Here is a 115343-nt window from a genome sequence, read left to right as displayed (position 1 = left end):
GCTCAAAGGCTCAATTCACTTTGCACGAATTAGCGTTGACGGAATAGGGTTTACCTATGAAGAACAGCGCGGAAAGCAATTTTCCAGCCTGCTCAGAGGTATTGAGTCGATTGAGACATTGTCGCCCTTTGGGATCAATGTCGTGGTAAACGAGCACACAGTTGTTGAGCTTGACTCGATGAGCGAGCTTGCACAAAAGGTTGGAGCTAGCGAATTGCTGTTGCTCCCTCAGCAAGCAACTAAAGCGGTCGCAAGCATGGATGAAGTGGTCGGTCGGAAACTTCAGGACTGGGTCACTAACTACAGAGGCGAGGTTCGACTTGCGGTAAGTGAGGCGGGTGCGTCAGGGCTGCCTACGTGCGACCCTTTCCCCGATGAGCGAGGCCTTCAAGCTTACGCACACATCGACGCGTCCGGTATATTGCGCACGAGTTCTTACTCAGCTGCTGGCGTGAATATTGGAGACGCCGGCGTTCTGTCAGCGCTTAAGCGACTTAGAAATACCTTCGAGATTCAAGGAGAGGTGCAAATATGAAAATTTGGAACGGTTACGGATCTGAGCATTCGATGAATCTGGTTCTCATCGGGAGGTTCAAGCGAGAGCAAGACGCAAAGAAGGTCGAGAAGGAGATTAAACAGCTCAGCGCTCAGGTTTCGAAAGATGACAGCCAATTCATATCTTTTGCTAAACCAGAGGATCAGAGATTTTCAGACGAGATGCTCTCTTTGTTGGGTCGCCTGAACCTCTATACCTTAGGTCCATCGGACCTTGGCCAACTGGTATCTGATCATAATTTAAGTCGTGAAGGTGACAAAATTACTGTTACGACTGACGAGGCAGAGGTGTCCGTGTTCGTGAAGTTGTTTATCGAGGCTGGGGCAAAGGTCGAAGTTTTCTCAGCGCATGACTATCCGTCCGATTCCGACGATGTCAGTTGAAAGAGGAATTACTGATGCCTGAAGCAAATTGGAAAGTGTTCAACGAACTACCTGGTGCAGCCGATGAAAACTTCGAAAAACTTTGCCGCGCCCTAGTACGCCGACATTACAGTCGCTTTGGTCGCTTCAAACAACTCGCAAATCAGCCAGGAGTGGAATTCCATCTCGAGTTGACAGAGCCTTGTGATCTTGGAGAGCCGCCACGCTGGATTGGTTGGCAATGCAAATGGTATGAGTTGTCGAACGGACAGGACTTGGGGACGACACGTCGAAATAAGATTATCGAGGGTATTGAAAAGACGCGCAAGCATGTTCCTGGTGTGACAGATTGGAAGCTTTGGACATACCACACCCTGACAAAAGCAGACCAAGAGTGGTTCTTTGCGCTTGAGAAAGAGCGCTTCCCCGAGTTGAAGTTGGACCTGCTTACGGCGACCGACATCGATGATCTCTTGGTCGGTCCAGGAGCGCTACTTAGAGAAACCTACTTTGGCGAGCTCGTTCTGACGCCAGCGTTACTTACTGAGCAGCACAGGCTCGCTGCGGCTCCGTTCAAGCGGCGATACCAGCCAGAAGTTCATGTTGGCGTTGGGGCAGAGAATAAGATACTCAGGCATCTGTGCGGTCAGAGTGCATGGGAATCCCTGAAGAATCTCTCAAATGCCCTCACAAGGAATTGCACGGACATTACTTCGCTGACTAAGCAACTTAAACCTGAGCTCAAAGCCGGAATCGAATTACTTTTGGTTCGAGCCACTGAATTGGTTGCTTTACTTGATTACCTGTACGCGGCACTAGGCAAGGGTGATTTTGATGGCGTACAGCAAATTCTGGCATCGAATCCACCGCAGTCGGTACGTTATGACAGACTGCTTTCAAAGTTGCGTGGGGCGCGTTCAGAAGGAGCTCCGTTAGCCGCGAATCTGGTTGCAGACATCCACTCAGTTTCGTCGGCATTGCGCCGTCTGGAGCGTTCGATCGGCGTTCGGGCTGTCGCTGTGCTTGCAGCTGCGGGGGCAGGAAAGTCCGAGCTTGCCGTCAAAGTGACGCAAGCGGACGGAGAATTTCCCGGTGGTGTATTGTTGTTAGGCAGAAATCTTCGCGCTGACCACAGCCTCGACGATCTCGTGTCTGCCTTCAAAATTTCCGGAAGATCGGCAGAAAATTTCGACCGGTTGGTTGAGGCCCTGGATGCTGCGGGCCAGCGCGCGGGCAAGCGCATACCTATCGTCATTGACGGTCTAAATGAGGCGGAAGACCCGATAAACTGGAGGAATGAGCTATCCCGGGCAGATGAGCTTTTGAGGGGCTTTCCATATGTCCTGTTGGTTGTCACTCTACGCAATGAATTCGCGCAGATGAGTCTACCGGAAGAATTCCCTCAATTTGAGCATAACGGGTTCCAGGAAGACCCGCATACGGCTATCGACAAGTACTTTGAGTACTACAAGATAGACGCCACCGATGCAGATCTGCCAATCGAATTCTTGCAGCACCCCTTAACGCTGAGAATCTTTTGTGAGGTGGTGAACCCTCATCGCCAGCACATTGTCGGGGTGGAGGCACTACCCCGTTCGCTTGTAAGCCTATTCGAAGCACACTTCAACAAGGTTGCCACACGAGTCGCTGAGCTTTCACCGCCGGTGCATCGCGTTTATCAGGATGAAGTTCAAGATGTACTGCTGAAGATAGCTAGCCTTCTTTGGGAGAACAACGCGAGAAGTGTGGAGTTCCAAACTGTACGGACGGTAGTTCGAGACTTGGGCTGGGATGCCAGCCTCATTCGCGCGCTGGAGTCCGAAGGCGTGCTCGTTCGGACTGCTTCTGAGGAAGGTGGCCAAGGAATTGCGTTTGCATACGACCTGATGGCCGGACATATGATGGCACGCCACCTGCTTACGAAAACGAACTTGGTGCAGTGGCTGCAAAGCGATGAAGGAAGCACGCAGTTCCAATTCCATAAGCCTGGTTCACATACCTTCGCTTATGACGTGTTTCAGGCTCTGGTTGGGTTGTATCCGCAACGCTCTGGCAGGCGGCAGCTTTGGCAAGACTTGTCGGATAAAAAACTCGTCATGAATGCTCTGTTGTTGACGGCGCAATCGGACTCAAGACATATCGGACGGGAAACAGTGGAACGATTCAAGCGCGCTATGCAGGAATCGAAACCGTTCGCACAAATTGCCTTTGAGAGACTTCGGAGCACCAGGGCAGCGCAAGCGCATCCGTTTGATATGAACTTCTTACACGATGTGCTCTTGACCATGTCCAACACTCAGCGTGATCTTTTCTGGTCGGAGTGGCTTCGTCAAAATTCGGAGCTAGTCGAAGACGACCTAAAATCTCTATCTTCCAGATGGAAGTCGGATGTTCTGGACGAGCGAGAAATTCGGAGGGCGCGCTGGGTGATGTGGACACTAACGTCGACGTCAAGAAGCCTGCGGGATACAGCAACTAAAGCCCTGTCCGAATTTGCTGCCAGGAGGCCAGAGGAGTTTTTCCGGCTAGCGATGGAGGCAATTATAGTTTCAGACCCATACGTCCCCGAACGGATGCTTGCTGCTGCCTATGGTGCAGTGCTAATCACTTGGTCGGATAGTAATGCTGTAGAGATGCTTAAGGCACTGCCTGGATTCGCTCGGGATATTTACCAAACGATGTTCGCTCCTGCAGCGTCGCACCCTACCTGGCATGCACTATATCAGCAGTACTGTCTGGGAATCATTGCCATCGCGAGGATGGTTGATCCAGCTTGCTTGTCTGAAGACGAGGCAACTTATCTCCTTCCACCATTTAGTCACCTGCCTAGTCCGTTTGAGAATATGCCGAAGTATGACCCAACGGTGATTGAAGGTGCGAAGCTTGCGGCGATTAGAATGGACTTTGGCAACTACACGATAGGGCGAATGATTCCCGGTCGCTCGAACTACGATGACAGCAATCCAGAATACCAGCGGATATTACCGGCGATCGTTTCTCGAATGCTGGTGCTTGGTTATGAGCCCGAGCAGTTCGAACCTATTGACCGACAAATGGACCCCGGCTCTCGTATAGGGGATGACAAGCACAAGGTTGATCGATACGGAAAAAAGTACGGTTGGATCGCTTACTTCGAGATGTGGGGTGTCCGGTACGCGCAGAGTGTCCTTGCCGAGGGCCGCAGCGCTCGCTCATTAGATGCGGATATTGACCCAACGTTTCCACCCGAAGCTGCAAACATCGACCTGCCTCTCCCAGTCTTGTTCAATAGTCAGTCTACGGATACTGGTGACTGGATAGTGAGAGGTCCGCAACCAGACTATCGCAATATACTCGAAATCACGGAGATTGATGGCCTGACGGGGCCGTGGGTCCTACTTGACGGATTTATCGAACAGAATGCTTCCACCGATGACCGACAAGTCTTCACTTTCTTACGAGGGGTGTTCGTGGACAACAAAGAAGTCGACCATCTGTGCAGATTATTCACTGGTCTCGAGTATCCTGGCAATGACGCCATTCCGGAGGCACCCAGTTACCACTACACCTATGCGGGTGAGATGACTTTCTCTTCAATTCCGGGACAACCTGTCACTGATGAGCAAGAGAATGACCGCGACGAAGATATGGTATCCGCTGACAGATGGTCAGACAATGGCGTCGCGGTAGACATTACGGTGCAGAACTACAGCTGGGAGAGCTACCACAGCGTGATGAACCAAGGCAGCGGTGCGTGCCTGCCATCAAAGCAACTTTGTAAGGCCTTGGATCTCAGATACCGCGCAAACAAATGGGATTTGTACGATGCTTTAGGTTCGGCATCCATGTACCGTAAAGTTGGCAAGGATGAGTCAGAGAACAGTGGATCAGTCAGCTATCTGCGTCGTGATCTTCTTGACAGCTACTTGACGCAGTCCGGCAAGGCTCTGGTATGGCTTATATGGGGTGAGCGTGGCTTCCATTACCGATCAGGCAGGGCACCCAACCTGCATGAGTACTATGCGAACCACCAACACATTCACAAGCGTACTCTCGTTTATCAGGCTGCTTTTAGCTCGCTGAGTTTAATCGAGCCGGACTAGGGAAAAATGCCGTTTAGATTAAAATGTCTAACATACGTATACCCCAGAGCAAAATAAAAAAAGGCGCTGTCACCAGCGCCCTTACAGTCAGTACCAGAACCTGCGGTGTCTCATCATTCTCCGGGGATTAAGGACATTATCCCGACGCGGTTTTCACGGAGTGCATGCGTCTTGCAGGCCAGTCGGAACGTACAATTCACTGCCTGCCGGGCCAGGCTAACACCAGACCCCGTTAAAGTCCGGTGACAGCCCCGTGGCCTGCGGGGTACCTTTGCATCAAAGCGGGTTTACCATAGCAGAACTTACTGCCATGGTGTACCCAAAACCATTATTGCGGTGCAGAGAATTCCGCTTTCGTCTTTGCTGCCGGTTTTTTGCCCCGCGCGGTTTTCCGGCCCTTCCCGCCATTTTTCCCTGCAATAATACCGCTACACTCCGGATAACGAATACATCCCCAGAAATCACCATTCTTTCCCTTACGCTTGCGGGTCGGCCCCTTACAAACCGGGCAGGGGGGTGTCACAGGCGCGGTAATCTTCACTGTATCACTCCTCCCTTTGTCAACCAGATGGCGGGTCCACTGCAGCTGTTTCTGCATAAAGGTATCCAGCGGCATTTTTCCCTGAGCGATATCGTCCAGGGCCTGTTCCCACAGCGCGGTCATACCGGGACTGGTCAGCGTTTCAGGCAACGCCGCTATCAGTTCCCTAGCCAGCAGCGTGGCATGGATATGTTTGCCTTTTTTCTCCAGGTAGTTACGGGAGAAAAGCGTCTCCAGTACCCCGGCCCGGGTCGCTTCGGTTCCCAACCCTGCATTATCACGGAGAACTTTTTTCAGCTTCGGGTCGCTGACAAAACTGGCAGCATTTTTCATCGCAGCAATCAACGTTCCCTCGGTAAACGGGGGTGGTGGACTGGTTTTTTTGTCTTCCACCGCTGCGCCATTGACAAGACAGTTGTCACCTCTGTTTAACGGTGGCAGCGCCATGTCGGCATCGTTTTCACCGGTATCTTCAGATTGCTCATTCTGATGGTCCTTCTGAAATAACAGTTTCCAGCCCGTGACAACATTGACTTTCCCTCTGGCCCGGAACAACTGCCCGCCTATGTTAAAAGAGGCGTCGGTCACATCAGACTCCTGCAACGGCAAAAACTGGGCAAAATAATGCAGTCGAATAAGCTGATAAACCTTCAGCTCATCCGCGCTGAGGCGCGAGAGATCAAATGCCTGGCGTGTGGGAATAATGGCATGGTGTGCCGTGATTTTTTTATCATTCCAGACCCGGGAGACAAACCCGCGGTCCAGTTGGGTCAGCACCGGTGCAACTGATGGATCGGATTTAGCGACGGCGGTCAGTACATCAGGAATTTCCTGCTGCATCGATGGCGGAAGATAACCACAGTCGGTTCGCGGATAGGTCGTCGCTTTATGCGTCTCATATAATGACTGGGCGACAGCCAGCGTCTCTTTAGCCCCCATCCCGAATTTACGGGAGCAGACCTGCTGCAGCGTCCCCAGATCGAAGCAAAGCGGGGCCGGTGTTTTATCGCGCTTCTGATTCACTTCCAGTACCGTTGCGCCCTTCTGCTGCTGACAGAGTTGTCCGACGGCTTTCGCTGCCTGCTGATTCACGCAGCGCTTTTCATCATCGCAGTACTGCGCCGCCGCCTGCCAGGTCGCGCTGAAACGCACGCCGTCTTTCTCAAGCAGAGCCTGCACCTGCCACCATGGGACCGGGACAAAATCAGCGATTTCTTTATCACGGTTAACCACAATGGCCAGCGTCGGCGTCTGAACCCGCCCAACAGACAACACGTCGGAAACACCGGATTCACGAGCTATCAGAGTATAAAGGCGGGTCAGATTCATGCCGATAAGCCAGTCAGCCCTGCTGCGCCCTAGCCCCGCATCATACAGTTTTGCCGTATTTTCCCCGGGAAGAATACCGGCCAGCGCCTCCCGGACGCTGACTTCGTCCAGCGCGGATAACCATAGCCGACGTACTTTGCCACGATACCCACAATACGCCAGCAGCTCACGGGCAATAACCTCACCTTCCCGGTCAGCATCGGTGGCAATAATCACCTCTCCGGCCTGCTTCAGCAACTTACTGATAACCGTAAACTGATCCCGGGTCTGGGGTTTGACCACCATTTTCCAGTTATCAGGTAAAACCGGGAGCACATCGGCCCGCCAGGGTTTACCAAACTGTTCGCCATAAGCATCCGGGCTGGCCTGCTCCAGCAGATGGCCAATGGCCCAGGTGACGGTGATATTGCCACCGCTGATAAATCCCTGTCCCCGTTTACTGATGCCGAGAACCCGCGCAATATCTTTCGCCTGAGACGGTTTCTCACACAGATAAAGCTGCATGTCTCACCCCCTCTCAGCGCTTTTCGCTCTGGCGAACAGAGTGTTCCCGCAGAGGCGATGAAAAAGAAGATCGCTTTTTACCGGAGAAAATATCTGGATCGGGTTCACCCAACCGCGCCAGGGCCTCTTTGCCGCAGGCGGTCAGATTAATAATGTCACTCCGGTTAACCGCCACGGTGTAATAAGGCTGAATAGCCCCATAAACCTGTCTGACAGCATGTCCGCCTCTGTTGAGATACTGATCGCGCTGAGCGCGTGAAATCAGCCCATAATGGAAAGCCTGAAACGCTTTCATTGCCAGTTGGTCGTAACCGACCAGAAGCCATACGCACCGGTACCCCAGGGGGGAACGACTGTAAACGCTGATATTCAGAGGATGCGCAGACGCAATGTCAGAAAGCGTTATCCCTTTGGGAACAGCTGTCAGAATCACATCCAGTTCATTCACTATCGTACTGATCTTACTGGACGCCATGTGAAGCGTGGTTTCCAGTTTCACCAGTACCATATCAGCATAAGGGTTATCTGATGCTGAATCCCGGGAAGCCACCCCGGCACGCTGAATGGCCTTTGGCATGCTGATGATTTCAGGCCGCTTTTTCTCATGCTCACCGCTGTCACTTTGCTTACGCCCTTCCCATAATCTGATGGCATAGTGAGTATGAAGCTCTACCGAAAGCGCGGACTGTAGTGCGCCTGCCCGCGGTGAAGATGCTTCATTACCGACCTTAGCATCCGCGTTCTTTTTACCCTTTTCCATATATAGCCCCTTGCTGTTGCGATATCTCAGTCAGGATTGAGATAGTCCTCAGCAAGAGGAAGCAGGACAATTGAAAACCAGATCGCCAGATGATGAAATTTTGATTTATCTATTGCCAGTAAAGACCGTGTACTTTTTAATCACTGTTGCCACTGGCAACGCCGCATACTTTTTAACCACTGTTGCCACTGGCAACACCATCCGCTTCTAGCATGACGGTCAGCTATGTGCCAGGAACGGACGTTGTTAACATCGTGCTATGTTAATCTATGGGGAGCAGGTCAGGCGAAGTAGGACTGATGACCCGGCTTTGCCGGTGAGCCAGGGGGGTCATTAACATCTAAAAATCTGGATACAGATCTGACTGATAATCATGGTCAAGAGAGTGTGAATGAACAAAGTGGATTAAACAGATGTCAAATAGTGTTAGTTTTCATGCCCAGCATCGGTCCTCACTTCTCTCGGGACCGCTATTCGATTTTATGCAGGTAAATTTAATTTATGAGCCAAAGTATGCCAGTTGCTGAAGGGAGATACATTTCTGGTTAGCTACAAAGCAAGTTTCATTAGCCTCCATTGGAAGCATGTATAATATATCCAACGGTAATTCCGCCCCTGCAAGTTTCAACTCTGCTTTAAGTTGGAGTAACAACTCTCCTGACGGACCGACAATTAAGATATCGTAATCAGAGCCAACCCCAAAAAGCGATGAGCCAAACATGAAGCTTTCAAAAAAACTCAATGTTTGACACGTATCCAATAGGTAACGAGCCACATCGCTTGCAGACATTATCAGCGAGTAATCAAATGTTTCAACTCTGCCCATTTTAGTACTCCACACCCCAATTGATGCCCTGCTTCCAGTGCCGGTTTGGTAGGGTTTCCATTAGGATTAATGTTCCAAATAACATCGACGGGGCCAAACTGATCCCAGAAAGAGCGAACTGCATCAGCTGTGGGTTCATATTCAAGAAGCATGCCCACCCTGAGCTTCTTTCCATTATTCAAAACTATAGTGAAAACGCGATCAAACTCTCTTTCTATGTTTCTGAAATACTTTTTCATCTGGTTAATAAGTCGATAGGAGAAGAAATAATCCTTATGAGAAGCCGTGTTCACGTTATTATCCGAAAGAGCAGAACTCAAAGTACCTGAGCTGCCCCAACCAATATTTGCATCGGTTAGGAAGCTGATAGCCGCCCCCGTCCATACACATTCACTTCTGAAGCCACAAAGAAAATCCATATCGGGATATTTTTCATGGTATTGCACAGCTATATCGATAGTAATTTCTGCGGATTCGGAGATAACTGCCAATATTTCCGGTCTATTACGGATTGATATTCTTATAGCGTCCCCATTTACATGTTCAGCCGAACCCATACTGCCTAATCTTTTATTAGTATTTTCAAGTGCATATCTAACTTGCCATTTCATGAAAAAATTCCTTCCATATCATGTGGATAACGAATAGCACTTCCAGAAACACCACAAACATGGCGTTCAGAAAGTCCACGAACATGCTCTTTGTATTGGGCAAAGGTTTCCCGCTCTTCGACTGTCAGGTGGCATCGGTTCATGCCTATGATCGCCTGAATGCGGAAGTGATTAGGTAAAATGACACTTTTCATCCTTTGCGACCATATCTGTGCCGTTTCAGACTCAGGATTGAACTCAAATCTTGCACCATCAACAGGAGCGAACTCTTTCCATATGGCCTTATTTTCATCCATAGCTGCGATCACAGCCTCTCTCGCTTGCCCTCTATCTTCATAACGAATAATGCCTTGCTTGTGCGCTAAGGCTACAAGATGGTTGCTCTTCCAGCCTAAAATCATGCTTCTCGGAAATGATTCAGGCGCTTTATCGATAATTGTGTGGCAGGTAGGGCATAGCAGGATGAGGTTTTCAAATGAGTCTATTTCAAACTCTTCAACTGGTCTCTCTTCGTATCGAGGCCCTGTCTCACCATGAGGAATGACATGTGCCATTTCAGCAATATGCTTATCCCCGCCTATCTCTGCGGGGAAAAGTGGCTTGAGACAATCTGGATGCTGACAATGACCTGCAGATGCCGAAAACAGCCGTAATTTGGTTTCATTTGGGATACTTTTCCGAGTAGCCATATTTGATTCCTAGGGTTTCATTGTAAGTATGAAAATATTCTGTCCTGCTTGCTCCTTGAATAGCATACAGTTGATCCGCCTCCTATTGCACCGCGATGTTCATTAAGCTCTATTCAATGGTGAGAACAATAGTGAACTTCCGCTTTTCGCTCACAGCGGACTGTCAATCATACTTTTCTGCAATGACGTTTGGTATTCAATTTGTACCCTCTACTGGAAACAGTAATCCACTGGTGAAAATATTATCAGCATCCCCCTGTTCATGTCCGCTCATAGCAGCCACTCCTTTAATCATCGGGCATTTTGTCGCAATTGCTGCCGGAGGCTGTTGACGTAATTTCTGACCTGTTCTTCAGACGCTACCGCAGCCCGTGGGGACACAGAGAAAAACGGCTGTTCAGGTATGAGTGGTCGCGTCTGAGTCTCCGGCTGAACCGGTTGCTGCTTAACCGGTCTGAAAGTCCCCTCACGGGCTTTTTTCATCACTGCCAGCATCCAGCCAAGCGGATTATCGACCTGTCGCCTTTCCATCACGCTCTTCAGAGCAAACAGAACCTGCTTCGCCTGCGTTTCCGGTAGGGCCTGAAGCTGACGAATCAGCATTTCCTGATCTTCCTGTGACACTACGGCTTTCAGCGCATCAGGCAATGCTACCTGACTGTCCACGTACGTTTTTTTATTCACACTGTGTGTGAAACTACGTACGTAATGGTTCGGTTTCCGAACTCTGTAGTAATCTCCTGATTTTACTGGCAGTTCGGATTCCGAACTCTGTATTATTGGCTCCTGATTTTGACTGAGTTCGGTTTCCGTACTCTGTTCTCGATGGTTATTTTTTATTCGCCGCACACTGAGTTCGGCTTCCGAACCCAGCTCCGGATTTAATAATGAGGGATGCTGCCGCGCTGCTGACTGACCGGCATTTTGTGGTCGACCCAGGCGGTTTTCAAGAAGAGACAGGTGGCTATGATAGTGCCGCATTGTGGGATCGTTTTTAATCTCATCCAGCACATCCCGGGCGGTCTGACTGACCGTCCGGTTTTTACTCAGACTGGCATCGGCAACCATATCAAGAAAACGCGGATCCAGTGATTCTGCATCCCGGAAAGTCAGGGGCTCGTCATGTTGCGCGTAGATATTACCACGAACCCGACCTTTATCGTCGCGAACCCGCTTACACAGGCTGAGCCAGCCGGTTATTCGTAACATCAGTAATACCCGACTGACGGTTTCACGGGAGGCTTTACCTTTACCCGGAGAAGCCAGTTGCACCTGCAGCTCATCATAACTGGGAAATATTGCCCCCTCATTATTCTGTGCATATAGGCGGATCATCATCCAGCCCATCTTATCAAGGGGAGAAAGCCGCTGATCCAGCAACAACCTTCGGGGGATGGCATCATGCACGTTTCCCGTAAACAACAGGCCGCTGCGTACTCGTCCGTTATCGCGCAGTGGATTAGCCGCCAGGCGGGCATTCATTTTTTCCAGCGTAAACGCTATCAGGCTGTCCGCAGGCAGCGTCATATTTTCTTCCTTATAATGGCTCTCGTCAGGCCATTCTGTTCTTTCAGTATGCTTATGCCTGCATCCGCGTGCAGATGCAGGGTAAACACACTATTTGCGGATGGCTGAGTTGTAACGCTCATGACTCAGCAGTAACCAGGTTCTGCCCCCGTTACGACTGAGCAGACGCCAGAACGGACCAATATTAATCTTAACGTATCCACAGCCCCGGTCCTCAAGCCGGGTATAATTGCGATCGCCATGATGAAACTGACTGACCAGTCGTAAGGCTTTACGGCAGCATTGCGATGGCGTGCAGGGAGAGGCCCACAGACCGGGGCCAACGTTTTTCATCCTCATGCACGCTTCCTCACTGAAGGTTTCGGGGACTGACTCACAGAGCGACGGGGTGTGGTTCTGTGCCATCCTTTCACAGCATGCCAGACTGAGGTCAGGGGGATATTAAGTTGCTCCGCGGCCAGCATCATGACATCAAGCCCGTCCGGGCTTTCCACCTCTTCAACGCCTGATTTCTGCCACAGCCGCCAGATTTCCGCATTGTCTTCATCCCCGATCGTATTGCCACGTCCGGATCGTGCTTCGATACCGGCAATCCTGCGACGGGCCGCCACATCCGTACTGGAAAGCCCGAAAAACGTCTGCATCAGCTCTATCGAACTGCCCAGCGCCAGCGCCCGGTCGATGCGTTGCATGCGCTTTTGCTCCATTCTGGCCCTCTGCAGCATGCTGACCAGATTACTGTGATCGATGCTGACGCTGACCACAGAAACTTCGCTGTTAGCAAGATAATGTAGTTCCTCAAGGGAGAGTCCCTGCAGCATCTGCATCTCTTCACGCTTGATCCCAAGCGACTCACAGCGACGGAGATAACCACTTTTCAGATCCATCACCAGCTGCATCAGCAGCCCGTTGGCAGCCTGAGATAAACCACCGGAATTAGTCACTCAACACCTCCGGAAGACAGAACAGCCGCCACGGCTGGCCGTTCACTGAACCCATAAAATGTCACAGTTCGTCGACAGACGCCCGATGATGTATTGCTCCATGAGAAGTAAGGCCAACAGCCAAAGGCATGGCCAACCGCCCATGCCAGACGGGTCATCCATTCAGGTACCTTTTCGGCCTCTGATGGTGCACCCTGAGAGTCAACTTCACGAACGGACGAAAGCGTGGCGTCCAGCTCGCTGATGCCATATTTTTCCATCAGGCGCTGCGCCCTTGAAAGCGCAAGCCAGGCTTCATGGGTATTGCTGTTGCTTCGGCTCAGTTTCAGCAGTTTCCTGACCAGACTGACCAGCCGCTCCCGGCGTTTGTCATTATTCATCATGATCCTCCTCCACTACGCTCACGCCACGCTGCAGCTCCCGCAGACGACGCATGACGCGCATCAGCCTCAGCAGTTTTATGGCATTTTCATCATCAAGAACCGGCACATCCTGTTGCACAGCCCCGCCGATCAGTACGCTATCCAGGCTACTTGCTTGGCAATGCGCCGGACAACACCCGGCAAGGGACAAAAGAAAAGCTGCCGGTGCGCTGCAGCTGTCGCCCGCAGCGCAATAGCCTGGCGACAGACTACTGGCGCGATCTGGCAGGATTTCATCTTCACACCCCAGCGTTTCCCCCAGTTCCCACGCCATGATGAAGGCCATATTCTGCAGATGTTCGATATCGTCCTGATAAGCCGGAACAGACCAGATCATATCTCCGGTAGAGTGGCTGGCCGGGCGTTGGCTCTCCTCCTCATCCTCCGGCTCCGGTGTCAGCATAGAGAGCAGCGTCTCATCGCTATCGGTTTCATCATGGTCCGGAGAAAGCCCAGGGCCCATGCTGTCTCCCGAAATAACCGGAGAACCGCCGTACATATCGGGCTGTATTTCTGTACGAGGGAACGACGCATGCGCTTCCTTATTGTCCTCTGACGTTACCCGTGAATTTGCAACTGGCTGCGGTAGTTCCTCCGTAACCGCTGGCGTGACCGGCGGAGACTCAGACAGTGCTGTCTGCAGGGCAAAATCAGGCTCGGGTACAGTCTCCTGAACGCTGTCGGTAGACGGTGATGGCGCCACTTCCTGAGGACGGGTAGCCTCTGCCGGTTCACCAAAGTGATAGCGCCGGTTACGCTCGCCGGGAGCCAGTTCCATCACCCAGCGGTCATAATTCAGTTCCGGATGCGGCAGTGCCAGCAGCAGATCACCAATAAATTCATCGCGGAACATTTCCGGCGACCACAGTTCGGGGGAATTGAACTTGCGGCAACATTCACCAAATACATCGGTGAAGCATTTATCGCTTCGTTCAGACAGAAGGCAAAACTGATCCCAGACTTTCTCCGCATCCTGCCGAATAGCCAAAAGGGCATTAATTTGTGGCCGCCCCAGCCCAGACTCCAGCAAATCAGGCATCCAGGGATACAGGTGGGTGAGTGCGCTTTCCATACGACTGATGCTTGAGGCATCGATCGGTAATCCCTGCTCAGTCAGTAACTTTGACAATTCCCGCATCGAAACAGGTTTATCCAGCTGTTCTTCATAGATAACCCGTGCCTTATGGATCCCCTGGGCCTTTTCAATAAAGGACAAATCGCCACGGACTTCATTCTCAGCAAGATGACCAATCACGCACTGGAGCCGTCCGGGCCAGGGCTTCACAAGCACATGGATACGGAAAAAACGCTCCTCCCTCGTTTCCTGCCACAGCTCTGTCAGTATCTGATAACGGGTGTTCCCACCATCACTGAAAATGTATTTATTCGGATCGCCATCCGGATCGCGGGTGACTTTTGGTACCGTGTCCAGCCCGCGGGCTTTAATTGACGCTTTTATCTCGTCATAACGTGGGTTACGCGATGTTCGCGGGTTATCCGGGTTCGGCGCCAGCTGTTCAATCGTCAGTACCATCGGCATTTCAACCACCGGTGTACTCTCAACGCTCCCCGAGGTTCTGCGGCCCGACTGGAGCATGGAAGCCCCAATATTCGTGCGGTTACGGCTCATGCCCGACCTCCTGTCCTGTGGTACCCGAAGTCATATCCCCCTTCCTGATATTCGGAAAAAAGCGTATAGCGGCCGTCAAACTGCACTTTCACCGTTCCGGTTGGCCCCTGACGCTGCTTACCGATAATGATTTCTGCCACACCCGGCGTCATGGTGCCCGGGTTATACACCTCATCCCGGTAGATAAACATAATGAGGTCGGCATCCTGTTCGAGTGCCCCCGAATCGCGCAGATCGCCGTTATTGGGACGTTTATCCGCCCGCTGCTCCACCTGACGATTGAGCTGAGAAAGCGCCAGTACGGGACACCCGAACTCCTTGCCCATCGCCTTCAGGGAGCGCGATATCTCGGCGATCTCCTGAGTCCGGTTTTCCTGTTCGGGAGAGCGGATCAGTTGCAGGTAGTCGACCATTATGAGGGCGGGATTGCCGTACTTGCGGACATAGCGGCGGGTACGGGCGCGTAAGGTTGCCGGTGTCTGATAGCTTGTGTCATCAATAATCAGGTGATTATTCCATTGAATTATTTCCTTCATGGCCAGTGAAAGACGGGCCCATTCTTCATCACCCAGAGATGCACTACGAAGCCTGCTGAGTTCAACCCGCCCTTCCATAGACATCAGACGCATAGAGAGCTGTCCTTCCGGCATTTCCATGCTGTAGACGAAAACGTAATCATCCGGTTTTCCCCGTACAGCAGCGGCACATGTTGCCAGCGCCAGAGCGGTTTTCCCCATCGATGGCCGTGCAGCCAGCAAAACCAGATCGCCCGGCTGCAGGCCGCAGGTCATCTCATCCAGCTGGCGGAAACCGGTTGGCGTACCGGTCAGACCGTCCAACGCCATCATAGCTTCAAGCCGGCTGACCAGCGTGTCCATGGCATCGTTTATGGTGGTTTCAGTACCTGCCTGCAGCATGCCCTGCTCAGCAATGCAGAACAGCTGGTTCTCAGCTGCCTCCAGAACGTCAGAAGAATGCGCATTCAACGCCTGCACGTCAGCGACCAGCATATTGCCGACACTCTGCAGCTTGCGTAGCCGGCTTTTTTCCGTCACTACCCCCGCATATGCCAGAATATTGGCAGCCGATGGTGTGTTCTTACTCAACTCAGCCAGGTAAGCAAAACCGCCCACCCGCTTCAACAAATCACCATTTTCCATCCGGTCAGAGAGCGTAATCAGATCCAGCGGTTGGCTTTCACCGGCCAGTTCAGCCATTGCCCTGTAAATGGCGCGGTGCCGGACGACAAAGAAGTCATCCGGTGCCAGCAATAAAACCACTTCATCCCAGCGGTCGTTATCCAGCATTAACCCACCCAAAACGGCCTGCTCTGCTTCTACCGAGTGGGGAATATTTTTATTATCCATAGCCCCTCCTTAGTCGAAATCAGGTATGCAAGGGTGGTTCAGGAACTCAGGAAAACAGAAACAAATCCCCATCCCGGTTTCGCGATTCACCTTATCAGTGGAATAAGCAACCACGCGCCAGATTAGATCCCGATTCATACGCGAACCTCCCGGGAGAGAACGTCATCAAAGAGCGCTTTCCACTCAGGAAACAACTCGCAGGCAAGGCTGTGCATGGTATCTGCCGCCGCAGGTCCCTTACGCCTGGTTTTATATTCAAGCCGGTGAACCGGCTGTGACTTAACATGGCCCAGTTTGAAGATATCCAGTTGCTCAATGCAGGTATCAAGCAGACTGAACATATTTCGCTCTCCCAATACACTGCTGTCATACAGCTTCTCGCTGATAATTTTTGAGAGACTGTCCATCGCCTCCCGGTCAAGAAGCGTATTTTCGAAACAGTTCACAAGAATAGAGATGTCGGGCAGGTGTATACCGTAATTTTCGTAGGTTTTGAGGCGGGAAAACATATGCAGGGAACCGCGAATAAACTCGCGAACGTCGGGAAGTATGGGTTTCACAACTCCCATGACACGGCCGGTTGACGCAAGTATGGAAAGCTCCGTCATCACCCCGGTGGCACCTTTGGAGTCGATAATAATTGCCCCGTAGCGGGCAAAGGCAGGATGCTGAAGAATATTCCTTAAGCGGATACGACCGTCTGCCGCGTGTAGCATCGCTGTCGGCAGGAGTTCGTCCGGATCGTTTGAGTAAATAAGGTCCAGATTATCAATTGAGGTCTGAGAAATAGCCTGAAGTGGATCGGGGATTGTCTGCATGAGAAGCTCATACAGCCCGAAAGGGGCTTCTTGCTGCAGGGCAAAAATGCTGCTGGCCGTCGGCTGAGTCCAGTCGGCATCAATAAGAAGTGTCTTTACACCGGCATCGGCAAGGAAACCGGCGAGATAGGCAGCGAAAGTCGATTTACCTTCACCGCCTTTTGGAGAAATGACGGGTAAAATTTTCATAGTTTGTACGTTCACTCAGGTAACGTACAAACGCACTTTTACATCCGGTTAACACCTGAGAGGGGATTGAAAATCCCCGTGTCCTTGGTTCGATTCCGAGTCCGGGCACCACTATTCCAAACCCTCGCTTATGCGGGGGTTTTTGCTTTATGCGTCAAAAAATCACTGGATTACCAGTAGATATTATCCTTCTCTCTGTCTGCCCCCGCTTCCCGATGGTGCCAAATGGGCATTCTGCCCCACGTATTTTGTTGTACTGACGCTTTGATGCCCCAGTAAGTCTTTCACCAGCGTAAGATTCCGTTCCGACGATGTTATCAGCGCCGTCGTGAGGTTATGGTGAAAATAATATGGCGAGACGGCAAAACCACATTCCTATCCGGTATTGATGGTTTTGAGATCCGATGTGACACGGGAATAGTCGAACCAGAAACGCCCCTGTTCTGGCCGGTCAGCCTGAACGGCAGCAACGCGAGCACGTTCAAGTGCTGCCTGTATTTGAATCAATAGGTGCTGGGCAGACGCCAGCTCATCTTTTTCAGATGCATGGACGGGTAACGCGATCAGCAATGTCAGCCCCAGCAAACAGCCGGCTCGTCAGGTTAAGCACTCCTCAGTGATTTAGGGTGCTGTGAGGGTGCGATAAATGTGAAGACGGGTCAGGGGATAACTGTTTATGGTTTTTTGATAATTTTCGTATTAACAAATAGCAAGCCAAAGCGCTATACAAGTTGATTAGTAGAGACAACAATATATCTATCGCTGCGTTATCATTAGCGAATTATTACTGTCTGATCCAGAAGGTTAGAAAATAGCATGACGTTATCATCAGGTAGGGTGGAGTTCACAGAAGCAACCAGAAAAATGGTCATGGAGGAAGCCGGATATTGTTGTGCAAATCCTGGCTGCCGTATGCATTTACTTGAGTTCTACACCGAACAAAATAAAACTCGAAAACTGGGCGATGTAGCCCATATTTATTCTGCTGTTAGCCTGTCGGGAAGTGGCCCTCGATCCAACCCACATATGACGCCTGAACAACTCAGCGCTCAAACTAACGGAATATACCTTTGTACAACTTGCCATCGTCGTGTCGATAATTGTGAACTGATGTTCCCAGCAGAACATCTTTTTCAGTGGAAAAGAGAGGCGCAACAGAGTAATAACCCCGAGGGGAGAGACGGCTGGAAGAATCCAGGATATGGACGAACGACGCTTGACGACTGTCGGGAAACAGAAAAATACCTCCACTTCACCAGTCCTTTTATTGACACTATCTATCAATTTTGTTTAAAGGTTCAAGGAACTCAGTTCCGAACTTTCAGAGTTGATCACAAGATTATCGTAACGCTCTGGGGGCTTGCCAGAAGAGGAATAGGCCTGCCTACCTTTAATATATACTCCCACCAATTTAGAAATAAAATCTTTGAACTACAGCGAATAGCAGAAGAACTTATCAAGCTGCTTCCCGAAAATACACAACTGGATTCGGGATCCTATTATAAAGGCGATGAACCGCCATTTTTACCAGGTTTTCCCTCTGGCGTACTTGTTTATATTGACGGTCGAGTACAGGCATTATCTGAGTTAATACAGCAATGGCGGATGATTCAGCTATGCTGGGAAAATGAAGTGAGTATGTATCAAATTTAAAATACTTCCCTTACTGACGCGCCAGTAACCGTTTTTACAGGGCTTGTCTGCTGACGACAGCGCACAAAAGCCAGTTTTGTGCGCCGCCGCCCAGCTTACTACTCTAGTACGAAGGAGCTGACTGCGCGCTCTGCACTTCTTTCCGATACTGGTTTGATATTTGCTCAGCCTTATAAGAAGAAGCGATACTGCAAGACCGTAAGTTATCTAATCTAAACACCTTGTTTTCATTACATTTAACTAAAAATGTATTGAACTCCTCGGGGTTCGAATCAGCCCACTGTTCAATCTTTATAGTTTGAGCATCTTGTTGTTGAGCATTGCTGGCCAGAACTGGTGCGCTTAGCACTATCGTTCCCAGCATGAAACTAAAAATGAATCCCTTCATATATTCTCTCCTGTCATTAATCACCTGCATATTTTTCACTCAGATATCAATCAGGATCAACTACTAAAGGTACTTTTTAAACGAAGCTGTGGTCACCGTCACTGCAATACCCAGCAAAATAGCGGCGGGCAACAGCAGCAGGTTGGGATATACCGCCGTTGGCCACGACAGATACAGCATACAGGGACATAAATTGCGGGTTTCACCATTCGTTTTGCATGGTGATACACAAAACTCGACGCCTACCCGACGCGTGGCGGCTGTTTCATTACATGCCACAGGATTTTTACCGCGACGTCAGTTCGATGAGCAGACCAAAGTTGACGATGAAAATTATCGGTTATGGCCCTAATGCAAAAATCATCTTCGCCTTACAAGGGATTACCCTAAATACTATTTTTAATAGAGATGGCTGACGCGCAGTAAGCTGAAACGTTATCCATCAGCCAGTAAAGAAGCTCCGACGGTATGGCCCCGCTCCCGAATCTGATCCAGGCATAACTGGTTGCCTATTCTGGCAAACGGCCGGTTTTTCGGCAAATCCAGCAGGTGTCATCCAATCCCGTGCAAAATGGAGCCGACATTGGCTATAAGATATGCACCACGCCTCCATGTTGCGCCGTGCATACAAGCAACTAATTTATTGCAATAATTCTGTCGACAGCCTTAAGCGTTTTTTCCCGATGTGCAATAATAACTCTTGTAATATTGAGCTTTTTAATTTCTCCATTTACAAACCGCTCACTATTACTATCAAGAGAGCTTGTCGCCTCATCCATGAACAGAATAGAAGGCTTTTTATAAAGTGCGCGGGCAATAAAAACTCGCTGCTTTTGCCCACCTGACAGTCCTTCACCCAGTTCTCCAATTAGCGTGTCATAACCCATAGGCATTTTCATAATCACATCGTGAATATAGCTGGTTCTGGCGCACTCTATCATCCAGCTTTCATCTACATTCTCTACAAATCCGCAGATATTTTCACGTATTGAACCAGAGAATAACCTGTCGTCCTGCATGATACAGGCAATCATTTTATGATAGTTATTTATTCCCGTCTGACGGATATCAATCCCATTAACGATTACCTTACCGGTATCAGGTTCAAGCAGCCCGCATAATATTTTCATCAATGTGGTCTTGCCCGAACCAGAGTTACCTGTTATCGCTACACTTTCGCCTGGTGAAATTGAAAACGACAGGCTGCTGAATATCGCAGCTGACTGACTATCGTAGCTGTAGCTGATATCTGATATTTCCAGCGATACCGGATTCATAGTCGCGATATAGTCGATATCCGCTTTTTTTTCTTCCCGTTGATGTAAAGCGATATCCGCAATACGTTCATTATGCAGACTCATGATGCGCAGTTGCAGGAGAAAGTTTGTTAGTGAAGCAATCCTGTCGGAAAACTGGCCACGAAACGCACCAAATGCTACAAACATACCTATGGTCATTTGGTTATCGATAACAAGCCCAGCGCCCAGCCATAAAATAGCAATCTGATCGCATGTAGCTACAAACGTATTTACTCCGCCAAAAAGGAGATCCATCTTATTTAATTTGATACCAGAATTTATCGCATCAATTTTCAAATTCAGCCAGTGTGTTCCGCGCCTTTCCGTCATTCCCTGTATTTTGACCGTGGCTATACCATACAATGTCTCCATAAAATAGGAGCTGGCACGCGCACCTCTGACAAGCGTTTCTTCTGAAACCTGACGGTAATGACCATAGGTCAATAGCCGAATAATAACATAGACCGCAGTAAAACCCAGTACAAACCAGGTTAACCAACCACCATATAGCGCCATCATTATCAGGACACTGACGACCATAATACTGTCTATGATGGCGCCAACAACGCTGGTCGTAAAGGTAGAACGTAGCGTATCCAGCGAGCCAAAACGAGAATTAATATCACCCAGCCTGCGCCTTTCAAAATAAGTTAAAGGAAGCCTTAACAAATGATTAAACAGGCCAGACTGCCATTGCACATTAATAAAAGTCCCCATAACCAGTGAAGACCAGGCTCGAACAATGCCCGTTGCCGCTCGCAGAAATATAAAGAACATTAATCCGAAACAAATCAAAGTTAATAATCCTTTATCGCTTGCCGGAATAGCATGATCCATCACCAGCTGCGTACCTATCGGCATCACCAGATTGATGGCCTCAATAATTACTGACAGGAAAAATATTTTTGCCAGCATACTTTTAATGCCATAAATACTACTAATCAGCGTACGCAGGCTCAGGCGATTCTTAACCGTTTGTTCTGTAAATTCACTGCCGGGCCAGACTTCCAGCGCGACACCGGTAAAGTGTTGCGACATTTCTTCAAGCCCGATATGCCTTCGTCCTCTGGCAGGATCGTGCAGAATAAAACGGTTGCGTTTCACGCTGACCAGCACGACAAAGTGGTTAAAATCCCAGTGAAGTATGCAGGGCATTTTCAGCGCGCCCAGCTCGCTTAGGGCCAATGACAGAGGACGGGTCGCCATCCCCAGCTGTTCTGCAATACCGTTGAGACCAGCAAGATTGGCACCGCGCGTCGATAAATTGAACCGCTGTCGCAACGATATCAAATCAATGTTTTTGCCGTAGTGTCCGCATACCATCGCCAAACAGGCGAGTCCACATTCTGAAGTCTCTGTCTGATGAATAACCGGAACTCGCCGTTGCCACCGCAAATCCAGTTGATTCACAATCTTTTTAAAAGCAGTGCTACTCATCTACCTGTCCTGTGGCGCTGTGCTTCATGTCATAGAGTGGTGAAAGCATCCACTGGTAAATTTTTCTTTTTTCCAGAAATAATGTGCTTTGCGCTTTCATACCATTTTCCAAAGGCAGAAGTTTCCCGTCATAAGTAATAATCTGCTTTTCAGGTTTAACGATTACCTTATACCAGGGGCCAGAGGTGCCTGATGAATACCCAGGAGATCCCTGATAAGTGAGCATCTCTTTTGCTGTGGCTGGCGTCCTGGTGATGGTCGTCACCGTTGCGGAAAACTGGCCGAATTTTTCTGCCGGAAAAGCCTCATAACGGATATTAACTTTATCTCCCGGTGAAATATAAGGTACAGCATCATTAGGCACCCAAATAATGAGATAATAATGATCAATGACCTGAGGGAGAAGCTGTAGCAGACTGTCCCCAGCATTTACCATTTGCCCTGGCGTGACGCTCATTGAATCTATTTTTCCGTCAGAAAGAGCACGAATAACGATTTCTTCGCCCTCGTCGGTGTCAACCAACTCTTTTTGTAAGTCGAATTGCTGTAGTTCCATCTGATAAATGCGATTATCAAATTCTGCCGCCTGCGTCTGAACCTGGCTTGCAAGATTGGTTACCTGTAACGCATTTTGTTCATTCTGCCCGCTCAGGTTAAGAAGATTATTTTGCTGCTGATAATACAGTGCCACCTGATTAGTCAACTGATCTTTGGTGATCAGTCCTTTTGATTGGTATTTCCGGTAGTTCTCCATATTATCTTTCATGATATTTATGCCCTCTTCAGCTCGTCTGATAATATCTGATGAGCGTCGGAATGCATCACTGTATTGCATATGTTGTTGTTCTAACATAGCCAGTGTGACTTTTTTATTTTCTTTCAGGTGGGAGATAATATTCCTTACGCGAACCAGCTGGCTTTCAATATCCCTCCGACGATTTTCACTGACGACGCCGCCTGGCGTGCTTTTGCTAACGTCCAGTTGATAAACAGGGTCACCTTTTTTTATGATATCCCCTTCATGGACAAACTGCTTCACCACGATCCCTTGTACGCTGGAGTAAATATTAATCGCCCGTGGCCAGGTAGTAATTTCTCCGCTGACATTAACTCGACGCGTATAGGTTCCTTCCGTAATAAATACCAGAAAAGCCACCATGAAAGTGACAGAGACTAATATAACCAACCAGAGCGGAATGCCCGGCAATAAGATCGCACGCCCATGCCATTGCATTTTCCTGTTTTCTATTGCTTCCTTACGAAACAAATTTTCTTCCTCGGAATGTTTCGACTCTAATTTTCTTCCTACGGCTTAACCAGCGCACTGGTTCTTCACCCCAAGGTCGTAGTTGGGAAAAACGCTCAATAGCCTTGCGGCCAAAACCGGGTTTGCAGCAAAAATCGAGGATCCAAACCCTGCCGTCTTCATTCCATTCAGAAGGGTGCAGTCGGAATTTTGGATCGTCAAGCAATCTCTTTTCCGTATCTGCAGCCAGGTATGCCCAGGTGATATAGGCCAGTGGAAAACCCTGCACGTCGAAAAGAAATTTTATTTGGTGGTGCTGTATCGCGTATTCGGTCCAGAGCTGAATAGTTAAAACCGGATAGAGGCTGTAATTACGGTTATGGAGCATACAGCTAACGGCAAAACCAATCTGTTCCTGGGCTGACCATGTATCCTGGCCATCTACGGTTTCCTGTATATACAATGTCATTGTTTTCTCGCCTGGTGCCCGTGAATGGCTAATGCGCTACTGCCTAATACGTCGTTAGCAAATGTCTGCATTTTGATCCCCATTGCGACGAATGCCTGCCTCAGAGACACAATATCTTTTTCATGCGTTTTTAGCAGATGCGCTATTTCTTCAAACATTTGCACTTTGCCTAAACAGGCTCGGGGCAGCAGTTTTTGTCGCGCGCTCTGCTCCACTTCTTTTATCATTGCGGCGTTATCAACTCCCTGCTCATGGCAAGTGCTGGTCAGCCAGCCTATGGCGTCGGTATAACTTCGCAACAGTTCCGGAAAGCGGTTATCTTCCTCCAGGTCATTATCATGTAAACCTCTTTGTCCCTGGCAGCGCTGGATTAAACCTGTAACAATGTTTTCCAGTGAAAATCTATTCTTTTCACCGCGATACGGCATGTTGCCAGGCCTGGCAATAAATGCCACAAAGTTTTTAACTAAAGGTTTTAGCGTTTCAGGCACTGGTTTCTGTAAGGGAATGGTTATACCCAACAATTCCAAATAGCCACGGTAGCAAGCGTCCTGGAAAGCCTGTTGAAAGACGTCTTCTGTCTGCTGACGGGCAGTCACCGTGAATCCCGAATCGAACAGATATTTACCTGCGTACAGGCAAAGATTGGATAGCCCCTTTTGCAACGTTGCTGGCTCTTTCATCAGCGCCATAAGCCTGAGATGGTATTCAAAGCTATCGCTACTTTCGTCCGGGAACAGACAGTTCAGGCCATTAAAATCCAGCAGCTTGCCGTCCATTGAGATATTGGATGGCGACGTCGTTAGCCTCAAAAAACGTGTCCGGCAAAATGCCATTTGCCGTGCCTGGCGTCTGGCAAGCTCACATAATCCTTCGATGCAGTAACGCTGCGGATCGCGATAAGCCCGCTCGCTAAAGCCATCTGGCGGCATCGGCAAACTTATCGGCAACTGGCGGATGACAGAACTCACCCGTCGGGCATCATGCAATAGTTGCCCGGCATAGTCAGGCTGCGGCCGAAAATAGGGTGCCCGTTCGAAATGAGCCGGACGCACTACAGGCTCACGGATCAGCAGCGCCCGCCGCGAAGAGCCTGCCGCAAGTTCACCGGCGTTGGCAATATCATTGTCGATAAGTAAAACTGCGCGCGTTTGCACCGCGCCATAAGGGAGAATTTGCCCCAGCACTTCGCTCCATAAAGCTTCATAAAGCGCATGAACGGCGCTCAATGTACCATTTGAGTGACGTTCGTCTGAGCCCTTACCCACCAAGGGATTAGCCCCCATTCCTTTCACCTGATAATGCCCGTCAAAACCGCAGCGGGCACCGCCGCCGTTGCGCTGAATGCCGCTACCGCCATAACGCTCCGCATAAAACTTTTTGGTCGCAGCGGAACGGGCTGGATCGATCAGATAGCTACAGGCGTTGCGTAGTGCTTCTGGATCTTCAACGTCCGCAGCGCACCACAGCAACGAGGATGACACTTGTTGGGCATAAAAAGGCACCAGATTTTCTGCCAGGCCTGAAAGCAAAGAGGAATGACTCATTTGCTGGCATTCTCCAACGTGTTTTGATGATATGCGTTTTGCTTCTTTTTAGGCGGGTAATTTCCAACGCGCTTAAATAGGGTCATAAGATACATAATAAGCAGCGGGTATTTTATTGAGCATTTTCTTATCCAAAAAGAAATAGCAGAAGATAAAAAGGGTACAGAATTTATAATAAAGAGCCTTTAGACACTACAGGAACAAAATTAAATTTTTTTTAAATTTATCAAAGCGTCAGTATTGCGTCAATGATTACGCTAGTGCCAGCTAATGATAATTTCATTTAATATAATTTAACTGCGTTATTTTTTAGGACCATGTATACATAAACTACCCGAGCATAATTTAGCCAGACAAAAATAGACTGCGGTATCATTTTTATTACCTCTCAATCCCGCCGGGAAAATAGCGACCAATTAAAAGGTAAGGTTTGTAGAACTTATAATCACGAACAGATGAAACTAATTTTTTATTGCTTACTGTAAAGATAGCGTTATTATACTTTACAAAAATGTACAATCAGACAACATCAAAGGAGAATAAAATGCGCAATTTAAGTATTGAAGAAATGCAGTTAGCCAGCGGGGCTGCGGATATTGTGGGCGCTGCTCAGACTATCGGTTCTGCCGTTGGTGGCACCGCTGGCGCCTATGCAGGAGCAGAAGAAGGAGCCTTAATCGGTGCCGGCATGGGCGGGCCTGCCGGTGCCATTATTGGTAGCGGTGTAGGTGCAGGCGTTGGTTACTTTGGCGGTGATGCCATTGGCTCGGCTATCTCTGCCGGTTACGATGCCGTCGGTAGCTATTTTGGCGGCGATTCAGCCTCTTCTTCATCGTCTTCAGGCGCTTAACCTGTTTTACCTGCGGGCGGCTGCTCTGTATTGAAAGGAAATTAGTAAGTGAATACTCGCTATACGCTTCATCGACTGAGCCTGCTTGACCAGTGGCGTTTTGACCGTTTTCGCCTGCTCTTTTGCATCGCCGTCGTGCTTATTTTTTCCGCCGTGATTTACTGGGTTCTGCCTTTGTTTGGTCATGGCAATGTACAGAACGGTTTTGTCGGAATGTTGTGCGGACTTTCCGTTAATTTCTGGCTGACTTGTATAGGCCGCCTGCGTATTGATTCTGTCGATTATGTGGACAAGCTGGCAGTAATCCTGGAGCGTTACAAATATAAAAAAAATGGTTTGGGCTATTACGACATCCCGGCGCATCGCTATATGAAATTTAAATCTCAGCGGATTTATCTCAACAGAAAAAACGAAACCCTGGTGATTACCGGTCCCTATAACATCCTGAAGAAGGTTATTAAGCAGCTTAATGCCGGCGCACCTTCTGAAGATGCGACTAAATAGTCTCAATCTGAGGCGTACCTGACAGACAAAACGCTGATCATTATTTCTTGTAGAGAAGGGTTTTCCCATGCGCGTTCTTTTTATCGGCCCTCCTTTATATGGCCTGCTATTTCCCGTGCTATCTCTGGCTCAGGGATTTCGCGCTAACGGACATGAAGTGCTAATCGCCAGCGCCGGAAAGTTTGCACAGAAGGCTGCCGAAGCAGGTCTGGTGACGTTTGATGCTGCGCCAAATCTTGATTCCGAATCCGAATACCGACGTCAGGAAGAGAAACGAAAAAAAAGCAATAAAACAGGAAACTTCTCTTTTTACAGTGACCAAATGGCCGACCGGCTTATAGAGCTGGCTGGCAAATGGCGGCCCGACCTGATCGTCTATCCTCCGCTTGGCGTGGTCGGCCCCCTGATCGCGGCCAAATACCGTATTCCTGTTGTGATGCAGTCGGTGGGTTTCGCCCATACGTCATGGCATATAAAAATGGTGACGCAATCGTTGGCCGATGCCTATGCTCGTCATGGCGTTACTGCACCGCCGCGCGATCTTGCCTGGATTGATGTTACACCGCCGAGCATGAGCATCCTGAAAAATGAAGGCGAACCCGTCATTTCTATGCAGTACGTTCCCTATAATGGGGGCGCCGTCTGGCAAAAATGGTGGGAGAGAACCCCGACACGAAAGCGTTTGTTGGTTAGTCTTGGCACCGTTAAACCCATGGTCGATGGCCTGGATTTAATTTCGTGGGTCATGGACTCGGCAGATGACGTGGATGCTGACATTATTCTTCAGCTGGCGGCCAATGCACGCGTTGGCCTACGTCAGCTTCCGCCAAATGTAAGACTGGTCGACTGGATCCCGATGGGCGTATTTCTCAACGGCGCAGATGGATTTATTCATCACGGCGGCGCAGGCAACACCCTGACAGCCTTACGCAGCGGCATCCCTCAGATAGTGTTTGGCGAAGGTGCCGATCGACCTGTTAACGCCAGAGCTGTTGTTGAGCGAGGCTGTGGGATCATACCCGGTAAAAATGGCATCACAAGCGAAGGGATCAATACCTTTTTGGGCAATAAAGCATTGCGCGAAGCTTCGGCACAGGTTGCCGTGGAAATGGCTGCACAACCCAGCCCTTCAGACGTTGCAAAAGAGCTTGTTACAAGGCTAAGCGGTTAATCATCGTCAGCTGCGCTATTTGATCCTTACGCCAACAGATAATAACTATGGCCAGTCAGGCTTTTGGCTGGACTCTATACTGCAAAAACAGCTTCGATTTCATTAACGCAAATGAATGTTAGCAACGTTTGCTTTTAACGCTTTGTTGTCTGTTCATGCCTCGGGCTTAGTTCTTATTCTCATCAGTGCCTGTTCAACTTTCTCCGCATTCTGCTCCGATATAACTTCTTTATTAGCTATGCCGGTTTGGTCACCTGACGCTGTGCGGTATGTCTGAACATAATGTTCTGACCGGCAGCTACAGCAATAAATTTATCTTGCTGGGGTATGTGATAAAGATTTGTCGATCCGGAGGGACGAAGTCGATGCTGATAAAGAAGCCATTTGATGAAAAAAGGGTTGCGTAAGCGCAGAAATATCACAGGCGATACGCTCACCGGTTACACATTCGGCTAATCATTTTAACGCCGCCATCCTTACCTGAGTTTATTATATCGCGAAGGCCAGATGCGCTCCGGCTCGGTGTCCAGGGCTATGGCAATCAGCCTCTCCCCTTTTGGCCAATGGCGGTTCAGCGCATTGGCCAGCGTGGACGAGGCCAGCCCAGCCTCGCGGGAAACGGCAGACAGCGTCGTGCCTCTCTTCTTCAGCTCGGCAATGATATCTGCCGGGTGCCAGTCCTTATCGGTTATCTCTGTCATCCTTGTCAGCTTCCATCAGACGTTGCTTGTTGAGTATCACTAAACAACTACGATGTTAAGTAATGCTAAACAGTAAGTCAATGTATGATTGTTGATGGTGTTACTGATGATCCCAGCTCGTTTGAAAGCCGCCCGTCTCCATGCTCGTCTGACTCAGGAAAAGCTGGGCGTTCTGGCAGGCATTGAAGAGGAAACGGCGCGCTCGCGCGTTTCGCAATACGAAGGCGGGATCCATCGTCCAACGTTTGAAACGATGTGCGCCTTTGCAAAAGTGCTCAACGTGCCGGAATGCTATTTTTATACGATTGATGACGCCTTCGCCGAGACGATTTTAGCGCTCTGGCACCAGAGACAACGTCCCGCCTGACGCCGCTTTAACAGTGGCCCTGTCGCTTTTCAGACAATCGCCAGCCCTGCGGTCGCTCCCCTTATTTCACAAGCTGTACGCCTGTTCCGATGTCTTTTCCTCTGTCGCCAGAAGCAAAAAAACCATCGTCAGGCTTGATCGTTTCCCGTAAATGATAATACTGTGTTTATATACAGCTTATTTCGGGATAACCCCATGAATTTACTTCGTCCGGTCGAAGTCCGCGCGCTTCTGCGGCTGCCGCTCTTTATGAGCCGCGTGCCCTGCGGCTCACCTGCCAGCGCGCACGACCATGTTGAACAACGTCTGGACTTAAACGATCTGCTGGTGCAGCGGCCGGAGAGCACCTATTACATTCGCGTCAGCGGCGACTCAATGAAGGATGCCGGGATCGATGACGGTGACCTGCTGGTGGTCGATAACGGTATTGCCGCCGATCACGGCGATATCGTGGTCGCGGCGGTAAACGGCGAGTTCACGGTAAAAAAGCTGCAGCTGCGCCCGGACGTGCGGCTGCTGGCGATGAACAAGGCCTGGCCGCCGATAGTGCTGGCGGAAGAAGAGCAGCTGGATATTTTTGGCGTGGTGACCTTCACCATTAAGGCGATGGAGTAAGCCATGTTGAAAAATCGGGTTTATCGCGCCTGCGCCTCTGACGTTCAGACTTCGCCGCCGCATCAGGTTAAGTTTTTGTTCAGTCGGCTGCACGAGCTGGTGCCGACTAATAATGATCTGAGTGGTGAGAAACGTTAGTTAATTTGATGCTTTTCAGGTCAGCAGCTCTGGAGTGTTGTTTGGTCTGCTATGAGCGAAATATAGACTTTCATACCCTGGAACTTACGCTATTAGGTGATTCAGGGTATACGCTTGCTGGTTACGAATATTGAGCGTCGCGTTTCGTATGATCGATAAATGCTCAGTGCGTTGATTCCAAATTTCTTCTGACAGAGTAATAGCTCTATCTGAGCTGATTATATTTTCAGCATATACATTACATATCATCTTCTTTACTGAATCGTCTAAAGTTAATGCTGCAAATATTAAGAACAGGATTTTATTATGAAATGTTTTCGCATCAACAGCTTTGGTAGTCTGGACGCCCTTAATATGCGTATTGAAGACGAGCCGAAACCATCCCGAAGAGAAGTGCTGGTCAAAGTCAGAGCCTGTAGCCTTAACTACCGCGATCTCTCAATGCTCTTTGGCAAAGGAACGCTTTCTCCACGCAAAGGCCTCATTCCGCTATCTGACGGGGCCGGTGAAATCGTCGAGACAGGTGATGATGTGAGCCGATTCCGTAAAGGAGACAGAGTCGCAGGCATATTTTTCCCTAACTGGCAGGCAGGCGCCTTAACTCAGGATACTGGAAGAGGGGCATGGGGACTGGAAGAGGATGGATGGCTGACTCAGTATAAAGTTATCAGTGAGGAGGCGCTGGTCTCCATTCCGCAGCATCTCTCTTTTGAAGAGGCTTCCACCTTGCCTTGTGCGGCAGTGACTGCGTGGAACAGCCTGATGAAACCGCGACAGCTTAAAGCAGGCCAGACGGTTCTTATACAGGGCACCGGCGGAGTATCGTTGTTCGCAGTGCAATTTGCAAAGCTACTGGGCGTAAAAGTGATTGCCCTGACCTCAACTCAGGAGAAAGAGCAGCTACTCCGTGAGCAGGGCGCTGACCATATAATTAATTACACACAGCATTGCGACTGGTATCAGCAGGTCAGAGAATTGACGGAAGGCAGAGGTGTGGATCGTATTGTAGAAGTTGGGGGGCCAGGAACCATAGCTCACTCCATAAAATCCTGTACGAAGGGTGGCGAAATTATTCTGCTTGGCTTTGCTTCCGGGGGTAACAGCATGCTGAACTTTATGGATATCTATGCAAGTGGTGCAGTGCTTATGCCAATGAGTGTGGGCTCGCGTGAAGACTTTGAAGACATGAACAGAGCTATCTCTCAGGCACAACTTCATCCTTTAATTAGTAGGACTTTTACGTTTGACGATGCGGTAGAAGCCTGGCGCTTTATGCAGGGGAAAAAACACACGGGCAAAATTGTTATTACTCTTCAATAGATTAAAATAGCGGCAGGATTTAAGCGTGCTGTGTAGATGATTCAGAGCCGGTATGGTTTGAACAGATCAGTCACTATGGCCGTAAACGCTGTAAAATAAAGGGGCCTGAGTTGGCCCCTGTTAAACTGTTTTAATTATTGAAAGAGTTTTCGCGAGCCGCAGTCCGTCGTGATGCCAGGATCCCCAGATGGCTCACCAGGGCCAGTGCTGCTACTGTGCCAGCGAAATAAGGCAGGTTGCTGGCGTGGATGCCGTAAGAAATCAGTAACCCACCGCAGATAGTCCCTACCGCACCGCCTAAATAATTGCTGGAACTGTTCAGCGCTACCACAGCTGCGCCGTGCTCCGGCTGCATTCTGAGCAAACTGTGCTGTTGAGGAGCAAGCGATGACCAACCTGTAGCTCCCCAGAGGATGAAAGAGAGAAAGGCGAACGCCGGCCCATACTGAGAAGTAATCGGTATGCTCAACAGCGACAGGGCCATAATCAGCAAAATGAAGACCAGTAAAATGGCGGGTTTTTTACACCAGTCGATCACATGGCCCACACTGAAGCTTGCTATCATCCCGCCAATGCCCCACGCCCATAAGTAAGGCGTAATAGCATTCACATCAGAGACTTCCTTAAGCACGGGCGCAATGAAAGTATAAAGGCCAAGACTGGCGAGTGCCGTCAGAAAGGTGACACCAACGGTTGCAGCTACCTGACGATTGCCTAACATCTTAAAGCGAGCCGATAACGAAGGCGGTGTTGAAACGGTGATATCAGGAAAGCCCGCTACCACGCCAATCAGCCCAACGACACCAATAACGGTTACCAGCCACAAGGTGCTTTGCCATCCAAAGTGGGACGAGAGGATTAGCCCCAAAGGCACGCCAATTACCGTTCCGGTGCTCATGCCGCCCAGGATCATGCTCAGCGCGCGGCCCTTACGTTCCGGACTAACCAGGGCCGCCGCCGCCGCCGCTGCAACCGGTGAGAAAAGCCCCGCCCCTGTTCCTGCAATCGCCCGAAAGAATAATAAAGTATGCAGGTCGGGACTTAATGCGCTGCCGATATTCGCAACGGAAAAAATCACTAACGCGACACTAAGAATTTTACGAACAGATTTTCCGGCCAGAAGGGCGGAAAACAGAGGGGCGGCAACAGCATAACAAAGCGTAAACGCAGTGACGGTCTGGGCATTTTGAGCTTCACTAGTGCCATAGGTGAGTCCGATTGCCGGCAGTATACCGGCGATGACATACGCATCCAGACCTAAAGCGAACATTCCTATGGATAAGAAAATAATCTTTTTCATATAACCTTCAAACAATGGTGAAACCGCCTAGCCTAATTGCTCAAGGCTGCCATCTTCAGTGAACAATTCCCTTTCATCTTTAAGGACATAGTTTGCCGGGCCAAGTCGGCGCACTTTATGCTCAATCGTGTTAAGCAGCCTCTGTAATCTGAGCGAAGTATCGAGATCGGCAAAAGCGTGTTCAGGCGGTAAGTTATTCAGAAGATAATGAATGACTTCCCGCACCTGCTTCCTGAGCTTCTGAATTGTTTTTAACGCCTGTTCAGACTCATCGAAAGAGGTGGTAAATGCCTGAATCAATTCGTCACCCTGCTTTGTGTGCTTCCATAGCCTGAGATGGTCATTGTCCCACTCAGGCGTATCAAACGTCAGCCGGGCATACACCAGCTCTTTTTCTGGCGATGAAAAGATAAAATCGAGCGTACGCTGACGAATTATATTGGTAAAGCTGCTATAGCCGGTGATAAGGGCTTCTCCAAGCCGGGCAGTAACTGACACGCTATCAAGGATGTTATCGCCAGATATGGAAAAGTTAGATTCTGTCCCAATAGCGGCATCAAGCTCCAGATGCTCATTTATGCCCGCCACCCATTCCACCAGATCAAGAGAGTGAATAATTTCACTGGGTACGCCACAGGTAGTTCTGTGGTCGTGTATCCTGTCTTTTCCCCAAATGAAGTTTGCCCGTAGCAGAGTGAGGCTGTTATCGCGAATATAATTTTTTAAATAGTCGGTGGCTTCAGAATACCTTTCAACCATATCCATACAGAATCCAAGCGTATTGACGAGCGCCTGCCGGATGCGATGAAGATCGTCTGCCGAATTAACCAGCGGTTTCTCACAGATAATAAAACCGCTATAGCCCTCCAGCTGGAAAAGGACTTCAGCATGATTTCCATCTGAGACCGCCACAACAATAACATCCGGGAGGTGCTGCTTAAGCGCTTGTTCAATATTAGAATAGTAAGTGAACGGCAGATCTTTCTTACTTACTGCGACATAAGCATAGTTAAATTCAGTCGCCCTGAATTCCCCTTCTAAGGACTGAAAAGCGTTGATATACCTTTTCCCGGCATAGCCGGGACCAATAATAAGAACATTTAACGCGGCCATTTTTCCTCACAGTATTTTGATCAGAAGATCTTCACCTGAATTTTTGAATCCAAGTTTTCTGTACAGCGCATCACCTGCTGGCGTTGTTTGCAGCACTACCTTTCCTGCATCCCTGGCGCTAAACCATGAAAATAAAGCAGAAAGAAGAAGGCTGGCGAGGCCATTACCTCGCCATTCTGGCGCCACTACCACAGACTGAATCCATCCCTGCACGCCGTTCAAAATGCCAGGCATGGGCGCTCGTTCATCCAGAATGCCCGTTGCGCAGGCAATTATGTTGTCCGCTTCGTCATGTATAACCACAACCCTCACATTACCTGTGGGTTCATTAAGCTTCTGAAGAAGCCACTTTTGGTAGTGCAGCTGCCACGCTAAGTCTTCCTCGGATGAGGTCGCAGAATAGTGGGCGTCGCCGTCGCTGAGGAGCAGCTTCCGAAGACGAATTAACCCTTCAATATCCGCTGTTCCGGCTGTCACGCATTTCGCGCTGAGGGGGGGGCTGGTTTCCAAAACTTTCATGCGACAGTATTTAACTCCTGAGGTGATTTTTGAATAAAAGGCACGTCCATTATGCGGAACACTTCTTCCAGAGCATCTGCCAGAGCGTAGATTTGTGCTTCAGAATGGCCTGGCGTCACGTTTACTCGAAATCTTTCTGTGCCAACCGGTACGCTAGGAAAGTTGATAGGCTGAAGATAAATGCCTTTTTTCTCAAGAAGGTAACGTGCCGATTTTTTACATTTATCCGCACTTCCTATTAGTACTGGCAGGATGTGAGTGGTACTGATCGGCATTACCGGGATGTTTTTTTTCAGAAGGAGTTTCCTGAGCAGCGCTGTTTTCTTATGCAGCTCATCTCGCTCTGCGTTCGAGCTCTTCAGGTGCTGAATGCTCGTATAGCAGGCGGCAGTGATTGCCGGCGGTAATGAAGTTGTAAATATAAACCCAGAGGCAAAAGAGCGGATAGCGTCGATAATCAGCGCGCTTGCAGTAATATAACCACCGATAACGCCGATAGCTTTCGCCATTGTTCCCTGGATAATATCTATCTGGTCGGCTATACCAAGACCGGCAGCAATACCCGCCCCGTTGGGGCCATACATGCCTATGGCATGAACTTCATCAATATAGGTCAGCGCGTTATATTTTTTTGAAAGCGCGACAATTTCTTTAACTGGTGCGATGTCACCGTCCATTGAGTAAACGGATTCGAATATAACGATTTTAGGACGGTCAACAGGCTGCTCTGAAAGTAGTCTTTCCAGATCTTTAACATCATTGTGACGGAATATTTTTCGCTCAATAACAGTACTGCGGATACCATTGATTATTGATGCATGATTCGAAGCATCGGAAAAGACAACGCAGTCATCGAAGAGTCTGAGCAAGCACTGAATGGTGGCATCATTTGAGCTGTAGCCAGTAGGAAATACCAAAGCCGCTTCTTTACCATGCCAGTCAGCAATAGCGTTTTCTAGTTTTTCAAAATAGGAGTGCGTACCGCCAATGTTTCTGGAACCACCCGATCCCGCGCCATACTGTTCAATTGCTTGATGCATGGACTCAATAACTTGGGGATTTTGTGACATATTTAAATAGTCATTACTGCACCAGACTACCACTTTTTTCTGGTCATCATCGCCGGTATAGGCTTCCGGATAAGAACCCTTAATCCGGTTTATGGTTTGAAACGTGCGATACTGTCCGCTAGCCTTAAGATCAGAAATCCTTGATTCAATAAAATTACTGTATTTCAATGAGTTAATCATTTTCTTGCGACTTACCTTAACGTTAAATGTAAAGTTATGTTTAAGAGGTCGACAATGATAACTAAGTTAATCTAATGATTCATTGCTTGTTTGTAACTTAATGTTGCGTTTTTGTTATAAGACGATGTGTTAGGCTTGGCAGGACTTATATATAACTAAAGCTTATTTAAAAAGGCTTTTTTGTGAACAATTTTATTAGAAAACTCACGGAGTTGATTAAAAAACACACTTCCCTGTAATAGGCGACTTCTCTTTTTAAGATAAACCTCATGCTTGAGGATAAGTATTAATGATGAACTACTTGAGCTGATACACACAGGACTTCAGGTGGTAGCCATGCCGCTCGGCGATAGCAGGCTGACCGGTGTTTACAGGCGGTGATTGACGCTGCTGGCTGTTCAGTAAAGGCATTATTAGCTCGCCATTCGGGGATGCAATGGTATCTCCCGGTCTCCGTCTTTTAGACAGCTTATCGCTGAAGCGCAGGCGCTATTAAAGGAAGGCAGAATATCATCGACTCCTCTAACGTCTAATACCTGAGAGGTTATTGGTGCCATTAAGGTACATAATATAAACGAAGCCATAATCTGATGGCTGTCATTCTTTGCTCTGATTATAACCAAGATAGTGTTAAGTGAGTATCCAGTTCAAAACAGCGGAGCTGCATCTGGTCGGAATGTCCGCTTCGGCAAAAGCGGACATTCAGTCCGGTTGAGCCTCCCTACCTGAGGCGATTGAGTCTGGCGAGCAGTGCGCAGCCAGGCCTGAATGCCGCTGAGAGTGACACTGATGTCAAACATCTCAGCGCGCCCGGCGTAGCCGGTTACAGGCATATACAGCGCTGCCGAACTATACCTTCCTCTGAACGGCTTAAACTAACTCCCAGCAAAAAATGAGCTACGGTAAACCCTTTTAACTACGGTGAACGGGCTTTACGGCGCTTGCGACGTTAAGTCCTGGCGTCTGCAGCTTACTGCTAACGCCAGGGGAAATATATCTCCCAGCGACAGCCATAGCACTTAACACGTTAGCCGCTAACTTAAGTAAGCAACCGATACAAAACACATAATAAAAGTTAGTAGGTAAATACTTCTTAAAATCATTGGCTTATTAATAACTAATTGTTAGTTTCATTCAGATACAATGATTGCTATCTCTGCGCCTGCAACGGCAGCTTTTGCATTATCGATCGTTACCGGCCTGCCGTAGCGGGCAGCCGCGTGCTGATTGATGTGGCAGGCCGCTGCGAATGGGCGCGTATCGGAAATAATCCACAACGAATCGTCACCGATTGCGGGCAAACGATTGAGGGTAATCAGCTACAGGAAGCGATCATACTGGGGGTAGTAATCCGCGAGGTGGTGCCCACCTACCCATTTAATCGCTCTGACATAAGCTTAATTGGCAACGATTAGGAAAATTCTTAAATCTCTGTTGCTGAATAAAAGAAATGTGGTATTTTTATTCATACAAAGGGATATGAAGAGGATATTCAGAGGGAACATGAACAATTCTTATGTTATCAATAATGCTATAAAGTTTAGCCCGGCTGATAATAAGCTATTTTTTTTAAACGGTACAGCTGATGCCATTACTCTTAACCACCCGGCCAGCCTGTGTTTTCTTGAATTAATAAGAAAACAGGGTGAGATAATCACTCAGCAGGATTTTATGAATGAGATATGGCATAAAAATGGAAAATATGTAACAGCCAATACTTACTATCAAAATATTTGCCTGCTACGTAAATGTTTAAAAAAAACCGGGCTGGACGAGAACACTATTGTCACGGTGCCCCGTAAAGGACTGATGCTGCCACGATCCGTTGAAATCAAAATCCTGCCCGTAGCTTCAGCAGACCCGCTTAATCATATGGAAGGCAGGCTGGCGGCCTGCAGCCAGCCTGAACCTACCATCGGAAACGCCCCGACTGAAGTCGCTTCGCCGGGCATTAAGCCCGCGGCAGAACAACCTTTCTCCGATTCGCCAGGGGTTAAGCCATGTGCATTGATACAAGGAACGCAGAGAAAAAAAGCAATGCTGAAGTTCCCCCATGCAGGCTGGAAACGATATAAAACATCTTTCTTATTCACGCTTTTATTCTTTTTTGATTTTATTATAACCATCAAAGTTTTCCCTTAAACACCTACCATAAATATTAATTAACAGTTCCGGATGGATTTTATCCATTCGGATCAAAAAGGACAAAACACCATAAGAAGAAGGAAAGCTTCACACTCTTTAATGCGTGGATGGGCGGCCATCTTTTCTGCTGTTGCATATAGCAGATAAGAAGGAAGATCGGCGAACGCCGTTCTGAAAAAAATCTCCTGTGAATAAGATATAATTCAACAGCCCTGCTGTAGACTTCACTATCTTGTTACTATAAGAATAGCGATAGGCCAGACCACTTCAGGCGCCTGCTTCACTTATTTTTATCATTAAATGGCGCGATGGATCTTAAACAGTGGACTGAGCAGCAATGACTTTGACAGATGCAGGAGGCATCAGTGATAACTATGGGAAAAAATCTTATCGGTAAAAAAAATGGCGTGATCTTCATTATCAATGAAGAGATCACGTTTGATCCTGATAAATGCATTATAAGGAATATCATGCATAACCAGGAAATCAGGCTGAATATGCCTGCCAGCCGTTGTCTTACTCTGCTGTTAATGAATCCGCATTCCGTGATATCCAGGGAGCATTTCCTTGAAGAGGTTTGGCAAAAAAACGGCGTTGTCGTCTCACAAAACACTTATTACCAGAACATATCAATATTGCGCAAAACTTTAAAGCAGGCCGGATTAAGTGGTGAATTTATTGTTACCGTTCCTCATAAGGGGCTAACCTTATGCCAGAACATTACGATAACACACCAAAAAATCAGAGAAACGGATCCGGAGAATGATGTTATTAAAATGTCATACAATAAAATCCATAATATGAAAATAGCACCACAAGCGGAGAAAAAGGAGAGCTCCCGGAAGGCCCTTCCTTTTTTTAATCGAGGGGAAATCCGATTTTTTTTCACGGACGGAGATGAATGCAGGCACATCTTCTCGATGATACTTATCGCTTTGATAATCTCTGTCATCATAACATTGATTAACAGTTATGCTGTAAATGCCAAAGGGATCACCCCCACCACGAAAGAGCAAAAAAGCGAATTACCTTTTTGTTTTGCAAAACAAAACACCGACTGTTCTGAAATTGTTTTAATGAACAGAAGGTTCTCTCTTTCACAAAATCACGCTGTGATTCACAAGTCCCCCAACCTTAGTTTGTTCAGATGAATCTCATCAACAACATAAATTCACAATGCTTCATATAGACTACTTCCAAATCTTACGATTATATTATCGGCGCTGCATCAGCTTGCAGGCAACAGATAATTCCCGTTGCTTTTAGCATATCGGCTATAGATTACCGGGAATGGCTTATTTAAATTGCATTATCAGGATTATTATTAACAAGGAATAGCACTATGAAAATGTATAACGCGCTGTCAGCGCTGGCTCTATTAACCATTTTCTCTACCACTTCCGCAGCTGCCGCAGACGGGACAATTAACTTTAAAGGCAGCATTATCGATACTGCCTGTACTGTTGACCTCGACGGTGCTGGCGCGACAACCATGGATGTTATCATGGGAAATGTTCATAAATCCGCGTTTAGCGGCGTAGGATCAACGGCTGGCGGCAGTGCCAGCGCCACTAAATTTACTCTTACCCTGAAGGACTGTCCGGCAACCGCAGCCACGGCAAAAATAAAATTTGATGGTATCGCCTATGCAGGTGATAACACCGTGCTGGCTTTGACTGATGAAGCAGGCGTTGCAACAGGCGTAGGTATTCAGCTCTCCGACAGCAGTGGCGTTCTGCCTTTATATACCGAGTCAGCTTCCTATCCGCTGACTTCTGGTACCACCTCCAATACTCTGGACTTCTATGCTCGCTATATCCAGAAAGCGGCTACCGTCACTGCTGGCCCGGCTAACTCCGTAGCGACTTTTACCGTTAATTATTAATTTGCTGAACGTTAACACCATCCGTTACGGATGGTGTTTTTCATCGCTCCCAGGAGGATAAAACATGCGACATTTCCATATTTTCCTGTTTTTTATCGGGATGTTAAGTATCTCAGGCGCCAATGCTGGCGTCATTATTGGGGGTAGCCGGCTGATTTACGAAGGAAACAAAAAAGAAAAAGCAATCGGTATAGAAAACCCGGATAACTCTCCTTATTTAATCCAGTCATGGGTCGAAGATGAACAGGGAAATACCATTAAAGATACGCCCCCTTTTATTGTCACGCCGCCTTTATTCAGAATGGATGGCGGTGAAAATAATCTGCTGCGCATTATTCGGGGAGCACGTGCATTGCCTCAGGATAAAGAGTCTCTCTATTGGCTCAATATCAAGTCTATTCCCTCATCATCAGAAGAGAACAGAAACACGCTGCAAATAGCCGTGCGCGCCCGACTCAAACTGATTTACAGGCCAGATGCCCTGTCGGGAGAAACAGCGGAAAAGCATACTGATGAGCTGGTCTGGAAAACAGAAGGAACAACCTTAACCGTTACTAACCCTTCTGATTACTATATGAATTTTATGTTTATAAAAATTAATAATAACAGTATTACCGAAGGTGGACTGGTCGCGCCACGCTCATCCGCAACCTTTAAACTTCCGGCCAGCAATGTTGCTGGCAGCATCAGCTGGAAGTTAATAAATGATTATGGCGGTATCGGCGAGCTACACCATGCTTCACTTTAATTTTAAAGGATGAATCACGAAAGTTTTTTTAACTTTTGCAACTTTCGACCCACCTGTACTTACGCAATGGAATGTGATTATGTATGGAACCTCATCTGCCAGATGTAAGAAAAAAATTAGCCGTTGCCTTTGGCCACTGATGCTGCCAGCCCTGCTGGCTGGTCTGATTGAAAAGCAGGCTAATGCGAGGGAGTTGTTCAACCCCAATTTTCTCCAAACCAGCAGCGGAAGTACGGAGATAACCGATCTGTCGGTATTCGAGAATCCACAGTCTCAGGCGCCGGGCGATTATGTAGTCGATATTTTTATTAACGATAGCTTTGTCGAAACTAAAAAAATCACCTTTTTTAGCCACGAGCGGTCAGCAAGCGAGAAGGTTCTACAGCCCTGTTTAAGCCTGCAACTGCTGGCTTCCTACGGCGTGCGCACCACGGCCTTTCCGGATTTAAAAGAGAACGCGGCGGGATGCGTTGCGGTTACCGCGATACCGCAGGCCTCTGTCACCTTCAATTTTAATACTCAGCGACTGATGTTAAGTATTCCGCAAGCAGCACTGCGCACCAGCGTCAGGGGATTTATTTCGCCAGAGCAGTATGATGAAGGGCTGACGGCGCTGTTCCTGAACTACCGATTTTCTGCGGCTAATAATTATGCCCGTGACATTCATGCTCACGACAGCGACAGCCAGTACCTTAATCTGCGCCCCGGATTGAACATGGGAGCATGGCGGCTACGCAATTACACCGCCTGGAACCGCAGCAGCACCTCAAAAGATAAAGGCAAATGGGATGCCGTCTATACCTATCTGCAACGTAATATTATTCCGCTGAAAGCGCAGCTTACCGTAGGCGAAAGCACCTCGCCTGCCGATATCTTCGAAAGCGTGCCTTTTCTTGGCGCGCAGCTGGTTACAGATGATGAAATGCTACCGGAGAGCTTGCGCGGTTACGCTCCGGTAGTCCGAGGAACGGCCCGGACAAATGCTCAGGTTATTATTCGCCAGAACGGCTATATCATCTATCAAAGCTATGTTGCGCCGGGCGCTTTTGAGATCGCCGACCTGTACGCTACCGGCGGCAGCGGTGATTTATACGTCACCATCAAAGAAGCCGATGGCAGTGAGCAGAATCTGGTTGTGCCTTATGCTTCCCTGCCGGTACTGGCGCGTGAAGGCTATCTTAAATACAGCTTCACCACGGGTAACTATCGTCCTTACGACAGCGCCGTTGACGAAAGATATTTCAGCCAGGCGACGGTTATCTACGGCCTGCCCTGGAATATTACGCTGTTTGGCGGCTTACAGGCTGCCGCAAACTACCAGTCGCTCGCCTTCGGCATCGGTAAAAATTTTGGCGGCCTGGGCGCGTTCTCTGCCGACGTGATTAATGCCTGGTCAACGGTAAAAGACCAGGGCAAAACCGACGGCCAGTCCGTACGACTCCGCTACAGTAAAAACTTTTATGAAACGGGGACTAACTTTGCCATTGCCGGTTACCGCTATTCGACCCGTGATTACTATTCTCTGCCCGAGCTGATGGATACCTGGCGTTCAGGCTACAGCTCATTGTACCGGGAACAGGCGCGTAACCGCACGGAGCTGACGCTGAACCAGCATCTGGGCCAGTCCGCAGGCGCCCTGAGCCTCAGCCTGTTACGGGAAGACTACTGGCGTACCAACCGCCGGATAGAGTCGGTTTCTACCAGCTACAACAACAGTTATAACGGCATCAGCTACGGCGTAAGCTACAGCTTTAACCGTAATTCGTCTGACTTCTCCGGCAATCGCACTGACGCCAAAGATCGGATCTTTTCCTTCAACGTTTCCATGCCGCTGAGTCGCTGGCTGCCCAACAGCTGGGCGAACTATACGGTGACCAGCAGCAAACCGGGAAGCGTCAGCCACAGCGCTGGCCTGAGCGGTACGGCGCTGGAAAACAACAACCTTGCCTGGAACCTGCGCCAGGGGTATGCCAGCCAGGGGACGGGCAACAGTGGCAATCTTGACGCCGATTATCGCGGTACTTACGGTGAGGTCACCGCCGGTTATGGCTATGACCAGACGATGAAAAGAGTGAGCTATGGTGCCGAGGGCGGCGTGATTATCCATAGTAAAGGCGTCACTTTGAGCCAGCCCTTTGGCAATACGGCAGCGTTAGTGGAGGCGGAAGGCGCCAGCGGCGTACAGTTAATTAACCAGACCGGCGTTAAAACGGATTTCCGTGGTTATACCGTTGTACCGAACGTTGCTCCTTATCGTCGCTCAGATATTGCGCTTGATACCACCACGCTGTCTGAAGATGTCGATCTGGCGTTAAGCACTCAAAGTGTAGTGCCCACACGAGGTGCGATTGTTCATGCCCGTTTTTCCGCCCGGGTAGGCGGCAGAGGGATCATGACGCTAACGCATAACGGCCAGCCGGTTCCTTTTGGCGCAATGGTGGTGGAGGCTAATGAACAGAATAAGCAGGGATATATTGTCGGAGAAGCCGGTCAGGTTTATCTCAATGGGCTTAAACCTTCAGGGACTTTGCTGGTGCAATGGGGTAAAAGCGAGAGCAAAAAATGTCGGATTAACTACACGCTTCCGGAAAACAAACCAGAAAATGGCATTCGACTGCTGAACGGTATTTGCCGGTAGTTATAACTATTGAAAATTAACCTGTTATCTGGAGTAACGACAAGATGTCTGTGTTTAACCCGCCAGTCATAATAAAATATTTACCGTTAATATTAATGCTGCCTTTTTATAGCCATGCAGCGAGCTGCGTTTTAGGAGGCAAGCCCAAGGCGACAACAGGTGCTCTTACGCTTGCGGTTGATCCTAATGTGACAATAGGGGAGCAACTTGGGATCCGATTCAGTAAAGGCTTTTATGGGCAAACGCTCGTTGTCGGATGTACGGGTACCAGCCCTTATCGCTCAGCGTCACTTCTCACGGCAAGTACTACGGTCGACGGCGCTTATGAAACGGGTATTCCTGGGGTGGGCGTTATGATTGGCGACCTGTATAAACCGGGACAAAATATTCCCTATATGACGTCATTATCTCAAAATTTGCTGACCCCCTGGATAAATAAAAGCGAGGTTAAACTTACCTTTGTCAAAACAGGCCCTATTACTCCCGGGACCACGGGTAGTAAAGTTTACAGTAATTATTATCTTAATTCGGAATCCTTCGCCACGCTGACCGTAAATAGCCTGACCATTATCCAGAAAAGCTGTCTGGCGGATACCAGCTCAAAAAATCAGACGGTCAATCTGGGCAGTCCGACCCGTAGCGAATTTAATGGCGTTGGCAGTACGGCAACCTCTTCAGAGCGAAACTTTTCCGTTATATTGCAATGTGAATCAGATAATATCCCTGTTCAGGTTACTTTTGAACCCGTAGGCAGTTCTGACGGAGAGGGTATGCTAACTATCAATGATGAAAATGATGCGGCGTCAGGCGTTGCAGTTGAGGTAATGGATAAAAACAGAACGCCCCTTAGTTTTACCACGGCCACAACTTACCATAGTGCCGCAGAGCAGAGGATAGAAATCCCCCTGATTGCTCACTATAAACAAACCGGCGAAATTGCCCCTGGCGCGGCAAATGCCGCAATGACGTTCACCATCACTCAGAACTGATTCAGCCTGTGATGAAATGGTTCAGATGTAGGAATTCACAAAATACAGAAGGGATTAAGAAAAATAATTACTCGTTGGGGAATTGAGAAAGCCAGACGATATTAAATTAAGAAAAAAACCCCATTTATTAAGAAAAAATCAAAGTTAATTCAGTTTTGTTTTTAACAGCATGACGATAGGATTAGTGTGCCCGACAATAATCGGGTCATTAAAAAAGGATGCCTTACCTGAATAAGGCTATTTAAAAAAAAAGGAATGCATACAATGAAAGAACTTTCAGTGATTGAAATGAACGAAGTTTCTGGGGCATACGGCTGGGACTTCAGCAACTTTGGTAGTTTCGCCCTGAGCGCTATTTCTAATATCGGTGAACTTGCCGTTTCTTCTGTGGTTGGTGGTGCCGTTGGCGCTTTATCATTTGCTTATGTTGGCGGTCGTCACGGTGCTGAGGGCGGTGGCTTACTGGGCTTCGGGATTATTAGTCAAGGTGTAGGTATGGTGGCTGGTCTCGTTGTTGGTGGTGTTTCTACCGCCATTTACTGCGGCGCTACCGGCTGGGATACAACGCAAAATCTGGCTAAAGACCTTTATGGCTCTTTCGTGAACGGCACTATCGCTTAATTTTTATTCAAGAGCCACTCCGGTGGCTCTTTTTTTCTCTCTGGAAATTCTTATGGATAACAATAAAAAGAAAAGCCTGTTCCGCAGCGACGCGTTGGATTATCAGCGCCAGAAGTGGACAGGAAAGGCGCTGCTTATTTCTAAGATACCAGCATCTGTTATTACAGGGTTTTGCCTGCTTTTTCTTATCGTAGTTATACTGGCTATGGTCTTCTTTGATTACAGCAGACGTATTGATGTTGATGGTGAAGTGATTACCCTTCCTCATGCTATCAATATTAATTCACCACAGCAGGGTTATATTACCACCACCTTTGTTAAGGTTGGCGATCGTGTTAAAAAAGGCGATCCGCTGTATGAACTGGACGTTGCCCGTATTACCTCTTCAGGAAACGTCAGCAGCGCCGCCGTCGAATCCATTAAAATTCAGACCGCTAATCTTCATGCAATGATTGCTAAATTAGAAAGTAATAAAGCGTCTACGCTGGAAAATCTGCAGTCGCAGATAGACAGCTATGCAAAGGCCCATAAAGAAACCGAGAAGATGGTTAACAGCGCCCGCGAAGGCGTAAAGAAAATGAACGAAAGCCTGAATAATTATGAAAAATATTTAAAAAAAGGGTTAATTACTCAGGACCAGCTTAATTATCAGCGCGCGCAGTCGCTTTCCCAGCAGAGCGCTTATCAGGCGCTGAACAGTCAGAGTATTCAGGAAAAAATACAGCTTTCGCAATTACGCAGCGATAAGTTTACGCGTGCCGCAGATTTTGATAACCAGATTATTCAAAATAAATCACAGCTGAGCGATCTGGAGCGACAGCTGGCCGAATATAAAGCAAATAACAGTATCATTATCAGTGCAAAACTGGACGGTATTATCGAATCGCTTAGCGTAACGCCGGGCCAAATGGTAGAAACCGGCGCCAGCCTGGCGCAGATTAAGCCGGTGGATAACGTGCACTATTTTTTATTGCTCTGGCTTCCGGATAACAGCCTGCCCTATGTCAAAGTGCAGGACGGCATTAATATCCGCTACAACGCTTTCCCTGCTGATAAGTTTGGGCAATTCCCAGGAAAAATCATCTCGATTTCCTCTGTCCCTGCCTCGCCGCAGGAGATGAGCACCTATAGCAGCGGTGCCCGCCAGGAGAAAGGCTCTTATTACAAAGTTCTGGTTGCCATTAACGATACAGAATTCAGTGATAAGGGAAAAAAACTGCAAATATCTGGCGGCCTTCAGGCCAGGGTCATCGTCTTCCTTGAGAAAAAGCCGTTATATCAGTGGGCGATTGCGCCTATAAATAAAATAAAAAATAGCGTGAGTGGAGTTGTCAATGACAGGTAAGTCACTTTTTGAAAAAATTAACAGCAAAATAAATTTTTCACTGCGCCGTAAAGTTCCGAAAATTTTGCAGTCGGAGTCCTCAGAGTGCGGGCTGGCTTGCCTGGCGATGGTCTCTTCTTACTACGGTCTGAACGTCGATTTATTTAACCTTCGTCAGAAGTTCGGCGTATCAACCAAAGGCGCGACCTTAAATCTTGTGGCCGGCATAGCCTCGCAGCTTCAGCTGAAAACCCGCGCGCTTTCGCTGGATATCAATGAGGTCGGTAAGCTGAGAACGCCCTGCATTTTGCACTGGGATATGAACCATTTTGTTGTCCTGGTAAAAGTGCGCCACAACTCATTTGTGATCCACGATCCGGCCTTCGGGCGGCGGGTGGTGGGTATGAAGGATATGTCCAACCACTTTACCGGCGTGGCGCTGGAGCTGTGGCCGGATAAGGAATTCCACAAAGAGACGGTAAAAACCCGGCTGCGCCTGCTGGATCTGATGAAAAACATCAATGGTCTGCCCGGCGCGCTGTTAAAAATATTCGCGCTGTCAGTCGTCATTGAGTCGATTAATCTGCTCCTGCCGGTAGGAACTCAGCTGGTGACTGACCATGTTATCCAGGCGCATGATTACGATCTGCTAACCGTGATCTGTCTCGGCCTGATTATCTTTACCCTGTTTAAAGCCTTTGTCAGCGTAATACGGGCATGGACCTCGATCGCGCTGGGCACGTTGACGGATGTGCAGTGGAAGACCACGCTGTTCGATCATCTGATGAAGCTGCCTTTATCCTTTTTCGAAAAGAGACATCTTGGCGATATTCAGTCCCGTTTCTCCTCGCTGGACGCCATCAGAACAACATTTACCAACAGCATCGTTACCGGGATTATCGATACCATTATGACTATCGGGCTTTTTGCGATGATGATGGTTTACGGCGGCTGGCTGGTCTGGGTCGTGATGGGCTTTACCCTTTGTTATGCACTGATGCGTCTGGTTACCTATCGCCTGTATCGCCAGCTGTCAGAAGAACAGATTGTCAAAGGCGCCAAATCCAGCTCCCACTTTATGGAAACGCTTTACGGTATTTCCACCGTAAAATCCCTTGGTATCGATAATATTCGCTCCAGCCACTGGCTTAATCTGAATATCGACGCCACCAATACCGGCATTAAAATTACCCGGTTTAATATGATGTTTGGCGGCATCAATACCCTGGTCAGCACGCTGGATCAGGTGGCCATACTCTGGCTGGGGGCTTCCATGGTGATTGATAATAATATGACCCTGGGGATGTTTATGGCTTTTAACTCCTACCGGGGACAATTTTCCCAGCGCGCTGGCAGCCTGATCGATCTGGCGCTGAGTCTGCGAATGCTCTCGCTTCATAATGAAAGGATTTCCGACCTTATTTTCACCGAGGCAGAAGAAGCCGTCGCGCCACGGGCTATTTTCAGACCCGGAGAAGGTATTGCGCTTAACGTCAAACAAGTCAGCTATCAATATGATGCGTTATCAAAACCGATTTTTACCGATCTGAATATTGCTGTTCAGCCCGGGGAAAGCGTTGCTATCGTCGGCCCTTCCGGCGTCGGGAAAACGACCTTGCTTAAAGTCATGAGCGGTCTCCTTATGCCCACCAGCGGCGAAATTCTGGCCGGAGGCCTGGATATTCATAAAATCGGGTTGAATAACTTTCGGCAAAGCATTGCCTGCGTGCTGCAGGATGACCGGCTTTTTTCAGGATCTATCGCGGACAATATCTGCGGTTTTTCCCCGGATGCTAACCGGGAGCTGATTATGGCGTGTGCGGTTTACAGCAATATTCACCACGAAATAATGAGTATGCCGATGGGCTATGAAACCCTGATTGGCGAGTTAGGCGCAGGCATTTCCGGCGGTCAAAAACAGCGGCTGTTTATTGCCCGGGCACTTTACCGGCGTCCCAGCATCCTGTTTATGGATGAAGCAACCAGCCATCTTGATATCGAGAATGAAAAGGCCATTAACAACGCCATCTCCTCGCTTAAAATCACCCGCATTATCGTGGCCCACCGCCCTTCCACCATCGCCTCTGCCGATCGCGTAATTGAGCTATAGCGGCCCGATTTAAAGCCCGCTGAAAAGCGGGCTTCAGAGCAGCCGATGCGGAATTACTTCGCGTAGGCTTCGGTGGTGATGGTCAGCTTCACGTCGTCGCTGACGGCCGGCACATATTTATCCAGCTTAAAGTCGGAGCGTTTAAAGGTGGTGGTGGCATCAAAGCCAACCGCTTCCTTCTTCACCATCGGGTGCATGCCCTGCTTGTTCAGCACCGCATGCAGCACGACGGGTTTGGTGATGCCCTTGATGGTCAGGTCGCCGTGTACATCCAGGGTATTTTTACCTGTGCTGACCACTTTTGTGCTTTTAAAGGTCGCATTCGGGTATTTGGTCACGTCGAAATATTCCGGGCCTTTAAACTCTTCGGTCAGCTTGTCTACGTGCGTATCAATGCTGTTGACCGGAATAGTCACGTCCACTTTAGAATCGCTGACTTTAGCGGCATCAAAATCAATATTGCCGGTAACATCAGACAGATCGGCCGTTGGATGGGAAAAACCGAAGTGGGTCCACGAAACAACAACGGAGGTATGCCCGCTGTCCATTGCGTAATTAACGGGCGCGGCGGCAGAAAATTGTGACCAGAGCGCGGAGCTGATTAATAACGGTAAAGCGACTTTCTTGATTAACGTCATGCCGGTTGTCCTTATTTTCACCAGGAATGTTTAAGGATAGTGCAGCATTAACGGTTTGCCCGATAGTGAAGATATTTGACCGGCTTTGTCAAAAAGATTAGCCAACAGCAAAGGATCCTGGCGATCGAGCGGGACGACCGGGGATCCCTTTTGCAAGATTAGCCGGACGCAGCAATGCTTTAACAGCTATCGCCGCGTCCCGTACGAAAAGCGCGGCTTTAAGCTTTGGCCACAAACGCTTTTACCACATCCTGCCACGGCGTGGTCGCCCGGCCGATCAGGCGGCTTAAAGTATGGCTGTCATCATACAGCGCGCCTTTGGCCGCATTGGCATCCGAATCCGCCAGCATCTCTGCCAGCCCGTCAGGCAAACCGGCCGCTTTTAACGCGGCGGCAAAGTCGTCCTGAGGCAAATTTTGATAACGTACGGCTTTACCGCTGGCCTGGGCGATTTCCGCTGCGAACTGCGTAAGCGTATAGGCCTCGTCGCCCGCCAGCTCGTAAACTTTATCAACAGGCGCGTCGCTGGTCAGTACAGCAGCCGCCGCTTCAGCATAATCCTGACGGGTAGCAGAAGCGATTTTGCCCTCGTCGGCCGCACCAATAAACACGCCGTGCGTCAGCGCTGGCGCAATGCTGGCGGCATAGTTTTCGCTGTACCAGCCGTTGCGAAGAATAACGTAAGGCACGCCGGATGCAATCAGCGCCTGCTCGGTTGCCCGGTGTTCATCTGCCAGCCCCATCGGCGAGCTGTCGGCATGAAGCAGGCTGGTATAGGCCAGCAGCTTAACGCCTGCCGCTTTGGCCGCCTCGATGGCCGCTTTATGCTGCGCCTCACGCTGGCCGATCTCGCTGGAGGAAATCAGCAGCACTTTATCCACGCCGCGAAAAGCGTCGGCCAGCGTCTGCGGTTGGTTATAATCGCCCTGGCGTACCTGAACGCCCAGCGCGGCGAGGTCGGCCGCTTTCGCCGGCGAACGCACCACGGCGACCAGCTCTTCGGCAGACGTTCTTTTCAGTAAAGCATCAATCACCAGGCGGCCAAGCTGGCCGGTTGCTCCGGTTACTGCAATCATAATGTTCTCCTTAGCGGTGATAAAAGCGCATCCGGCTTAGCCCCGGAAGCGTTGTGTTCAATCAGCCTATGCCATACACTAACCAAAAGTAAGTACTTACAGGTTTGTTAGTATGAAAAAAAATAGTTCCTCAATCGTTTCGCTTCGCGACAGGCTGCAACGCGGCGAACTGTTGAACCGCGACTGTCCGTCGCGCGAAGTATTAAAACGCCTGACCGGCCGCTGGAGTTTGCTGGTGCTGATTGCGCTGGAGAACGACACGCTGCGCTTTGGCGAACTGCGGCGCAAAATAGGCGGCGTCAGTGAAAGAATGCTGGCGCAAACGCTGCGTTTTATGGAGGAAGACGGCTTTGTGGAGCGTATCGCTTATGAAGTGATCCCGCCGCACGTTGAATACAAACTTACCGTGTTGGGTCATGAAGCGCGCGACCGCATTACGGGCCTGGCCGACTGGATCGAGGTTAATCTGCATCAGATTATTGATAACCGCCGCCAGTTTTCAGCAGAGGAATAAATCTGTATTCGGCGGCGGCCAACGCCATGCTGCTGATTTGCTCCTTTTTCCTTCCCGGCAAAACGGTTGATAAAGTTCACCTTACCCAGTGATGGCATATTATTTTCGCCGACCCTAAATAAAAAAGGCCTTCATAATGAAGGCCTTTAATAATTAAGCGCGCCATTTATCGCTTCGGCGCCGCATCCGGATACATCGCCAGCAGGCGACGCGTAACGCCGTTTGTCCAGCCGAATCCATCCTGCAACGGATATTCGCCGCCGCCCGCTAATACCGGCGCGCGGCCGGCAACGTTATATTTCTCCACCATCTTATGGTGACGATGATAGGTAGCGCCCGTTACCTGAAGCCAGCGTGCGGCTATTTCTTTCGCCAACAGCTCTTCACCGTAGTTATTAAAACCCTTGATCGCCATCCACTGCATCGGCGCCCAGCCGTTGGGTTTGTCCCACTGCTCACCGGTTTCTTCTACCGTAGTCAGCACGCCACCCGGCGCCAGCAGATGCGAGCGTACCGCCGCAGCGGTGGCAGCCGCCTGCTCCAGGCTGGCCATTCCTACGTAAAGCGGCGTCACGCCAGCCGCCGAGAAAGCGCCTTTTTCGCGCTCCCGCCAGTTGTAGTCGCGGTACAGCTCGGCCTGTGCGTCCCATAACCAGGCATCGACCGCTTCACGGCGGCGCACGGCTTTTTGCTGAAACAGTTCTGCGGTCGCACGATCGTTTTTACGGGCAGACAGGCGAGCGATCGTGGTTTCCAGCTTGTAGAGAAACGCGTTTAAATCGATCGGCACAATGCTGGTGGTCTGGATGCTTTCCAGCCGTCCTGCTTCGCTCAGCCAGCGGGAGGAAAAGTCCCAGCCGGAAGCCGCACCCGCCCGCAGATCGCGATAAACCTCGCTGGAAGGACGCGCCGAGTTTCTGGCGGTTTCCACGTCTTCAATCCAGGATTCGTCGCGCGGCGTATCGCGATCGTCCCAGTAGCGATTCAGTACCGATCCGTCCGGCATCATCACCACATGACGCCATGCTTCGCCGGGCGTCAGCGACTCCGTGCCGTCCATCCAGAAGTCATATTCACGCTTCAGCTGACGAAGATAACGCTGCGCCTGGCTAACGCCATCTTTTTCAAACAGTTCGACCATCAGCGCAAACACTGGCGGCTGCGAGCGGCTCAAATAATAGGTGCGGTTGCCGTTTGGAATATGGCCATATGTGTCGATCATCCACGCAAAGTTATCCGCCATCTGGCGCAGCAGATCGGTCTGTCCGCCAGCCGCGAAGCCCAGCATGCTGAAGTACGAATCCCAATAGTAGGTTTCGCCAAAGCGGCCGCCCGGCACGACATAAGGTTCCGGCAACGGCAGCAGCGAAGAAAATTCAGAATGCTTTTCCGGCTTGCGCGTCAGTACCGGCCACAACGAGTCAATATGCTCGCCCATGCTTTTTGCCGGATCGGCCACGTAGCGGCTGTCGTTAATTTTCGGCAGGTCGAAATTCTCCAGCACAAAGGCCAGCAGGTTAAAATCCTCTCGCTCGCGCTGAATAAAGTAGCGGTAGAGGATCATCTCCGGTTCGATTTTCGGCGCGCAGTCTGCAAAGGTTTTGCTGTCGGCAAAGATCCTTGCGCTCTGCACGGCTTCAAAGAGTTCCTGGTAGCGATCGGAAGGCGTCAGAATATCCGGCGCAGGCAGTCCCTGAATAGGTTCAGGCTGCGGTTCGGCCAGCATATCCAGCGCTTCATAATCGTGATAATAAGCTTCGTAATCTGCCAGGTTATTGTCAATGGTCAGGTCGTTATGATTAAAAGCGATAAAAACCTCCTGATGTCGATGATTGACAATGTGGTGTACGGTTAATTATGTATAAGGTTAAGTATAGTACTCGTGTCTCATAGTGCAAATAAGCGCGAATATGACAGAAGTTAAGATAATATTTCAAAAAATAAACAAACAAAGAATAATCGCTATTTCCCTCCTTGATTAAAGGAATAGCAAGAGGTGAAACCCCTCTTACATTTTCTGAAAAAAATGAAATAAAGCAGCCGCCCTCTCTTTAGCAGGTTCAGGCCCACCTTGCCCCATCTTTCGGGCTTCCGCCTGTTGCTTCTTTCTGCTTGCCCGCAGTCGGTACAAAGCAGCTTCAATCGAAAATTAAAGCGATGCTTTTTCATTCTTTGAAAAATTATTTAAATTTCTCATTTACATTAAATTTAAACGGCCGAATACTAATGCGGGTCAAATGCTGTTATGGCGATGGCAGCGATAAGTTTATCTGATAGCAAACCAGCCCTTTCAAATACGATTAAGGAAATCTCGTGGCACCGGTAGTAAATAAATCCGCAGCGTTGCACTCGGAAAGTCTTACAGATGAAGACGACAGTTTAGTTTCTCCCGTTAATTCTCCTGATATAAATAAAACCTATATTATTCGCGGCACGCGCAGATTTATGCACGCCACGCTGGCGCTGTTCTGCGCCGGCCTGTCCACCTTCGCCGTACTGTACTGCGTGCAGCCTGTGCTACCGGTTTTTTCGCAAAGCTTTCATCTGACGCCTGCGCAAAGCAGCCTGTCGCTGTCGGTCACCACCATCATGATGGCGCTGGGGCTGCTGGTGACCGGGCCGCTGTCGGACGCCATCGGCCGTAAATCGGTGATGTCCGTTTCGCTGCTGCTGGCCGCCTGCTTTACGCTGATCTGCGCCACCATGAGCAGCTGGGAAGGCGTGCTGGCGATGCGCGCGTTGACCGGGCTGGCGCTAAGCGGCGTCGCGGCGGTGGCAATGACCTGGCTGAGTGAGGAGCTGCACCCGGTTTTCCTCTCTTTCTCTATGGGCCTTTATATCAGCGGTAATTCGATTGGCGGCCTGGTTGGGCGGCTCTCTACCGGCATGCTGGCCGATCACTTTTCCTGGAACGTTTCGCTGTTCGTGGTCGGCCTGTTCGCGCTGACGGCCGCCGGGCTGTTTTTCCGCCTGTTGCCCCCTTCGCAGCACTTCCGCGCCACTTCGCTGCGGCCGCACCAGCTGCTGGTCAACTTTATGTTCCAGTGGCGGGATATGGGATTACCGATGCTGTTCCTGGTCGGCTTTATTCTGATGGGCAGCTTCGTGACGCTGTTTAACTATGTCAGCTTTCGCTTTCTGGCCGCGCCTTTTTCCCTCAGCCAGACGGTGGTCGGTCTGCTCTCCGTCGTCTATCTGACCGGCACTTACAGCTCGCCGAAGGCGGGCGTGATGACCGCTCGCTACGGGCGCGGCGTGGTGCTGATGGCTTCGCTGCTGTTGATGCTGGCCGGCCTGATCGCTACCCAGTTCACCACGCTGTTGCTGGTGCTGCCAGGCCTGATGCTGTTCGCCGCCGGTTTTTTCGCCGCGCATTCGGTCGCCAGCAGCTGGGTCGGTCACCGCGCCCGTCGCGCCAGAGGCCAGGCTTCTTCGCTCTACCTTTTCTTTTATTACCTGGGATCGAGCGTGGCGGGGACGCTGGGCGGCGTGTTCTGGCACGGCTACGGCTGGGCTGGCGTCTCCGCATTTATCGCCGTGATGCTGCTGGGCGGGCTATGGCTGGCTAACAAACTGCGCCAAATTCCCGTGCTGGTGAAAAAAGTCCGTTAGTTTTACGGGGCGGCTCGCATTCTCCGCCCCGAACCGCTTCTGCTTAATTTACTTCCCCCTGCGCAGCCATTAAGCTACGGCCACCCGAAAGGTTCCTGTCGCTCATTGTTCAAGGAATAGTGTTATGTCGCTCCACCTCTGGCTTGCCTATGCCGGTATTATTGCCGTTCTTATCGCCGTTCCCGGCCCTTCTGCGTTGGTCAGCATGACGCACGGGCTGCGCTACGGCCGACGCCGCGCGCTGGCGACGGTGATCGGCGGCGTGATGGCGGCCATGACGCTGATGACCGCATCGGCGCTGGGGCTGGGCGCGATCCTGGCGGCCTCCACTACCGCCTTTACCGTGCTGAAAGTGGTCGGCGCCGCCTATCTGATCTGGCTGGGCATCAGCGCCTGGCGCAACAGCGCGCCGGCAGAAAGCATCGTTATCAGCGGCCAGCCGCAGGCGATGCCCGGCCTGCTTAAACTGTTTCGTAAAGGCTATATGGTCGGCATCAGCAATCCCAAAGACCTGCTGTTTTTCGCCGCGCTGTTTCCTAACTTTGTGGAAGCCAGCCAGCCGCACGCTGTCCAGTTCGCCACGCTGGCCGTCACCTGGGCCGTCACGGACTGCGGCCTGATGTTCGCTTACGCCTGCGCCGGTCGCCGCCTTTCTGGCGTATTTGCCAACCCGTCGCGCCTGCGCCTGCTTAATCGTGCCGTCGGCAGCCTGTTTGTCTTTGCGGGCAGCGCGCTGGCAATCTCCGCCCGCTAATGAGCGACGTCGAAAACCTGCACGCGATGGTGATTTTTGCCCGCGTGGTAGAAACGCTGAGCTATACCGAAGCGGCAAAACAGCTGGGGATATCCAAGTCGGCGGTCAGCAAAGAGATCGCCGCGCTGGAAATACGCCTGGGCGCAAAGCTGCTGCTGCGCACCACGCGCAAGATCGCCGTAACCGAGGTCGGCATGACCTGGTATCACTACTGCGCGCGCATTCTCAGCGAGGTAAAAAGCGCCGAGCTTTTTATTCGCCGCTTCCACGAGGAGCCGACCGGCAGCCTGCGCGTCGTCGCGCCGGTTACCTTCGGCTGCCAGTGCATCGTGCCGGTGCTGAACCAGTTCGTGGCGGGCAATTTGCACGTCAGCGTAGATCTCGACCTTACCGACAGGCCGGTGAATCTGGTGGACGATAATCTCGATCTGGCTATCGTCATCCGCCGCGACAGGCCGGAACATCCGCACTGCCTGCCGCTGATGGATATCAGCTGGGGGCTTTACGCCGCGCCAGCCTACCTTGAGCGTTTTAGCGCTATCCAACGGCCGGAAGATCTGACGCGCCACGACTTTATCCTGTTTCGTGGCCCGGCCCATACTATCTCGCTGCCCTTTCGCAAAGAGAAGCAGAAGCGGGATATCGAGGTGCGCAGCCGGTTTCGCGCCAATAACAGTACCGCGCTGGTTAATTCAGCGGTGGCGCAAACGGGGATAGCCTATCTGCCGGATTACGTTGCCCTACAGGCGGTGGAGGAAGGAAAACTCTGTCGGGTACTGCCGGAATGGGAAATGGATCTTTATAAATCCTGGATCCTGACCAAAGAGAACGGCCTGATTGCGCCGCGCGTCAGACTGTTTATCGCCGCGCTGCAGAAAGCGCTGAGGTAAGGCGGAACCGAAGCTCCGCCCTGCATAATCAGTAGTAGTTGCCGTGGCGGTAATCCCAGGTGGTAAAGGTGTCTGACAGCATCGACATGATTTTATCCACGTCCAGCCCTTTACGGATCAGCACCGGACAAGGCGTAATGTTGCGCTCACCCTTCTGCTCCGGCACCAGCTTGCCGTTTTCATCCACCATCGCCACCATCACGCCCTGCTCGTAGCGGGTTTTCTCCGATTCGTTAGGCTGGATAGACTTCACATAGTCGTTGGCTTCGATAATCAGATCCGCCTGGGATTCGATACGCTCGCCGATGCCTTCGACCAGGCCACGGTTGCCTTTGCCTGATGGGTTAGCCGAGCTGGCGAAGGAGAATTTACCGTGGTTTTCCCACAGCTCTTTCGCCAGTTTCTCGCCGGGCACGCCGAATTTAATCACGAAGCAGCTGGTCTGACGGCGATCCATCATCAGATCTTTTGAACCGTCTTCCGGGATACGCGCCACCGCCTCTTCTTTCCACGGCAGGATGCAGCCCAGCAGCACGTCTTTGTCCCAGTGCTGCTGATACAGCGATTCAATTTCCGGGTTCAGCTGCGCCAGCTCTTTCAGCTGCTCCAGCGAGCCACACAGCACCACGCCCGGCTTATTGCGGTTGCGCTGCTTGGCGTCGAACTTGCGCTCCAGGCCTTTCGCATCGGAAGTCATGATGATGTAGCCCACTTTGGTCGGGCAGACGATCATGCCGCCGTCGGCAGACAGGATATTTACCGCTTCCGGCTGCAAGCCGCCGTTCCAGTGAATGGTTTTATTGCTCATGATTGCCCCTGCCAGTATAAGAGTCATGTGGGGGTCAGCGCCTTTTTGGCCTGCCCGGATAACTTCATCCTAACGCAGGCGGCTTTTTTCGCAACAGTCAGGCGCCTCTTTCGGCTATTGTTTCCACCAGGAAACAATTGTTGCAGAATGAGGCCGGATAGCGCCGCCAGACCTGCGGAACAAAGAAAGTTGAACCCTTCGCGGATTTTCGCCACTCACCTTTTTTAGCCTGAGCGAGCACCCTATGCAGATTGCCTTTTTCGCCGAGCAAGATCGGCTTGCCTTAAGCAGTTGGTTTACGTCGCAGGCCGACGTTACGCAGTGGGCCGGGCCGGGCGTCGCCTGGCCGCTGGAAGAGTCGTTTCTCGCCACGCTGCTGGATTCCGCCAGCCAGCAGCCTGCCAGGCTGCTTACTTTTGCCGGAAAACAGGCGGGCGAACTGGCTGCCGTGGCGCAGACAGGCTTTGACTGGAACAACCATCTGGCCTGCCTCTGTCGCGTGGTGGTCAATCCAGCGATGCGGGGACAAAATCTGGCGGAGCACATGCTGCGCCAACTGATTGCGACGGCTTTTCAGCAGGAAGGCATCGAGCGTATTGAGCTACGCGTCTACACCTTTAATCAGGCGGCGATACGTACCTACGAGAAGCTGGGTTTTGTGCGGGAAGGCGTACAGCGGCAGGGCGTGGCGGTAGGAGAAGCGCGCTGGGACTGCGCGCTCTATGGCATGCTGCGTCAGGAATATGTGCAGCCTGAAGCAGCGCGCCGCGCGTAATGGCCGTCACGCGCGGCGCCTGTAGCATCAGGCCGGGATAAGTTTTTCCGCCTTCAACCTGTCAAACAGCGCGAAAAACGCATCGCGCGTGGGCTGATAACCGGTAAAGCCCGCCTTGCGGCTTTTGCTGACGTCGGTAAAGACCTCCATCGGGCGGCCCAGATCGGCGTCGGTATGCCACCAGGAAACCAGCCGGTTGATATCCGCTTCCTTGAGGTCGAACTGCTGCGCGATGGCTTTCCACTGCTCTGCCGCCGCATCCATCCGCCCTTCCAGCGGCTGCATCTCGTCCGGGTAAGGCGCGGCTTCCACGCCAAAATAGTCGGCGATCTGGCCCCACATCCATTTCCAGCGGAACACGTCGCCGTTGACCACGTTGTAATCTTCATTCTGCGCCGACGGCGTGGTCGCGGCCCATTCCAGCTGCTGCGCCAGCACGCTTGCGCTGGTCATATCGGTCACGCCTTCCCACTGCGCTTTCGAGCCGGGGAAGATAAACGGCTGGCCGGTCTGCTTGCAGAGGCTGGCATAAACGGCCAGCGTCTGGCCCATGTTCATCGCGTTGCCCAGCGCAAAGCCGATAATGGTATGCGGACGGTGCACGCTCCAGGTGAAGCCATACTTCTTCGCGCCCGCAAAGACTTCATCTTCCTGCGCGTAATAGAAGTTATCGACAGGCTGGCGGCCCTGCTCTTCGCGGAACGGCGTCATTGGCACCGCGCCTTTGCCATAGGCGTCAAACGGCCCCAGATAGTGTTTAAGGCCGGTGACCAGCGCCACGTGGCCGCCTTTCAGGCCGTCGCCCAGCGCGTCGATCACGTTACGCACCATCGCGCCGTTTACGCGGATATTCTCTTTTTCATTGGCCTGACGCGACCAGACGCTGAAGAAGACCTTATCAACCTTCAGGTCAGCCAGCGCTTTCTTAACGGATTCAGCATCGGTAAGGTCGGCGGTCAATGCCGTGCAGCCCGCCGGCACCGCCGTGCGGCCGCGTGAAAGGCCATAAACTTCCCAACCGTCGCCGGTCAGCTGCTCTGCCAGTGCGGTACCGATAACGCCGCTGACGCCGACAATAAGTGCGCGTTGTTGCATAAATTTTCCTCCTGATTGCTAATTCATTAAGCTTAATAGAGAATTAAAATCCTATTAGAGGTATAAATTCATATTATTTGAGAATATGAGTCATGAATAATGATCGGTCGGGATCGCCTTAAAGATATCACCCCCTTTGTCGCCAGCGTGGAACACGGCAGTTTTACCGCCGCCGCCGATTCGTTGCATCTGACCAGTTCAGCCATCAGCAAAAGCGTGGCAAGGCTGGAAGCCCGGCTCGGCTCGCGGCTGTTTGAACGCACCACGCGACGACTGGCGCTGACGGATGCCGGTCAGGCCTTTTATGAAACCTGTACGCGTGTGCTGAGCGAGCTGGCGGAAGCGGAATCCGTACTGGCCGCCCAGCGCGCCATTCCGGTCGGACGGCTGCGGATTGCCGTGCCCAACACCTTTGGCCGGATGCGGGTGATGCCGCTTATCAACGAATTTTGCCAGCAGAACCCGGAGATGCAGATTGCCCTCTCTTTCTCCGATCGCTTTGTCGATCTGTTTGAGGAAGGCGTGGATATCGCGATACGTATTGGCGGCTCGACAGATTTTCCGCCCTCGCTGGGCTGCCGCTTTTTGGGTAATGAAAGGCTGATCTTCTGCGCTTCGCCGGACTATCTGGCGCAGCACGGCGTGCCCGACTCTTTGCAGGCGCTGACCGAAAGGCGAGCCATTGTTTACGATCGGGTAGATGGCAGCACCAGTCCGTGGCATATCCGTTCGCCGGATGGACGAACGATAACCCGAACCCTGCCTTATCGGATGGCGTTAGGGGATGGCGAAGCCCAGGTCGCCGCCGTAGTAGCCGGACTCGGCGTGGCGCAAATGGCGACCTGGCTGCTGGAAAAAGAGTTGGCCAGCGGCGCGCTGGTACCGATCCTGCCAGAGCTGGCGGTAGAAGGTCTGCCGCTATTTATCGTCTGGCCGCGCAGAAAGCAGCTGCTGCCGAAGGTCGACGCGCTGCTTGCCACGCTGGATCGGCTGAAAATCAGTCAGTAGCGGGTTTATTTACGTTGATGCGCCACGGCACGCCGAACTTATCGATCAGCGTACCGAAACCGGCCGCCCAGAAGGTTTCTTCCCATTCCAGCGTGACCTTACCGCCAGCGGAAAGATTATCGAACCAGCGTTTGCCTTCGGCAGGATCGTTGCTCGACAGGCTGACGGCAAAACCGTTATAGCTTACCGCTTCCGCGCTGTCGCTCATTTGCAGCTCGCCGTCGCCGATATGCAGCAGCGCGTGCATGATTTTATCATCCGCTGGCTGTTCCGCGCTTGGGCTGTTCTGTTTCTGCGGCTGCTGTTTTTTCTCCGCAGGCACGTCACCCCAGGTCATTTTAACCGTCAGTTCGGCTCCCGTGGCCTGCTGATAAAAAGCGATAGCCTCTTCACAGTTTCCCGAAAAGTATAAATAAGGCGAAAGTTGCATAACATCTCCTTCGTTTGAGGTATGTGCTGAAGAACAAGCTCGAAGAAAGTGTAGCAGGCGACTGAGATCTGGCGCTTATTACATGTTACAGGTTAATAACATATGCAAAGAAGACAAAGGATAAACGGTTTATGAATGCCTTAAAGCAGCACAGTAACAGTAGTTGGAAAGGGACGACAAAGCGCGTCACGGCGCTTTGTCGTCGTGGCCTCAGGCTTTTCTTGTCCGACGGACGATAACTTTTTCCGTCAGCAGTTCCAGCAACAGATAGCCGGCGCACGCCGCCACAAAAGAATTAATGGTAGACACGCCCCATGCCATATTCAGTCCAATATAACCGCCCAGCAGCGTGGCCAGGATCGCGGGCCAGCCGGTAAATGTCGTTTCCGCAGGCAAACTGCCGTCGTGACCGGAACGCCGTAAGGCAAGGCTGTACTTCTTCAGCAGGAAATACTCCGTCAGCATCACGCCCAACGCTGGCGGCACAATAACGCCGAGCAAATTCAGAAAATCGACAAAGTGATCCAGAATGCCCAGCACCGACAGCGTAGTGCCCAGCACGCCCAAGGCCAGCGTGACGGGTCGATAATTTAATTTTATGCCGCTAAGGCTTTCTACGGCATTAATCACGCCAAGCGCCGAGGAGTAAAGATTCAAATCGTTGACCCTTAGCGTAGAAAAAATAACGGCAAACAGGCCAGCCGTGCCGGAAGCCAGCGTGATGATAGACATCACGTCGCCTGTATTCAGCTTACGCGCAATAAAGATCGCCAGGCCGTTGATAATGAACTCGCCCAGAACAATGGTCGCCAGCGTGACGCCGAAAACGTGGCTGCCTTTTCGCGAGTAGCGCGTCAGGTCGGGCGTCATCAGGCTGGCAAGAATGGCGCCGCCTACCACCAGCGTGATGCCCGCGTTCACCGACAGCACCTCTTTACCTGCCAGGGAAACGGCCATTGCCTGCACATGATCGGTAGCCAGCGTCTGCCAGGCAATCCAGGCGATCAGCGCAATAAAAACCGGTACGGCGATGCGTGCCGTAAAGCGCAGCGCTTTGAAACCAAACGCCACCAGCACGGTAAGAAACAGGCCGGAGATCGTTGCTGCTGTCCGGAAGCTAAGCGTATCGGAAAACGCAGCGCTCAGCGATTTAGCAAAAATCGCATTCTGTATACCAAACCAGCCTAATAAACTGATCGCCACCACGACGCCGATCAGTGCCGACCCCGTTCGGCCAAATCCGCACCAGCGCGCCAGCAAGCTGCCGGACAACCCTTCTTTCATACCGATATAGCCAAAACCAAAGGTGACCAGGCCAAATAACAGGCTGCCTACCAGAATGGCCGTCAGCGCCGCCGACAGGCTCATGCTGTCGCCCAATACCGCGCCTAACATAAATTGATCCAACGCGGTAAGCATTCCCATATGGACGATAGCCACGCTCAGAAAAGAGACGCGGTTGTGTTGTGGCACGCGTTCCAGAGGAAAATCATTGTGTTGCATAGAAAATTCCGTGTTAAATAAAGTTAATCCCTTTCTTCATCAAACGGGCAGGGATATAGTTTTCCAGATTATGAGCGATACAATATTCTTCAAATTGCTTCAACGAATGCACGTCAGCTTTCTGATATATCGTATATACCCGATTTTCAATTGTTTTTACGCTGACGTTAAAGATACTAGCGATCTCTTTTGCCGTATACCTTTGCAGCATCAGAAAGATAATATCCAGCTCGGACGGCGTAAATAATTTATTTTCCGTAGCGGTCGTCAGTACGCCAGGCTTTTTGTGATTAATAAACTTCAGCGGCGTCAGCGTATCGAGCGGTCTTGCATTCCAGATAGTGCCGATACAGTTTCCCTGTTCATCGAATACCGGCAGTTTTTCGCTGATATAAGGTGAAAGCGTTTCCCGGCCATACCAATAATGCGTTTCAATGACCGCGACTCTTCCCAAATGCTCTTCTGTCCGACGATCGTGCTCCCGCAACGCTGCCGAACATTCCGCCCAACCAGCCGGGAACTCATCATCCCAGGCACCTTCAACCGTGAATGATGCAGGCGTATTGGTATAAAGGTAAGCGGCCTTGTTCATATAAAGATGTCTGGAATCAAGGTCTTTAATACCCCAGGGCTCGTTCAGATGCTCCATCATAGCGATAAAGCTCCGAAAAGCGCTAATTTTCGCATTAGTGGGCGGCATAGCTTTTTCCGTATTATCAGAACATTTTCTGTAAATAGAACCGCGTATATTTGCCCAGGTAGCCTTCCATGCTGCCATAGACGTTGTAGCCCAGTTTCTCATAAAAGCCTTTCGCCTGAAAATCAAAGGTATCCACATAGGACATGCGACAACCGCGATTTCTGGCGACCTCTTCCGCTTTTATCATCAGCTCCCGGCCCTTACCCTGCCCGCGTGCGGCTTCGCCAACCCAGAGATACTGCACTTCTAAGCCCTGCCACCACGTCCGCGCCACCAGGCCGCCGAGGATCTGGTTTTGCTCGTCCCGCAGCGTAAGGAAAAGCGGTGTAATATCCACTTCGTCAAACTGGCTGTTATGTTTCCATAAATTATCAATAACGAACTCTTCATCCGGTAAAGAAGGATTATCCGTGACAACGATTTCCATTATTTCTCCCGTTGTAAATTAACGTCCAGTCCGCAGCCAATAACATTTTGACGATAGTAATTCAAGAGGATTTTCTACCGTGTTATTCAATGCGGGTTCGTCTTTATTATACGGAAATAAATTATAAAATAAGTAGTCATTTAATTTTCAGTCAATGCCGACACCAGGGAAATTATTACACCGTGCAACTAATCAGATTGCATCTAATCTGACGCAAAAATTAAGAGGCACGTCTTTTCTGAAATAACAGACACCTCCTGAAGCAGCACGCTAAAAATAGCGGGAGGACTAAAAAATAAAGCAAAAAAAAACGGCCAGTTTGCTGGCCGTTTTCGATCGTAAAGTCGCTTATTTCACTTCAGTCAGCTTCTCAATATCCACGCTGCCCTGCTGTTCAGCGTCGTTTTTACGCACTTTCGCCACGTCGCTGGCGCTAACCTGCTCTTTGGCCGTATTGCCCCAGCTGGTGCGGATAAAGTTCACCACGTCGGCGACCTGCTGGTCGTTCAGCCGCCAGCCGAAAGCCGGCATGGTGATGGCAGAAGGGGCACCCTTCACGCCCGGTAGCGTCGCGCCGCTGATAACGATATGGATAAGCGAGGTTGGATCTTCCGCCAGCACCACAGGATTGCCGCTCAGCTGCGGGAAGAAGCGCTTATAGCCGCTGCCGTCCGTTTTATGGCAGGCCGCGCAGCTGTCGACGTACACCGACGCGCCCGGTTTGCTGTCGTCGCCCTTCCACAGCGCCTTCGCTACCTTGTCATCCGGCGTAAAGCCGACCTGATTTAAGTCTTTCGCGCCCAGGGATTTCAGATAGCGCGCAATGGCGGTGATATCTTCGTCGCTTAAATGCTGCAAACTGTGCTGCACCACTTCGGTCATGCCGCCAAAGGCCGCGGTACGATCGTTGCGGCCATAGCGCAGGAACTGCGTCAGATCGTCTTCGCTCCAGCGGCCCAGTCCGTCACGGCTGTCGCCGCGCAGGTTGTTGGCGGTAAAGCCGTCAATCGGCGAGCTGCTGCCGGAAAGGTAGTCGCTGCCTTCGCCGTCGTTCAACGCTTTTTCCTGCATGGTCAGGCTACGCGGGGTATGACAGGCGCCGCAGTGGCCCAGGCCTTCCACCAGATACTGACCGCGAGCCAGCACCGCATCCTGCCCTTTAATCGCCTGGAAAGCTTTTACGTCCGGTGCAAACAGCCCGCGCCAGATCGACAGCGGCCAGCGCATCGACAGCGGCCAAGGAATGTCGCTTTTCCTGTTTTCGGCCTCAACCGGCTTCACGCCATGCATAAAGTAGGCGTAAAGCGCGTGCATATCCTCATCGTTAACCACGGCATAGGAAGGATAAGGCATCGCCGGGTAGAGCGTGTCGCCGTTCTTCGCTACGCCGTGGCGTACCGCTTTCTGAAAGTCGTCATAGCTGTAATCGCCAATGCCGGTTTTCTTATCGGGCGTGATGTTGGTGGAGTAAATCTTGCCGATGGGCGTCGCCATCGCCAGCCCGCCAGCAAAAGATTCGCCACCCATTTTGGTATGGCAGGCCACGCAGTCGCCCGCGCGCGCCAGATACTCGCCGCGCTTGATCAGATCGGCGCCGTTATCCTCCGCCGCCGCAACAAAGGTGGTCATACCCAGCATCAGAGCCGGGATCAGCATTTTCATCATGGTCATCCTTACGCCTGCACCAACGGACCTGGACTTGGAAGGTACTGTTCACGAATCGCTTTCGCTGACCAGTAGGTCAACGCCGCCACCATGCCGGTCGGGTTGTAGCCCAGCCCCTGCGGGAAGGCGGACGCGCCCGGAACAAACACGTTCGGCACATCCCAGCTTTGCAGATAGCGGTTAACCGCGCTGGTTTTCGGATCTTCGCCCATGATCGCGCCGCCGTTCATATGCGTGGTCTGATACACGGTGGTGTCGAAATGCGTGCCCGGCATTTTCGGCGCGCCGCTGATCAGTTTCGGGTTCATCGCTTCGGCGATTTTGTGCATCCGGCCATGCATAAACTGCGACATTTTGATGTCGTTTTCCTGCCAGTCGAAGGTCATACGCAGCAGCGGCTGGCCGAAAGCATCCTTGTAGTTCGGATCCAGATCCAGATAGTTGTTGCGATAGGACTGGTGCGCGCCGTGCGCGTCCATCGAGACATGATGCGTATAGTGATCGGCGACCGCCGCTTTCCACTTGCTGCCCCAGCCTGGCGTGCCCGGCGGCGTCGGCAGGCCGGAGATCGGCTTCACGCCCGCCTGGTTAACCCAGAACGGCGAGCCGCCGACAAAGCCATATTTGCCGTGGTCGAAGTTATCCGCGTTGAAGTCGTCCACGCCCACGCCCGCGCCGCCCGCGCCGATAAAGTTGTTGGTAAAGACGTCTTTATCAAAGAAGGCCTTGATGGTGGAAATATTCTGATAGGCAAAGTTACGGCCTACGGTGCCTTCGTTAGTGACCGGATCGTAAGGCTTGCCGATGCCGGACAGCAGCATCAGGTGCACGTTATGGAACTGGAAGGCGGACAGGATCACCAGGTCGGCGGGCTGCTCGATCTGGCGGCCAAGCGCATCGACATAGGTCACGCCGGTAGCGCGCTTTTTGTCGTCGGTCAGGTTGACGCGCAGCACGTTGGCGTTTTCGCGCAGCTCAAACTTCGCTTCCTGACGTAGCGCAGGCAGCACGTTAACGTTCGGCGACGCTTTGGAATACATATAGCAGGCGTAGCCGCTGCAATAGCCGCAGAAGTTGCACGGCCCCATCTGCGCGCCGTAGGTGTTGGTGTACGGGCCGGAAGTATTGGCGGAAGGCAGATCGTAAGGATGATAGCCAACGGATTCAGCGGCCTGCGCGAACAGCTGCGCGGAGAAGGTTCGCTTCTGCGCGGGCAGCGGGAACTTGTCGGAGCGATCCGGCGCGAACGGGTTGCCGCGTCCCTGCTGGCCGACGACTTTGCCCTTAACGCGCCATTCCGAGCCGGAGGTGCCAAACACTTTTTCGGCCTTATCAAAAAACGGCTCCAGCTCGTCATAGGTGACGCCGAAATCCTGAATGGTCATGCCCTCAGGAATAAACTTTTTGCCGTAGCGCTCTTCATAGTGGCTGCGCATCCGCAGCTCGATCGGATCGACGCGGAAATGCACGCCTGACCAGTGCAGGCCCGCGCCGCCGGTGCCGGTGCCGGGTAAAAACGCGGCAAGCTGGCGATAGGGCTGCGCGGTCTGCGCCGAGTTATGGCGGATGGTCACGGTGCTTTTGGAGAGATCCTGGAACAGCTTTTTACGGATGTTATAGGTCAGCTCATCAATAACCTGCGGATACGCGCCGTCAGGATAGGTGTCGCGATGCGGGCCACGCTCCAGCGCAACCACGTTCAGGCCCGCTTCGGTCAGCTCTTTCGCCATGATCGATCCCGCCCAGCCGAAGCCTACGATCACCGCATCTACTTTTTTCATTACGTTTGCCATGCTTATGCTCTTTCCCCACGAATCGACACCGGCGGGAACGGATAGCGCTCGCCCCGTTCAACCCAGTCCATAAAATCAGCGCGCGCGCCCGGAAAGCCGATCAGCTTCCAGCCGACCATATTCTGATTGCCGCCATGCACAGGATCGCTGAAGAAGCCTTCGCGCGTGTTCTGTAACAGGAAAGAGAAGAAAACCTTAGCCGGAACCTGTTTGAATTCGGCTTTGCCGGCTTCAAAGGCCTGTAGCAATGCGTCCTGCTGGTCGTGGCTCAGGTCGGCGAACGCTTTGCCGTGCTGCGCTTTGGCGAAAGCATCCGCGTCCGCCAGACCCAGGCGGTAAATATCGCGCGGGATCAGCGGGTACTGATAGCCCAGCTCTTTGTCGGCATCGGGATGGAAAGGCCCCTGCATATACCAGTTGGAACCGGTCGCGTAAGGCGTGTTCATCTGACGATCGATATATTCCGGCACGCCCGCTTCCAGCGCGCCGGGGCCGCGTTCGTCGGCAGGGATCAGGCGCGCCACGGCCGCCTTAATAAAAGCGTACTCTTCCGGGGTAAACCAGGTGGGCTGGTAATCGCGGGCCTGCTGCGGCCCTGCAGGCCCGGGCGCGGCTACGGCTGCGGCTGGCGCGGTTAACGCGCCCAGGCCCGTGCTGCCAATCGCCACGGCGGGCGCAAGCGTAATGGTTCTCAGCAGAAAGTCCCTGCGGGAGCTTCCGATCGTTTCTTTTGACATGACATTGCCTTTTAAAATGGCCTGGTTGTTCGGCTGTAAGCATTCGTGATGGGAGACCCGCTAGCCTGTTTTTTTATAAAAATCGGGCGCTAGCGTGATCTGAATCAATGTTACCGGTAACAATTTATGGATTTTAACAGGAATCGGCGCAAAAAATTAGCGTAAATAAACAAAATGGCACAATTTCATTAACAACCAGGCAGGCGGAAAGAGAGAGGCACGTCACCAGAGAGGGCCAGCGCGCAGCAGAGCGTTATAAGGGATGAGCTATTGAAGAACGCGCGGCCGCAGCAGAACCAGCACGCAGCCTGGCGTTGTGGTGGTTAAGCCGCAGAAAAGCGCGGCCGCAGAAGGCCAGCGCCTTATGATGGATGAGCCGCAGAAGGCCAGCTTGTCACATTGCGCGCGAATGATTTAGCCAAAGGCGCGCGCAAGGCCAGCGCGCAGCACGACGCCCTGGTGGATAAGCTACGCGGCGATCGTAGCCATAACGCTGTTCAGGACCGGGCGCTAAGGGTGAACCTGGCCGTCGCGCTTTTCGTCCAGGCCAAACAGCTTCAGCCGCGTCTCCGACGGCTGCGGGCGGCCAAAATAATACCCCTGGAACAGCGTGCAGCCTTCGATTTTCAGCTGCTCGAACTGCTCGCTGCTCTCCACCCCTTCCGCCGTGATTTGAATATCCAGGCTGCGGCTCATGCCCGTAATGGCCCGGATAATGGCCAGCGCCTCGCGGCTCTCTTTCATATCGTTGATAAACGACTTGTCGATTTTGATCTTATCGAACGGGAAAGAACGCAGATAGCTGAGCGACGAGTAGCCGGTGCCGAAGTCATCCAGCGCGATGCGCACGCCCAGCTTTTTCAGCTTTTGCAGAATGCGGATATTGACCAGGGTGTTGTCCAGCAGCACCGACTCCGTGATCTCCACTTCCAGCCGGTGCGGGGCCAGTCCGGAATCCTTCAGCGCCGCTTCCACTACCGACACCAGCGAACTGTTTTTAAACTGGAGCGGCGAAAGGTTGACCGCCACGCTCTGATGCGCCGGCCACTTCGCCGCCTCGCGGCAGGCTTCGTACAGCGCGAAGGCGCCCAGCGAGTGGATCAGCCCGGTTTCTTCCGCCACGGGAATAAAGTCCAGCGGCATAATCAGCCCCTGTTTCGGATGGTGCCAGCGCATCAGCGCTTCGTAGCTGATGATCTCCTGGCCCAGACTATCGGTAATCGGCTGGTAATACAGCTTGAGGTGGCGATGGGTCATTGCCTCGCGCAGATCGGTTTCAATCATGCGGCGCTTGCTGGCGGCTTCGCCCATTTCGCTGGAGAAATGCTCAAAGCGGTTGCGGCCGTTGCGTTTGGCTTCGTACAGCGCCATATCGGCACAGCGCAGCAGCTCGGCGGGGGTAGTCAGACCGCCTGTGACAATAGAAATGCCGATGCTCAGCCCTACCGTCAGGCTATGTCCGTCGACGTTGAAGGTCGGACGGATGGCCTCAATCAGTCTTTGCGCCACCGCTTCGGCTTCCTGTAAATGCGTCAGGCCCGGCAGTACGATAGAGAATTCATCGCCGCCGTTGCGCGCCAGCGTATCCTGTTCACGCAGCACGCCGCGCAAACGGCTGGCGACGGCGCGCAGCAGATCGTCGCCGACCTGATGGCCCAGCGCGTCGTTGACGTTCTTGAAGTTATCCAGATCCAGACAGAGCGCCGCCGTCTGTTTACCATTATCGAAATCGCAGCGCAGCGCCTCGTTCAGCCGCTGGCTGAACAGCACGCGGTTCGGCAGGCTGGTCAGGTTATCGTGATGCGCCATATGATGAATGCGCGCATCAGCCGCGCGCTGATCGGTAACGTCGTCAGCAATCAGCAGCACGTAGTTAGTATGGGCGTCGTTGCCGTTAATAATCGAGGCCGAAGCGTTGATGATCCGTTCGCCGCCACGGGTACGCAACAGCTGCTCGTTTTTATGCACGCCTTCATTGCGCTGTGCGGCGGTCGCCAGCTGGGAAAAATAGCCGCTCAGCTCTGAGGGCATGTAATCGTCCAGCCTTTTGCCGGCAAGCTCCTTCATTTTTACGCCCAGCAGCTGCTCCGCTTTGCTGTTCAGCAGCAGCACCTCGCGCGATACCACGTCTTCCACTATCACACAGCAGGGAATATTGCCGATAATGGTGTCGAGAAACTTCGACAGCGCGGCCATCTTATTGCTGTTCTGCTCTGCCAGATCTTTTGCCCGCAGGATCTGCTGTTCGTACTCGCGCAGTTCAGTGCAGTCGCGGGTAATTTTGGCAAAGCCAAGCAGGCGGCCTTCTTTAGTATGAATCGCTTCGATCACCACGTGCGCCCAGAAGGCGCTGCCGTCTTTGCGATAGCGCCAGCCCTGATCTTCAAAACGCCCAACGCTTTGCGCAATCGCCAGGTTTTTGTCGGGCAGGCAGGCAAAGCGATCCTGCGCGCTGTAAAAGCAGGAGAAGTGTTCGCCGACGATTTCCTCCGCCGTATAGCCTTTGGCGCGATGCGCACCGGCATTCCAGTTCACCACATGGCCCTGGGGATCGAGCATATAGATGGCGTAGTCGGTGACGCCCTCCACCAGCAGACGGAACACCTGTTCTCTTTCGCGCTGTTCTTGCAGCACGCGCTGTTGTTCAGTGCAGTCGCGGGTGATTTTGGCATAGCCGATTAGCCTGCCATCGTCGTCGTGCACGGCGTCAATGACCACGTGCGCCCAGAAAGAGGTGCCGTCTTTACGATAGCGCCAGCCCTGCTCTTCGAATCGGCCGGTACGGTAGGCGGTTTTCAGGTTGGTTTCCGGGAGCTTAGCCAGCCGGTCTTGCGTGCTGTAAAAGCAGGAGAAGTGTTTGCCGACGATTTCTTCCGCCGTATAGCCTTTGGAACGCCTTGCGCCTTCGTTCCAGTTCACCACATAGCCGTCGGGATCGAGCATGTAGATGGCGTAATCGACCACGCCTTCGACCAGCAGACGGAATTTCTGCTCCTGGGCGCGCTGTTCGGCAAGCTGAGCCTGCTGTTCGGTGCAGTCGCGGGTAATTTTGGCGAAGCCGATTAGCCCGCCGTCGTCGTCGTGCACGGCGTCAATCACCACATGCGCCCAGAAAGCGCTGCCGTCTTTGCGGTAGCGCCAGCCTTCGGTTTCAAAACGTCCTTTTTCGCGGGCGATGGCCAGGCCGCGCTGCGGCAGTCCTTTTTCTCTGTCTTCCGCACTGTAAAAACAGTCAAAATTTCTGCCGATAATTTCATCCGGCAGATAGCCTTTCGCCCGCTCCGCGCCCGCGTTCCAGTTGGCTACGGTGCCGTCAGGTTTCAGCATATAAATGGCGTAGCCGACCACGCTTTGCACCAGCAGTCGGTACATCACATCATTATTTTCGTTCATTTTCTTTCCGCCTGAGGGACGCTGCCCCGAAGAAGGCCTGGCCTGCAGATAAGCGGCCCTCCGCTGCAGGCCCGCCTTTTCTGAAGCAATCCCGCGCCGCTATTCCCTGTAAAACCTTGCTGTATCAGGCTCCGCTGCCTGAAAGTGCCTTATCGTTATCGGCCTCGTTTAAATAACATTCAGCATTTATTTTGCCGGGCCAGGGCGGGGGGGACTATGCAGGGTTGAACGCGTGGCTGCAACCCGCGATCGCTACAATCCCGGGATAAGATGTTTGCAGAATATTAAAATAATGGCCTGTAATTTATTAACGCTTCGCGACCGCTATTCACGTTAATGACTGGCGTAACGGAAACACTCGCCTGTTGCAAAGGTGGCGGTCAGACATCAGCGGATACAAAACCGTTAAGACCATTAACGAGTAATCGCGTTAGATGGTGGCCTTACCGTTCTGGAGTCGCTATGTTTAAATCCTTTTTCCCCCGCCCCGCGCTGTTCTTCAGCAGCGCCGCCGTCTGGTGCGCGATCGCCATTCTCGTCTGGTTTGCCGGCGGCAGGCAGTTTCTTACCTCATTCGCCCATGCCGGCCCGCTGCCAAATAACGCCTTGCGCTTTATCGCGCCTTCCGCCCTCGCTTTTTATCTTTATTATTTTGCGGCTTTCGCCCTGTTCGCCGGGTTCTGGCGCGTGTTCAGTCCGCATCCCTGGCAAAATTGGTCGGTAAACGGTTCGGCGCTGATTATTTTTGTGACCTGGTTTTCGGTGCAGATGAACGTTGCTATCAACGCCTGGTATGAGCCGTTTTACGATCTGATCCAGCGCGCGCTGACCCATCCCAATTCGGTACCGATCGCCACGCTTTATCAGCAGCTGATCGGCTTTCTCAGCATTGCGCTGATCGCCGTGCTGGTGGATGTGCTGAATATGTTCTTTATCAGCCACTATGTTTTCCGCTGGCGCACGGCGATGAACAACTATTATATGGCGCACTGGTCGCGGCTGCGCGGCATTGAAGGCGCGGCGCAGCGCGTGCAGGAAGACACCATGCGCTTCGCCTCGACGCTGGAGGATATGGGCGTCAGCCTGATTAACGCTGTTATGACGCTTATCGCTTTTTTGCCGGTGTTGATTGGGCTATCGGTGCATGTGAAAAACGTGCCGCTGCTGGGTGACCTGCCCTACGCGCTGGTGATTGCCGTGGTGCTCTGGTCGCTGCTGGGCACCGGGCTGCTGGCCGCCATCGGCATCAGGCTGCCGGGCCTGTCGTTTCGTAATCAGCGGGTGGAGGCGGGCTACCGTAAAGAACTGGTCTATGGCGAAGACGATCCCGCACGCGCCAGTCCGCCCACGGTGCAAAATTTGTTCGGGCTGATCCGTAAAAACTATTTCCGGCTCTACTTTCACTATCTCTATTTTAATATCGCCCGCTCGCTCTATTTGCAGCTGGACGCCGTTTTCGGCCTGGTGGTGCTGTTCCCTTCTATTGTCACCGCCGCCATTACCTTCGGGCTGCTCCAGCAGATCAATAACGTATTTGAACAGGTGCGCGGCGCCTTTCAGTATCTGGTTTATTCGTGGAGCACGCTGGTTGAGCTGTTGTCTATTTATAAACGTCTGCGGCTGTTTGAACAGGTACTGGACAGGGAAGCGGAGGGAGAGCTTTAACAGGGCGCGGAAGGAACCGCGCCCCGGAAGGGCCGCTTATTGTTGCGCGGCCAGCCTGGCGAAGACCTGCTCTACCGCGTAAGCGCCCGGATCCTTCACGCCGTGCAGGCTTTCCTGGTTAAGGTAAGAGGAGCGACCCGCCTGCGCTTTGCTCATCTGCGCCGTTTTTTCCGCGCCCGCTTTTGCCGCCTGCGCCGCCTCTTCTCTACTTTTACCCGCCGTCAGCGCGGCAAAGGCCGGATCCAGCGCGTCAATCATGGTGCGATCGCCCGGCCGCGCGCCGCCGTAGTGCTGCATCCGTTCCAGCCCGTAGCTCAGCGCCTGCGGCAGCGCCTCGCCTTCTTCCAGCTTCTGTCCGGCGGCGGTAAACATAATCGACATCAGCACGCCGCTGGATCCGCCCATCACCACCGCCAGCTCTTCGCCAATCAGCGTTAGCAGGTTTTCTGGCTCGTTCAGCGGCAGCCTGTTCGCTTCCAGCTCGGCGAGGATTTTTTTCGCCCCGGCGGCAAAGGTCGAGCCGGTGTCGCCATCGCCCACTTTGGCATCCAGCTGGTTAAGCTCGGTCTCCAGCTCTGCCAGCGTGCGGCAAACGGTAGCAACTATGGCGGCCGTTGATGCATTTTCCGAAGGCGCAAAATGCTGCTGCCGCGCAACTTTTTCGCCCTGGCGCGTATTAAGCGGCGCAGGCTTGCTCGCGGGCTGCCAGCCGCTGGCCTCAACCGGCGCCTGCAACGCTTCCGCCAGCGCGTCGGTCAGCAGCAGCGTCGACAGCGAAAAGCCTTTCATATCCAGCGCGCTAACCAGCGTCGCCGGGCCAATCAGCAGATCGACCTGTTTTCCCAGCGGCGAACGCAGCACCTCACGCGTCAGCACCGCCATTTCCAGCGAAGAGAATCCGCCCAGGTTATTGATTAACAGCGCCGTTTTTTTATTGTCCGGATTGTGCTCCGCCAGCTTCGCCGCCATCAGTGCAACGATCTCGCGGCTGTCCTGCGTTTTCAGCGTAGAGGCGCCCGGTTCGCCATGAATGCCCATGCCTAACTCGCTTTGGCCTTCTTTAACCCGCTCGTCCCGCTTTTCGCCGGGCACATGGCAGCTGCTGAAGGCCAGACCAAGGCTGGCGGTGGCGGCAATGGCTTCGTTGGCCGCTGCCATCACCTCCTCCAGCGATTTTCCGCTGGCGGCGGCGTAACCGGCGACTTTATGGATCAGCGCCGTACCGGCAATCCCGCGCGGCTGCGGATTATCCGGCAGCGCGATATCATCGGTCACCATCACCAGCTCGACCTTAAAGCCCAGCTTTTTGGCTTTTTCCGCCGCCAGGCCGAAGTTCAGCCGATCGCCCGTGTAGTTTTTAACGATCAGCAGGCAGCCTTTTTCACCCGTGACGTTGATGATAGCGCTGAGTACCGCCTCCACGCTCGGCGAGGCGAAGATATCGCCACAGACGGCCGCGGTCAGCATTCCTTTTCCGACAAAGCCCACGTGGGCCGGTTCATGCCCGGAGCCGCCGCCGGAAATCAGCGCTACGTCCTTTTTATCCCAGTCGTTACGCACCACCACCCGAATATCGGGGCCGGCGTCAAGCAGGCTAAGGCTGTGCCACGGGTTGCCGATCAGCGCGCCTTCAATGGCTTCACTGACCAAATCGCTTTTTTGATGCATGAAAAACTGACTCATAAATCTGTTTTCTCCTGGCTGAAAAGAGCGGACTGAGTCACTAACTGTAGTTGAATTCCTGCGGCGGCCGCGCAGGAAACAGGCAGGGCAAGGAGAAAAGCAGTAACTTAAAATGGACGTGATTTCCCTTTTTTCAGCAACAAACGTTGGTAAAAGCTAACGGAAAAACAACAGAATATTTTATATTTTTTATCACTTTTTGCCGTGGGAGAGTCGTTGCCCTTCTGGTCGGGCCTCTGCGTACCCACCACAGGAAAACTCCGAATAACTGAAAACAGTACCATGATTACTAAAGAATTTATTATTGCAAACCCCGGCATTATTCCTAATTGTTTCTCTGCGCTGGTTTTGAGATTGCAGTATATCAGTCAATTATTATACAGTTTTGGTTATCGTTCTGCGGCGTTCGGGAAAGCTTCTTTTATCCGACAGCGCTTTCCCCCCTTAACGCAGACGATCCCCCTCTGTAGCAGGATAAGCTTCACCACGCCACCACCAGGGCGTTATGCGGAGCAGGTCGCAAGGCCTGCTCTTTTTTATCGCTGTTTTGGCTGTAAAAAGCCCGGAGGGGCCGCCCGCCTTAAAGCGTTATATCCGTGGAGAGAGCGTAAAACAGGCGTTGCCACCGCGTTTTCGGCCAGGCACCTGGGCAGGAGCATAAGGAAAGCGGGCGGGAATTGTGTTGTACCGTTTAAAAGTATACCGTTCAAAAGGCAGGCTCCGTCCGCTGCTCGCCAAAACGCGGCGCGACCGAAGCCTGCATCACCGTTAGCGGAACACGCTGATCGCTTCCACCAGACGGGTGGCCTGATGCGTCATTCGGCCAGCCGCCTGCGCGCCTTCTTCCACCCGCTCGGCGTTCTGATGGGTGATATTGTCCAGGTCTTCTACCGCCAGGCTGACTTCGCTCAGCGCCGTAGCCTGCTCGGCGGTGGCGGAACTGATCTGCGCAATCAGCGAGGTCACGTTCTGCACCTGAGAAACGATATCCTCCATCGTTTTGCCCGCGTCGTTAACGTGGACGCTGCCGGACTCCACCTTCAGCGCGCTGTTCTCCACCAGGCTTTTTATTTCGCTGGCGGCCTTGGCGCTGCGCTGCGCCAGGCTGCGCACTTCTCCGGCCACCACGGCAAAGCCTTTGCCCTGCTCGCCCGCGCGTGCGGCTTCCACCGCAGCGTTTAGCGCCAGGATATTGGTCTGGAACGCGATCCCATCAATGACGCTGGTGATGTTGGCTATCTTCTTCGAACTGTCGGCAATTTCCGCCATCATGCCGACCATATCCTTCATCACCACGCCGCCTTTGGTCGCGGCATCGCGAGTGCTGGCGGAAAGCGTATTGACCTGCTGCGCCGTGTCGGTATTGCTTTTTACCGTGGCGGTCAGTTCATTCATGGTGGCAGCCGTTTGCTGGACGTTGGCCGCCGCCTGCTCCGTACGACGGCTCAGCTCGTTGTTGCCGTGCGCGATAGCATCGCTGGCGCTCATCACGTTGACCGCCTGGCCGCTGACGTCTTCCAACAGCCAGCGGAACATCAACCCCAGCTGCCCGACCGCCCGCAGCGTGGTGCCGATTTCATCCACGCGATCCATCTGGTCGACCTGCTGGCAGGCGCCGGTCGCCACGCTCAGCGCCTGTTTGCACAGCCGCTCGACGGGACGGGAAACCTGCTGCTCAAGCCAGCTCGTGGCCAGCAGCAGCAGCACGGCCATGATGGCGCTGAATATCGCCAGCGGCTGGCCCGGCAGCCCCAGCGCCCAAACGCCCGCCACGGAGAGCGGCCACAGCGCCAGCAGCGCAGAGCGAATACGCCAGCGCAGCGGCATGGTTTTCAGCAGCGAGGCCCAGCGCAGCGCCCCGGTACGCACCAGCAGCCCTTTATGGAAGCGCCAGCCCTTACGCTTGCCTTCGCGAAATTCTTTATACAATTTTTCAGCCTGCGCGATCTCCTGCGCGGCGGGACGGGTGCGAACGGACATATGGCCCTGTATCTGACCGTTGCGCACGATCGGCACGGCATTGGCGCGTACCCAGTAGTGATCGCCGTTTTTACGACGGTTTTTCACCAGCGCGGACCAGGGTTCGCCCTGTTGCAGCGTCGCCCACATATCGGCAAACGCTTCCGGCGGCATATCAGGATGGCGCACTATATTGTGAGGCTGCCCGTTGATCTCTTCCGGCGTAAAGCCGCTGACTTTGATGAATACGTCGTTCGCGTAGGTGATATGGCTGCTGGCGTCGGTGGTTGACATCAGCGTGGCGTTCTCATCAAACGCAAATTCCTGCTGTGTTACGGGTTGATTGCTGCGCATGGCGTAAATCCTTGAAGCGGTGACCAGGATTGGGCTTTGAGTGGATAAATTATCATTCGTTATATTTTCGGCCCGTTCCGCCTGAACTTTAGTTGCTAAAGCTAAATTCCATGCAAAGGTTAAAAAACCGCAAAGCCTTACGGACAGCCATCTGGCGAGAAAAGAACCGGTTCCAGCCGCCCGCAAAACCCTGTCGACGACAAGTCATTATTATGCAGAGATGTTTTAGTATGGTGAACGGATCACGCCCGCTGAAAGATCAAAAACGCCACCTTACGCCCGCGTTGTAGCCCCAGCCTTTGCCGCCGTTGCCGTCGATTTCTTTCCGATAGTCCGCTTCTGCATAGAGCGACACGTTATTTTTAAAGACGGTGGTGGCACCGACGCCGGCTTCCCACATCTGACCGAACTTACCGCTGCGGAAGCTCTGCTCAAGGCCGTCCACGCCTTTAGCGCCTATTGTGGTTTTAGCCTGGCTGTCCCAGCCTTTGTAATAGTTAGTGCGCAGATAAGGCGTGTACTGGCGGCCGCTGTTATCGCTCCAGCGTCGATCCAGCTTCGCGCCGACGCGCCCAATGGTCTGGTGCGAATCGTCGTAGCTGACCGTCAGGTTATCCCTGTCGCTGAAGTTATCCAGCCCCAGATGCAGGTAAGTCAGCTGGGCTGAAGGCTCCAGCCGCAGCCCGCCGCCCAGCGCAAACGGATAGCCGCTCTCCAGCGAGGCGCTCCAGCCTTTGCCTTTGATCTTTGCCACGTTCTGCCTGCGTGCAATATCCGTTTCGCCACGATGCCAGCTGTAGGAGAGCGTGCCGTCCAGGTAGAAGCCGCTTTCCTGTAGCCAGGTGGCATAAAGCGCCAGCGTATCGCTGTCGAACGTGGTGCTGCTGTAGCCGTCGGCCGCGTCCGGACGGATGCGGCTGTTACCGCGTGTCCAGGCGACGCCGCCGCGCAGGCTGCCGTTGTCCCCATCCAGCTGCACGACGTTGCCGCCTACCTGCAACGCGCTGTAATCCATATCCAGGTCGTAGCCGAAATTCTGGAAGCTCTGGCTGGTGCTGTAGCGCATGTTGGCGCCGGTATAGCGCAGGAACATTTCCCCGCCGGCCTCGCCCTGGCCCTGACGCAGCTCGCCCAGCCGGTTATGCAGATCGTTAAGCGTGGCTGCGGAATAGTACGCCAGCCCGGTCGGAGCGGAGAGATAAGCAGGCACCTGCGGCACTACCGCCGCACGGGAAACGCCGTTATTCCTGACGAGGCCGTTAGCCAGACGATAGTCGCGAAACTGACTGCCGCTGCCGTCGACCTGCCGCTGGGCGGCATCGCTGCTGCCCGGCGCAAAGCTGTAGAGATCGTAGCGCCACGGCCCGGCTGCCAGATAGCCGCCCTGGAGCGCAAAGCTGTTGGCGCTGGCACTGCCTGCCACCTGTGCCAGCGAGATGCCTTCGTTCGCCTCAATAACGCCATTTTGATTAGCATCGTTCAGCGCGCCGGTGCTGCCTGCCGCTGGCGTGACGTTAATCAACGTGGTGCCGTTAACATCGCCGTTTACGCGCAGGATGTCGCTGCGCTGGTTGGCGGGCGCGCCGCCGCCGTTAAGCGCGCTGGCGAGCTTCAGCGTGCCGTTCAGCGAGTTCAGCGTGCCGTTGATGGTCAGCGTGTTGCCCGGCGATCCGGAGCCGTTGGTCAGATCCAGCGTACCGGCGTTATTCACCACCAGCGAATCGCTGGTGCCGCCTCTCAGTACGGGATCTACAAGGTTTCCGGCATAGAGCGTGGACTCGCGATCGATATTCAGGGTGCTGTGCGCCAGCTGCAGATTGTCGGTCAACGTCCAGTCGGTATGGTAGAAATTGATGGTGCTCCAGCCCGCGCCCAGGTTGACGCCCCGGCCTGCGTCGTCGCTGGCGAAGGAGCCGCCACGGGCCGCTATCTCGCTCAGGCTGAGCGTGCTGCCTTCGCCGCCCGCCGTGGTGATATGACTAACGTTAGCCAGGCTGACGTTCTGCACAAAGGCCTGGTTATCGATGCCGCTGCCCATCGTCAGGCTGCCGTTGAGGGTGCCGCCGGTCAGCGTCAGCGTATCGGTGCCGTTCCCCGTGTTCACATCGCCCTGCACCGCTCCACCGATCAGGGCGATCCGATCGTCCGTCGCGCCGCCCGCCACGATAACCGTATCGGCATATTGCGCGCCAATCGTGCCTTCGTTAACAAATACCGTGCTGCCGCCGCGCAGATCGATAACGGGCGCCACCGTACCCCACGAGAAGATGTCGCCCCGGTTTACCACTTCGCTGGCGGTCTGGCTGACAATTGCCGAACCGCCGCTTTCAGTGGTGATATAGATGTTTCCCTCTGAGATGACTTTCCCCGTGGTATTGGCGCGGATCCCTGTTCCGCCGCTGCCGACAAGGATCACCATGCCGCGTGGCACCAGCATGTCGGCCTGCGTGGTCGAGCCATCGGCATTAGCAAAGGTGTAGCCCGTTGCGCCGTCGGAAGGTTCGATACCAACGGAAAGCAGTGAATCGAAAGTGGTGGCGGAACGAATGCCGCTGCCGCTGCCCCTGGCATAGATATAGGTGTTGGCCAGGGAAATGTTGGGGGTTTCCGCCAGGTTATTGATGGCGCTGCCGCTGCCGTTTACCGTCAGCGTAGCGCCGTCAATCGACAGCCCGGCGGCGCCTTCTTCCAGCAGAACGGCGTCGGCGCTGCCGTTGCCCGTAATGCTGTTACGGAAGATGCCGTCGCCATACAGCGCAAAATTACCGTTATGACCCACGCGTACCGCTGCCGTACCACCTGACTCCAGCTGGGCGCTTTCGGGAAAAAATTGCGCGGTGCCTTCGCTCACATCAAACGCGATACCGGTAGCAGCGACCAGACCGCCCTGCATCAAAAAAGAGCCGCCGTTTTGTATCCGTACGCCGGTGCTGTTGTCGCCGGTTAGTTTAACCAACGAAGCGTCTCCCAGCGTTATCCTCGCGCCGTTGGTTATCTGAAAAGCGGTTGCGTTAGCGCCACCGCCAGAAACGCTGCCGCTATCGTAAACCGATGTACCTGCGCCGTCAGCGCGGATGCCGACGGCGCCTTCTCCCCCCAGAGTGATTGGGCCAGTGAGGTAGGCATAAGCGTTGCCGCCCGCCTCGCTTCTTAACCACACCGCCGTATTGTGGGTGTCGCCTGACGGCCCGGTGCTGCCGTTAACGTTGACGATCCCGTCCGAGTAAACGCTGGCAAAGCTGCCGCTGCTGGCGATCGCTTTGATCCCGGTGCCGTTATCGCCATTCAGATTGATCGTCCCGGCGTTGCCGACCAGCCCGCCGCTGCCGGAGTCGATCGCCAGCAGCGCGATATTCTCCTCCGGGCGAAAATCCGCCTGACCGTTAACGTCAATCACGCCGTTATTTTGCAGGCGGGCGTTCGGGCCATTCACCACCTTCATGGCGGTGCTGTTCTGAGTTTGTGCACCCAGTACGATATGCCCGTCATTTACGGCGCTGCCATCACCAATCATATTAATGCCGACGGCGCCGGACAGCCGGGTATCGAAGGCTTCATCCGTCAGAGCATTTTGCGGCGATCGCCCCAGCCAGAGCGTGCCGTCCACAGCATTGGTGAAGCTCGCCTGCGGGCCGTTAACGAACACGCCGCTGGCGCCGTCCGCCGCGCCTGTATTAATGTTGCCGTTATTGATCGCGCTGCCGCTAAAAATCCCCAGGCCAGTGCCGCTGCCTGCGATGTTGATGACGCCGTTATTGGTGAAACGGCTGCCGTCCTGTAGCCGTACCGCGTTGCGGCTTTGGCCGACCGTGCTGCTGTCCACGCCGCTGCCATCGGCATTATTGAAGAAGCCAGCATTAATAACGCCGTTATTAACGCCGGTACTGCCGCTAAGCAGATCCAGCGCGTTGCCATCGGTGATGCCGTTACCGGTACTGGCGACCTTACCGTTGATAATCGCGGTGCCGCCGTTTGCAGCCAGCACCGCGCTGCTGGCGTTAGCCACCTCCAGCGTTTTATTAACCGTAACCCTGGCCTGCGCGCCGTCTGCGCTGAGCACCACCAGTTCGCCAATCGGCTGCGCCGCTTCGTCATCCGCATCCTGCGCCACTATGCCGTAAACGATTTGCCCGCTGGTGAGAGTTACGGCTTTATCCAGCTCGTCACGGTAGCTGTCGGGATTGAGCTGGCCCGTTTCCAGCTGCCCGATAAGCCAGTTGTTATAGTTTTTAAAATCATCAAAGTTGGTCACGTTGAATCGCGTGATGACGTTATTTCTGGTGGCGACGCTGAACTCGCCTTTGTAATCAGCCACGCTGTCAACGGGAAGGGTCAGATAAGGCCCGCCAGAAGGTGGAAGCGCAGCGGTAAAGGTCAGGCGGTTATCGCCATTCCAGTTCATGTTGCCGCTGCCGGTGGCGGCAAAAAGCCGACTCTGTTTGGCCGCCATGCGCCAGCCGTTGGTTTCTGACGTCGTTGCCGCACCGGACTGGCCGATTGCCACGTTAATGGTGCCTTTACTGACCTGCGCCACGCGGGCGTTAATATATTGCCCGCCTTTGACGTCAACATAGTTTGGCAGCGGCGTATCCAGCCCGAGCGGCGGTATTTCGACCATGCTGGCGGAATTAAAAACGTCAAAGGGACGATAGCCGCCGTTCTCCCAGTCCGGGACATAAATGGTGTAACCGCCTGTACCGGGATCCAGGCCCGGCCTTTCTGCCAGCGACAGGTCAGGGTTATTCACACGGCCCTGTAGCTCTCTCAGCGTAAAGCTTTGCTCGCCGCTCAGCCCCGGCGAAAACTGCTGGTTGCCGCTAAGCGTTTGCGTGGAGCCGTTGCAGACGCAAAAAGCGCCGACTTTATTATCATTAACATAGGGTGAAAAGGGTTTCAGCGTCGCCGCCTGGCTGTAAAAAGCAGGCGCTATCGCGCCCTGTGCCGCAATAAGGCTTAACAAAAGGGGATGTAATTTAAACAAGGATATTTCCTCCAGAGCTGAAGAAAAAAGTAAAAAACATCTCGCCGTAAAAATGCGATTGCAGACGGCAGGCGGCGTGACGAATAATTAAAAATTGTTAATAACAATCACATCACTACTGAAAAGAAAGATCCATATAAAGTTATGGCGACAAACGACATCCCCGAAAAAATAAGAATAGTGCCGTAAATAATCATATTAATTACCGGCCCTTTATTAAACTCTACAGGCCTGATTGCTAAAAGGAATCGCCGCCTTTTCAGGCTTAACGTAAAATATAATTATAGTCTTGACAAATAAATGCAGCTCACGATAAGAGAAAAAATGAGAAGATAAAATTTAACGGTCAACGCCATAAATATTTACTATTAAAAATCAGTATGAAACGTTATTCAGCGGCGACTTAAATAATCTCATTTATGATTACGCAACCGCATAACCGCTGCGTTTGTGCCTTGCAAAAAACAAAAAAAATGGCCCGAAGGCCATTTTCATTTTTGCTGTTCTTCCGCGCCGGAGCGATCAGGAAGCGGATGCCAGACGCGCCTCGTAGGCCACTGCCTGTTTGGCATCGAACTGGTTTTCCCACTTGGCGATCACCAGCACTGCCAGCGCGTTGCCGACCACGTTTAGCGCGGTACGCGCCATGTCCATGATACGGTCAACGCCGGCGATAAACGCCAGGCCTTCCAGCGGAATGCCTACGCTGCCCAGCGTAGCCAGCAGCACCACAAAGGAAACGCCAGGCACGCCCGCGATCCCCTTTGAGGTCACCATCAGCGTCAGCACCAGCACGATCTCCTGACCGATAGAGAGGTCAATGCCGTACAGCTGCGCGATAAAGATCGCCGCGATGCTCTGATAGAGCGTGGAGCCGTCCAGATTAAACGAATAGCCGGTCGGCACCACAAAGCTGGTGATGGACTTGGGCGCGCCGTAAGCCTCCATTTTCTCCATGATCTTCGGCAGCACCGTTTCGGAGCTGGAGGTGGAGTAAGAGAGGATCAGCTCATCCTTCAGGATGCGCATCAGCGTGGTAATGCGCAGCTTACAGATGCGCGCGACCGTTCCCAGCACCACAAAGGCAAAGAACAGAATGGCGACGTACACCAGGATCACCAGCTTAGCCAGCGGCCACAGCGAGGCGAAACCAAAGTTGGCGATAGTCACCGAGATCAGGGCAAACACGCCAATCGGCGCGTAACGCATAATCATATTGGTGACTTTAAACATGGTTTCCGAGGTGGAACGAAACACCTTCACCAACGGCTCGCGATGTTCCGCAGGCAGCGATGACAGCCCCAGACCAAACAGCACCGAGAAGAAGATGATCGGCAGCATCTCGCCTTTCGCGATCGCCGCGAAAATATTCTGCGGGATCAGCGACAGGATAGTGGTCACCAGGCTGTGCGGGCCGCCCTGAACCTGCGCCGTCGTGGCTTCATACTTAGAGATGTCCACCGTTGCCAGCGTCGACATATCAATGCCGTAGCCAGGTTGAAACACATTCGCCAGGGTAATCCCTACCACAATGGCAATGGTGGTTATCACTTCAAAATAGAGGATGGTTTTGACGCCGATCCGCCCCAGTTTTTTCGCATCGCCCACGCCGGCGATACCGACGATCAGCGTGGAAATCACGATGGGAACCACAATCATCTTGATCAGATGGATAAAGATATCCCCGGCAGGACTAAGAATGTTAGCGATTAACCATTCACGATCCTCCGGTTGATTATGCAGTATCGCGCCAACGACGATCCCCAGTACCAACGCCGTCAATATTTGCCAGGCAAGGCTGAATTTTGCAGCTTTCATAATAGTTTTTTCCTTAACAAAACCCGCTCTCCGCGTCTTTAATGCGGAGCGATCACTCTCAAGGGAAGCAGGCCGATGTCGGCGAATGCGCGGATAATGGATGGTTGATACCTGATTTGCAGGCGCGTAATCAGTACCATTTTCACGGGTATAAATGCAACCCTAAGTGATATACGGCTAAACTATCATCGCCGAACAGGATAAAGCTCTGGAATCGACGTGTACGACTAACTCTTTGTTATAATTAGCAATATATCTCCATACTTGCGCATAGCTATGCAGTTGCTCGCCAGACGCCAGGCGAACAGCCAGGTTTAGTTGTGCGCCTTTTGTACAGCCCGTTTGCGTTATGCGGCGAATGAGTGGGCGACGGTTGCAGAAAGTTCCACCGTATTATGGCAACTTTTTGACCATTTTCATCACCTGACGTTATGGCGTGATCCATGGCGCAAAAAGCAAACAAAGCCCGGCGGCTCGCTCCATCCAACCTTTGATTGACATATTATTAACATCTTCAAGGAGAGTAGCCATGAGCCAACAACACCGACATCCCGTTCCCGCGAATATCGCGGAAAATACGCTGATCACTGCCCAGCAGTATCAGTCGATGTACCAGCAGTCCGTACAGGATCCCGAGGCGTTCTGGGGCGAACAGGGTAAAATCCTCGACTGGATAAAACCGTACACCCGCGTGAAGAACACCTCATTTGCGCCGGGTAATATTAATATCCGCTGGTTTGAAGACGGCACGCTCAATCTGGCGGCCAACTGTCTGGATCGCCACCTGCACAGCCGGGGCGACCATCCGGCGATTATCTGGGAAGGCGACGACGCCAGCGAAAGCAAGACGCTGACCTTTCGCGAGCTGCATCGCGAAGTCTGCCGCTTCGCCAACTCGCTGAAAGAGCTGGGCATAGGTAAAGGCGACGTGGTGGCGATCTATATGCCAATGGTGCCGGAAGCCGCCGTCGCCATGCTGGCCTGCGCGCGTATCGGCGCGGTGCACTCGGTGATTTTTGGCGGTTTCTCGCCGGAAGCCGTTGCCGGACGCATCGTCGACTCCGCCGCGAAGCTGGTGGTGACCGCCGATGAGGGCATTCGCGCCGGGCGCGCCATCCCGCTGAAGAAGAACGTCGATGAGGCGCTGGCTAATCCCAGCGTCACCACGGTAAGCAACGTGGTGGTTTTCCGCCGCACCGGCGCGGATATCGACTGGCACAGCCGCGATCTGTGGTGGCACGAGCTGGTGAACAAGGCCAGCGCGCACCACCAGCCGGAAGAGATGGGCGCGGAAGATCCGCTGTTTATCCTTTACACCTCCGGTTCCACCGGCAAGCCGAAGGGTGTGCTGCATACTACCGGCGGCTATCTGGTTTACGCGGCGACCACCTTCAAATACGTTTTTGATTATCATGCCGACGATATCTACTGGTGCACCGCCGACGTCGGCTGGATCACCGGCCACAGCTATCTGCTTTACGGCCCGTTGGCGCTGGGCGCGACCACGCTGATGTTTGAAGGCGTGCCGAACTGGCCGAAGCCGAGCCGGATGGCGGAAGTGGTGGATAAACATAAAGTCACGCTGCTGTATACCGCGCCTACGGCAATTCGCGCGCTGATGGCGGAGGGCGACAAGGCCATTAGCGGCACCGATCGCTCCACGCTGCGTATTCTGGGTTCCGTCGGCGAACCGATTAACCCGGAAGCCTGGGAGTGGTATTACCAGAAAATTGGCAATAGCCGCTGCCCGATTGTCGATACCTGGTGGCAGACGGAAACGGGCGGCTTTATGATCGCGCCGCTGCCTGGCGCGACGGAGCTGAAGGCCGGTTCGGCCACCAAACCCTTTTTCGGCGTGCAGCCCGCGCTGGTCGATAACGAAGGCAACGCGCTGGAAGGTGCCTGCGAGGGCAACCTGGTGATCGTTGACGCCTGGCCAGGCCTGGCACGCACGCTGTTCGGCGATCACGAGCGCTTTGAACAGACCTACTTCTCTACCTTTAAAAACATGTACTTCAGCGGCGACGGCGCGCGACGCGACGAGGACGGCTATTACTGGATCACCGGCCGCGTGGACGACGTCCTGAACGTTTCCGGCCATCGGCTGGGCACGGCGGAGATAGAATCTGCACTGGTGTCCCATCCTAAAATCGCCGAGGCGGCCGTGGTCGGCATTCCTCACGCCATTAAAGGCCAGGCCATCTACGCCTATATCACGCTGAACAGCGGCGAAGAGCCGACGCCCGAGCTTTACAGCGAGGTGCGCAGCTGGGTGCGTAAAGAGATCGGCCCTATCGCCACGCCGGACGTGCTGCACTGGACGGACTCCCTGCCGAAAACCCGCTCCGGGAAAATTATGCGCCGTATTTTGCGCAAAATTGCCGCTGGCGATACCACCAATTTAGGCGATACCTCGACGCTGGCCGATCCGGGCGTGGTGGAAAAACTGCTGGAGGAGAAACAGGGTATTGCCATGCCCTGAAAATAAGCAAAAGGCAGTATAGCTTTATCGGGCAGCGTAATGATTATCACGCTGCCCTTTATTTATCAGCTTCCCGATGATGAGGCATTACCGGCGCGGTCGCTCAGTCAAGCCGGATCTCATAACAGCTCTTGCAATTATCTCTGGAGACTCTGTGATGAACGATAGATATCAGCGGATTGAAAAAAGCGCGCGCTTTAAAGAGCTGGTCAGAAAACGCCAGGCCTTCGCCACGCTGCTCTCGGTAATAATGCTTATTCTCTACGTCGGCTTTATTTTATTAATCGCCTTTGCGCCAGGCTGGCTGGGTACGCCGCTTGACGCTAATACCAATGTTACCCGTGGTATTCCGATTGGCATTGGGCTGATCGTTATTTCTTTTCTTTTAACCGGTATTTATGTCTGGCGAGCCAATGGCGAATTCGACCGCTTAACCAAAGCGCTGCTGGATGAGGTGAAATGATGAAACTTTTCCTTTATTTCGCCCTGCTGCTGCCTGTTTCCTCCCGCGCCGCCGATGCGATTAGCGGCGCGGTTGAAAAACAGCCCACCAACGTTGAAGCGATCGTGATGTTCCTGATCTTCGTGGCCGCCACGCTGGGTATCACCTGGTGGGCCTCCAAACGCACCCGTTCGCGCAGCGATTATTATACCGCAGGCGGCAATATCACTGGTTTTCAGAACGGCCTGGCGATGGCGGGCGACTTTATGTCCGCCGCCTCATTCCTGGGGATCTCCGCGCTGGTTTATACCTCCGGCTACGACGGCCTGATCTATTCGCTGGGTTTTCTGGTCGGCTGGCCGATTATCCTGTTTCTGATCGCCGAACGGCTGCGCAACCTGGGACGCTATACCTTTGCCGACGTTGCCTCCTATCGTCTGAAACAGCTGCCTATTCGCACGCTTTCCGCCTGCGGCTCGCTGGTGGTGGTGGCGCTCTATCTGATTGCGCAGATGGTCGGCGCGGGTAAGCTTATCCAGCTGCTGTTTGGCCTGGACTATCACGTCGCCGTGGTGCTGGTGGGGATCCTGATGGTGCTGTACGTCCTGTTCGGCGGCATGCTGGCGACCACCTGGGTGCAGATTATCAAGGCGGTGCTGCTGCTGTTCGGCGCCAGCTTTATGGCAATCATGGTGATGAAAACCGTGGGCTTCAGCTTTAATAATCTCTTTACCCAAGCGATGGCGGTGCATCCTAAAGGCGTGGCGATCATGCGTCCCGGCGGGCTGGTGCACGACCCGATTTCCGCGCTGTCGCTCGGGCTGGGGCTGATGTTTGGTACGGCCGGCCTGCCGCATATCCTGATGCGCTTCTTTACCGTCAGCGATGCCCGCGAGGCGCGTAAAAGCGTGTTCTACGCCACCGGTTTTATGGGCTACTTCTACTTCCTGACCTTTATTATCGGCTTCGGCGCTATTCTGCTGGTCGGCGCTAATCCGGCATTTAAGGATGCCACCGGCTTGTTGATTGGCGGAAACAATATGGCGGCGGTGCATCTGGCCGATGCCGTTGGCGGCAGCCTGTTCCTGGGCTTTATTTCCGCAGTGGCCTTCGCCACGATTCTGGCGGTGGTTGCCGGGCTGACGCTGGCGGGCGCATCGGCGGTATCGCACGACCTTTACGCCAGCGTGGTGAAAAAGGGCCAGGCCACCGAGAAGCAGGAGCTGCGCGTCTCGAAAATCACCGTGCTGGTGCTGGGGGTGGTCGCTATCGCGCTGGGTATTTTGTTTGAGAAACAGAATATCGCCTTTATGGTCGGGCTGGCCTTCTCGATTGCGGCAAGCTGTAACTTCCCGATTATTCTGCTGTCGATGTACTGGTCGAAACTGACCACAAGAGGTGCGATGGCAGGCGGCTGGCTGGGGCTACTGACGGCGGTCGTGTTGATGATCCTGGGGCCAACGGTGTGGGTGCAGGTGCTGGGCCACGCGAAGCCGGTCTTCCCCTACGAGTATCCGGCGCTGTTTTCTATGCTGGTCGCCTTTATCGGCACCTGGCTGTTTTCCGTGACCGACCACTCGCAGGAAGGCCAGCAGGAGCGGCAACGTTTCCAGGCGCAGTTTGTGCGTTCGCAAACCGGCGTGGGCATTGAAAGCGGGAAAAGTCACTAAGTAGCGATCTGCAAGGCGGCTGGCCGCCTTGCAGCGCAGCAACGCGCGCCCTCAGTAGTAGTTCAGCACCACCACCACGCTATCCTCTATACGCTGTGCCACTTTCGGCGTTCCGGTTGTTTGCATATACAGCGCCTCGGTTACGCCGCTGGTAAAAACCTTCAGTCCCTCAAGTTTTTTACCGCTTTCATCCAGGATCTGCTGCTCGAGCACGTTCCCCGCCGATGCCTGCTGCGTAATCTCCACTGTAGTCGACGGCACCGTTTTGCATATTAACGTGAGGTCCCCTACCTTGTGGTTACGGTTAATGGGCTCGCCGACGATAACCGTCCCCAGATCGTTGGGGTAACTCACCAGCTCTGCATGGCAGTCATCGATCGGCGTGATCGGTATGCCGCCGCTGCAGCGTGCGTCTTTGCCCAGGCCATCCCATCCTGACCAGCAGGCGCTGTAATCGCCTTCCTGTACCGGTACGCTTACCGTTTGCGTTAAGCGGTATTGCGCGACTTTTATCCGACTTGCTGGTTCGTCGGTGGCGTTCTGGCATTGTTGTACGGTTGGCGCGCCGCCGGGCGCATCGCTCATTCCGATAAACGTGGCGGCCACTTCAGGATCGCGGACGGTAAGGCCATAGATATGGAACACAAGGTCACGATCGTTGCCTCTGCTGGAGCAGAGCCAGACATCGGTGCCGGCCTCCACCGTAATCATATTGTTTCTGACCGTCAGGCCGGTCGTGACGCCCGGCACGGAATTGTAGTACCACGCCAGCGCCGACGTTGAAAAACAGATCAGGCTCAGCGCGAACATAATCCTTTTCATTTTATCTCCTTGTTATGAGCCAGCCAGCACCCCGTACGGCGGCGGCGGGCTGCGTCGGTTCAGGGGTATTCGATGATGTAATTCAGGCTGGCGGTGAATTCTCCCGCCGTCGGCGGCGTCGCGCCGTCCGCCCGTAGATAGGCCTGCATCGGGATAACGATATCAGCAGCATTCAAAGACAGCGTCAGGCCCGGCGAGGCGGCATTGACCGCCAGCGGCGCGCCCCGCACATTTTCGATGCCGATAACGATGCCGGTAGCGGTACTGCCTGCATCCGGTTGCAGCATCCCGTTACTGTCCCCATTCCCGCGCAGGAAAACTTCAATTCGGCCTGGCGTTGTTGCATCAAACTCGCAGTTTTCCAGATGAACGGCAAACGGGTAACGCGGGCTTTCCTGCGAGTTCTGCAACATGTTCAGCGTGACGGCCGCCAGCGGGAGCGTAATGTATTCATCGCCGGGCCGTATCGTACAGGGGCTGAGATTTTCAACCAGCGTACCGCTGAATTTGGCCTTCACCGCTACCTCTACAGGCGCGGCATAGCCGAGCGCAACGCACAGCATCATCCCCAGGCCTGACCACAGGCAGCGTAATAATCCCCTTTTCATTCGTAGACCGCCTTAATTGTCGCCGTCGCCTCAAAGTACCCGGGTGTTAACGAGGCCGCCGCATTTTTCACCAGCACGGCCATCAGAACGGGGGGATCCGTGCCATCAATGGCAAACGAGGTGTTTACCGGCTGGAGTTTACCGTCGTTCATTATTTTAATGGCCAGGCCGGGCTGGACATACAGCATCCCCTGGCCAAAATCTGCGCCCGTGCCGTCGATTTGCAGCGTTACCGCATTTTTACCCTGCTGCTTGCAGCTAAAGTTATAAGCAATCTCGCTCTGGTAATTAGTGCCGTTGATTTTTGCAATATCTACCTGATCGCCAAAGGAAACCTCAACGTTTTTGCCTTCATTAAGCTGACAGGAGGCAGACTGCACCACGTTGGCCGTCATGGTGAAGGTAAATACCTCCGGCGCTGCCGTCACCCGGCCTGAAAATAGCGTTAATCCTGTTAGCGTGCAGAGCACCGCTTTTGCAAAGGTGGTTGTCCTGTCCATCTGTTTATTCCTGCCGCCGTTTATCACGACTTATCCAACATAAACCTGCCGCAGCCCGAGCAAAACGCGGTTAAGCAAAGAAGCGTTGCGCGGCTGCTCTGGCGAAGCGGCAAAACTTTATGCGCTTAGCCAGCGGGCCTGACCGCCGTGGCCTTACAATGATCCCCGCTACAGGTAAACTGCAACTGCGGACGGGCGCCGTAATCGTTGATATAGGTGAGTAGCGGGCGGCTCCCCAGCGCTTCAGCGCTGACCTCAAGCACGCCTTTACTTTTCGGCGCGATCATCAGCGGCTTGAAATCATTGATGGCGCTATTCCTGGCGGCGTTGCGGCCATCGATCAGCGTCACGAAATAGGGCGTGGGATTGTTTACCTGATAGCGATCGCCGGCGCGAGTCAGCGTCAGCTGCTCCTGAAAGGGCACCGCGTTTCTTTTGGGCACCAGCGCCTGCGGGCGATAAAATAATTTTACCTTTGTCTGCAAGGCAAGCTGGAGCGTATTGGGGCGTTCGGATCGCGGCGGGATCTCACGCAGATTAAAGTAGAACAAGGTTTCACGATCCTGCGGCAGCGCGCCCACGGAAGGCAACGTCTCTATTTTTACCTGGCTTTTGCTGCCCGGCTCAATGCGCTGTACCGGCGGCAGAGCAGTCAGCGGCTGCTGGATTTTTTTACCCTGGCTATCTTCTATCCAGCCCTGCGCCAGATAGGGTAATTGTTTATTATCGTTACTGACGCCCAGGCTGACAGACTTTTGGCCGCCCTCAAAAATCACGCGTGTACGATCGAGCGAAACAGCGCCATAGCTTTGTGCAGCCACCAGGACGGAGAGTAAAACGGCGATGCGTGATAAACCTGCTTTATATGATCTCATTTTTTCCCCTTACACCATGTCAACTATCAGCGGCAGCCCTGCGCGGTTTATAACAGGCGGCACGGCAATAAAAGACGCTGAGAAATATCACCGGACAAGCTCTCCGGCAGTTTAAATTCGCACTGCTCTTTGCCGCTCCAGCTTACCCGCATCGTTATGCCTGGCTGGATACCGCTCAGATAGATGCTGCCGTCGTCATTCACAATGCCCACTTCCTGACGCTGGCTGTTTTTTACCGTAGCGCCAAACGGCGGGGCTTCGCCGTTTTCCAGGCGCAGTACCGCCATGGTTTTGCTCCCGGTCACCACTTTAAAGCCACCGTAGCCAATCGCGCCTTCGGTTAAGGTGCGCTGGATAACCGAAGCGCTCGCTTCAGCATTGTCCGGCAACGCATTGATATCGATACTGATGCGGTTACGGTAATAGCTGCTGATATCCGCGATAACGGCTTTGCCAAAGTGGTTACTCAAGGTATCCGCGCCGTAGCTTTTTACCGGAATATCCTTTACCGCGGTGTCGATCAGCATTCTGGTGCCGCCCGGCCTGCTGGTACGATGCAGCGCCGCACCCTGTGCGGTAGCCGTTACGCCGCCCTGCGCCGAAAGGCTTAAAGCTGAATAGCTGTTGCCCTGATAGCTGGCATTAACGTTTATCCGCGCTCTGTCTCCCTGATAGGTGTAATAGCCGCTTGCCAGCGTCTCCTGACCGGCAACCCCGCCGCTGATTTGGTAGTTGTTACGCTCATCCATCGTATTGAAGTAGCTGGCCTGATGACTGTTATTACCCTGATTAAAAGATCCGTTGTAATTCAGCGTGCCGCTGTTGCCCCACGGTAGAGACAGCGACAGGTAAATACCGTCATCATTGCTGCCGTCATATTTATTACGCCAGGCGGTGGCTGACAGACTGACGTTACGCAAGCGCCCGGCGTCAAAATATTTCGTCGCCGTCAGGGTAAAACGGTCATTGTCCGGTTTATCCCACCAGGTCTGATGAGAGTAATTCAGATAAAAGCTTGCCCGCCAGTCGCGCAGCTGCTGGCTAAAGATGGCGGTATACATCTCTTTACCGTTGCCGTAGGCCCTGCCGTATTTATGCGCGTTAAGGTAATCCTGCATACTCATATAGCCCTGCTCTGAATAGCGGTAGCCTGCAAAGGTCATTTCACTGTCGGTTTCGTCGAACCTTTTTGAGTAGCTGACGCGCCACGAGGCCCCTTTCTGCGTATCCGGCAGCGGATCGGGCAAACGCCGGGCAAACGCCTGAGTAAAATCCAGAGAGAGCGCGCCGAAAGCCATCAGATCGCGCCCTGTGCCCAGCGCCAGCGTCTGGTATTCCTCACTGGCTATCGTCCCGCCGTACAGGGACCAGCCGTTACTGACGCCCCATGAGAACTCGCCGTTTACAAACCCCTCGCCTTCCATATGGTGCTGAGTGTTGGAAGGCCTGCCCGCCGCCAGCTTGTAGCGCACCATGCCCGGCCGCGTCAGATAGGGCACGCTGGCCGTATTGATGCTGAAAGTTTGTACTGAGCCATCCTGCTCTTCTACCCGCACATCCAGCTCGCCGCTGATCGTTTCGTTGAGATCCTGAATACGAAACGGCCCGGCGGCGACCCGGGTTTCCTTGATGACCCGCCCTTTCTGGCTGATCACCACTCTGGCGCTGGTTTTCGCTATCCCGCTGATTTCCGGAGAATAACCACGCAGATTAGGCGGCAGCATATTGTCATCAGACCGCAGGCTCAGCCCGGTATAGGTAAAACTGTCGAAGATATCTGAAAAGAGCGCATGTTCGCCCACGCCCAGCCTGGCGTGCCTGTGCGGTAAAGCGCGCCAGGCATAGAAACGCGTCCAGTCCCAGTTAAGGTTATTACTGGCCTGATTGTCATAGCGCCCCTGCCAGTCGGCACGCAGGCGCCAGGGACCAACGTTGGCCCCGGCCGTCCCGTTGCCCGTAAACGTGTTGTCCGTCTTCTTCTCGTGCTCATGTCGGGTCTGGGCACTGGCGTAATAATCGAACAACAAGCCGGGTATCCCCTCATCCCACTGCGCTGGCGGATCCCAGTTGGGCGCGCGGTATTCCAGATAAATTTGTGGGATAGTTAAATAGAGCGTATTGGTGCCTAAATCAGCGCGCTGGCTCATACCCGGCAAACTGTCGGTATTCAGACACTGGCCCTCATGCCACCACGTTAACTGCGGGCGTAGCTCAGGCTTCAGGCCAATAAAATTGACCAGAGCGGCAGTCAGACAGGGCTTACTTTCTTTTTCATTATCTTCTGTCGTAAACCAGTCTACTGACTGCTCGGGGAGCTCATTATCATTAATCTGAAGTTTCAGAGTGTAGTTACCGGGCATGATATATCCCGCCTGAGAAAAACGGCTGAGATCGATGTTCGCTCTGTCTTTCACATCTAAAAGATCGGTATTAAATTCTATTCCACGTGCCTCGACAGACCGCGCGAAACAGCAAAGAATCAGCAGGAAGATGGCATGCCACAGCCATAAAATATCTTTTTTTAATATAATATTCACTGACATCGGCATCCTTACGAGAAGTTAATCCCTGGGTAAGCCTTTCATAACCGATTTAATAATTTTTTGCCGGAGGAATTAAGCATGGAAATAATTCCGCCATTCTGCCGACAAACATGAACCTGTTTTGCCGTTGTTCCCCAGGCAGAAAACACTCCCGGCAGAAACGCCGGGAGAGGACAAGGTCCGTCAAATCGACTTATTGATATGCAAGTGTGAAATCAGCAATACTCTGGAATTCGCCAGGCGTTACGTCTTTACCATCACCTTGCACATAGGCAGAAAAACTCAGCGTATTATAGCCAGTCTGCAAAACCTGCTTAGCGCTCGGACTGCCGAGCTTGAGCACTGCGCCAGTACCATCAGTGATGGCGATACTCGCGCCCTTAACTGTCCCGGTCATGCCCAACAGACCGGTAGCGCTTTCCGGTCCGCTAAACGTAGCCGTTACCGCTGCGGCGGTCGCAACCGTACAGTTTTCCAGTTTAATCTGGAAAGGACGGGGATCGGAGGTTCCACCATCCTTCAGGGTAACAGTCGAGATTTGCCCAAGAGGCACGTCCTGATAAACAGAGTCAGGATTAATTGAGCAAGGAGACTCAATGACGGAGCCAGAAAAAGTCACTGAACCATGTCCCTGGTCGGCATAAGCTACAGAAGTCATGCCGAAAATGGCGATAGCTGACAGTAAGATTTTATTCAGTTGCATAAAGTACATTCCTTTGATTATAAACCTTTCCGTTTATCGGATGATAAATGTTTATTTATAACATCATTTTCTTTGCTGAAAAAAAGCCAACCTGTAAAAACAGATAAGTTAATAATGCATTAACGGCGCTTCAGTTTATTAATGGCCATTTACATTGTCAGGTAAATACAATCCTTAATAAATACCTGTTCAGGGCGGCAGGATTATTCTTACAGAAGACATTTCCAGATGAAAGGTCTTTTTTCTTAAAAAATGACAGAAAAAAATGAAAGTTTAGACAGGAAGGTGTTACTGGCGATAAATGCTAAAAAATCGTCAAACAGAGATGCTCTTTAGAATAAAAAACCAAATAAAACCCATTTTGCACGCCGTCACTCTATAAATGACAAATGTAAAAAAAGAAGAAACAAACGGGGCGGTTTAAATATATAGCATTTATCTTTGCCGGAGTATTAAAAATATCAGGCAAGCTCCTTAATATAAGCTGCTATATTTTAATATATATCACCTGTTTGAACATTAGCGGCAACAACTTTATAAACCTTGTTAAAAGTTCAGCATAATAAGCCTGTTCCCGGCCTGTATCAGGGCATCAGCCGTACCGGGAGCAGGCAGGTCCGGCCAGAAGCCGGACACATTCAGCGGCGGGCCACCCTTTACAGGTTGCCGCCTTTGGCATCAGAAATGCAGGGATGCACCTACGTATGCGCCGTCAGCAATGACGTTGTCTTTACGACCGTCTTTGCCGTTCATCGCCAGGTACTGATAGCCCACGCGCACGTCAACCAGGGAGATTGGCTTAAAGCTCACGCCAGCGGAAGCTTCCTGGTAGTCATCAATGTGGCTGGAGAAAGAATCCGGCGAGTAGTAATACTGGCCAAATACGTTGAACATATTGGTGACTGGAACGCTTGCGCCAATGCCGACCGCAACGGCATAGCCGTCTTTGCTATCGGTTGGGTTAGTGGAAATCGCTTTCACGCCAGGCGTGATAAAGATATCGCCCAGACCCACATTGTAACCCAGACCCAGGCTGCCCATGCTGCCGTCGTGATCGCTACGCAACCAGTTACCGGTCAGCGCCAGACCAGGCGAGTCAGCGCCCATGCCCGCGTGTACATTAGTATAATCACGACCTACGTCGACACCGCCTTCAATCGCCTGCGCTGATCCGGCCAGCGCCAGCAGCGCCAGAGCGCCTGCGGTAGTTGCCACTGCTTTCATTTTATTCTCCTGATGAATTTACTTACGCCGTTTCCCGACGGCAGCGGAGGATAGATCATCAACAGAGGAAATAAAATGAGAATGCGACGAATCTTAGGGCTTGTTTAGTAAATGTTGCTGTTAGGGGGCGAACATACAGGCTTTAAACCAGCGTCCACATCAGGCGGCCAATCAGCGGCGCGATAACCACTGTCACCACGCCTGACAGCATCATCACCAGGCTGGCGACCACGCCCTCTTCCTGACCAATTTCATAGGCGCGAGCGGTGCCTGCGCCGTGTGAGGCCGCGCCAAACCCGGCGCCTTTCGCCAATCCCTGCTTGACGGCAAGCCGAATAAAAAGCAGATCGCCGACGGCCATGCCGAATACGCCGGTGATCACCACAAACAGCGCCACCAGATCGGGCTGCCCGCCCAGCTGCTTCGCCGCCGCCAGCGCAAAGGGCGTAGTGACAGAGCGCACCGCCAGACTACGCTGGATTGCCTCCGGCAGCGTCAGCAGCCTTGCCAGCCATACCGAGCTGCAAACGGCGACCAGCGTGGCGGTCAGCACGCCCGCGCTAAGCGACAGCCAGTGGCGGCGGATAATCGCCATATTTTCATAAACGGGCACGGCGAAGGCCAGCGTAGCCGGGCCAAGCAGCCACAGCAGCCAGCGGTTTTCGTCGATATAGTTCTGCCAGGAGATATGGGTCAGCAGCAGCAGCGCCACCAGCACCATTGGCGTCATCACCAGCGGCATCAGCAGCAGCCTGTGCCAGCGGCGGTAGAGACGTTTATTGAGAAAATAGACCAGCAGCGTCGCCAGCAGACAGAGCAGGCTGATAAAAAAGTTATTCACCCTGACGCTCCTTTTTTCGTGCCGCCAGCCGCATTTCAAAACGATAGACGCGATCCACCACCAGCGCGGTAGCGGAAAGCACCAGCAGCGTACTGATCATAATCACCAACATAATCCGCCAGCCGTCCACGCGCAGCAGCTGCGAATAGTTAACCACCGCCACCACGGCAGGAATAAAAAACAGCAGCATTTCCGCCAGCAGCCAGCGCGATCCGGCTTTCACCCAGTTCAGCGGCAGCACCCGCAGCATAATCAACGCCAGCAGCAGCAACATGCCCACGATATTGGCGGGCAACGGCAGCCGCAACCAGTCAACCAGCCGCTGCGCGGCCAGAAAAAAAGCGATATACAGCACCACCTGTAACGGAACCTGAATACGTTGCTGCCACGTGCTTTGCGGGCGTATCGCCAGCTTCATGATGGGTCTCTCTCTGAATAATGCGTAAAGAGAGTATAAAGCCGTACCAAAGGGTGAAAAAAATGACTTAATATTATCTGAACTATGCCTTACAGGAATGTTTATGGACGTCAGAGCCCTGCGTTATTTTGTGGAAGTGGTGCGCCAGCAAAGCTTTACTCGCGCGGCGGAGCAGCTGTACGTCACGCAACCCACCATCAGTAAAATGCTGCGCCAGCTGGAGGATGAACTGGGCTGTACGCTGCTGATCCGTGAAGGACGCAAGCTGCATCTGACCGATACCGGACAGGCCGTTTATCAGCGCGGACTGACTATCCTTCAGGAATTTAAGCAGCTGGAAGCGGAAATCAGCGATATCAACGACCTGAAAACGGGCGAGCTGCGGTTAGGCATTCCGCCAATGGTGGGGATGCAGATTGCCGGTTCGATCTCCGCTTTCCGCCAGCGTTATCCCGGCGTCGAGCTGAAAATTTCCGAATTCGGCGGCCTGACCGTGCAGCAGGCAGTGCTTTCCGGCACGCTGGATATTGCGATGACCGCGCTGCCGGTAGCGGAAGATCTGCCGCTGAACGCGCTGCCGCTGATGAGCCACCCGCTCTGCGTGCTGGTGCCGAAAACCCGCGAATGGCTGCGCCGTACCCATATTCCGCTGGCCGAGCTGGCCGGGCATCCTATCCTGATTTATAACGAAGAGTTTTCGCTGAACCGCCAGCTGATGCGTGCCTTCCAGGCCAGCGGCTTTACGCCGCAGATCGCGGTACGCAGCGGCCAGTGGGATTTTCTCGCGGCGATGGTACAGGCCGGTATGGGCGTGGCAATCCTGCCGGAGCCGATCTGCCAGCGGCTGGATAAAAGCCATCTGCTGTGGCTGCCGCTGGAGTCGGAGCTGGTCTGGCAGCTGGGCCTGATCTGGCGGGAAGGCAGCTACCTCTCAAAGAGCGCGCAGGCCTGGATTGCCTGCTGTCGCCAGTTCTGGCCGGGTCAGACGCCAACGCTGTCGGTATAAAAGCCATAACAGCGCCAGAAGCGCACAGCAATAAACTCCGCCAACATTGTCGCCTGGCCTCGGCTTCTGGCGGGCAAACAGGCGATCGTTCTTTCTTTGCTGCCCGCTAAAGATGAACAAAATTTAAGCTGCTATGTTATTGTCTGGAGCAATGACGCTCGCTAACACGCAAAAGGATTATTGCATGACGCAGTCAATGCAGGCATTGCACCTGCCCTTTACTCTTTTTCAGACGCAAAATCGCATGGACGACGATAGTGCCGACGATATGAAGTGCGGCGATTTGAGCGAATTTCAGATCAGGAAAAACTTTCGCTTAGAGAAGATTTCCGGTCAGTACGATCCCTGGCGGGCAGAGAGAACGGATTTTCCCATCAGCAATTACGCCGTGATACGTCATAAGATGCGCCATCATGAAGTGGCAGCCAAACTATTCAACGAATTCCGCCGCGAGTCGCGGCCCTTCTCTTTTTTCGGCCATCGCGGGCTGTTTATGGCACTAATCGACCATTTTCAATATGGCGATGGGAAACCCTTTTCCAGCAGTGAATTAAATGGGGCTTATAAGAGGTTGATAGAAAGCGCGCATTCAGATAACGCAAACTCGTCAAAGGTTATCGATAAATTCATACGGGAAAATATAGACTGGGATAATGGTTTTTTTGCCGAAAATAAAAAACAGGCTTTAAGAAAAGTTATCGGAGAGAGTTTTCTTCCGACATTTAATAGATTACAAGACAAGATGAATGGTCTGGGTATGTCAGTGCACGGTATATACGCGACAAAAATCACGCTAAAGTCTCTGGAAGTTAACGGAGATAAATACAAAGCCACCCTGCATTACAAAGGCCAGGATCACTTTGGCCTTGATGACCGCGATATCATGGATCCTCGTTTTCATCATTTGAATATTTTCCGAATCTGGTTTGTGCTACAGCGCTGGAGAAGGTACGCGTACAAGCCCTTCTTTACCAATATGGCAGCGACCATCACGCTGACGGGAAGCAAAAAGTGAAAAAGATAAATAGATTTTTCCCGGCTCTGGTCGTAGTCAGCTGGCTGTACGTCATCGTTATGATGCTACGGCCTGTAGAGGTTATAGCTGTTCACCAGAATCATTCCGTCACAGATATTTTGGTGAAAAACTTTCCTCTGACCAACAAAGGAAAGATTGAATGGTGGAAAGAAAACGCCCGGAAAGTGGATAAACAACACCCTTTTCTTTTAAATAGAAAAGGCGAGACTTTTTGGGTAACTATCTGGGACTTTAAAGACGGTTATCAGCAAGAAAAACCCGATGACACTACTTTTTTCCCCAGTCATAGTACCGACCATCTGCTCTGTTTTGAGGATATAAAAGCGGAGGAAAGATGTATTAAAAAAGAAAACTGGTTGATGCAGGTTACCAGAGCGACAACGGGAACCATGAGCTACACCATGGAAGACGCCTCTTATTACCAAAAACCAGGCGGCCCGCTGATCCTGGAAGAACGCTGATACTACTGCTGCTAACAGCAGTAAAAAAGACCGCGAGCCGGGCGGCTCGCGGTCTTCCCGCTACTCTTCTTTCTCGATCAGCAGCGTTTCCAGCAGGTCGAGATCGTGCAGCATCTTCTGCATGGTTTCGTTGCTGATTTTCTGCGTGGCGCGCAGGTGATACAGCTCGCCGCGCTCGGCGCGCAGCGCGGTCAGACGGAAGCGGCGCTCCAGATTTTCCGCATACAGCGCCCGCTCCAGATCGTCCTTACCGTCCACGCGACGACGCATATTGCCAATCACTCGCGACGCGATTTCTTTGACCAGGTCAGCGTCGATATTCTCTTCGGTATCGGCCGCCAGCCGCTCTTCCATCTTGTGCAGGCTGTCGATAGCCGTTTCCGCCATCGCCGCGCGCGCCATCTGGATCTCATGGCGGTGCGCCGTCTTATCCCTGCCTGCCACGCCGCGCAGCAGCAGCGGCAGCAACACTACGCCGACCAGCAGCGAAAACAGGATCACGCCCATTGCCAGGAAAACCAGCTCGTAGCGCGCCGGGAAAGCGTCACCATTGGTCAGAAACAGCGGAATGGACAGCACGCCGGCCAGGGTGATAGCCCCGCGTACGCCGGCAAAAGAGGCAATCAGCAGCTCACGCAGGCTGTAGCTGCTGAACTCCATTGGACGCTTTTTCAGCAGGCGCTGGCTAATCAGGCGCATCGTCCATAGCCAGGCGAAGCGGACGATCATCAGCGCGGCGTAAATCAGCACTACCGACAGCACCAGCATCCACAGATCGACGTTAGGATCGGCCTCTGCCTGAGTCACGGACAGCTGTAAAATGTCCGGCAGCTGTAAGCCCAGCATCAGGAACACCATGCCGTTAAAGACAAACTCCAGCATCTGCCAGACGCTGTTGGCACGCAGACGCATCGCCAGCGGCGCCTGACGGATAATGCCCGAACGGGTAATGGTCATGCCCGCCGCAACGGCGGCCAGGATCCCCGATACGCCGATATGTTCGGCAATCAGGTAAGAAGCAAAAGGCAGCAGCAGCAGCAGCACCGTCTGCGTAGCCGGATCGTCACCGCTCCAGCGGCTGAACAGACGCAGCGACTTGCCGTACAGCCAGCAGATAACAATACCGGCCACCAGACCGCCGACGGCAACCTTTACGAACTCCAGCGACGCGCCAGAAACCGTGAACACCATGGTGCCCATCGCGACCGCAACGGCAAACTTCAGCGACACCAGGCCCGAAGCGTCGTTCATCAGCGCCTCGCCCTGCAGTATCGACATAATTTTTTTCGGGATGCGCCCTTCTCCGACAATCCCGGAGAGCGCCACGGCATCGGTTGGCGACAGCACGGCCGCCAGCGCGAAGGCGGGCAGCAGCGGAATACCCGGCACCAGCCAGTAGATCAGATAGCCAATGCCGACCACGGTGATCAAAACCAGCACCAGCGCCAGGCCGATAATCTCGCGTCCGTGATGCAAAAACTCGCTGGTTGGCGTCTTCCAGCCGTCAGCAAACAGCAGCGGCGGAATAAACAGGACCAGGAACAGCTCGGGATCGAAGTCGACGTGCAGGCCGAAAGTCGGCCACGCCAGCAGCGCGCCCATCACAATTTGCACCAGCGGCAGGGGGATTTGAAAAGGAATAATGCGTGCGGCTACGCCAGAGAGCGAGACCACCAGCGTGAGGATGAGAATAGTAAAAAAGATTTCCATGTTGTCCTTTCATAGCTTCCAGATAGCGACAAAAATATCAGGCTCGGAACAAATAATGCCCTGTGTAATAGTAAAGCAAAAATGGGATGGCTTGAAAAAGCTGATGTGTGCTATTGCGTGGAAAAAAGCAAAAATTCGGAACGGAGGCCGGAAAAACCGGCCTCGTAAAAGGGGATCAGATAGCCCAGCCGCCGGCGTAAAAAGCGACCAGCGCGATAGCGATAACCACGGTGCCGACGTTGAGCTTGCGCCACTCGCCCGCAAAGATGCGGCCAATGACCAGCGAGCCGAAGCCCAGCATAATACCGGTAACGATATTGCAGGTCAGCACGATGAACACGGCGGCCAGCAGGCCGGACATGGCGTCAACAAAATCGCTGAAGTCGATTTTAGAAACGTTGCTCAGCATCAGCAGGCCGACATACATCAGCGCGGGCGCGGTAGCATAGCCCGGCACTAAATAAGCCAGCGGCGACAGGAACAGGATCAGCAGAAACAGCACGCCTACCACGATAGCGGTCAGGCCCGTTTTACCGCCCGCCGCCGTGCCCGCTGCGGATTCGATATACACCGCCGCAGGCGAAGCGCCGATAAGGCCGGAAAAGATGCTGCTGACCGAGTCGGTGGTCAGCGCTTTGCCGCCGTTCAGGATCTGATGATCTTTATCCAGCAGGTTCGCCTGGCCTGCTACCGCGCGGATGGTGCCGGTGGCGTCAAACACGGCGGTCATCACCAGCGCCAGCACGCTTGGCAATACCGCAGGCTTCAGCGCGCCCAGAATATCCAGGCTGAACACCAGCGAGTGGCCCTGCGCATCCGACAGTGAAGGCATGGCAAACAGCCCCTGATATTTTACGGCCGGATCGAAAATCAGTCCGAGCACGGAAATGGCGATAATAGTCAGCAGGATCCCGCCCGGCACGCGCAGCTTTTCCAGACCGAAGATTGCCGCAAGGCCTGCCAGCGTCATCAACACGGGGAAGGAAGCGAAATCGCCCAGCGCGACCGGCAGTGCGCCAGGTACAGGGTTTTTTACGACCAGGCCCACGCCGTTAGCGGCAATCAGCAGCAGAAACAGGCCGATGCCGACGCCGGTGCCGTGCGCCACGCCCATTGGCAGGTTGCGTAAAATCCAGGCACGGATGCCGGTTGCAGAGATCAGCGTAAACAGCACTCCCATCAGGAATACGGCTCCCAGCGCTACGGGCACGCTGATATGCTGGCCCAGCACCAGGCTGAAAGCCGTGAAGGCAGTCAGCGAGATCGCGCAGCCGATTGCCATCGGCAGGTTCGCCCACAGCCCCATAATGACCGAGCCGAAGCCCGCCACCAGGCAGGTAGAGACAAAAACGGCAGCGGGAGGAAAGCCCGCCTTGCCGAGCATGGACGGCACAACAATCACCGAATAGACCATGGCGAGGAAGGTGGTAAGTCCGGCTAAAATCTCCTGGCGGACGGTACTGCCGCGTGCAGAGATTTTAAACCAGGCGTCTAACGTTCCGCCGGTCTGATGATGAGTCGACATAATGGAAATCCCCTGAACTTTCTTATGAATTATCGATGCCTGATGGCGGGTTGGTACCACGTTTACATCCCTGATAGCGCTATTGCAGATCGCCAAAACTTCGTAAAGAAGCCGCGATCGGAAAAAAGCAAACGTTTAACCCGACAGGCATAATGCCCTTTTTATAAAGGCAAACGATTATCCTGCCTTTAAGGCCGCCTTTTCAACTGCTGATGCCGGGAAGGCGGCAGATTTTCGTCTCTTTTACGTCCGCGCCTGCCTGAGCAGACTTTAGCTGGCTCGCCGACAAGCGCGGTCATAGCACTTTCTTATGGTCGCGGGCGCGATGAAACGTCAGGGGCCGCCGCGCGATGATTCATTCAAGAGTGAGCGCACCGCCTTTTTGCAGCGCCCGCTGCCAGGCCGCACGGCTTTGGACTTTCTTCAGCCAGCCCTGAATGGCAGGGGAGTCGCCTGCGCCGCCGCGCGCGCTGAGCGCCTGAAGCGGAAAGCTCATCTGCACGTCGGCAATGCTGAAGCGCGACCCCGCAAACCATTCGTTGCCCGCAAGGTGTTGCTCGATAAATTCGCGATGGGTGGCGAGCTGCTTATCCAGGAACGCCTTCTGCACACCCTTGCCAAAGGCGCGGCCCACCGGCCGCAGCAGCCACGGCACCGGCGCCTCGCCCATTCGGCTGAAAATCAGCTTCATCACCAACAGCGGCATCAGTGAACCTTCCGCATAGTGCAGCCAGTAACGAGACTCGATACGCTCATCTTCCGTGGTGAGTTTCAGACGATTTTCTGCGTCATAGTGCTCCGCCAGGTATTCCAGGATTGCGCCGGACTCTGCAATCACCCGATTTCCATCGGTGATCACCGGCGATTTGCCGAGAGGATGCACTTTTTTCAGCGAATCGGGCGCCAGCATCGTTTTTTCGCGCTGGTACAGTTTGATTTGATAAGGCGTTTCCAGCTCTTCCAACAGCCAGAGAATACGCTGCGAACGGGAGTTGTTCAGGTGGTGAACGGTGATCATGACCTTTCCTTGTGCGTAAACGAAGTGCTATCAGTATAGACGGCCTTATTTACGTTCAGGCTCCAGCAGGATTGCGCCCGTGCCGCGCTCGCTCAGGCGGTCATCCGGGTTGCGCAGCGGACAGTCCTCCATCGATAAACAGCCGCAGCCGATACAGCCATCCAGATCGTCGCGCAGTCGGATCAGCGTATCAATGCGGCTGTCCAGCTCCTCGCGCCATTTACGGGTCAGCAGCGCCCACTCTTTAGGCGACAGCCGCTTGCCCGGCGGAAACTGCACCAGGTGCTCGCCGATGGTCGCCAGCGGGATGCCGATCCGCTGGGCGATTTTAATGACCGCCACCCGGCGCAGGACATCGCGATGATAGCGGCGCTGGTTGCCGCCGTTGCGAAAGCTGACGATCAGGCCTTTGCTTTCATAAAAATGCAGCGTCGAGACGGCGACGCCGCAGCGTGCGGCCACGTCGCCGGGCGTCAGTTCGCGCTTGTTCAGTACGGGATTTTTTTTCATTTTGCGCTTTACCTCAAGTTAACTTGAGGAATTATACTCCAGCCCTTAAGAAGGCGAACCCCTCTTTTTCGCCATAGCGATCGGCCGCCAGCCCCAGGGAGAAGACCAGTATGCATGATGAGATTATTCACGCGCTTACCGACTGGATTGACAGCAATCTGGACAAAACGCTTTCTATCGATGACGTTGCGGCGCGATCCGGCTATTCGAAATGGCACCTGCAGCGCATGTTCCGCGCCGTGACCAAACAGACGCTGGGCAACTATATTCGTGAGCGTCGCCTGACGCTGGCCGCGAAAGAGCTGCGCCAGACGCAGCGTCCGGTGTTTGATATCGCCATGCAGTATGGCTATGACTCGCAGCAGACTTTCTCGCGCGTTTTTCGCCGCCAGTTTTCCCAGACGCCGACGGCCTGGCGCAACACCATGCGCCGTCAGCAAAAGCGTCCGCTCTATTTTGACTGCTCTGAATTCCCGTCAGCGGTCAGCACCAACGGCTAAACGCTTTCGCACTCCAGCGCCGCCGACGCCTGCCGCCTGCTCCAGAGCGCGGGCGAAAAATACCAGCCGCCGCCCAGCGCTTTGATGTGGTACATCGCCGCATCGGCCTGGGCGATGGTCGCCTCGCCGGTATGATGATTTTTCGCCAGCGCGATGCCGATACTCAGCGACTGGGTAAGGATCGTGCCGTCGTCCAGCCTTATGGGTTCACGCATCGCCTCAATGACGCTTTGCGCAACGCAGCCTGCCTGCTCGCCGCTGTCAATCGCTAACAGCAGTACCGCAAACTCATCCCCGCCTAGCCGCGCCACCAAATCGCCTTTGCGCAAGCGTGCGCGCAGGCGCTGTGCGGTAATGGTCAGAACCCTGTCGCCAGCAGCATGGCCGTAGCGATCGTTTACCTCTTTAAAACGGTCGCCGTCGATAAACAGCACCGCCACCCGCGCGGCGGTCAAAGGATTGTCCAGCTGTTTGTGCAGCTCCTGCTCAAAAGCCGTGCGGTTTGGCAGGCCGGTTAACGCATCGTGCCGCACCTGATGGGCCAGCGTGGCATTCTCGCTTTGCAGATGGCGCTGCCAGTCGGCCAGCTCGTCCAGCAGGCTGTTAAAGTCGCCGCTCAGCTTGTTTAATTCGGCAATAGAAGAAGAAGGCACGCGCAATGAAAAGGCTCGTCGCCTGCGTACTTCATGCGCCACGCAGGCGATGTTTGACAGCGCGCTGACGATGCCTGAATGCATTCGGCGCGACAGATAAAAGGCCAGCAGCGCGGAGAGCAACATGCTGCATCCCAACCATGTCAGCGCCTGATAAAGATAATGCATTACCCGACATCCATCGCCGGTCAGCCAGATGGTGCCAATTTCTTTACCGCCGCGCAGGACGGGGATCTGCACCGGTTTGGGAAATAACCAGCGCGATACCAGCTCGCTGAAGGCGCTCTTGTCGCGATTATCGTTTGCAGCCCAGCTTGCCAGCAAACGGCGATCCGCATCGAGGATCCGAGCCTGACCAAACTGTGTTTTCGCGCCGATAGCCTGGAGGATAGCGCGCGCCGCTGCGCCGTCACCTGTCGCTACCGCCTGCCCGGCGCTGTAGCTGATGGTCGTCGCCAGCAGCTCGGAATTGTTTTCGGCGTAGTTACGCAAAGCCAGCACCGAAAGCAGCGAGAGCGAAATGCCGCTGAACGTTAGCGAGACAAGAATAATAGTTAAATGAATACGCCGTAGCGACTTGCGTAGCGTAGGCAGCGGCTTAGCTGCCGGTTGCGCGGTAATGTTTCCCGCGGGACGGTCATGATCCATGATTCCTCCCACGCCAACCGAACGGATCTCCGCTCATGCAGCGCTTCTGCATTGGGGGCTTGCGTTGGCGACCGCCCGTAGCAGTAACGCTGCCGGGACCAGGCTGCTGCCCCGATCTGAGGTAAAGAGCAAGCTGCACGCGAGGGGAATGTTGTTTGCGGGCAAAAAATGGCTTTTCGACCCTGAACAGCCACAGGCAAACAGGCAGGCTCCGGTTATCTGACGTAAAATTCCTGCTATTGCCATCCTGTGCGCGTTTACCGCTGATAGCTTATGCAGGAAATAAAATGGCAAAAATTAGTTTTCAAAAATCCTACAACTCCTCTTCATCCCATACAACTTTTAACAGGTCAGATTCATCCCAAAGGAGCCGACTATTGCCAGATAATTTGGCATAATTCAGCGAACAGATAAAAATAACGGCGCGGAGAAATAAGTTAAAAGCGCTAAGGCAATTTCGGAACGGTGGGCGAAATGATGTAAATTACTCTCATTCCTTGTCTCAAAAATAACCTGAGTTTGAACGTAATTTAAAAAGATATTAACTTTTTCAGGCGCTATTTAACGCCCGCCGCGCAATATCACCGCTAACTTACGGGAAATAAATGTGATTATTGTGCGCGATCAAAAAACGCCCATAAGCGGTCTTAAAAGTGTTCAAAACTCGCCTGACGCAATGCTATAATGTGACCGTCATCACACTTACTCCCTGTATCCGCCCCGATGAAAAGCAATCCTGGCCTTTTCGTCCGGACAGATGACGCTTTTTCTATTGCCAGGCCTGATTGACGCGGAGTTTCAGAGATATGGGTACCTTAACCGCTAGCCTGGTGCTGATGAGATGGGAACTGGTTAGTGCAGTCATGATGTTTCTCGCCAGCACCTTTAACGTAAAATGTCGTCAGTCCAGCCGCAACGGCATGGCCTTCATTTTTACCGGCGTTGGCATAGGCATGTCGTGTTGGTTCGTCACCGGCCTGTTAGGTATCACGCTGAGCATGGATAACCTGCTTAACTTCTGGCATATCACCAAAGACGTGTTTGTCGATGTCATGAGCCATACGCCAGCCGATTATCCTCTGCCATAAAAGCGTAAAGCCGCATGAAGATCATGCGGCTTTCGTCTTTATACTTTCTTCAGCGTCCCGGCCATCGCCGCCGCTTCGCCGCCAATCGCCTTCAGCGTTTTTGGCTTACGTTCCTGTAGCCACATGTCGCCCATCATCTTATCCAGCCCCTGATCCAGACCGGTTACCATGCCTGCGCCCGGCGTGAAGGTCAGCTCGCCGAAGTAGATTTGCCCTTCGCTGATATACCAGTCAACGCGCACGTAATCGAAGTCGCTGGCCAGCTTTTTGCTCAGCGCCAGCGCTTTTTCCAGCGTTTCCAGGTCGCCGCTGATATCCAGCCCCGTATCACGGATCTTATAGAAGCAAGATTTCAACGTGTTAACGTAGAAGTTCATCGACAGCGGCGCATTGCCGCAGCGATTATAGATAATCTGCAAAACGTACTCGAAAGTACCGTCTTTCTTGTTAAACATGTGAAACTTGTAGTCAACGGCGGCAAATTTACCGTCGCCGACGTATTGCTCAACCAGAATGCGCGGCTTGATATAGCGATAGTGAATCTCACGCGCTTCGTGCGAGAAATCCCGGCTCAGCCACTCTTCGCAGCGCTTGATCAGCAGCTGTTTCTGCAAACAGTCCGGCTCTTCCAGCAAAATCTCCACCATGCCTGACCCGTGATTGGGCTTCACCACGGTGTTCTTCAGCGAGCTAAGCCCCAGCAGCGTGACAGGATCGGCTGTTTCATGCAGCAGTGGGATTAAATATTCATCCCCAATGGTCTGAGAAATATAGTCACGAACCAACAGCTTATCGGACAGCATGCCATAACGCAGGTAGTCGCCGGTGACGAATTTGCGGTACAGAACTTTCTCATTAAACAGTTTCGGCTGGTGTATGTTGGGTAATTTTTTAAATTTATGCAGATAATAAATTCTGTCCTGGTAGGACCAGGGCATTTTTTTGAAAAGGAACAGGAAACCTTTTCTTATTTCTGCTTTGAGTTTTAGCATTTTCGACCTCATTTGCAGGCTTTATAATTGTTTGAGGAAAAATTTCTTCAAAATAGCGTTTTCTCGCCATCCGAAATCGCGACACCCGCGTCTCATTTTTCCCGGCAGACATAAAAAATCCGTCAGCTGCTTTACCCGTTTATGCAGTTTTCCTGCGCACGGTCTCTGCTTCCTGCAAGGCAACACCAGATTCATGCCTCTGGCGTCAGAAGAGAGAAAACTGACTGACGAAAAGCCCGTTAAGGACGCGCTGAGCAGATTCCTGCTTGCGGTAGTGCCCTTCGCGGGACGACAACTCCATTTTTACTGAACAGAGCGGCCTGCGGCCGTCCTGGGTTTTATTACTGTTTCTTCTGCGCCGTCGACGGCGCGCTTTCCTGCCGCTCCGCCTGGGTGGCTGATTGACCATCCTGCAGCCACATCTTGCCCATCATTTCGTCCAGCCCGTGCTTCAGCACCGGCATCAGGCCTGCGCCTGGTGTAAAGGTCAGCTCGCCAAAGTAGACGTCGCCCTGGCTGATATACCAGTCAACCCGTACGTAATCGAAATCGCTGGCCAGCTTTTTGCTCAGCGCCAGCGCCTTCTCCAGCGCGGCCCGGTTGTGGCTGATATCCAGTCCGGCAGTATCAAAGCGGCGGTAGAAGCAGCTATCAAGATTATTGACATAGAACAGCATCGACAGCGGTTGATTATCGCTACGGTTAAACACCACCTGCAGCACATACTCAAAGTGGCCGTCCTGCTTGTTAAACATATGAAACTTGTAATCAATCGCCGTAGACTTACCGTCTCCTACCCGCTGCTCAACCATGATCTGCGGTTTGATATAGCGGTAATGGATTTCACGCGCTTCGTGCGAATAATCTTTTGTCAGCCACTCGCCACAACGTTCAATAAGCTGATGTTTTTCGACAAAATCAGGTTCTTCTACAAAGACTTTAACCATCCCTGAACCGTGGTTTGGCTTAATGACCGTATCTTTTAGCGTTTCCAGCTCAAACAGCGTCTCAGGATTATCCGTGGTGTGTAACAAAGGGATCAGGTATTCCTCACCAATCTTGTGGGAAATATAATCCCGCACCAGGATCTTATCTGATAACGCGGCGTAACAATCGTAATCGCCTTTAATAAACTTGCGAAACAGTACCTTTTCATTAAAAGAATCAGGATGACGAATATGCGGCATCCGTTTAAACCGATGAAAATAATATAATCTGTCCTGGCAAGACCACGGCATAATTCGGATGCAATTCAGGGCGGCCTTTTTAAGTTGTTTTTTTGCGTCTACCATTTTCTTACTCACCTATAGGTTTTGTAGTTGAGTGAGGAAAGCTGCATCTTAAGAATGACCCCATTCTTAAAGAAATAATTCATCAGCGTCAGGGATAACAGTTCCGTGACCAGCACGCTCCACGCGGCACCCGTCAAGCCCCAAAAACGAATGAAAAACCAGTTGGTTACTACGCTGACCGCCACCAGTAAAATAATTTTTACCAGCAGATAATTAAAACCGCCCTCTTTCACCATGTAGCGATAGGCTACGGTACCCATTGCTGAAAAGCAGGTCGCCAGAGAAAGCAACGTGACCAGATCGCCTGATTGCTGATAGTCATGACCGTAAAGCAGGCTGACAATTTTTTCGCCGAACAGCGCAACAATCAGCAGCATAAACAGTGAAACGGCCATAACGTAGCCGTTAAGCCTGGCGGCCAGTCTCAAAGCTACATCCGCCCGCTCGCGGAAAATTTCCGAGAAGCTGGAGGTGATAATCGCCACCGGGATAAATATCCATGAGGCAGAAATCGTATTCGCAGCGGTAAACAGCCCAAGCTCGTGTGCCGATCCCACGCCGACCAGGAAAAACTGCGCCAGCTTCACCTGAACAGAAATAAACACGCTGGAGATCGCCAGCGGCAGTCCCGCATGGAACAGATAGCGCAGATAGCTGCGGTGCTTGCGCCTGGTTGGCGGGCTGATGGTGTTTTTTTGATAAAACATCGTCCGCTTAATCAGGTACGGCACCAGCGTCACCGCAACAATCGAGAAGGACAGCAGTAGCGGATTAAGCTTGAACCACGCAATAGCAAAGCTAATGGCGAAACTGATAATCATTCCCGTTGCGTTCGCAACCGTGTTCATCCGCGATTCCAGTCGCGCATTGTTATAAACGCTAAAAATATCCTGGGTCACGAAAATAGCCGACAGAAACGACGCCACGGCAAAAATCAAAAAATTTTCACGCATCTCCAGCCAGACCCACGCCAGCACCGGCAAAGAAAGTAATAATAACAATGCCATACGCAGCTGTTTTGCCACGGCCATCAGCCGCAGGCCTTTCGCCGCGCTTTTGCTGATGCTTTTAAACAGGATGGTTTCCGTACCAAAAATCGCTACGGTTTGAACAATGGAAAAAATGGATGCAGAAAATGCGATTTGCCCAAAAACAGATGGCCCAAAAGATTTTGCAACATAGGATGTAACAAAAATTACACCAAAAACCGAAACCACCTTCTCTGACATCATCCAGGCAGCGTTCGTAACGACACTGTGTTTCATTGAAGCTTCCTTCGTAGAACTAATAACTTATAACGAAAGTCAGTACATCCTTGTCTATCACAGAGAAAATAAACCTGGCCTGGGCCTGGCAAAATAAGCGTCCGGAATATTATTTTACGGGCGATAGCGCACCGCTCTTATTTAAAAGATTTTATTTTATCAGATCGTTTTTTTAACGAACCGTCTGATTCTTCCTGGACTTGATACTGGTTAGCAACCCACCTCAGCACGAACAACGCTGGAGAATATCCTGGCACAGTTTTTTTCTTCCGCCTGCTGGATCATTCTGAATTACTAACTGGCCTTGCTGCTGGCATGAATCGAATTTATAACAAAAAGCGCTTTATCGAAAGCTAACCAGGTGCTTTGCAAATAAAATAGGAGAAATCCCATGATGATATTTATTCATAATCCCTTAACTTAAAGCCTGCAATTCAAATCGCGCACTTAACGTCGCTGTCCTGATTAATGGATAAATTAGATCCATTCTTTAGTGCAGCCATTCTCATCACTTTATAGTTAAGAAAGGTAATAGCATCCATGAGAAAGTCACGATATACAGAAGAGCAAATCACCAGTGCCATTAAAGCATCTGAATGCGGCGTAAAGGTTAAGGAGATTTGTGAAGAACTGGGGATTTCTGAGGCCACATTCTACAGCTGGAAAAAGAAATACGCCGGGCTATTCTCGGAAGAAGGAAGAAAAATCAAGGAGTTAGAAGAGCGCGTACACAGTATGGAACGCGAACTCCAGATGCTCTCTTCAGATAAAGAAATGCTGCAGAGCGTATTGAAAAACTTCTTTACTACCAATGATAAGCGTCAGGCGGTTAATTTTCTTCAGGATACTTTTGATATCGGCACGCGCCGGAGCTGCCGCTTGCTGGATATTAGCCGCAGCGTTTATCATTATCCTTACAACTGTGAGAATCAATAATTGCGACGCAGTGCGCAATTTTTTTACTGTTCAGGACCAAATTAAAATATTCCGATCTTTAATTAAAAAGTACCGTTCCTTTTTATGGCGACCTGATTCGGTGATGAGTTTATTCCTATAAACCCGCCTCACCAGGCTACCACAATTGATCGTCACCAGAAAAATTATTTTACTTTCATACAGTTAAGAGCGCATTTATCTTTTTGGTCAACGATAAATGCGCCAATTCTGACATAAAACCTTCTTACAGATCGACCCGAAAACCCGGCATCTACTTCAGTAATGATAATGCTTATCAGTTTACGAATGGTTTACAGTTCTCACTGTTCTCTGCCGTTCACCATGCGTCCTTTCGCGTGAAAACCCCGCCACTCCGGCCTCCTCCGTTTCGCTACCCTGCTTTCAAGACCAATGATAATGCAACAGACCTTAACATTCCTGACCTTTACGACCGACATTGATGTGCAGAGTTAATCTTTTCCTGTGATTTATTAATGTATCCATCTGCCGGGCATCGTCCTTTCTTCCGTTTCTGTTCATTAAAATTTGAGTTAAAAATGGTTTATTGCTGCTAAAACAGTCTCAAAAAACAAGCAATATTGAATGTGTAGTAAGAATTGACTGTGTTTGAAAATAACCAAATCCGATTAGCGATTATTCTTATAGCGGAACAATCGGTCCCTGTGTCATAGCGGTCTTTGATGGAAGCCGCTTTTTTTCCTCACCGCATCGGAAAAAAAACGTGATAAAAATCACACATAGAGCTAAAAACTTCCGGAAATTACAGCCAGCGGCAATAAAAAAAGAGCACGAAAAGCGCTCTTTTTTTTACCTTAATCAAAATAGTTTGCCAAAGGCTGTGCCTTTTTCGGCCAGTCTCTTAAGAAAAGACGGATTTCTTAACCGGTTCAGGTTGGATACGTGTCGCCAGCACTACGCCCGCTATCAGGGCCAGAATGCCGCAGACCGTTACTGCTGAAGGCCAGCCCTGCCTTAATAAAAAGGTGTAGGCCAATGCCGCCAGCGTTTCAAAAACAATCAGCGGGCCAACCAATACGGTGGGTAAACGCTGGCTGGCTTCGTTCCAACACAAAGCGCCCAGCCAGGAGCAGAACAGGCCCAGCGCGATCATTAAGGCGATAAAAAGAGCGGGATGGGGGCCAAAAGGCAGCGAAAAGTCGGGACGGGTAACGTGCAGCTGAATGCTCACCAGCAAATAGCCCACCAGTGCCAGCGGCAGCGTGGCTATGCCTTGCGCCGTCGCCCAGGTCGTCGCGCTTTTCTGCGGATGCGCGCGTAACCAGCGAGCGTTGCGTAGCGGATACCATGTCCAGCAAATCATCGCCATTACCGCCAGCCCTATGCCGCTCAGATAACGTGGCAGATCGCCATGCTGAGCGCTATCCTGCCATTCCGCAACGTTGACGCAGCCTAATCCCAGCGCGATCAGCAGCAGTACCGGCACCAGCTTTCGCCACGGCAGCCGCCCTTCATGGTGCCCATAAAACAGGTTAGCGCTGACGGAAATAACTACCGGCAACGTGCCGATAATCATACTGGAAACGGGTGCGCCGGTACGCTGAATAGCACTGGCTAAAAAGGTGTAATAAAGAAGGTTACCGATCAGCGCCAGTTTGAGTGCTTCTTTCCAGTCGCCGCGCGACAGCTGACGCAACCGGCGTCGATCCTGCCACGCCAGCGGCAGAGCAATCAGGCCGAAAGCCACATAGCGGCCTACCGACTGTAGCGCGCCCGGGTAATCCGGCACCAGCAGAGGCACCACAAAAATAAGTCCCCACATCAGTCCCGCGCTCAGGGCAAAAAAGACACCAGCAAACATAAACAGCGATCCCGTTAATTAAAGCGAAAACGCTATTCTGACGCGCCGTCAGGGGAAAAGATTGTAGCAGATTGCGCTTAGCCTCTTATCTGCTTCTGATAGCGCACCGGGGTAGTGCCGTAGCGGTTAGCGAAGCTGCGGGTCAGATGAGCCTGATCGGTCAGGCCTACCGCCAGCGCGACGTCAGCGGCCGGGCGGCCCGAGGCCAGCAGCTCTTTTGCGCGCCACAGGCGAAACGCCATCAGCATCTGATGCGGCGTAACGTGATACTGCGCCTTGAACTGTCGTTGAAAATGCCAGGGACTGAGCGAGGCCAGCGCGGCCAGCTCGTTCAGGGTGATATTGTCAGCAAGGTTGTCGCGTAAATACTCTTTTATGAGGTCGAAGCGGTGCTTGGGCGCGGCTGCCATCTTATCGCCAATCCGGGCGCAGGGACGCAAAAGGTCGATCGCTGTCAGTAAAATGCCGTCTCTCGCCAGCGGATCCCGCACCTGCCAGAGCATAGCCAACAGCGCGGAAAGCTGGGCCGCTCGAGGCGGATCGAAGCACACCGCCTCGGTAAACCACCAGCCCTGCTCGCCCGTTATGGCGGCCAGCCGCGCCGGATCGAGATAGAGCATACGATACTGCCACCCTTCTTCGCTGGCCGATTCGCCTGTATGCAGCTCGTCCGGATTCATTAACACCAGCGATTGCGCGGGTGCCGTATGCACAGCGCCGCGATAGCGAAAACGCTCCGCGCCTGCGTCTATCGTGCCGATGCCGAACGCCTCATGCGTGTGCGGCTCAAAGGCGTAGCGCGAAATATGCGCCTGATAAAGCTCTACGCCCGTCAGGCCATCAAGCTGGCAAAAGCGGGCGCGATCTTTTTCATCATTAAACTGCGCGGGAACACCCTGCAAGCCAGCCTCCGGAAAATTGAGCGAGGAACCCTCTTCTGCTTAATACAAAAGTATAACGTTAGCAGCGAACGTCATCCTTAATTTGTCTGTTTCCTGCAATTGATTTGGCATAAGTGATTAATAAATTAAACATTCATTCAACCAACAAGCAATGCTCTTAACTTGTAAATCGTCATTTACTCAATGTTGAGGTTGCCGGTGTTCAACTGAGTTTTTTCCACTGGAACGCCGAAGATGTCCGATATCACACTTACGTCAGGTCAGGAGAGCAGCCTGACCCTTTTTCTGTCGCTGGTTACGGGCAGGCTGAAACCGGGCAAGCTGTGGTATGACCGGGAATATCGCCTCAAGTATTTGTTCCGCTCGCTCGCCTGTCCGCGGCAGACCCTGAAACTGACCGATGCGATTATTCATGAGCCGGTGATGCGTGAAATACTGGCCGTCCAGCATACGCTGCCGAGCAAGATCCATCGCCCCTATCTCTATGGCGGCATGCCGGTGGCGGATCGGGCCGGGGCGATTATCGCACACTACCGATTCGCCAGAGACCTGCCTTACTCTGTCTTTCGTCAGGCGCTGCTCAGCCAACAAGGGGCGGAGCTGCTGCGTTTTGCAGGCAAAGGTGGCGAAAGCTTTTCCATTACCATGGCCTGTACCGGACGCTGTGAAAGAGAAGGCGAGGTCAATCTGTTTTTCAGCCAGGACGGGATCAAGCTGGCGATAGTGACCTTTGCCGTAACCGAGCAGCAAGGTGAAAAGGTAGCGATCGTCGGCGGTATTCAGGGCGCGCATCGCGATACGCCGCACGAGCTGATCCGTTCGGCGACCAAGGCCTGCTATGGTTTATTTCCGAAACGCCTGCTGATGGAAACCCTGGCGCTGTTCTGTAAGGCAACGGGGATTTCGCAGATCCAGGCCGTCAGCGACACCGGCCATATTTTCCGCAGCTGGCGCTATCGCCTGAAAAAGAAGAGTTTGTTTCATGCCAGCTATGACGAATTCTGGCAGACGCTTAACGCTGTGCCGCTGTCGTCAAAACTCTGTCGCTTGCCGACGACGTTTGCACGCAAGCCGCTGGAGGAGATAAGCAGCAAGAAACGGTCGGAGTATCGGAAACGCTACGAGCTGCTGGACGCCCTGGCCGGGCAGTTCACCGCGCATATCCGCTGAGCCGCGTGCCACAGGTGACCGTACCGGCCCGCGTGCGGTTCACCTTAGCGGCTTTCCTTTACCACATCATCAATTTTCCAGCCGTCGCGATCTTTGCGCATCGTGACCAGCAGCAGCTGACGATCCTCTGGATCCTTGCCCAGCGCCACGTCGCCGGAGGCGGTTTCGCCGTTGACGGTAAACCGGCTTACGCTGACGTGATCCACCCAGCTGTCGCTGTAATCCTGATCCTGCAAAAAGAAATCGTCGTCCATGCCGTCAGGGCTTTTGATCAGCACGTTGATCTTTTGCAGCAGCTGCGGCGTGACATACTGATTTAACACCGGATCGTGCTCGTCGATCGGGCTTTCATCCTTGCTCAACGCGTTAAGATACCAGCTGTAAAAATCCTGGCTTACCTTTTGCGGATCCTGTTCCGCCGCGCCGGCCTGCGACGCCAGTAGCGCTATGCCCAGCGCCAGTATCCATTTTTTCATCAACAAATCTCTGCCCGTTACGCTTTTACGTGGCGGCTCCACGCTGCCGGTTAATTTACCTTTTCATCGCCCTGAATGAACCCGTTTCCGCATTATTTTTGGTAAATGTTTATACCGTGTCGCGCCGTAGCCAACGGGCCATGACTTTAGCCAGGGCAGCAGGCGCCGCAGCGGCCTGATAACTGCAACAGCCTGCAAATCCGGACGACAAATGCGAGCCATGCCGAAGTCCTCAATGTTTTTCCGCTGCGCCGTCAGAAAACAGTGTCCGCTTTTTTTATGTGGTTATAAGATTATCGCGCTGCCGCAACTCCTGTCTTAATTATCGTAAGCGTCAGCTTTGCCGTTCAGACCGCAATGGAGAGCAAACAGATGGAAAGACGAGTCACCAGGCCGGAAACCGATGTCGGGCATATGCAGGAAGCTATTCAGGAAATCAAAAGCGACATCCGTGAGTTTAAAAAAGAGGCGCGCATGGATTTTCGCCTGCTGTTCGGCGCAATTGTGACCACAACTCTGGGGCTGGCTTTGCTGATAGCCAGGGGTTTTGCCTGGCTGTGACGCGGCCTGCCCGCTGGAGCCAGGTTATCCTTTACAAGCCGGGCCGGTTTCTGGCGGCAGCGGGTGCTGCTGATGCTTTATACCGCCCTCTCCTGGTGTTTCATGCTTAGCGCTATGGCGCGTCCCGGCGCGGCGCATTTTCCCGCAGCAGACCGCCGGGATCGGGCGCAGGATAGTCGGCATCAATGCGTAACGGCGCGGCATAGCGGCTCTGCCACAGCTGCTCATAAAGCGCATCCAGCCGCGCCGCCATGACGGCGTCATTCAGCACCAGCTCCAGGTTGCGTGAATTATCAAAGTAGCCGCCGCTCCAGTTACTGGTGCCTGTCCAGGCCAGTTCGCCGTCGATGGTCATGATCTTACTGTGCACGACGCGGGCGTAGGGAATAAAACCGCTGCTCGCCTCCGGTATCGTCACGATTTTTATCGTTACGCCCGGCACCAGCGCCAGACTTTTCAGCCAGGCGATATCGGGCTGTTTGGTATTCCAGTTGGCGACCATCAGCTCGACCTGTACGCCGCGCGCCGCTGCTGCGCGCAACGCATTGTCGATAACGGCATAAAAGGGGCGAGTGCGATTTTCGCCAAACGACAGCGGCGCATATTCCATTACCTGCACCCGAATACGCTTTCTGGCGGAAGCAAGCAGCTGCGGCAGCACCAGCTGCGAATCAGGAATACCTGCCGGATTCCAGGCGCGCGGGCTGGCGACCAGATAACGGCCGGCGCGAAGATCGGCAGGCAAAGCACCCTTACCGGTTTCGGGCACCTTTTCGCCCGCCTCCAGCAACGGCTGCGCGGCCCAGTCGTGATTAAAGATGGCGGCAATTTGCGCTACAACAGGT

97 protein-coding genes and 3 pseudogenes (2 of these 100 cut by a window edge) are annotated in these 115343 nt (G+C 52.6%); 38 read left to right on the top strand and 62 right to left on the bottom strand.

Annotated elements, in window-relative coordinates; genetic code table 11:
* The 3 genes in view from AB3U87_RS10815 to AB3U87_RS10805 are tightly spaced (at most 14 nt apart) and all read left to right on the top strand, a layout consistent with a single transcriptional unit that may run on beyond the window.
* A protein-coding gene (locus AB3U87_RS10815; protein WP_394148954.1) for a radical SAM protein crosses the window boundary here: on the top strand, nucleotides 1-535 show its 3' portion. It extends 383 nt beyond the left edge of the window; 535 of the gene's 918 nt are visible here — the last part of the coding sequence; its start codon lies off the left edge, out of view; it ends in the stop codon at nucleotides 533-535.
* A complete protein-coding gene (locus AB3U87_RS10810; protein ID WP_394148953.1) occupies nucleotides 532-939 on the top strand; it encodes a DUF6375 family protein in 408 nt (135 codons plus the stop codon). Before AB3U87_RS10815 ends, AB3U87_RS10810 begins: the two co-directional genes overlap by 4 nt.
* Before the next feature lie 14 nt (nucleotides 940-953).
* Complete coding sequence (locus tag AB3U87_RS10805; RefSeq protein ID WP_394148952.1) at nucleotides 954-5000, top strand: NACHT domain-containing protein; 4047 nt, start codon at nucleotides 954-956, stop codon at nucleotides 4998-5000.
* A 328-nt stretch (nucleotides 5001-5328) separates the two neighbouring features.
* Here AB3U87_RS10805 and AB3U87_RS10800 read toward each other — a convergent pair whose 3' ends face one another.
* The 13 genes and pseudogenes from AB3U87_RS10800 to AB3U87_RS10740 form a co-directional block, all read right to left on the bottom strand.
* A complete protein-coding gene (locus AB3U87_RS10800; RefSeq protein ID WP_394148951.1) occupies nucleotides 5329-7374 on the bottom strand; it encodes a DNA topoisomerase III in 2046 nt (681 codons plus the stop codon).
* A gap of 13 nt (nucleotides 7375-7387) precedes the next feature.
* Nucleotides 7388-8134 (bottom strand): PFL_4669 family integrating conjugative element protein, encoded by a 747-nt coding sequence (locus AB3U87_RS10795; protein WP_394148950.1) that lies wholly within the window; start codon nucleotides 8132-8134, stop codon nucleotides 7388-7390.
* Between the two features lie 499 nt (nucleotides 8135-8633).
* The gene (locus AB3U87_RS10790; RefSeq protein ID WP_225557386.1) at nucleotides 8634-8960 is read right to left on the bottom strand and encodes a nucleotidyltransferase family protein; all 327 of its coding nucleotides are present in this window, start codon (nucleotides 8958-8960) and stop codon (nucleotides 8634-8636) included.
* Nucleotides 8927-9571: a hypothetical protein gene (locus AB3U87_RS10785; protein WP_394148949.1), complete on the bottom strand. Its 645-nt coding sequence runs from the start codon at nucleotides 9569-9571 to the stop codon at nucleotides 8927-8929. The genes AB3U87_RS10790 and AB3U87_RS10785 overlap by 34 nt, the downstream gene beginning before the upstream one ends.
* Complete coding sequence (locus tag AB3U87_RS10780; RefSeq protein WP_394148948.1) at nucleotides 9568-10260, bottom strand: HNH endonuclease; 693 nt, start codon at nucleotides 10258-10260, stop codon at nucleotides 9568-9570. The genes AB3U87_RS10785 and AB3U87_RS10780 overlap by 4 nt, the downstream gene beginning before the upstream one ends.
* A 291-nt stretch (nucleotides 10261-10551) precedes the next feature.
* Nucleotides 10552-11787: an STY4528 family pathogenicity island replication protein gene (locus AB3U87_RS10775; protein ID WP_394148947.1), complete on the bottom strand. Its 1236-nt coding sequence runs from the start codon at nucleotides 11785-11787 to the stop codon at nucleotides 10552-10554.
* Nucleotides 11788-11877: 90 nt separating this feature from the next.
* Entirely contained in the window at nucleotides 11878-12126 is a 249-nt protein-coding gene (locus AB3U87_RS10770; RefSeq protein ID WP_199954880.1) for a ParE family toxin-like protein, read from the bottom strand.
* Nucleotides 12123-12686: a DUF2857 domain-containing protein gene (locus AB3U87_RS10765; protein ID WP_227635187.1), complete on the bottom strand. Its 564-nt coding sequence runs from the start codon at nucleotides 12684-12686 to the stop codon at nucleotides 12123-12125. Before AB3U87_RS10765 ends, AB3U87_RS10770 begins: the two co-directional genes overlap by 4 nt.
* Before the next feature lie 68 nt (nucleotides 12687-12754).
* Nucleotides 12755-13111 (bottom strand): annotated as a pseudogene (locus AB3U87_RS10760) (DUF2786 domain-containing protein); the annotation flags it as partial.
* Nucleotides 13104-14783: a ParB family protein gene (locus tag AB3U87_RS10755; protein ID WP_394148946.1), complete on the bottom strand. Its 1680-nt coding sequence runs from the start codon at nucleotides 14781-14783 to the stop codon at nucleotides 13104-13106. The gene AB3U87_RS10755 and the pseudogene AB3U87_RS10760, both read right to left, overlap by 8 nt.
* Nucleotides 14780-16150 carry an SPI-7-type island replicative DNA helicase gene (dnaB-PI, locus tag AB3U87_RS10750; RefSeq protein WP_394148945.1) on the bottom strand — a complete coding sequence of 457 codons (1371 nt, stop codon included), beginning with the start codon at nucleotides 16148-16150 and terminating at the stop codon, nucleotides 14780-14782. Before dnaB-PI ends, AB3U87_RS10755 begins: the two co-directional genes overlap by 4 nt.
* A gap of 134 nt (nucleotides 16151-16284) precedes the next feature.
* Nucleotides 16285-17157 (bottom strand): ParA family protein, encoded by an 873-nt coding sequence (locus AB3U87_RS10745; protein WP_394148944.1) that lies wholly within the window; start codon nucleotides 17155-17157, stop codon nucleotides 16285-16287.
* A gap of 378 nt (nucleotides 17158-17535) precedes the next feature.
* Nucleotides 17536-17742 (bottom strand): annotated as a pseudogene (locus AB3U87_RS10740) (integrative conjugative element protein, RAQPRD family); the annotation flags it as partial.
* Nucleotides 17743-17973: 231 nt separating this feature from the next.
* Between AB3U87_RS10740 and AB3U87_RS10735 the strand changes: the two are divergent.
* Nucleotides 17974-18810: a hypothetical protein gene (locus AB3U87_RS10735; RefSeq protein ID WP_394148943.1), complete on the top strand. Its 837-nt coding sequence runs from the start codon at nucleotides 17974-17976 to the stop codon at nucleotides 18808-18810.
* Between the two features lie 103 nt (nucleotides 18811-18913).
* Here AB3U87_RS10735 and AB3U87_RS10730 read toward each other — a convergent pair whose 3' ends face one another.
* From AB3U87_RS10730 to AB3U87_RS10705, 6 genes and pseudogenes are all read right to left on the bottom strand, one after another.
* On the bottom strand, nucleotides 18914-19198 hold the full coding sequence (locus AB3U87_RS10730) for a hypothetical protein (protein ID WP_253455955.1): 285 nt from the start codon (nucleotides 19196-19198) through the stop codon (nucleotides 18914-18916).
* A 63-nt stretch (nucleotides 19199-19261) separates the two neighbouring features.
* A pseudogene (locus AB3U87_RS10725) lies at nucleotides 19262-19437 on the bottom strand (IncC plasmid conjugative DNA transfer DtrJ family protein); the annotation flags it as partial.
* A gap of 396 nt (nucleotides 19438-19833) precedes the next feature.
* A complete protein-coding gene (locus AB3U87_RS10720) occupies nucleotides 19834-21933 on the bottom strand; it encodes a peptidase domain-containing ABC transporter (protein ID WP_253455958.1) in 2100 nt (699 codons plus the stop codon).
* Entirely contained in the window at nucleotides 21926-23200 is a 1275-nt protein-coding gene (locus tag AB3U87_RS10715; protein WP_394148942.1) for an HlyD family secretion protein, read from the bottom strand. The genes AB3U87_RS10720 and AB3U87_RS10715 overlap by 8 nt, the downstream gene beginning before the upstream one ends.
* Nucleotides 23190-23648: a toxin-activating lysine-acyltransferase gene (locus AB3U87_RS10710; RefSeq protein ID WP_253455963.1), complete on the bottom strand. Its 459-nt coding sequence runs from the start codon at nucleotides 23646-23648 to the stop codon at nucleotides 23190-23192. The genes AB3U87_RS10715 and AB3U87_RS10710 overlap by 11 nt, the downstream gene beginning before the upstream one ends.
* Nucleotides 23645-25195, bottom strand: a complete 1551-nt coding sequence (locus AB3U87_RS10705; RefSeq protein WP_394148941.1) for an MchC protein — start codon at nucleotides 25193-25195, stop codon at nucleotides 23645-23647. The genes AB3U87_RS10710 and AB3U87_RS10705 overlap by 4 nt, the downstream gene beginning before the upstream one ends.
* A gap of 544 nt (nucleotides 25196-25739) precedes the next feature.
* Between AB3U87_RS10705 and AB3U87_RS10700 the strand changes: the two genes are divergently transcribed.
* From AB3U87_RS10700 to AB3U87_RS10690, 3 genes are all read left to right on the top strand, one after another.
* Complete coding sequence (locus AB3U87_RS10700; RefSeq protein ID WP_253455969.1) at nucleotides 25740-26045, top strand: hypothetical protein; 306 nt, start codon at nucleotides 25740-25742, stop codon at nucleotides 26043-26045.
* A 48-nt stretch (nucleotides 26046-26093) separates the two neighbouring features.
* Entirely contained in the window at nucleotides 26094-26549 is a 456-nt protein-coding gene (locus AB3U87_RS10695; protein WP_253455971.1) for a hypothetical protein, read from the top strand.
* 67 nt (nucleotides 26550-26616) lie between these two features.
* Complete coding sequence (locus AB3U87_RS10690; RefSeq protein WP_394148940.1) at nucleotides 26617-27720, top strand: nucleotide disphospho-sugar-binding domain-containing protein; 1104 nt, start codon at nucleotides 26617-26619, stop codon at nucleotides 27718-27720.
* Nucleotides 27721-28196: 476 nt separating this feature from the next.
* On the opposite strand, the gene AB3U87_RS10685 is transcribed toward AB3U87_RS10690, so the two are convergent.
* Nucleotides 28197-28412: a helix-turn-helix domain-containing protein gene (locus tag AB3U87_RS10685; RefSeq protein WP_301730373.1), complete on the bottom strand. Its 216-nt coding sequence runs from the start codon at nucleotides 28410-28412 to the stop codon at nucleotides 28197-28199.
* Nucleotides 28413-28527: 115 nt separating this feature from the next.
* On the opposite strand from AB3U87_RS10685, the gene AB3U87_RS10680 reads away from it, so the two are divergent.
* The 4 genes from AB3U87_RS10680 (at nucleotide 28528) to AB3U87_RS10665 (ending at nucleotide 30861) form a co-directional block, all read left to right on the top strand.
* Nucleotides 28528-28788, top strand: coding sequence for a helix-turn-helix domain-containing protein (locus AB3U87_RS10680; RefSeq protein WP_253455977.1), 261 nt, complete (start codon nucleotides 28528-28530; stop codon nucleotides 28786-28788).
* A gap of 195 nt (nucleotides 28789-28983) precedes the next feature.
* On the top strand, nucleotides 28984-29403 hold the full coding sequence (umuD, locus tag AB3U87_RS10675; RefSeq protein ID WP_253455981.1) for a translesion error-prone DNA polymerase V autoproteolytic subunit: 420 nt from the start codon (nucleotides 28984-28986) through the stop codon (nucleotides 29401-29403).
* A gap of 3 nt (nucleotides 29404-29406) precedes the next feature.
* Nucleotides 29407-29541, top strand: a complete 135-nt coding sequence (locus AB3U87_RS10670; RefSeq protein WP_301253274.1) for a hypothetical protein — start codon at nucleotides 29407-29409, stop codon at nucleotides 29539-29541.
* Nucleotides 29542-29847: 306 nt separating this feature from the next.
* Complete coding sequence (locus tag AB3U87_RS10665) at nucleotides 29848-30861, top strand: zinc-dependent alcohol dehydrogenase family protein (RefSeq protein ID WP_301253272.1); 1014 nt, start codon at nucleotides 29848-29850, stop codon at nucleotides 30859-30861.
* Nucleotides 30862-30991: 130 nt separating this feature from the next.
* Here the strand turns inward: AB3U87_RS10665 and AB3U87_RS10660 are convergent, their stop codons facing one another.
* The 4 genes from AB3U87_RS10660 to hemA are packed head-to-tail and all read right to left on the bottom strand — an operon-like array spanning nucleotide 30992 to nucleotide 35043.
* A complete protein-coding gene (locus AB3U87_RS10660; protein WP_301253271.1) occupies nucleotides 30992-32176 on the bottom strand; it encodes an MFS transporter in 1185 nt (394 codons plus the stop codon).
* A gap of 12 nt (nucleotides 32177-32188) precedes the next feature.
* Nucleotides 32189-33274, bottom strand: coding sequence for a Gfo/Idh/MocA family protein (locus AB3U87_RS10655; protein WP_301253270.1), 1086 nt, complete (start codon nucleotides 33272-33274; stop codon nucleotides 32189-32191).
* Nucleotides 33275-33280: 6 nt separating this feature from the next.
* Nucleotides 33281-33793: a GNAT family N-acetyltransferase gene (locus tag AB3U87_RS10650; RefSeq protein WP_301253268.1), complete on the bottom strand. Its 513-nt coding sequence runs from the start codon at nucleotides 33791-33793 to the stop codon at nucleotides 33281-33283.
* Nucleotides 33790-35043, bottom strand: a complete 1254-nt coding sequence (hemA, locus tag AB3U87_RS10645) for a 5-aminolevulinate synthase (RefSeq protein ID WP_394148939.1) — start codon at nucleotides 35041-35043, stop codon at nucleotides 33790-33792. The genes AB3U87_RS10650 and hemA overlap by 4 nt, the downstream gene beginning before the upstream one ends.
* Before the next feature lie 1503 nt (nucleotides 35044-36546).
* Here hemA and AB3U87_RS10640 point away from each other — a divergent pair.
* The 9 genes from AB3U87_RS10640 to AB3U87_RS10600 all read left to right on the top strand — a co-directional run bounded on the left by AB3U87_RS10640 (nucleotide 36547) and on the right by AB3U87_RS10600 (nucleotide 47503).
* The gene (locus AB3U87_RS10640) at nucleotides 36547-37185 is read left to right on the top strand and encodes a transcriptional regulator (RefSeq protein WP_253455986.1); all 639 of its coding nucleotides are present in this window, start codon (nucleotides 36547-36549) and stop codon (nucleotides 37183-37185) included.
* A gap of 377 nt (nucleotides 37186-37562) precedes the next feature.
* Complete coding sequence (locus AB3U87_RS10635) at nucleotides 37563-38339, top strand: transcriptional regulator (protein WP_253461144.1); 777 nt, start codon at nucleotides 37563-37565, stop codon at nucleotides 38337-38339.
* 191 nt (nucleotides 38340-38530) lie between these two features.
* Nucleotides 38531-39073: a fimbrial protein gene (locus AB3U87_RS10630; RefSeq protein WP_253455989.1), complete on the top strand. Its 543-nt coding sequence runs from the start codon at nucleotides 38531-38533 to the stop codon at nucleotides 39071-39073.
* Between the two features lie 64 nt (nucleotides 39074-39137).
* On the top strand, nucleotides 39138-39821 hold the full coding sequence (locus tag AB3U87_RS10625; RefSeq protein WP_394148938.1) for a fimbrial biogenesis chaperone: 684 nt from the start codon (nucleotides 39138-39140) through the stop codon (nucleotides 39819-39821).
* 139 nt (nucleotides 39822-39960) lie between these two features.
* Entirely contained in the window at nucleotides 39961-42459 is a 2499-nt protein-coding gene (locus tag AB3U87_RS10620; protein ID WP_253455994.1) for a fimbria/pilus outer membrane usher protein, read from the top strand.
* Nucleotides 42460-42503: 44 nt separating this feature from the next.
* Entirely contained in the window at nucleotides 42504-43448 is a 945-nt protein-coding gene (locus AB3U87_RS10615) for a fimbrial protein (RefSeq protein WP_301252151.1), read from the top strand.
* Nucleotides 43449-43712: 264 nt separating this feature from the next.
* Nucleotides 43713-44069, top strand: a complete 357-nt coding sequence (locus AB3U87_RS10610) for a hypothetical protein (RefSeq protein ID WP_301252150.1) — start codon at nucleotides 43713-43715, stop codon at nucleotides 44067-44069.
* 52 nt (nucleotides 44070-44121) lie between these two features.
* On the top strand, nucleotides 44122-45414 hold the full coding sequence (locus tag AB3U87_RS10605; RefSeq protein ID WP_394148937.1) for an HlyD family secretion protein: 1293 nt from the start codon (nucleotides 44122-44124) through the stop codon (nucleotides 45412-45414).
* Nucleotides 45404-47503: a peptidase domain-containing ABC transporter gene (locus AB3U87_RS10600; RefSeq protein ID WP_301730328.1), complete on the top strand. Its 2100-nt coding sequence runs from the start codon at nucleotides 45404-45406 to the stop codon at nucleotides 47501-47503. The genes AB3U87_RS10605 and AB3U87_RS10600 overlap by 11 nt, the downstream gene beginning before the upstream one ends.
* 53 nt (nucleotides 47504-47556) lie before the next feature.
* Here AB3U87_RS10600 and AB3U87_RS10595 read toward each other — a convergent pair whose 3' ends face one another.
* Entirely contained in the window at nucleotides 47557-48141 is a 585-nt protein-coding gene (locus tag AB3U87_RS10595; protein ID WP_253456007.1) for a YceI family protein, read from the bottom strand.
* Between the two features lie 218 nt (nucleotides 48142-48359).
* The gene (locus AB3U87_RS10590) at nucleotides 48360-49217 is read right to left on the bottom strand and encodes an SDR family oxidoreductase (RefSeq protein WP_369895095.1); all 858 of its coding nucleotides are present in this window, start codon (nucleotides 49215-49217) and stop codon (nucleotides 48360-48362) included.
* 112 nt (nucleotides 49218-49329) lie between these two features.
* Between AB3U87_RS10590 and AB3U87_RS10585 the strand changes: the two genes are divergently transcribed.
* Nucleotides 49330-49731 (top strand): winged helix-turn-helix transcriptional regulator, encoded by a 402-nt coding sequence (locus tag AB3U87_RS10585; RefSeq protein ID WP_394148936.1) that lies wholly within the window; start codon nucleotides 49330-49332, stop codon nucleotides 49729-49731.
* Nucleotides 49732-49897: 166 nt separating this feature from the next.
* On the opposite strand, the gene treF is transcribed toward AB3U87_RS10585, so the two are convergent.
* Nucleotides 49898-51541 (bottom strand): alpha,alpha-trehalase TreF, encoded by a 1644-nt coding sequence (gene treF, locus AB3U87_RS10580; RefSeq protein WP_253461146.1) that lies wholly within the window; start codon nucleotides 51539-51541, stop codon nucleotides 49898-49900.
* A gap of 503 nt (nucleotides 51542-52044) precedes the next feature.
* Here treF and AB3U87_RS10575 point away from each other — a divergent pair.
* From AB3U87_RS10575 to AB3U87_RS10565, 3 genes are all read left to right on the top strand, one after another.
* Nucleotides 52045-53343: an MFS transporter gene (locus AB3U87_RS10575; RefSeq protein WP_253456016.1), complete on the top strand. Its 1299-nt coding sequence runs from the start codon at nucleotides 52045-52047 to the stop codon at nucleotides 53341-53343.
* A gap of 124 nt (nucleotides 53344-53467) precedes the next feature.
* Complete coding sequence (locus AB3U87_RS10570; RefSeq protein WP_301252144.1) at nucleotides 53468-54097, top strand: LysE family transporter; 630 nt, start codon at nucleotides 53468-53470, stop codon at nucleotides 54095-54097.
* The gene (locus tag AB3U87_RS10565; RefSeq protein ID WP_301252142.1) at nucleotides 54097-54987 is read left to right on the top strand and encodes a LysR family transcriptional regulator; all 891 of its coding nucleotides are present in this window, start codon (nucleotides 54097-54099) and stop codon (nucleotides 54985-54987) included. The genes AB3U87_RS10570 and AB3U87_RS10565 overlap by 1 nt, the downstream gene beginning before the upstream one ends.
* A gap of 28 nt (nucleotides 54988-55015) precedes the next feature.
* Here AB3U87_RS10565 and AB3U87_RS10560 read toward each other — a convergent pair whose 3' ends face one another.
* Nucleotides 55016-55795 carry an L-threonylcarbamoyladenylate synthase gene (locus AB3U87_RS10560; RefSeq protein ID WP_125290242.1) on the bottom strand — a complete coding sequence of 260 codons (780 nt, stop codon included), beginning with the start codon at nucleotides 55793-55795 and terminating at the stop codon, nucleotides 55016-55018.
* Between the two features lie 244 nt (nucleotides 55796-56039).
* Here AB3U87_RS10560 and AB3U87_RS10555 point away from each other — a divergent pair, with 244 nt between their 5' ends.
* Entirely contained in the window at nucleotides 56040-56570 is a 531-nt protein-coding gene (locus tag AB3U87_RS10555; RefSeq protein WP_369895093.1) for a GNAT family N-acetyltransferase, read from the top strand.
* A 27-nt stretch (nucleotides 56571-56597) separates the two neighbouring features.
* Here the strand turns inward: AB3U87_RS10555 and AB3U87_RS10550 are convergent, their stop codons facing one another.
* Nucleotides 56598-57665, bottom strand: a complete 1068-nt coding sequence (locus tag AB3U87_RS10550) for an SDR family oxidoreductase (RefSeq protein ID WP_253456026.1) — start codon at nucleotides 57663-57665, stop codon at nucleotides 56598-56600.
* A 99-nt stretch (nucleotides 57666-57764) separates the two neighbouring features.
* Here AB3U87_RS10550 and AB3U87_RS10545 point away from each other — a divergent pair, with 99 nt between their 5' ends.
* Entirely contained in the window at nucleotides 57765-58673 is a 909-nt protein-coding gene (locus AB3U87_RS10545; RefSeq protein WP_301289639.1) for a LysR family transcriptional regulator, read from the top strand.
* Here AB3U87_RS10545 and yjdN read toward each other — a convergent pair.
* From yjdN to AB3U87_RS10505, 8 genes are all read right to left on the bottom strand, one after another.
* Nucleotides 58663-59103, bottom strand: a complete 441-nt coding sequence (gene yjdN / locus AB3U87_RS10540) for a VOC family metalloprotein YjdN (RefSeq protein ID WP_125290238.1) — start codon at nucleotides 59101-59103, stop codon at nucleotides 58663-58665. The two genes, AB3U87_RS10545 and yjdN, sit on opposite strands and share 11 nt — an antisense overlap.
* A gap of 210 nt (nucleotides 59104-59313) precedes the next feature.
* Nucleotides 59314-60606, bottom strand: a complete 1293-nt coding sequence (locus AB3U87_RS10535; protein ID WP_370734808.1) for a cytosine permease — start codon at nucleotides 60604-60606, stop codon at nucleotides 59314-59316.
* A 13-nt stretch (nucleotides 60607-60619) separates the two neighbouring features.
* On the bottom strand, nucleotides 60620-61306 hold the full coding sequence (locus AB3U87_RS10530) for a helix-turn-helix transcriptional regulator (protein ID WP_301730377.1): 687 nt from the start codon (nucleotides 61304-61306) through the stop codon (nucleotides 60620-60622).
* A gap of 16 nt (nucleotides 61307-61322) precedes the next feature.
* Nucleotides 61323-61733 (bottom strand): GNAT family N-acetyltransferase, encoded by a 411-nt coding sequence (locus tag AB3U87_RS10525; RefSeq protein ID WP_301730334.1) that lies wholly within the window; start codon nucleotides 61731-61733, stop codon nucleotides 61323-61325.
* 348 nt (nucleotides 61734-62081) lie between these two features.
* A complete protein-coding gene (locus AB3U87_RS10520; protein ID WP_370734837.1) occupies nucleotides 62082-63395 on the bottom strand; it encodes a c-type cytochrome in 1314 nt (437 codons plus the stop codon).
* An 11-nt stretch (nucleotides 63396-63406) separates the two neighbouring features.
* A complete protein-coding gene (locus AB3U87_RS10515; RefSeq protein WP_253456038.1) occupies nucleotides 63407-65191 on the bottom strand; it encodes a GMC family oxidoreductase in 1785 nt (594 codons plus the stop codon).
* 2 nt (nucleotides 65192-65193) lie between these two features.
* A complete protein-coding gene (locus AB3U87_RS10510; RefSeq protein WP_394148935.1) occupies nucleotides 65194-65928 on the bottom strand; it encodes a gluconate 2-dehydrogenase subunit 3 family protein in 735 nt (244 codons plus the stop codon).
* A gap of 510 nt (nucleotides 65929-66438) precedes the next feature.
* A complete protein-coding gene (locus tag AB3U87_RS10505; RefSeq protein ID WP_394148934.1) occupies nucleotides 66439-69321 on the bottom strand; it encodes an EAL domain-containing protein in 2883 nt (960 codons plus the stop codon).
* A gap of 462 nt (nucleotides 69322-69783) precedes the next feature.
* Between AB3U87_RS10505 and sbmA the strand changes: the two genes are divergently transcribed.
* Nucleotides 69784-70986: a peptide antibiotic transporter SbmA gene (gene sbmA, locus AB3U87_RS10500; protein ID WP_394148933.1), complete on the top strand. Its 1203-nt coding sequence runs from the start codon at nucleotides 69784-69786 to the stop codon at nucleotides 70984-70986.
* 36 nt (nucleotides 70987-71022) lie between these two features.
* Here sbmA and AB3U87_RS10495 read toward each other — a convergent pair whose 3' ends face one another.
* The 4 genes from AB3U87_RS10495 to gltP form a co-directional block, all read right to left on the bottom strand.
* On the bottom strand, nucleotides 71023-72669 hold the full coding sequence (locus AB3U87_RS10495; protein WP_253456050.1) for a dihydroxyacetone kinase subunit DhaK: 1647 nt from the start codon (nucleotides 72667-72669) through the stop codon (nucleotides 71023-71025).
* A 768-nt stretch (nucleotides 72670-73437) separates the two neighbouring features.
* A complete protein-coding gene (locus AB3U87_RS10490; protein WP_394148932.1) occupies nucleotides 73438-74982 on the bottom strand; it encodes a methyl-accepting chemotaxis protein in 1545 nt (514 codons plus the stop codon).
* A gap of 259 nt (nucleotides 74983-75241) precedes the next feature.
* Nucleotides 75242-79963, bottom strand: a complete 4722-nt coding sequence (locus AB3U87_RS10485; RefSeq protein ID WP_394148931.1) for an autotransporter outer membrane beta-barrel domain-containing protein — start codon at nucleotides 79961-79963, stop codon at nucleotides 75242-75244.
* Between the two features lie 522 nt (nucleotides 79964-80485).
* On the bottom strand, nucleotides 80486-81781 hold the full coding sequence (gene gltP / locus AB3U87_RS10480; protein WP_125290230.1) for a glutamate/aspartate:proton symporter GltP: 1296 nt from the start codon (nucleotides 81779-81781) through the stop codon (nucleotides 80486-80488).
* A 529-nt stretch (nucleotides 81782-82310) separates the two neighbouring features.
* Between gltP and acs the strand changes: the two genes are divergently transcribed.
* The 3 genes from acs to actP all read left to right on the top strand — a co-directional run bounded on the left by acs (nucleotide 82311) and on the right by actP (nucleotide 86375).
* Nucleotides 82311-84263 (top strand): acetate--CoA ligase, encoded by a 1953-nt coding sequence (gene acs / locus AB3U87_RS10475; RefSeq protein ID WP_301730338.1) that lies wholly within the window; start codon nucleotides 82311-82313, stop codon nucleotides 84261-84263.
* Nucleotides 84264-84420: 157 nt separating this feature from the next.
* A complete protein-coding gene (locus AB3U87_RS10470; protein WP_369895087.1) occupies nucleotides 84421-84726 on the top strand; it encodes a DUF485 domain-containing protein in 306 nt (101 codons plus the stop codon).
* Complete coding sequence (gene actP / locus AB3U87_RS10465) at nucleotides 84723-86375, top strand: cation/acetate symporter ActP (RefSeq protein WP_369895085.1); 1653 nt, start codon at nucleotides 84723-84725, stop codon at nucleotides 86373-86375. The genes AB3U87_RS10470 and actP overlap by 4 nt, the downstream gene beginning before the upstream one ends.
* 51 nt (nucleotides 86376-86426) lie before the next feature.
* On the opposite strand, the gene AB3U87_RS10460 is transcribed toward actP, so the two are convergent.
* From AB3U87_RS10460 to AB3U87_RS10420, 9 genes are all read right to left on the bottom strand, one after another.
* Nucleotides 86427-87197 carry a hypothetical protein gene (locus AB3U87_RS10460; RefSeq protein WP_301730378.1) on the bottom strand — a complete coding sequence of 257 codons (771 nt, stop codon included), beginning with the start codon at nucleotides 87195-87197 and terminating at the stop codon, nucleotides 86427-86429.
* Nucleotides 87198-87256: 59 nt separating this feature from the next.
* The gene (locus AB3U87_RS10455) at nucleotides 87257-87805 is read right to left on the bottom strand and encodes a fimbrial protein (protein WP_301252126.1); all 549 of its coding nucleotides are present in this window, start codon (nucleotides 87803-87805) and stop codon (nucleotides 87257-87259) included.
* Nucleotides 87802-88305, bottom strand: coding sequence for a fimbrial protein (locus AB3U87_RS10450; RefSeq protein ID WP_301252125.1), 504 nt, complete (start codon nucleotides 88303-88305; stop codon nucleotides 87802-87804). The genes AB3U87_RS10455 and AB3U87_RS10450 overlap by 4 nt, the downstream gene beginning before the upstream one ends.
* Before the next feature lie 125 nt (nucleotides 88306-88430).
* Nucleotides 88431-89180 (bottom strand): fimbria/pilus periplasmic chaperone, encoded by a 750-nt coding sequence (locus AB3U87_RS10445; protein WP_394148930.1) that lies wholly within the window; start codon nucleotides 89178-89180, stop codon nucleotides 88431-88433.
* 47 nt (nucleotides 89181-89227) lie between these two features.
* The gene (locus AB3U87_RS10440; protein WP_394148929.1) at nucleotides 89228-91723 is read right to left on the bottom strand and encodes an outer membrane usher protein; all 2496 of its coding nucleotides are present in this window, start codon (nucleotides 91721-91723) and stop codon (nucleotides 89228-89230) included.
* A 193-nt stretch (nucleotides 91724-91916) separates the two neighbouring features.
* Entirely contained in the window at nucleotides 91917-92426 is a 510-nt protein-coding gene (locus AB3U87_RS10435; protein WP_369895082.1) for a fimbrial protein, read from the bottom strand.
* Nucleotides 92427-93104: 678 nt separating this feature from the next.
* The gene (locus AB3U87_RS10430; RefSeq protein ID WP_253456085.1) at nucleotides 93105-93650 is read right to left on the bottom strand and encodes a YfaZ family outer membrane protein; all 546 of its coding nucleotides are present in this window, start codon (nucleotides 93648-93650) and stop codon (nucleotides 93105-93107) included.
* Nucleotides 93651-93792: 142 nt separating this feature from the next.
* Complete coding sequence (locus tag AB3U87_RS10425) at nucleotides 93793-94491, bottom strand: LrgB family protein (protein ID WP_253456088.1); 699 nt, start codon at nucleotides 94489-94491, stop codon at nucleotides 93793-93795.
* The gene (locus AB3U87_RS10420; protein ID WP_253456091.1) at nucleotides 94484-94909 is read right to left on the bottom strand and encodes a CidA/LrgA family protein; all 426 of its coding nucleotides are present in this window, start codon (nucleotides 94907-94909) and stop codon (nucleotides 94484-94486) included. Before AB3U87_RS10420 ends, AB3U87_RS10425 begins: the two co-directional genes overlap by 8 nt.
* A gap of 103 nt (nucleotides 94910-95012) precedes the next feature.
* Between AB3U87_RS10420 and AB3U87_RS10415 the strand changes: the two genes are divergently transcribed.
* The 3 genes from AB3U87_RS10415 to AB3U87_RS10405 all read left to right on the top strand — a co-directional run bounded on the left by AB3U87_RS10415 (nucleotide 95013) and on the right by AB3U87_RS10405 (nucleotide 97412).
* Complete coding sequence (locus AB3U87_RS10415) at nucleotides 95013-95915, top strand: LysR family transcriptional regulator (protein WP_253456093.1); 903 nt, start codon at nucleotides 95013-95015, stop codon at nucleotides 95913-95915.
* Nucleotides 95916-96099: 184 nt separating this feature from the next.
* Nucleotides 96100-96930, top strand: coding sequence for a DUF3289 family protein (locus tag AB3U87_RS10410; RefSeq protein WP_394148928.1), 831 nt, complete (start codon nucleotides 96100-96102; stop codon nucleotides 96928-96930).
* The gene (locus AB3U87_RS10405; RefSeq protein ID WP_394148927.1) at nucleotides 96927-97412 is read left to right on the top strand and encodes a DUF943 family protein; all 486 of its coding nucleotides are present in this window, start codon (nucleotides 96927-96929) and stop codon (nucleotides 97410-97412) included. The genes AB3U87_RS10410 and AB3U87_RS10405 overlap by 4 nt, the downstream gene beginning before the upstream one ends.
* A gap of 60 nt (nucleotides 97413-97472) precedes the next feature.
* Here the strand turns inward: AB3U87_RS10405 and AB3U87_RS10400 are convergent, their stop codons facing one another.
* From AB3U87_RS10400 to soxR, 4 genes are all read right to left on the bottom strand, one after another.
* Nucleotides 97473-99122 carry a Na+/H+ antiporter gene (locus AB3U87_RS10400; protein WP_253456099.1) on the bottom strand — a complete coding sequence of 550 codons (1650 nt, stop codon included), beginning with the start codon at nucleotides 99120-99122 and terminating at the stop codon, nucleotides 97473-97475.
* 175 nt (nucleotides 99123-99297) lie between these two features.
* A complete protein-coding gene (locus AB3U87_RS10395; protein WP_253456102.1) occupies nucleotides 99298-100647 on the bottom strand; it encodes an NCS2 family permease in 1350 nt (449 codons plus the stop codon).
* Between the two features lie 355 nt (nucleotides 100648-101002).
* Nucleotides 101003-101665 (bottom strand): glutathione S-transferase family protein, encoded by a 663-nt coding sequence (locus tag AB3U87_RS10390; RefSeq protein WP_301252118.1) that lies wholly within the window; start codon nucleotides 101663-101665, stop codon nucleotides 101003-101005.
* Nucleotides 101666-101710: 45 nt separating this feature from the next.
* Nucleotides 101711-102175 carry a redox-sensitive transcriptional activator SoxR gene (soxR, locus tag AB3U87_RS10385; RefSeq protein WP_301730344.1) on the bottom strand — a complete coding sequence of 155 codons (465 nt, stop codon included), beginning with the start codon at nucleotides 102173-102175 and terminating at the stop codon, nucleotides 101711-101713.
* 110 nt (nucleotides 102176-102285) lie between these two features.
* Here soxR and soxS point away from each other — a divergent pair, with 110 nt between their 5' ends.
* Nucleotides 102286-102675, top strand: coding sequence for a superoxide response transcriptional regulator SoxS (soxS, locus tag AB3U87_RS10380; protein ID WP_125290210.1), 390 nt, complete (start codon nucleotides 102286-102288; stop codon nucleotides 102673-102675).
* Here the strand turns inward: soxS and dgcN are convergent.
* The gene (gene dgcN / locus AB3U87_RS10375) at nucleotides 102672-103976 is read right to left on the bottom strand and encodes a diguanylate cyclase DgcN/YfiN (RefSeq protein ID WP_253456109.1); all 1305 of its coding nucleotides are present in this window, start codon (nucleotides 103974-103976) and stop codon (nucleotides 102672-102674) included. The genes soxS and dgcN overlap by 4 nt on opposite strands.
* A gap of 806 nt (nucleotides 103977-104782) precedes the next feature.
* On the opposite strand from dgcN, the gene AB3U87_RS10370 reads away from it, so the two are divergent.
* Nucleotides 104783-105064, top strand: a complete 282-nt coding sequence (locus AB3U87_RS10370) for a YjcB family protein (RefSeq protein ID WP_125290208.1) — start codon at nucleotides 104783-104785, stop codon at nucleotides 105062-105064.
* A gap of 38 nt (nucleotides 105065-105102) precedes the next feature.
* Here the strand turns inward: AB3U87_RS10370 and AB3U87_RS10365 are convergent, their stop codons facing one another.
* The 3 genes from AB3U87_RS10365 to AB3U87_RS10355 all read right to left on the bottom strand — a co-directional run bounded on the left by AB3U87_RS10365 (nucleotide 105103) and on the right by AB3U87_RS10355 (nucleotide 108613).
* Nucleotides 105103-106056 (bottom strand): ATP-grasp fold amidoligase family protein, encoded by a 954-nt coding sequence (locus AB3U87_RS10365; protein ID WP_253456112.1) that lies wholly within the window; start codon nucleotides 106054-106056, stop codon nucleotides 105103-105105.
* A 341-nt stretch (nucleotides 106057-106397) separates the two neighbouring features.
* A complete protein-coding gene (locus AB3U87_RS10360; protein ID WP_367317863.1) occupies nucleotides 106398-107243 on the bottom strand; it encodes an ATP-grasp fold amidoligase family protein in 846 nt (281 codons plus the stop codon).
* Between the two features lie 113 nt (nucleotides 107244-107356).
* Nucleotides 107357-108613 carry an MATE family efflux transporter gene (locus tag AB3U87_RS10355; protein ID WP_301252115.1) on the bottom strand — a complete coding sequence of 419 codons (1257 nt, stop codon included), beginning with the start codon at nucleotides 108611-108613 and terminating at the stop codon, nucleotides 107357-107359.
* Between the two features lie 540 nt (nucleotides 108614-109153).
* Between AB3U87_RS10355 and AB3U87_RS10350 the strand changes: the two genes are divergently transcribed.
* Nucleotides 109154-109549, top strand: coding sequence for a transposase (locus AB3U87_RS10350; RefSeq protein ID WP_125290204.1), 396 nt, complete (start codon nucleotides 109154-109156; stop codon nucleotides 109547-109549).
* Between the two features lie 880 nt (nucleotides 109550-110429).
* Here AB3U87_RS10350 and AB3U87_RS10345 read toward each other — a convergent pair.
* Both AB3U87_RS10345 and AB3U87_RS10340 read right to left on the bottom strand, forming a co-directional pair.
* A complete protein-coding gene (locus AB3U87_RS10345) occupies nucleotides 110430-111389 on the bottom strand; it encodes a DMT family transporter (protein ID WP_301252114.1) in 960 nt (319 codons plus the stop codon).
* Between the two features lie 77 nt (nucleotides 111390-111466).
* On the bottom strand, nucleotides 111467-112291 hold the full coding sequence (locus AB3U87_RS10340) for an AraC family transcriptional regulator (RefSeq protein ID WP_394148926.1): 825 nt from the start codon (nucleotides 112289-112291) through the stop codon (nucleotides 111467-111469).
* 234 nt (nucleotides 112292-112525) lie between these two features.
* On the opposite strand from AB3U87_RS10340, the gene AB3U87_RS10335 reads away from it, so the two are divergent.
* Nucleotides 112526-113461, top strand: a complete 936-nt coding sequence (locus AB3U87_RS10335) for a VirK/YbjX family protein (protein ID WP_253456127.1) — start codon at nucleotides 112526-112528, stop codon at nucleotides 113459-113461.
* A gap of 44 nt (nucleotides 113462-113505) precedes the next feature.
* On the opposite strand, the gene AB3U87_RS10330 is transcribed toward AB3U87_RS10335, so the two are convergent.
* The gene (locus AB3U87_RS10330; protein WP_253456131.1) at nucleotides 113506-113937 is read right to left on the bottom strand and encodes a DUF3828 domain-containing protein; all 432 of its coding nucleotides are present in this window, start codon (nucleotides 113935-113937) and stop codon (nucleotides 113506-113508) included.
* A gap of 372 nt (nucleotides 113938-114309) precedes the next feature.
* Here AB3U87_RS10330 and AB3U87_RS10325 point away from each other — a divergent pair, with 372 nt between their 5' ends.
* Complete coding sequence (locus AB3U87_RS10325) at nucleotides 114310-114498, top strand: hypothetical protein (RefSeq protein WP_394148925.1); 189 nt, start codon at nucleotides 114310-114312, stop codon at nucleotides 114496-114498.
* Nucleotides 114499-114610: 112 nt separating this feature from the next.
* Here AB3U87_RS10325 and AB3U87_RS10320 read toward each other — a convergent pair whose 3' ends face one another.
* Nucleotides 114611-115343, bottom strand: the 3' portion of a protein-coding gene (locus AB3U87_RS10320; protein WP_394148924.1) for a phospholipase D-like domain-containing protein. It continues 530 nt past the right edge of the window; 733 of the gene's 1263 nt are visible here — the last part of the coding sequence; its start codon lies off the right edge, out of view; it ends in the stop codon at nucleotides 114611-114613.

This window comes from Erwinia plantamica (assembly GCF_043420595.1).
GTDB classification, from domain to species: domain Bacteria; phylum Pseudomonadota; class Gammaproteobacteria; order Enterobacterales; family Enterobacteriaceae; genus Erwinia; species Erwinia aeris.
The sequence above is the reverse complement of the archived record's forward strand: the minus strand, read 5'-3'. Positions and strand labels throughout refer to the sequence as shown.

What these genes read in the sequence shown, in the direction of transcription:
- AB3U87_RS10810 (WP_394148953.1), top strand. Translation starts at nt 532, where the DNA reads ATGAAAATTTGGAACGGTTACGGATCTGAGCATTCGATGAATCTGGTT.
- AB3U87_RS10805 (WP_394148952.1), top strand. Translation starts at nt 954, where the DNA reads ATGCCTGAAGCAAATTGGAAAGTGTTCAACGAACTACCTGGTGCAGCC.
- AB3U87_RS10800 (WP_394148951.1), bottom strand. Translation starts at nt 7,374, where the DNA reads ATGCAGCTTTATCTGTGTGAGAAACCGTCTCAGGCGAAAGATATTGCG.
- AB3U87_RS10795 (WP_394148950.1), bottom strand. Translation starts at nt 8,134, where the DNA reads ATGGAAAAGGGTAAAAAGAACGCGGATGCTAAGGTCGGTAATGAAGCA.
- AB3U87_RS10790 (WP_225557386.1), bottom strand. Translation starts at nt 8,960, where the DNA reads ATGGGCAGAGTTGAAACATTTGATTACTCGCTGATAATGTCTGCAAGC.
- AB3U87_RS10785 (WP_394148949.1), bottom strand. Translation starts at nt 9,571, where the DNA reads ATGAAATGGCAAGTTAGATATGCACTTGAAAATACTAATAAAAGATTA.
- AB3U87_RS10780 (WP_394148948.1), bottom strand. Translation starts at nt 10,260, where the DNA reads ATGGCTACTCGGAAAAGTATCCCAAATGAAACCAAATTACGGCTGTTT.
- AB3U87_RS10775 (WP_394148947.1), bottom strand. Translation starts at nt 11,787, where the DNA reads ATGACGCTGCCTGCGGACAGCCTGATAGCGTTTACGCTGGAAAAAATG.
- AB3U87_RS10770 (WP_199954880.1), bottom strand. Translation starts at nt 12,126, where the DNA reads ATGAGGATGAAAAACGTTGGCCCCGGTCTGTGGGCCTCTCCCTGCACG.
- AB3U87_RS10765 (WP_227635187.1), bottom strand. Translation starts at nt 12,686, where the DNA reads ATGCAGCTGGTGATGGATCTGAAAAGTGGTTATCTCCGTCGCTGTGAG.
- AB3U87_RS10755 (WP_394148946.1), bottom strand. Translation starts at nt 14,783, where the DNA reads ATGAGCCGTAACCGCACGAATATTGGGGCTTCCATGCTCCAGTCGGGC.
- dnaB-PI (WP_394148945.1), bottom strand. Translation starts at nt 16,150, where the DNA reads ATGGATAATAAAAATATTCCCCACTCGGTAGAAGCAGAGCAGGCCGTT.
- AB3U87_RS10745 (WP_394148944.1), bottom strand. Translation starts at nt 17,157, where the DNA reads ATGAAAATTTTACCCGTCATTTCTCCAAAAGGCGGTGAAGGTAAATCG.
- AB3U87_RS10735 (WP_394148943.1), top strand. Translation starts at nt 17,974, where the DNA reads ATGACGTTATCATCAGGTAGGGTGGAGTTCACAGAAGCAACCAGAAAA.
- AB3U87_RS10730 (WP_253455955.1), bottom strand. Translation starts at nt 19,198, where the DNA reads ATGAAGGGATTCATTTTTAGTTTCATGCTGGGAACGATAGTGCTAAGC.
- AB3U87_RS10720 (WP_253455958.1), bottom strand. Translation starts at nt 21,933, where the DNA reads ATGAGTAGCACTGCTTTTAAAAAGATTGTGAATCAACTGGATTTGCGG.
- AB3U87_RS10710 (WP_253455963.1), bottom strand. Translation starts at nt 23,648, where the DNA reads ATGACATTGTATATACAGGAAACCGTAGATGGCCAGGATACATGGTCA.
- AB3U87_RS10705 (WP_394148941.1), bottom strand. Translation starts at nt 25,195, where the DNA reads ATGAGTCATTCCTCTTTGCTTTCAGGCCTGGCAGAAAATCTGGTGCCT.
- AB3U87_RS10700 (WP_253455969.1), top strand. Translation starts at nt 25,740, where the DNA reads ATGCGCAATTTAAGTATTGAAGAAATGCAGTTAGCCAGCGGGGCTGCG.
- AB3U87_RS10690 (WP_394148940.1), top strand. Translation starts at nt 26,617, where the DNA reads ATGCGCGTTCTTTTTATCGGCCCTCCTTTATATGGCCTGCTATTTCCC.
- AB3U87_RS10680 (WP_253455977.1), top strand. Translation starts at nt 28,528, where the DNA reads ATGATCCCAGCTCGTTTGAAAGCCGCCCGTCTCCATGCTCGTCTGACT.
- umuD (WP_253455981.1), top strand. Translation starts at nt 28,984, where the DNA reads ATGAATTTACTTCGTCCGGTCGAAGTCCGCGCGCTTCTGCGGCTGCCG.
- AB3U87_RS10670 (WP_301253274.1), top strand. Translation starts at nt 29,407, where the DNA reads ATGTTGAAAAATCGGGTTTATCGCGCCTGCGCCTCTGACGTTCAGACT.
- AB3U87_RS10665 (WP_301253272.1), top strand. Translation starts at nt 29,848, where the DNA reads ATGAAATGTTTTCGCATCAACAGCTTTGGTAGTCTGGACGCCCTTAAT.
- AB3U87_RS10655 (WP_301253270.1), bottom strand. Translation starts at nt 33,274, where the DNA reads ATGGCCGCGTTAAATGTTCTTATTATTGGTCCCGGCTATGCCGGGAAA.
- AB3U87_RS10650 (WP_301253268.1), bottom strand. Translation starts at nt 33,793, where the DNA reads ATGAAAGTTTTGGAAACCAGCCCCCCCCTCAGCGCGAAATGCGTGACA.
- hemA (WP_394148939.1), bottom strand. Translation starts at nt 35,043, where the DNA reads ATGATTAACTCATTGAAATACAGTAATTTTATTGAATCAAGGATTTCT.
- AB3U87_RS10640 (WP_253455986.1), top strand. Translation starts at nt 36,547, where the DNA reads ATGAACAATTCTTATGTTATCAATAATGCTATAAAGTTTAGCCCGGCT.
- AB3U87_RS10635 (WP_253461144.1), top strand. Translation starts at nt 37,563, where the DNA reads ATGGGAAAAAATCTTATCGGTAAAAAAAATGGCGTGATCTTCATTATC.
- AB3U87_RS10630 (WP_253455989.1), top strand. Translation starts at nt 38,531, where the DNA reads ATGAAAATGTATAACGCGCTGTCAGCGCTGGCTCTATTAACCATTTTC.
- AB3U87_RS10625 (WP_394148938.1), top strand. Translation starts at nt 39,138, where the DNA reads ATGCGACATTTCCATATTTTCCTGTTTTTTATCGGGATGTTAAGTATC.
- AB3U87_RS10620 (WP_253455994.1), top strand. Translation starts at nt 39,961, where the DNA reads ATGCTGCCAGCCCTGCTGGCTGGTCTGATTGAAAAGCAGGCTAATGCG.
- AB3U87_RS10615 (WP_301252151.1), top strand. Translation starts at nt 42,504, where the DNA reads ATGTCTGTGTTTAACCCGCCAGTCATAATAAAATATTTACCGTTAATA.
- AB3U87_RS10610 (WP_301252150.1), top strand. Translation starts at nt 43,713, where the DNA reads ATGAAAGAACTTTCAGTGATTGAAATGAACGAAGTTTCTGGGGCATAC.
- AB3U87_RS10605 (WP_394148937.1), top strand. Translation starts at nt 44,122, where the DNA reads ATGGATAACAATAAAAAGAAAAGCCTGTTCCGCAGCGACGCGTTGGAT.
- AB3U87_RS10600 (WP_301730328.1), top strand. Translation starts at nt 45,404, where the DNA reads ATGACAGGTAAGTCACTTTTTGAAAAAATTAACAGCAAAATAAATTTT.
- AB3U87_RS10595 (WP_253456007.1), bottom strand. Translation starts at nt 48,141, where the DNA reads ATGACGTTAATCAAGAAAGTCGCTTTACCGTTATTAATCAGCTCCGCG.
- AB3U87_RS10590 (WP_369895095.1), bottom strand. Translation starts at nt 49,217, where the DNA reads ATGATTGCAGTAACCGGAGCAACCGGCCAGCTTGGCCGCCTGGTGATT.
- AB3U87_RS10585 (WP_394148936.1), top strand. Translation starts at nt 49,330, where the DNA reads ATGAAAAAAAATAGTTCCTCAATCGTTTCGCTTCGCGACAGGCTGCAA.
- AB3U87_RS10570 (WP_301252144.1), top strand. Translation starts at nt 53,468, where the DNA reads ATGTCGCTCCACCTCTGGCTTGCCTATGCCGGTATTATTGCCGTTCTT.
- AB3U87_RS10565 (WP_301252142.1), top strand. Translation starts at nt 54,097, where the DNA reads ATGAGCGACGTCGAAAACCTGCACGCGATGGTGATTTTTGCCCGCGTG.
- AB3U87_RS10560 (WP_125290242.1), bottom strand. Translation starts at nt 55,795, where the DNA reads ATGAGCAATAAAACCATTCACTGGAACGGCGGCTTGCAGCCGGAAGCG.
- AB3U87_RS10555 (WP_369895093.1), top strand. Translation starts at nt 56,040, where the DNA reads ATGCAGATTGCCTTTTTCGCCGAGCAAGATCGGCTTGCCTTAAGCAGT.
- AB3U87_RS10550 (WP_253456026.1), bottom strand. Translation starts at nt 57,665, where the DNA reads ATGCAACAACGCGCACTTATTGTCGGCGTCAGCGGCGTTATCGGTACC.
- AB3U87_RS10545 (WP_301289639.1), top strand. Translation starts at nt 57,765, where the DNA reads ATGATCGGTCGGGATCGCCTTAAAGATATCACCCCCTTTGTCGCCAGC.
- yjdN (WP_125290238.1), bottom strand. Translation starts at nt 59,103, where the DNA reads ATGCAACTTTCGCCTTATTTATACTTTTCGGGAAACTGTGAAGAGGCT.
- AB3U87_RS10535 (WP_370734808.1), bottom strand. Translation starts at nt 60,606, where the DNA reads ATGCAACACAATGATTTTCCTCTGGAACGCGTGCCACAACACAACCGC.
- AB3U87_RS10530 (WP_301730377.1), bottom strand. Translation starts at nt 61,306, where the DNA reads ATGCCGCCCACTAATGCGAAAATTAGCGCTTTTCGGAGCTTTATCGCT.
- AB3U87_RS10525 (WP_301730334.1), bottom strand. Translation starts at nt 61,733, where the DNA reads ATGGAAATCGTTGTCACGGATAATCCTTCTTTACCGGATGAAGAGTTC.
- AB3U87_RS10520 (WP_370734837.1), bottom strand. Translation starts at nt 63,395, where the DNA reads ATGAAAATGCTGATCCCGGCTCTGATGCTGGGTATGACCACCTTTGTT.
- AB3U87_RS10515 (WP_253456038.1), bottom strand. Translation starts at nt 65,191, where the DNA reads ATGGCAAACGTAATGAAAAAAGTAGATGCGGTGATCGTAGGCTTCGGC.
- AB3U87_RS10510 (WP_394148935.1), bottom strand. Translation starts at nt 65,928, where the DNA reads ATGTCAAAAGAAACGATCGGAAGCTCCCGCAGGGACTTTCTGCTGAGA.
- AB3U87_RS10505 (WP_394148934.1), bottom strand. Translation starts at nt 69,321, where the DNA reads ATGAACGAAAATAATGATGTGATGTACCGACTGCTGGTGCAAAGCGTG.
- sbmA (WP_394148933.1), top strand. Translation starts at nt 69,784, where the DNA reads ATGTTTAAATCCTTTTTCCCCCGCCCCGCGCTGTTCTTCAGCAGCGCC.
- AB3U87_RS10495 (WP_253456050.1), bottom strand. Translation starts at nt 72,669, where the DNA reads ATGAGTCAGTTTTTCATGCATCAAAAAAGCGATTTGGTCAGTGAAGCC.
- AB3U87_RS10490 (WP_394148932.1), bottom strand. Translation starts at nt 74,982, where the DNA reads ATGCGCAGCAATCAACCCGTAACACAGCAGGAATTTGCGTTTGATGAG.
- gltP (WP_125290230.1), bottom strand. Translation starts at nt 81,781, where the DNA reads ATGAAAGCTGCAAAATTCAGCCTTGCCTGGCAAATATTGACGGCGTTG.
- acs (WP_301730338.1), top strand. Translation starts at nt 82,311, where the DNA reads ATGAGCCAACAACACCGACATCCCGTTCCCGCGAATATCGCGGAAAAT.
- AB3U87_RS10470 (WP_369895087.1), top strand. Translation starts at nt 84,421, where the DNA reads ATGAACGATAGATATCAGCGGATTGAAAAAAGCGCGCGCTTTAAAGAG.
- actP (WP_369895085.1), top strand. Translation starts at nt 84,723, where the DNA reads ATGATGAAACTTTTCCTTTATTTCGCCCTGCTGCTGCCTGTTTCCTCC.
- AB3U87_RS10460 (WP_301730378.1), bottom strand. Translation starts at nt 87,197, where the DNA reads ATGAAAAGGATTATGTTCGCGCTGAGCCTGATCTGTTTTTCAACGTCG.
- AB3U87_RS10455 (WP_301252126.1), bottom strand. Translation starts at nt 87,805, where the DNA reads ATGAAAAGGGGATTATTACGCTGCCTGTGGTCAGGCCTGGGGATGATG.
- AB3U87_RS10450 (WP_301252125.1), bottom strand. Translation starts at nt 88,305, where the DNA reads ATGGACAGGACAACCACCTTTGCAAAAGCGGTGCTCTGCACGCTAACA.
- AB3U87_RS10445 (WP_394148930.1), bottom strand. Translation starts at nt 89,180, where the DNA reads ATGAGATCATATAAAGCAGGTTTATCACGCATCGCCGTTTTACTCTCC.
- AB3U87_RS10440 (WP_394148929.1), bottom strand. Translation starts at nt 91,723, where the DNA reads ATGTCAGTGAATATTATATTAAAAAAAGATATTTTATGGCTGTGGCAT.
- AB3U87_RS10435 (WP_369895082.1), bottom strand. Translation starts at nt 92,426, where the DNA reads ATGCAACTGAATAAAATCTTACTGTCAGCTATCGCCATTTTCGGCATG.
- AB3U87_RS10430 (WP_253456085.1), bottom strand. Translation starts at nt 93,650, where the DNA reads ATGAAAGCAGTGGCAACTACCGCAGGCGCTCTGGCGCTGCTGGCGCTG.
- AB3U87_RS10420 (WP_253456091.1), bottom strand. Translation starts at nt 94,909, where the DNA reads ATGAAGCTGGCGATACGCCCGCAAAGCACGTGGCAGCAACGTATTCAG.
- AB3U87_RS10415 (WP_253456093.1), top strand. Translation starts at nt 95,013, where the DNA reads ATGGACGTCAGAGCCCTGCGTTATTTTGTGGAAGTGGTGCGCCAGCAA.
- AB3U87_RS10410 (WP_394148928.1), top strand. Translation starts at nt 96,100, where the DNA reads ATGACGCAGTCAATGCAGGCATTGCACCTGCCCTTTACTCTTTTTCAG.
- AB3U87_RS10400 (WP_253456099.1), bottom strand. Translation starts at nt 99,122, where the DNA reads ATGGAAATCTTTTTTACTATTCTCATCCTCACGCTGGTGGTCTCGCTC.
- AB3U87_RS10395 (WP_253456102.1), bottom strand. Translation starts at nt 100,647, where the DNA reads ATGTCGACTCATCATCAGACCGGCGGAACGTTAGACGCCTGGTTTAAA.
- AB3U87_RS10390 (WP_301252118.1), bottom strand. Translation starts at nt 101,665, where the DNA reads ATGATCACCGTTCACCACCTGAACAACTCCCGTTCGCAGCGTATTCTC.
- soxR (WP_301730344.1), bottom strand. Translation starts at nt 102,175, where the DNA reads ATGAAAAAAAATCCCGTACTGAACAAGCGCGAACTGACGCCCGGCGAC.
- soxS (WP_125290210.1), top strand. Translation starts at nt 102,286, where the DNA reads ATGCATGATGAGATTATTCACGCGCTTACCGACTGGATTGACAGCAAT.
- dgcN (WP_253456109.1), bottom strand. Translation starts at nt 103,976, where the DNA reads ATGGATCATGACCGTCCCGCGGGAAACATTACCGCGCAACCGGCAGCT.
- AB3U87_RS10370 (WP_125290208.1), top strand. Translation starts at nt 104,783, where the DNA reads ATGGGTACCTTAACCGCTAGCCTGGTGCTGATGAGATGGGAACTGGTT.
- AB3U87_RS10365 (WP_253456112.1), bottom strand. Translation starts at nt 106,056, where the DNA reads ATGCTAAAACTCAAAGCAGAAATAAGAAAAGGTTTCCTGTTCCTTTTC.
- AB3U87_RS10360 (WP_367317863.1), bottom strand. Translation starts at nt 107,243, where the DNA reads ATGCCGCATATTCGTCATCCTGATTCTTTTAATGAAAAGGTACTGTTT.
- AB3U87_RS10355 (WP_301252115.1), bottom strand. Translation starts at nt 108,613, where the DNA reads ATGAAACACAGTGTCGTTACGAACGCTGCCTGGATGATGTCAGAGAAG.
- AB3U87_RS10350 (WP_125290204.1), top strand. Translation starts at nt 109,154, where the DNA reads ATGAGAAAGTCACGATATACAGAAGAGCAAATCACCAGTGCCATTAAA.
- AB3U87_RS10345 (WP_301252114.1), bottom strand. Translation starts at nt 111,389, where the DNA reads ATGTTTGCTGGTGTCTTTTTTGCCCTGAGCGCGGGACTGATGTGGGGA.
- AB3U87_RS10335 (WP_253456127.1), top strand. Translation starts at nt 112,526, where the DNA reads ATGTCCGATATCACACTTACGTCAGGTCAGGAGAGCAGCCTGACCCTT.
- AB3U87_RS10330 (WP_253456131.1), bottom strand. Translation starts at nt 113,937, where the DNA reads ATGAAAAAATGGATACTGGCGCTGGGCATAGCGCTACTGGCGTCGCAG.
- AB3U87_RS10325 (WP_394148925.1), top strand. Translation starts at nt 114,310, where the DNA reads ATGGAAAGACGAGTCACCAGGCCGGAAACCGATGTCGGGCATATGCAG.